This is a genomic window from Paracoccus chinensis (assembly GCF_900102885.1).
In the GTDB taxonomy this organism is placed as follows: Bacteria; Pseudomonadota; Alphaproteobacteria; order Rhodobacterales; family Rhodobacteraceae; genus Paracoccus; species Paracoccus chinensis.
Map to the genome: position 1 here is coordinate 1 of NZ_FNGE01000010.1, position 113462 is coordinate 113462.

The window sequence follows — 113462 nt, forward strand, 5'->3', positions numbered from 1 at the left end:
TCCGGCGGCGTGGTTTGCGGGTGGCTCTTGTGGATCGGTGGCAGGTCCTTCAGCCCCTCGAAGCCCTGCGTCTGGAACCGCCGCTTCCATTCGTAAAAGCTGGTCCGATCCAGGCCGCGCTGCCGACAGGCCTCGGCGACGTTCCCCAGTTCCTTTGCCAGTTCCAGCACGCTCAGACGCTGCTGCGCCAGCTTCGTGCCCGCGTCACGCTTCTGCGGCTCCGCCGTGGTGGATGTGCGTCCCATGCCCTGATCCTCCCTTCCCTGAATAACACGGAAAGAAGGTTAAGTGGACACATAAAGGGCGGCGAGAGGGCGCGCCGCCTGAACTCATCTGGTTGAGCCGGGCCCTCAGCTTTTGCCGCCGCGATTGCTGTCGCTGCCGTTGCGCCGGATCTCGTCGCTCTGGGCCTGATCAGGACGGCCTTGGTCGGGGGTTGCTGCCCGGTCCACCGCGTTGCCGCTGCTCGTCGTCCTTCTGATCTTTCTTCTGACCGGACGGCTGCTGATTTTCTGCCATTGGCTTCCTCCTACGAGACGCACGCCAGGATTGCTGCGCAGACAGGGGGAACGTGCTGCAGGGGCTTCGGTTGCCCTGCTTGGTTGGTTCGGGAGACTGATCGCACGAGCCCTGCCCTGACCCGCAGCGGCAACAGCGCTCAACTATACCGCTTCAGCCAATCCCGCTGGATGGCATCGACCCGGTTTGGCAGCGTCGCGTCATACTGCTTGAGCGCCCGGTTCATCCCCTCCTGCGCTGCCGCAATCACCTCGGCGTTGCCGGTGCCACTTACGTTGATGTTGAAGGTGGCGCCGCTCATGCCACCGCTCAGCTTGTAGTTCGGGATCACCGCCCTGCCGAGCCGGGAGACGATGATCTCTGGTCCCGTCTCGTCCACGACATAGGCGTGCCCAGGATCAACCGGCCTACTGGCCGCACGGAAGCCGTCAAGATGTTGGACAGCATGGCGCCGAACCCGCCAGCGTTCCCGTCTTGAGGGCTGAACACGGACTGCAGCGCGTCACGGATTCCGCTGTTCAGGATGTCGGCCGCGATGCCCTGGAAAACGTTGGCAAGCCCCTCGCGCAGGCTCTCGCCCTGCAGCAGCGCCCCAGACATAGCGCTGGCGATGCGGTTGATGGCGTCATCGAATCGCCGCTGGCTGAACTCGGCCCGCTCCAGCTCGCCGGTTAGGTGCCCGATCTGCGCCGCCTGCGCCTCGATCTGGGCGTTCAGCGTCTTGTTGACTGGAAGGCTGCGCTTCTTGGCCTCGTCCAGCAGTTCCCAGCGGGCAGTCGCGGCCTCCTCGCCGGACTTGCCCAGCAGTTCGATCTGGCGCTGCAGGGCGATGGCGTCGCGCTCGATACTCTCGAAGAAGGGCCGCAATCGCGGCTGTCAGGCGCGCTTCTTCCCGCAGGGTTTGCTCATACTGCGAGAGTTCACGCTGCAGTCCGGTGATGTTCCCGTCATTCGGGTTGAAGGTCGTTTGCAGTTCCGCCTGTCGCTCGGCCACCTTCCCCGCGATGGCCGCGTCCGCTGCAGAGTTGCCTGCCTTCAGCGCCGCCGACTGCGCCGCGGGCCCGACGTTGCCGACGGACAGCGCGTTGATGGCGCCTTGGAGCGCCGACACGCCCCCTGCAGCGTCTCGCAGGTAGTCCACCTCATCAGCCAGCGCGGCCCTGTCAAAAGCGCTGCTGGAGGCCGCGGCGCCGATCTCCTAGATGGCAAGCCCGGCGCGTGCTGCCTCCCCGGCTGGCTTGGCCAGTTCAGCATTCACGTCCTAGCCGCTGCGCACCGCGTCGTTGAGGATCGTGACCAGATCCACCATCAGCTGGTTGCGCTGCGACTGGTCGGTCGTGCTGTTGAGTTGGCTGATGATGTCCGCCAGCCGCACGGCCTCATCTATCGCCAGCCCGACCTGTCTTGAATGTCCTCAGTGCAGCTTGCTCAGGACGCCAGCGTTTGCCTTTGCAAAGGTGGCCCTTCCGTGGCGCCTTGGATACCGCAGCGACAAGGCCCCTGCCCTACGCGGACTTCATTCCAAATGCGCAACAGGTCGTGAGGAACGCTCGCTGGCCCTGGAACGCGCGGTGGCCGATGACGATCATCGACTGCCCAGAAAACACTGCTCACCTGCTGCCGAGGCACACATGCTCAACGATCCCCGCTCTCACGGCCTCTGGGAAAGAACCGCCCCTGCTGCGCCCGCCACCCGCATGCTCGACCAGGATGTTTCCGCCGACGTGGTCATTGTCGGCGCGGGCTACACCGGCCTTTCGACGGCGCTGCACTTGGCCGAGAAGGGCGTGGACGCCGTGGTGCTGGAGGCGGTCGAGATCGGCTTCGGCGGCGCCGGGCGCAACGTGGGGCTGGTCAACGCGGGCATGTGGGTGATGCCCGAGGAACTGGTCCGCACGCTGGGGCCGGAGCACGGCAACCGGCTGATCGACTTCCTGGGCGAGGGGCCGTCCCATGTCTGGGACATCGTGCACCGCTACGACATCGACTGCGAGGCGAACCATGTCGGCACCCTTCACGCGGGCGTCGGCAAGGCCGGGCTTGCGGAACTGGCCGAGCGCGAGCGCCAGTGGCGCAGCCGCGGCGCCCCGGTCGAGCTGCTCGACCGCGAGGCGACGGCGGCGATTATGGGAACCACCGCCTATGCGGGGGCGCTGCTGGACCGCAGGGCGGGCACCATTCAGCCGCTCGCCTATGCGCGGGGCCTTGCTCGGGCCGCCATCGGCAACGGCGCGCGCATCTTCACCTCTTCGCCCGTGACCAACCTTCAGCGTGACGGCGCGGGCTGGCGGCTGGTGACGCCGCAGGGCAGCGCGCGGGCGCCGCGCGTGGTCTTTGCCACCGATGCCTATACCCGCCACCTGATGCAGGACATCTGCCGGCAGCAGGTCTTCCTGCCCTACTTCAACTTTGCCACCCGCCCCTTGCCCGACGAGGTCGTCCGCAGCATCCTGCCCGCACGCCAAGGTGTCTGGGACACCAAGGAGGTCCTGTCCTCCTTCCGCTTCGACCGGCAGAACCGCCTCGTCTTCGGCTCGGTCGGGGCACTGCGGAACACCGGGACGGCCGTCCACCGGGCTTGGGCGCGGCGCGCGCTGCGGCGGATCTACCCGCAGATCGCCTCGGTCGAGTTCGAGGCGGAATGGTATGGCACCATTGGCATGACCCGCGACAACCTTCCGCGCTTTCACAGGCTGGACGAGGGCGTCTTCAGCTTCTGCGGCTACAACGGGCGCGGCATCGCGCCGGGCACGGCCTTCGGCCGCTTCATGGCCGCCTGGCTGCGGGGCGAGCAGACGGACGCCGATCTGCCGCTGCAACCGACCGCGCCCCGGCCAATCCGCTTCGCGGGGATGCGCTCGGCTTGGTACGAGGCCGGGGCGCAGGTGGTTCACCTGGCCGACGCGCGGATCTGAGACGCGGCCGGTCAGCCGTTCGCACTCGGTGCGCCCTGCCCGACCTGCCGGGTGATCCATGCGGTGAAGCCTTGCGGCAGGGGGTCCGAACTGCGTTCCTCGGCCACGACGATCCAATAGCCCTGGTCGGTATCCAGCGGCTCGCCCGCGACGACCTTCAGGTCGCCCTGGGCGACCTCGCGCTCGATCAGGTAGCTGGGCAGCAGGGCGGCGCCCATCCCGGCCGTTGCCGCCTCGATCAGCAGCGAGAACTGGTCGAAGCGGTGCCCCCGGAAGCCGTCGGTCATATCCCCGCCGTTGGCCGCAAGCCATTGCGGCCACAGCATCGGCCGGGAGTCGAGATGCAGCAGCGGGATCGTCCCGGGCAGGGTCGCGCCGTCCTCAAGCAACCCCGGCGCGACGACGGCCAGCACCGTCTCGGTGCACAGGAAGCTGCAGGTTGCCCCCGGCCAGACCGGCTTGCCGTAATGGATGGCGACATCCACCCCAGCCTCGGTCAGGTCGAAGCTGCCCGAACGCGAGATCACCGTCGCCTGCATTCCCGAATGGGCGGCAAGGAAGTCGGGCAGGCGCGGCATCAGCCAGCGGCTGCCGAAGGTGGGCAGCGTGGCGATGGTCAGGTGCCCGGTCACGTCGCGGGCGCTGGCCGCGCGCAGGGTCAGGTGCTCGACATCCGACAGCAGGCGTTCGATTTCGGGGCGCAGGCGCTCGCCCAGACTGGATAGCACGACGCGCTGGCGCACGCGTTGGAACAGCGCCACGCCCAGCTGCGCCTCGAGATCCTTGATCTGCCGGCTCACCGCGCTTTGCGTCAGGTTCAACTCGACGGCGGCGCGGGTGAAGCTGCCGTGCCGCGCCGCAGCCTCGAAGGCCTGCAGGGCGGTCAGGTCGGGCATCATGCTGCGGCTCAACTTCATTCCGGACTCGCATCAACCAAGTATCAAACAGCGCGTTTCACGCCCCGCTTGCCGCGCTATGCAGATGAAGCAACCTTCTGACAAGCACAGGGGCATGTCGTGACCCGCACCGGCAAAGTTTCCTCGGACAGCATCCGCGCCCGGTTCTCCGCCGCCATGTCGGCCATGTACCGCGAGGAAGTGCCCGCCTATGGCACGCTCATGGCGCTGGTCGCGCAGGTAAATGCCGAGGTGCTGGAGCGCGATCCGCAATTCGCCGCCGATCTCGCCGAGACGGACCAGCTCGATCGCATCTCGGAAGAACGGCACGGGGCCATCCGCGTCGGCACCGCACAGGAGCTTGCAACGATCCGGCGCCTTTTCGCGGTCATGGGGATGTATCCCGTTGGCTATTACGACCTCAGCGAGGCGGGCGTTCCCGTCCACTCCACCGCCATCCGCCCGGTGGGCGAGGCCGCGCTGCGGGCCAACCCCTTCCGCGTCTTCACCTCGCTGCTGCGGCTGGACCTGATCGCGGACGCGGGCCTGCGCGCCCGGGCCGAGCAGATCCTGACCAGGCGCGAGATATTCACCCCCGGATGCCTTGAACTGATCGGGAAGGCCGAGGCCGAGGGCGGGCTGGACGAAGCCAACGCGGCCCGCTTCGTGGCCGAGGCGCTGGAAACCTTTCGCTGGCATTCGGACGCGCTGGTGTCGGCCGATCTCTACAAGCGGTTGCATGACGCCCACCGCCTGATCGCGGACGTGGTGTCGTTCCGGGGTCCGCATATCAACCACCTGACGCCGCGCACGCTGGACATCGACGCCGTGCAGGACCGGATGCCCGCGCATGGCATCAAGCCCAAGGCCGTCATCGAGGGACCGCCCCCGCGCCGTTGCCCGATCCTGCTGCGCCAGACCTCGTTCAAGGCGCTTCAGGAAAGCGTCAGCTTCCCCGGCGAGACCGCCGTGGCCGGGTCGCACACCGCCCGCTTCGGCGAGATCGAGGCGCGCGGCATCGCGCTGACGCCCAAGGGACGCGCGCTTTACGACCGGCTGCTGGCCGAGGTCCGCACCCGCATCGTGCCCGCTGCCGAGGGCTCGAACGCGGGTGAATACATGCAGGTGCTGGCCGAAGTCTTCGCCGCCTTCCCCGACGACTGGACCGAGATCCGCCGGCAGGGTCTTGGCTACTTCGAATGGGCGGCGACCGGGCGCGGCGAGGTCGCGGGCGACGACCCCGAGGCGCTACTGGCCGCAGGCGTCCTGCGCTGCGATCCGATTATCTACGAGGATTTCCTGCCCGTCTCGGCGGCCGGCATCTTCCAGTCGAACCTAGGGGACGGCGCCGTGCAGGAGTTCCGGGCCAGCCCCAACCAGCGCAAGTTCGAGGCCGATCTCGGCGCCCAGGTGCTGGACGAGTTCGCCCATTATGCAGCCATCCAGCAGGCTTCGCTGGACGCCTGCCTGAAAGCCCGCCGCGCCGCCTGAACGCGGCCGCGCCACCAGATCGACGAGGACCGAAGATGAAAGACGAACTCCACGACATGACCTACAGCATCGCCAGGGACACGCAGGAGGTTCTCGACCGGCTCGGCGTCGATCCCGCGCTTTACACCGGCGGCACGCTGAAAAGCTTCTCTCCGGTCACGGGCGAGCAGACCGCCGCCCTGCCCGAGCATGACGCCGCGGCTGTCGCCGCAGCCGTGGGCCGCGCCGCCGAGGCGTTCCGCGCCTGGCGCGAGGTTCCCGCACCGCGCCGGGGCGAGCTGGTCCGCCTGCTGGGCGAGGAGCTGCGCGCCGCCAAGACCGACCTCGGCCGGCTGGTTTCGATCGAGGCAGGCAAGAGCCCGTCCGAGGGCTTGGGCGAAGTGCAGGAGATGATCGACATCTGCGACTTCGCCGTGGGCCTGTCGCGGCAGCTTTACGGCCTGACCATCGCGACCGAGCGCCCCGGCCACCGGATGATGGAAACCTGGCATCCGCTGGGGGTTGTGGGCGTCATCTCGGCCTTCAACTTCCCCGTGGCCGTCTGGTCGTGGAACACGGCGCTGGCGCTGGTCTGCGGCGATCCCGTGGTCTGGAAACCCTCCGAGAAGACCCCTCTGACCGCCCTTGCCTCGCAGGCGATCCTGAACCGTGCGCTGGCCCGCTTCGGTGATGCGCCCGAGGGGCTGTCGCAGGTCCTCATCGGCGGCCGCGAGGTCGGCGAGGCGCTGGTGGACGATCCGCGCGTCGCGCTGGTCTCGGCCACCGGCTCGACCCGCATGGGCCGGCAGGTGGGACCGAAGGTCGCGGCACGCTTCGGGCGCTCGATCCTGGAACTCGGCGGCAACAACGCGGGGATCGTCACCCCCTCGGCGGATCTCGACATGGCCCTGCGCGCCATCGCCTTCGGCGCCATGGGCACGGCCGGCCAGCGGTGCACCACCATGCGCCGCCTGTTCGTCCATGACAGCGTCTATGACCAGATCGTCCCGCGGCTGATCAAGGCCTATGCGTCGGTTTCCATCGGCAATCCCCTGACCACGCAGGCGCTGGTCGGACCGCTGGTGGACCGCGCGGCCTTCGACGCGATGCAGGCCGCGCTGGAAGCCGCGAAGGCCGCGGGCGGCACCGTGCATGGCGGCGAGCGCGTGACCGACGTGGCGCCCGACGCGGCCTTCTACGCCCGCCCCGCGCTGGTCGAGATGCCCGACCAGACCGGCCCGGTGCTGGAGGAAACCTTCGCCCCGATCCTCTATGTCATGCGGTACAGCGACTTTGCCCAGGTGATCGAGCAGCACAACGCGGTGGGCGCGGGGCTGTCGTCGTCGATCTTCACGCTGGACCTGCGCGAGGCCGAGGCCTTCCTGTCGGCTTCCGGGTCCGACTGCGGGATCGCCAACGTCAACATCGGTACTTCGGGCGCCGAGATCGGCGGCGCCTTCGGCGGCGAGAAGGAAACCGGCGGCGGACGCGAAAGCGGCTCGGACGCCTGGAAGGGCTACATGCGCCGCGCCACGAACACGATCAATTATTCCCGCGCGCTGCCCCTGGCGCAGGGCGTCGTGTTCGACATCTGAGGTCGGGCGATGGACATCTCCACCACCGCATTCCGCCCGGCGCGGCGGATCGAGGATCTCGGCGTGTCCGAGATCCTTCAGATCACGGCCCGGGCCTCGGCGCTCAAGTGCGCCGGGCGGCCGGTCATCATCCTTGGCGCGGGCGAGCCGGACTTCGACACGCCCGACCACATCAAGGAGGCCGCCATTGCGGCCATCCGCCGGGGCGAGACGAAGTACACCGCGCTTGACGGCACGCCCGAGCTGAAGCGGGCGATCCGGGACAAGTTCCGGCGCGAGAACGGACTGGACTTCGCCGCCGACGAGGTCACGGCCTCGGCCGGCGCCAAGCAGATCCTGTACAACGCGATGATGGCCAGCCTGAACGAGGGTGACGAGGTCATCATCCCCACGCCCTGCTGGACCAGCTATTTCGACATCGTCCGCATCTCGGGCGGCACGCCCGTCGCCGTTCCCTGCGGCGCCGACAGCGGATTCCGCCTGACGGCCGAGGCGCTGGAGGCGGCGATCACGCCCCGCACGCGCTGGCTGCTGCTCAACTCTCCCTCGAACCCCACCGGCAGCGCCTATGGCGAGGACGACTACCGTCCGCTGATCGAGGTGCTGGAACGCCATCCGCATGTCTGGCTGATGGTGGACGACATGTACGAGCACATCGTCTATGACGATTTCCGCTTCGTCACGCCGCTGGCGCTGGCGCCGTCGCTGAAGCCGCGCTGCCTGACCGTGAACGGCGTCAGCAAGGCCTATGCGATGACCGGCTGGCGGCTGGGCTATGCGGGCGGCCCCGCACCCCTGATCGCGGGCATGGCGGTGGTGCAGAGCCAGTCCACGTCCTGCCCGTCCTCGGTCACGCAGGCGGCAGCGATCGCTGCGCTGGACGGCCCGCAGGACTTCCTTCCCGCGCGGCGGGACAGCTTTGCCGCGCGCCGCAACCTCGTGGTGGATGCGCTGAACGCCATCCCCGGCGTCACCTGCCGCCGTCCCGAGGGCGCCTTCTACACCTTCGCCAGTTGCGAGGGCCTGCTCGGCCGCATCACGCCCGAGGGCCAGCGCATCGACAGCGACCGCGACTTCTGCGCCTGGCTGCTGGAGAGCGCGAATGTCGCGATGGTCCCGGGCGCGGCCTTCGGCCTGCCAGGATATTTCCGTATCTCCTACGCCACCTCGGAAGCTGAGCTGAAGGAAGCGCTGGCCCGCATTGCAACCGCCTGTGCGACATTGGACTGATAGGCAGACCGCAGCAAACCTAGCTCATCTTCAAACGTGGGGCATTGAGGCACCTCAGGTCAGCTAATGTCGAAAGGCCAGAGTTCTTGGCAAGAGCACGGTAAGCTCTTGGAGCGCGCGCCACGGTGAGCCCGTCTGTGCGATCCAGAAAATGCCATCACGCATGAGGCAAGGGTTCATGGTTTGCATCCGTTCGGGGCGCGGACAGCCAGGATGAAGCGCTCATGGAACGCCCCCTCCTCGTCTGACGAGCAACACGCGCCGTGAATTCCTTTGATCAACACAACCTAACGACCCAAAAACGGCCGTGAGTTACTTTTGATTTGCGCACAGCGCGCACCGCCGTACGCGGTCTATATTGCTTCTGGCCCTTGGTGCAGTACACGGCCGATCGGGCCAGAGAGAATTCAGGCCAGCAACAACTCGTCATTCCAGCCGCTGAAACCGAGAAGATGCACGGCACCGGCATTCCGCAAGTGAAGCACGGTGTCCAAGCTCCCGTCTCCGTCCAGATCGGTCGGAGACACGCGATCGACCTTGACACCACCGGTCAGCACCAGCCGATCTTCCTCCGTGAAGTCGATGATCGTGTCGACATCCTTTTTCTGCCCGCAACCGAAGACGAATGTGTCGGCTCCCTCGCCGCCGTTCAGTTGATCAGAGCCTCGGCCGCCAAGGAGGCAATCATCCCCCGGCCCGCCATACAGGTGGTCTTGGTCCTTGCCCCCGAAGAGGCCGTCGTCTCCCGCACTGCCTACAAGGACATCCTTGCCGCCGCGCCCGAAAAGGGTGTCGCTCCCGTCGCCCCCGAAGACATGATCACCCTTGCGGGATCCTTGGACGAGATCGTTGCCATCAAAGCCGAAGGCCGCGGTGCGGTCCGGGCCGCTGCAAAGCGAGATCACGTCGTCGCCGGCATCGCCGACGGACAAGGCCCAGCCCTCCTTGAAGAGCGCCCCGTAATCGACATCCGTTGCGCTCCGGGCGGCTGCCAGGAAGTTGTCGATCGCGTCCTGCGGCGAAAGAGCGGCAGGGCGGTCGCCGATTTCCGTCCAGAACCGGGAATAGGCGTCCGGGCCGAAATCCTCATGGATGCGGTAGAAGAGTGCGGCTGCAACGTCCGATGCGCCCAGTCCCAGCGGATTGTCCGGCGGCGCCGTGCTCAGGGCTTCCAGGGCGGTCTTGTCAGGATCGGAAAGGTAGAGCTGCGCCATGTCGTGCAGGATGGCATGGCGACCTGACTCGAAATCCGCGCCCGCCCCTTCGAGCCCCGCCGCGTTCATGGAGAGGTAACGGTTCACGACCGCAAAGCCGGTCACGAAGGCGTCCATGGCCCCCAGTTCGTCGCCATAGAACCAGAAGTTGCGCCCCAGTTCATAGAACAGGATCTGGTCGTGCCGGCCTTCCCCCCGCAGCTGGGCGTAGGCGTTCTCGAAGAACGGCCGCAAGATCTCGATGCCCGTAAAACCGAGATAGCCGCATCCGGCGCCACAGGTACTGTCCACCACCGCAATCGTCGAGCGCCCCTCATGGGTTGTCGGCTCCCACGGAACCGGCTCGCGCCCGGTGATCGAGCGGTAGAACTCCCAAGCCCGATCCAGTGCCGTCAGCATGTCCGAGACGACCGCCGGATCAAGGCTCATGTCCGGGGGAGTCAGCAAGGCGACATGTTCGCCCACCCAGGGAGTCAGATCGAGCGTGTCGCCTTGGAACGAGACATAGTTGACCATCGGTCCCCCAGCTCATTGCAGTTGCGCCGAAAAGGCCGCCTCTTGATTGTGCCAGAAATTCGGCCAGCACTCCAGTTTCATGGCGTGCCGCCAAGCTCTGGCTGGGTTGAAGGAGAGGTAGTCTGCCTAGGGTCAGGACGCATTGATTTGCCTGCTGCTGCGTGATTCAGCCTCCGCGAGGAGACTGATCGATGAGCAATCTTTTCTGGCTGACGAGCAGATGGCGCGGCTACGGCCCTTCTTTCCGAAGAGCCATGGCAAGCCGCGTGTTGATAATCGGCGTGTGGCTCGAGTGGCATAATCTTCGTCAATCGTAACGGTTTATGGTGGCAGGACGCTCCTCGAGCGTATGGTCCCACGAAGACGCTTTACAACCGTTGGAAGCGGTGGGGTGATATGGGCGGCTTTGCCCGTATCATAAAGGGGTTGGCCGCGGCGGACCCTGAACCGAAGAAGATCATGATTGATGCCACCTACCTCAAGGCGCACCGGACGGCGGCCAGCCTGCGGTTGAAAAAGGGGGCGCGGCCGACTGATCGGCCGGAGTTCGAGGGTCAAAAAACGATCGACGAGATTGTTTTCCCGAGAACGGGTGGCATGAACATCAAGCTGCATGCCGTCACCGATGCCCTGGGCGGCCGATCCGGCCGCCTGAAAGACTGGCGTCACATCGTCACGCGTTACGACAGATGTCTGAAGGGCTTCCTCTCCGCCACCGCGCTTGCCGCAACCATCATGTTCTGGCTATGAAACTTAACGAGTTTTGACCCTAAGCGCTATCCTCATCAACCTTATCAACCCCATCAATTGCCCGCATCGGATCGCCTCGAACAAAGGCTACATTGGCCCTTATCGGATGTTCGTCTAGGGAACCTTGCTGCAGCGCGGCTATCAAAGCCTTCTTTTATGTCTGTTGCAGCATCCCAAGCAGACAGCGTCTGCCTTGCGGGACGGATCTGCCGTTCGTTGCGGGTGCATTGTTTTGGCCATATGCTGATCGCTGCGGCCCGGATTACGGGCAAAGCGGACTGACGGCAGTGCGGCATAGGCTGCAATAGCGCACCAAAACGGTTGTTCAAACTTGGTCGCAGGAACTCTGCAGAACACCTCGACAGCTACTAGAGGATCACCCGGCGCCCATCCGGGCCGCCACCTTCCGCACCATTGCTAGAAAAGCCGCGAAGTCTGCAAACGAATGCGCCGTTATGGATGATACAGGTTGAAGCCGGGGCGAAGCGAGGTCCAGCCCTCCAGCAGGCGGATCAGGGGTAACAACGCATGTGCTCACTCTGCTTGAATATCATCAGCATATTGCTGCCAAGTTCCAAAATCGTGTCAGGGGCGCAACGGCTCTTGCCGAGTGATCCCAACACGACCGGGTGCTGAGGATGCACGCTCTGGCTCAACATCGGCCGCCCAATGGCGTGGCGGGCCTGCGCGGCGGATCAGCCAGGCTGCGCCGAGGAGGTCCGGCACCCCTACCAGCCCGCGCGAAAGCACCCCGTATTTTGACGTGCCGCCCTGCCTTTCGCGATGGGTGACGGGGACGGTTTCCACGCGCCAGCCCTCGCGCAGCATCATCGCCGGCATGAAGCGGTGGATGTGGTCGAACCAGGGCAATTCCAGGTAGGCCTCGCGCCGGAACGCCTTGAGTCCGCATCCCGAGTCCCGCACCCCGTCGCGCAGCAGCGCCCGCCGGATCGCATTGGCTGCACGCGAGGCCAGGCGCTTCAGCGCCGTGTCCTTGCGCCCGATCCGCTCGCCCTGCACCAGCCCCAGGGCGGCGCTGCCAGCCCTCGCAAAGGGCGCCAGAAGCGCCGGGATCTGGTCAGGCGGGTTCTGCCCGTCGCCATCCAGCGTCACGATCAGCGCGCCCCGCGCCGCGCGCACGCCCCGCCGGATCGAGGCCGATTGCCCGCAGGGCCGGTCGTTGCGCAGCGCCAGCAGCCAGGGATGACGCGCCTGCAGCGCCGCCAGCGCATGGGGCGTGCCGTCGGTCGAGCCGTCGTCGACGACGATCGCCTCGAAGGCATGGCCGGTCAAGGCCTGGGCGATCTCCTCGACCAGGGGGCCAAGGGCGACGATCTCGTCGCGGGCGGGGATGACGACGCTGATGTCGGGATGCGCGGTCATGGCGAACTCTCCGGTCGGGGGGCGTCGGCCGCGTGCCAGACGGCATAGGGGGCGTTGCGGAATGGGATGTTCTCATGCGGCGGCCAGTCGGGATGGTCGCGGTCCAGCCGCGCGACAATCACGCCTGCCGGGTGCTCTGCCTGCCAAGCGGCGAGGTCCCCGGCCGTGGCGGGCGTCTCCACAGGGGCGGTCAGGCGACCGGCAAAGTTGAACTCGGCATGGTAGCTCTGGCCGTAGAACGCGATGCCCACGGTCTGGAACGGCGCGATCACGCCCGCGATGCGATGAGTGTCGTAAAGCGGGCGGGTCGCGGTGAAGCCGACCAGCAGGTTCAGCGACAGGACCGTCCCCAGCGTCAGGACCGCGCCGCCCGCCAGCCCTCGGAACCGCAGGGCGGCAAGGCAGGCGACCAGCACCAGCAGACAGGCGGCCACTGTTACCGCGCGAGGGTGGAGCAGCGCGTCGGCCCGGCCCAAGGGCACCAGCCCGGCTGCCACGGCGATCCCGGCGAGCGCCCCTGCAGCGACGACCAGCGCAGGCAGCCGCAGCGGGAAGCACCCGGGCGACAGCCGCGCGACGACCAGCGCGGCGGCGGGCAGTTCGGGAAGCAGGTAATGCGCCTGCTTGCCGCTGATGAGGCTGAACAGCAGCAGCGCCGTTCCGCCCCAGACCAGGCAGAGCCGCAGTTCCGGCTCGCTCCAGTCTGCCTGTGCGCCTGCGCGCCACACGGCCGGGACCGCGATCCAAGGAAACAGCAGCGCTGGCAGCAGTGCGGCGAGGAACCACCAGGGCTGGGCATGGGCGAAGGCGTCGGTCACCCGGCCCGCGCTCTGCGTCCACAGGATTGCCTCGCGGTAATCCGCTCCGCCCGTGACGGCGGCGGGCACCACCCACAGGGCGACCAGCGCCAGCCCGGTGCCGATGGCGATGCCTGCGCCCCGCGCCATGGCACGCCAGGTGATCCGTCCCCCGGACCACAGCGGCGACAATGCCAGGGCCGGTCCCAGGTGGATCAGGATCACCGGCCCCTTGATCAGCCCGCCCAGAGCCAGCGCGAGGCCCAGCAGCGCCCAGTCTCGGGGCCGCCCCGTAAGGACCGCGCGCCACAAGGCCAGCATCCCGCCGACCGTCGCCGCCGACAGCGCCGCGTCGAACATCGTCATCCCGCCGAAAAGCGAGAAGGCCATCGTTCCCGCCAGCGCGAGGGTCGCGGCCGAGCCGATCCCAGGCCGCTCGGGCCACAGCCGGCGCGCGAGCCGGCCGGTCAGCAGCAGGCACAGAGCCGCGAAGCCCGGACCGACGAGGCGCGCGGCGATCTCGGACACCCCGATCAGCGACCAGGCCAGGTTCATCGTCCAGAACAGCAGGGGCGGCTTGTGGGCGTAAAGCTCGAAGTTCTTCGTCGGCACCAGCCAGTCGCCGCGCACCCACATCTCCCATGCGACGGCCAGATAGCGCGTCTCGTCGACGGGCAAGGCAGGGCGCAACAGAACTCCTGCAAGGGCGACGGCGGCGAAACCCAGCAGGCCGAGGGCGCCCGCATAAGCCAGACGGCTGCGCCGCGCCACGCGGGGCCGGGAAAGAGGCGCCGTGCGCCGATCCGATGCATCGGTCACGCCGACACCCCGCGGTTCCGGGCATGGATCAGGACGAGGTTGCGGGCATAGACCACCAGCCCCATTGCCTGCCCCAGGATGAAGACCGGGTCCCGTCGCCACAGGGCATAGCTGAGCAGCGTCACCCCTCCGGCAAGGCTGAACCACCAGAAAGCCACCGGAATCACGCTTTCGCGCCGGCGCTCCGAGGCGATCCACTGCACGAGGAAGCGCGAGGTGAAGAGAAGCTGGCCCGTGAGCCCGATCCCGATCCAGAGGGACGTCTCTGTCATGTCCGTCTCCATCGCTCGAATTGTCTGCGGCTGACCATGGGCGACGAACCTTACGGATCGCTGACGGGCGGCGTAGAAGACCCGAAAGGGGGGACCGGATGCGGATCCTGGTGGTCGAGGACGAGGCGGACTTGGCGCAGGCGGTGGTGGACCACCTGCGCGCGGCCGGCCATGCGGTCGATCACGCCTCCACGCTGGACGAGGCGCAGGCAGCCGTCCGCGCCATGCCCTATGCGCTGATCCTGCTGGACCTGCGCCTGCCCGATGGCGAAGGGCTGGCCTTGCTGCGCGGGTTGCGCGACCGCCGCGATGCGACCCCGGTGCTGATCGTGACCGCCCGCGACCGGATCACCGAACGTATCGCGGGGCTGGAAGCCGGGGCCGACGACTACCTGGTCAAGCCCTATGACCTGAACGAGATGCTGGCCCGGATCAACGCGATCCTGCGCCGCGCCGACGGCACCCGCGCGCCCGAGCGGCGCTTCGGTGGGCTCTGCATCTCGCCCTCGGCCCGGACAGTGACGCGGGACGGGGCGCCCGTGACGCTGACGCCGCGCGAATGGGCGATCCTCGACCGCCTGAGCCACCGCCCCGGCCAGGTCGTCGGCAAGGCCGAGCTGGAGGACGCCGTCTACGGCTTCGGCAAGGAGGTCGAAAGCAACGCCATCGAGGCCCATGTCAGCCGCCTGCGCGCCAAGCTGGGCCGCAGGGCGGTCGAGACCGTGCGCGGCTTCGGCTATCGCATGGGGCAGGGATGAACCGGCCCGGCAGCCTGTCCCGGCGGCTGGCGCTGATGACCAGCGCGGGCTTCGTGGTGATCTGGCTGCTGGCGGGGCTCGCGACGGCGCTGGTCCTGCGCCACGAGCAGGAGGAGCTGCTGGACCTGCAGCTGCGGGAAACGGCGCGGCTGTTCCTGCCGGTGCTGGCCGAACGCTGGGTCGCCGATGGTGCCGCCGCCGCCCTGCCCCCGGCCAGCCGCAACCCCGACGAGGCGCTGGTCTACCTGCTGGTCGATCCCGCCGGCCGGATTCTGCTGCAATCCCCCAGCGCGGCCGGCGCGGCGCTGCCCGAGGGCCCGCCCCGGCCCGGCCATGTCCGGACCGAAACCCATGCCTTCTATGTGACCGAGCCGAATGCGGCTGGTCTGGCCGCGATCTATGGCGACCCGCTGCACGAACGCCGCAACGCCTATCGCGCAAGCCTGCTGGCCTTTCTTCTGCCGATGCTGGCGCTGCTGCCGCTGGCCTATGTCCTTGTCGGCCGGATCGCGCGGGCGGCGCTGCGGCCCGTGGACCGGCTGCGCGGAGAGATCGAGGCGCGGGGCGACGGGCGGCTGGACCCCATCGACGCCGCCGGCCAGCCGCAGGAGTTGCGCGCGATCACCGCCACCACGAACGGCCTGATGATGCGCCTGGGCCAGGCCCTGGACGGCGAGCGCGCCTTCGCCACCAACGCCGCGCACGAACTGCGCACCCCCGTCGCCGTGGCACTGGCCCAGACCCAGCGGCTGCGGGCCGAGGCGACCGACCCCGCGCTCGACCGCATCGACCGTCTCGAGGCCGCGCTGAGCCGGATGAGCCACCTCGTCGCCCGCCTGCTGCAGTTGGCCCGCGTCGATGCGGGCCTTGGCGCGGCGCCGCGGCCGCATGACCTGCGCGCGCTGCTGGACCATGTCCTTGACGACAGCCGCCGCAACGCGGACCGGGCTGACCGGCTGCGGCTGTTGCTGCCGGATGGCCCGGTCCTGTCCCCCATCGACCCGGACGCCTTCGCGATCCTGGCGGGCAATCTCGTCGACAATGCCTTCCAGCACTCGCCCGAGGGATCGCCCGTGACCGTCGCGCTGTCGGCCGACGGCGTCCTGCGCGTCGGCAATGACGGGGACCGGCTCGACGAACGCACCCTGCTGGGCCTGACGCGCCGCTTCCAGAAGGCAGGCGGCGCGGCCCAGGGCTTCGGCTTGGGACTGCATATCGCCGACACCATTGCCAGGCAGTCGGGTGGATCGCTGACGCTGCATTCTCCCGCGGCAGGGCGCGAGTGCGGGTTCGAAGCGCGGTTCAACGCGCCGCAACCGCTTGTGTCGGGAACCGGGCAGATGGGGAGGAGTTAGCACCCCAACCTTCAGTATCGGCTTCGGAGAAGCTGTAACCTGGCATCCGTGCCGGCCCTGAACATTCGACAAGGACGGCATGCTCATGTTGCACCTGCATTCGCAGCTGTGCCGACTGGACTGTGGCCTTCCCCGATGAGGTGGTCCGTTTCCGATCTTGGTGCATGAGGGGCCTTGGCGCTATGCTCGGGGTGGCCGGCAACGCGGCTCCGGGCGGCTAAGCCGGCCACTGCGGGGCTGGCGGTCGATAGCCCAGGGATGGATGCGGGCGTCTGGTGTTGTAGTGCTGGCGCCAGCACTCGATGACGATCCTTGCCTCGGCGAGGCTGCAGAAGATCTCGCCGTCGAGCAGTTCGCCGCAAAGTTTCGCGTTGACGCTCTCGCAATATCCGTAGACCCGCGAATGCCTTCTCAATGCGACAGCAGAACCGGGACCCGCAACCGAATCATGATCCCCCGTGTCGCTCCGCCAAGAACGAAATCGCGGACGCGGGAATGACCGAACCCTCCCATTGCCAGAAGCTGCGCCCCAGCTGAAAGAGCCGTGTCCTGCAATGCCTCGGCGATGGTCCTCTTGCCGAGGGCGGTTTCCACGGCTTTTGCATTGAACCCCCGCCTTGCCAGCGAGGACGCCAGATCATCTGCAAGATCCGGCCCTCTCAGAGGCTTCTCGTCTCGCACCGTGAGAACCGAGATCAGCCCGCCTTCTGCCAGAAGCGGCAGGGCGTCGCCGAGTGCGCGCGCGGCGACCCGGCTCCCGTCCCAGGCGATCGCGATATGCTCAAGGCTGGAAAACCTGGTCGAAGGCGGCACCAGGATCGCAGGGCGACCTGATCCGAAGACGACAGCCTCCGCGACTTCCTGTGCCAAGGCGGTCTTGTCAGACCAGGGAAGCAGGCAGAGGTCGAAATACCGCGCCTCCGTGGCAGCGTCACTTGGCACACCACCCCATTCAACCTTCCGGGTCGTGAAGTGTATTCTGGACTCAGGCTGCGATGCCGCAGCCTCGTGGACAAACCTTTCCAGGCGGCGGCACTCCGCCCGGCTCTTCTCCTCGGCCGAGTGGACAAGGCCCGGTATGTCAATCAGCAGATCACCCAGCCCGGAGGACACTCGTGGCAGGTCAACGGCAAAGGCGGTGACGCTGAGTGTGCATCCAAGAGACCCGGCGAAGGCGACAGCAGCCCGGATGGCATCGTCTGCGATCGCTTCGGGATAGGTGATCAAGGGCATGTAGGCGACGCGGTCGTGAGTCATGTCGGCACCTCCGAACGGTTGTGGCATTTGCGGAGCGCAGAAGGGGCAGGCCCAGACATACAGCAATATGACATGAAATGGCGGGACCGAGGTTGATGCAGATCAACCCGGCGAAAGCGCACGTGATTGCGCTGTGCCACTCTGCTTCAAGATCGCGATCCGGGTGCATTTTCGGCTCGCAAAAGCCAATCTTCTGCCGATGATGAGAAAGATTCGAAAACGTCCGCCCGGCAGAACCATTCCCTTATTACTTGAAGAGCGCCTGCCCGAGGCGACCTCGATCAGAGAGGGCGAGATCATGACTGCAAGGATCAAAGCCGCCGTACTTGTGGAGCCGGGCCGGATCATGCTCGACGAGAAGCCTGTTCCAGATGTCGGCCCTCTCAACGCGCTTGTGCGCATCACGACAACCACAATCTGCGGGACCGATGTCTATATTCTCAAGGGCGAATATCCCGTCGCAAGGGGCTGACCATCGGCCATGAGCCGGTGGGCGTGATCGAAAAGCTCGGCTCGGCTGTCCAGGGCTACACGGAAGGCCAGCGTGTGGTCGCCGGGGCCATCTGCACCTCCGGCCACAGCCACGCCGCTATGCGCCTGCCACGCCCAAGAAGGCCCCGGCAGGAAGCGCGGCTGCAAGCCGATGGGAGGTTGGAAGATCGGCAACACCATCGACCGCACACAGGCCGAATACGTGCTGGTTCTCGATGCGATGGCCAACCTCGCGCCAGTGCCGGACAGCCTCACCGACGAGCAGGTCTCGATGTGCCCGGACATCATGTCGACCAGGTTTTCGGGGGCGGAGAGCGGAAAGATCCGTATCGGCGACACGGTGACCGTCTTTGCACCGGGAGCGATCGGCTTTGCGCCACTACTGGCGCGCGCGCGCCTCATGGGCGCCACGACGATCATCGGCGTGGACAGCGTTCCGGCCCGGATGGAGACGGCGCGCCGCATGGGGGCGGATCACGTGATCGACTTCAAGCAGGCCGATCCCGTGGCCGAGATCACGCGCCTCACCGACGGGCGCAGCGTCGATGTCGCCATCGAGGCGCTCGTGCGGCAGGAAACCTTCGAGGCCGCGCTTCGGGTGCTCAGGCCGGGCGGAAGGCTTTTCTCTCTTGGGGTCTCTTCGGGCGACCTGACGATTCCCTTGGGCCCTTTCTGGCGGGATTGGGTAACCATACGATTGTTACAACGCTCTGCCCCGGCGGGAAGGAGCGCATGCGGCGCCTGATGGAAACGATCGCTGCGGGGCGCGTGGATACGCGTCCGCTGGTGACGCACCGCTTCAAGCTCGACCCAGATCGAGGAAGCCCATGAGTTCTTTGCCATTCAGCGGGACAGGGCCCTCAAGGTCGGCTCCACGCCATGACAACCCGGCAGTGGCCAATCGACGGCAGCACGAAAGCAGCGCTGGCGGGTGCGGTTAGCAGACGCCCCCTGTCTCGAAGCTTAACCCCGGGCGAATGTGGCGATGCGACGACAGGAAGGCTGCGCCTCCTCTGTCATGACGAGCGATGAATCAGAGATTTACTCATCCTTGCAGAACGCCTCGTAGAGCGCGGCCATCAGCACCTGAACATCCGGGTCGCTGATGCGGTAGTGGATCGTCTGGCCCTCACGGCGCGTGTCGACCATGTCCGCCTCGCGCAGCCTCGCGAGATGCTGGCTCAGCGCCGACTGGCCAAGACCCACCGCCGCCTGAAGGGCGCTGACCGGGCGTTCGCCCCGCACCAGCTCGCACAGGATCAGCAGGCGCTTGGCATTCGCCACCAGCGCCAGCCGGCCCGCGACATGATCCGCCTTCGCCTGCAGGGCGGCGATGGGGAGGGCTGCCTTCATCTCCATAATATTAACATTGCCTTATGTAGAGATCGCTAATATATACAGGCCTGTCGGCGGGAAGGCAAGCGGACGCAGCGGAGCATAAGCGGATGGAGATGGCGGTTCAGTCGAAGTTCACGCCCTGGGCCTCGCTTGCGGGCGGGGTCCTGATCGGTCTCAGCGCGGTGATGGTGATGGGTCTCTTCGGGCGTATCGCAGGCATCTCGGGGATCACCGGCGGGTTCTTGGGGGCGCTGGTGCCCATGCGCGGGGCGCCGCGTGACCGGGACTGGCGCGTGGCCTTCCTGCTGGGGCTGGTCGCGGCGCCGCTGCTGATGATGCTGTCAGGCGGCACGGTGGCCCAGTCGGTGCCGGGGAACCTTGGCGGGATGCTGGCGGCCGGGCTGCTGGTCGGTCTTGGCACGGCGCTGGGTTCGGGCTGCACCTCGGGGCACGGCGTCTGCGGGCTGGCGCGGCTGTCGCGCCGCTCGCTGGCTGCGGTCGTGACCTTCATGGCGGCGGGCTTTGCGACGGTCTTCGTGCTGCGTCACGTTCTGGGAACTGTGTGATGCGGATCGCATGGGGCTTTCTCAGCGGCCTTGTCTTCGGGCTCGGCCTCGTCCTCTCGGGCATGGCCGACCCGGCCAAGGTGCTCAACTTTCTCGATCTCACCGGCAGATGGGACCCGAGCCTCGCCTTTGTCATGGGCGGCGCGACCCTTACCGCCTTCATCGGCTACCGTCTGGTCTGGCGCCGCAGCGCCCCCGTCCTCGAGGCGCGCTTCGACCTGCCCACGAACAGCCGGATCGACCGCCCCCTGGTCCTCGGCGCGGCGCTTTTCGGCATCGGCTGGGGCATCGGCGGCTTCTGCCCCGGCCCGGCCTGGACGGCGCTGCCGCTTCTCGCCCCCGGCACGCTGGTCTTCCTGCCCGCGATGCTCGCCGGCCTCTGGCTCGGCACCCGCATCAAGTCCCTCGACGCCCTTATGACGGAAGGAGCGACCTTGTGAGCACCTCCAAGCTGAAGCGACCTATCGTGAGCCACTCTCCCTCGACGGGGCCGGGCAGCCCGGATGTCTGGGGCATCTACGAGCCCGACACCGGCTCGATCCAGTATGTCTGCGCCGATCCCGCCACGAAGAAGGCCGCGCTGATCGACGTGGTCTGGAACTTCGATCCCAAGAACTATCGCTTTTCCACCGAAAGCATGGACCAGGTGCTGGACCTCGTGCGCGAGAACGGGCTGACGGTCGAATGGGTGCTCGACACCCATCCCCATGCCGACCACGTCATGGCCTCGGCGCATCTGAAGAAGCGGACGGGCGCCCCCGCTGCCATCGGCGAGAAGGTGCATGACATCGCCCGCCTCTGGGCGGGGCTCTACAACATGCCGGGCGTCTTCGATCCCGCGCGGGACTTCGATCGGCTGTTCGCCGAAGGCGAGACCTTCCGCATCGGCGAGCTTGAGACGCGGGTCATGCTGTCGCCCGGCCACACGCTGGGCTCGATCACCTTTGTCTGCGGCGATGCGGCCTTTGTCCACGACACGCTGATGCAGCCCGATGCCGGCACCTCGCGCGCCGATTTCCCGGGCGGGAACACCGGACAGCTCTGGGACTCGATCCAGGCGATCCTTGCCCTGCCGCCCGGGACGCGCATCTTTGTCGGCCACGACTACGGCACCGACACCCGCGAGGAGCCGATGTGGGAGGCGACGGTGGCCGAGCATCTGGCCGGGAACAAGCACGTCAGGGCGGGCACCCGGCGCGAGGACTGGACCCGGCGCCGCGACGCGCGGGATGCGACCCTGCCACTGCCCGACCGTATCCTGGCCGCGCTGCAGATCAACCTGCGCGGTGGCCGCCTGCCCCCGGCCGAGCACGACGGCCATGTCTACCTGAAGCTGCCGGTGAACCGGTTCTGAAAGCTGTTTCCGCCTTATCCGGGATGGCGCAAGTGCCTCGGCAATGGACATCGGCCAGATGCGCCGACTTGACACCGTCGGGGCTTGGCTACTGCTGGAACTGCAGCGCCGGCTGGGCTCGCTCGTCCACCCGGTCATCCTGTAGGGCGCCAGCGACGGACAGAGGCAGCTTGTCGAGACGGTGCGCCGCAATCTGGGACCGGGAGGCGAGGCAAGACCTCCGCCGCGGTACCTGTCCGATCATCTGGAGGCGCTCGGGCGTGCGACGATTGCAAGCGGCAAACTTGTCCTCGCCCTGACGGGATTCCTGAGCCAGGTAATCGCCGCGTTGGCAATGAAGCTGCTGCGCCCGCGGCGACTGCGTCTAACCTAGGTCGTCCATCACCGCCTTAGGGCCTAGGTCTATGGCCTTGTCCGCACCGTCGATGATGCCGCCTGCAGCAGAACCCCGCCGGCTTCCTGTCCGGCGACCTCGTCGCGGAGTATTGGAGATGAGACGATCAGCCTGCTCCCTCTGTCCCGCCCGGTGGCCCTGACGGGCGCACTGACGATGCTGAGTGGCTGCGCTGCATTGTCGGCGCTTGGCAGGGGCAAGGCGCCGGACACCTTCGCCCTGACGCCACCTTTAGCGCGCCAGGGCGGCAAGGCTCATCGTGGACGCTGGTCATGACCAGCCCCGAGGCCCCCGCGGCGATCGTCATGACCGCGTCGTCGTCAAGCCTGACCGGCGCTTGATCACTCATCTTCCCCGCGCTCGCCGGAGCACCGAGGCACCGCTGCTGGTCCAGTTGCTCCTGATCCGCTCGATCTCCGGCCCGGGCCGGATGGGCTTTGTCGGCTAGGTCGAGAACGGCCCGGTGGCCGACCACGTGCTGCTGGCCCGCAACGATGCCTTCCAAGCCGAGGCCTACCCGGCCGGCAACCTCGTCGCCCGGGTGGACCTGGCGCGGACCCTGCTGAACGATTCGGACCAGAGCCTGATTGCCTCGGACGGCTTCACCGGTTCGACGGCAGCGACGGACGACAGCGGCGCTGCCGTCGTTGCAGCCTTCCAAGCAGTCATGAATAATGTGCTGCCACAGGCGACGGCCTGGGTTGTGACTGTCTGAGCCGGGCTGCGTGTCGGCCAGATCCCGGCACCTCGCGCCCACCTGGATCCTGATCAGCCCTGCGCAGGCTTGCGCGACAAAAGTGCTGCAACACATCACTGTGGAACCCGAACCGAGTGACCCCCGGGACAAGGACAGTTCGAGAGGGGGGTCCCGTTCCCGGTACGGTTCATCAGAACGGCGGAATGCAACCCCTCGCATCCTTGTACTGCGCACTGATGGCCGTGGCGCCGGTGACAGGCTTGTCGAACGGATGCCCGAAGGCTCTTGAAGCACCCGAGCCTGGATGAGGGCACGCTGATCTTTCGCCTGCTCCATCGAACAGGCGGCCCGTCGTGGCAGCATGCATGCCGTCTGCCTCGCGCAGCAGGAACAGCGCATCGAGGCCCCGGCGCCGCGCCAGCGCGGCGCCCTCGGCCTTGCCCAGCACCATCAGTGCGGTGGCCAAGACATCGGCCTCGGCACAGGTTTGCGCCACCACGGTGACCGAGGCGGGGAACGCAAGCAGCGGCGTGCCGCTCCGGGGCTGCATGGTATGGGACAGGTTCCGCTCCCCTGCCCGGACCCGGTGCCGATAATCGCCCGAGGTCGCCACCGCCGCATCCTGCAGCGTCAGCACGCAATGGGCCGCCTCGACTGTCACAGCCCAGGGCTCGCCATCCGGACGGAGACCGACGGCACGCATTTCGCCGTCGATACCGACCAGCGCCACACCGATGCCGGCGTGCTGCAGAGTCTCAGCCAGCCGGTCCACGCCATAGCCCTTGGCGATGCCATTGAGGTCAAGGGTCAAGGAGACTGCCTTCCGGACAAGACAACCGACAGGGTCACGCTCAAGCACCTCATGTGCAGGCCGGCGGGGAACCAGCCAGCGCCTACCCGATCCGATCCGCGTCCACCGACTCGGGGCCGAACCCCCAAGCCGCCACCGCATCGCCCATGCCGATATCGAAGACGCCGCCCGAGGCGCGGCCGACCTCCAGCCCCAGCCGCAGCACGGCCAGCAGAGGCGCGGGCATCCTCACCCACGTTCCGACCGGCGCCGCGCTCAGCCGCATCAGGTCGCTGTCCGGCCGCCAAGTGGACATCTGGGCGTCTATCTCCTCTACCGCCGCCTGCAACGCCTGCTACAGCGGTGCCGACTCGAAGCGTTTGTCCGCGAAGAACAGCGCCGACCAGCGGGTGCCCATGGTGGGGCCGTTCAGCGCATGGCGTGTCAGGTCAGTAGACATCTTCGACATAGCGACCCTCTGCTTTCAGCACCGCCAACGTCAGCCCGGCCGGGGCAAGGATGTCCTCCAGCGCGGCGCGGACATCCGCCGCCATCCCACACGCGCCGCAGACCATCACCGCGCGCCCGCGCAGGTCAGGCGGGCGACCTCGGCGGCCTCGTTGCGCAGGGCATCCTGGACATGATGCGGGCGCTCGCCGCGCGAGGTGGTCGTGACAAGGCGGGACAGGCACCCTGCCCCGTTCCACTCGGTCAGTTCCTCGCGGTACAGGAATTCACTGCCCTCGTGCCGCATCCCGAAGAACAGGTGCATCGGGCGGTGGCGCCTATAGGCGCGGATGAAGCCCGCCAGCCGCCCGATTCCGGTGCCCGCGCCGATCAGGATCAGAGGCTCGCGGCCCCGACCCGCGCTAAAGCCTGGATTGCGGCGCAGAAAGGCCCTCACCGTTCCGCCCGGCTGGAGTTCCACAAGCTGCCCCGAGCAGAGGCCGCCCGGCTGTTTCCTCACCACGGTCTCGACGAAGCCGTCGCGCGACCCCGAGGCCAGAGAATAGAGGCGCAGAAACGCAGAACCGTCGGGCAGGACGCCAAGCAGATCGCCCGCCTGCCAGCGCGCGAACCCCTGCCCTGTCAGCCGCTGCCACAGGGTGAGGCGCGGAGGCGCAAAGCGCAGGATCGCTATCGGGGCCTGCACCTCGGCGCCATAATCTCGGCGCGAGACCAGCGTGAGCGCCTCGATGCGGGCACCACCGGCTGGTGAACCAGATCCAGCTTGATCGCCAGTGCCACACCAAGCGCGTGTCCTCAGCGGGCGAACTCCTGTGGCGACTGGCGGTCGATGGTGTGGACGGGCATGAAGTGGAGCCAGCCTTTTTCCTCTGCCGCTTTCACGACCTCCTCGGCATAGGCGCAGAAGGTTGGAAAGCTGCGGTCGCCGAAGCCCAGAACCGCAAGCGGCGCCTCGCGCGCGCTCCATACGCGCCAGCTGGTCGAGGAACCCGCGCACCGCGGCCGGGGCGCAGCCCTCGCTATAGGTCGCGGCAAGGATGATAAAGCGCGCGGCGCAGTGATAGCGGGCCGGTTCAAAGCCCGCCATTGGCGCGACGTGGACGCGCTGGCCTGCCTCGATCAGTGCCGCAGGAAGCGTCGAGGCAAAGCCCTAGGTGCTGCCGCCCTCGCTGCCGACCAGCAGGACCGTCTCGGCCTGCCGGCAGGCGCCTTGCCCCGGATGCGCGGGCGGCCGCGGCGCGCGGCCAGCCACAGGACGACGCCGGTCCGGGCCATCACCGGCACCCCCAGCGCCATCAGTCCCAACACGAGGTCCAGCACCGCAGCGCCCTGCCCCGTGTGCAGCATGAAGATGGTCTCGGACAGGCTCCAGCCCGAAAGGTCAGTCCAGGCCAGCAGCGGGCTGCTATCCTGGTCCAAATAGCCCGTACCTTGGGCGGTCTTGAGGGTTAGGCGTCCGTCGGGTCGTTCGGATCGACCAGCGACAGGCTGCGAAGGGCGGACACCGGCAGTTCTCGCAAGGCCGCCATTGCGCCAAGATCCATGCCGGATCGTCCACTGACCTCAACTGGAAAGGCGGGAGTTCCGGCGCCGTCCGGCAGCAGGTCGAAGGTCGAGGCTGTCCAAAGCGCCGTGGCCGAGGACAGCACCGGGCCCGCGACCGACACCCGCGCGACTTCCACATGCAGCCGTCCCGCCAAGGGGCAGCGCAGACGCGCAAACCAGCGCCGCCAGCCGCCTGCCCGGCGCGCGACCAGCGCCGCGCCCGACAGCGCCAGCACCAGCATCGCCCCTGCCGAGAGCCGTCGCGATCCGCCCCGCGTCGCCGAGAAACAGCGAACGGTGCAGGTTCGTCAGCCCGCGTTCCAGCGGATCGGGATCGGGATCGGCCGAGCCTGCGTCCTGCCCTGTCGCCGGGTCGATGACCGCCGATCGCGGAATGCCGCCGTCGAACCAGTAGGCTGTGACCTGTCCCGAGGGCGCCCGGCCGGATCGGCCATGGACAAGCTCGGCCGCCGCCTGGGGCGCCACCAGCCCCTCGGTGGCGGGGTAAAGCGACAGTGCCGCCCCGGACAAGGCTAGGATCATCACCAGAAGCGCGGCTAAGATGCCCGGCCACTGATGGAATGCGCGGATCATGGGTGGCCCCTTACTGATAGGAGACGGTAGCCATGTAGCAGATGCCCGAGGCGCTTGCCCCGGCCGCGATCAGCGCCAGGGGAACCCGACGAGGCCACCCGCACCCGCACCCGCGAGATCGAGACCGCCCTGCGGCGACTGGCGCGGCTGTCGGAAAAGCTGATGCAGCTGGCCCGCGCCGAGGGCGGGCGGTTACAGGCCGAAGCGCCGGTCGATCTTGTCCCAATTGTGAGGATGCTGGCGGCCGACATGACCCGCGACGAGGCAGACCGGATCGATCTGGTACTGCCCGCTGCGGGCATTCCGGCCTCCATCGACCCCGATGCCTTCGCGATCCTCGCCCGCAACCTGATAGAGAACGCCTTGCGGCACGGAAACCAGAGCGCTCCCGTCGAGGTCTCGCTGTCCCCCACGGGCCTGCTGCGCGTGGTCAACGCGGGGCCGGCGGTCCCGGCCGACCGGCTCCGGCGCATCACCCGCCCGTTCTAGCACGGCACGACCGGGGCGCAGGGCAGCAGGCTGGGCTTGGCTATCGCCCAGGCGATCGCGGAGGGCACCGGCGGGCGGCTGGACCTGCTCTCTCCGGCCGAGGGGCGGGCCGACGGCTTCAAGGCAAGGTTTTCGACAAGCCGCGCCCGGTTGCGCTAGGATCGGCCGAAGGAGTCCGCCATGAAACGCATCCCCTCCCTCGATCTCTCGCTGACCCTGTCGCTTGCGGCGGTGTTGGGGCTGGCCTTGGCCGCGCCGGGGCAATGGCTGGGCAACGGCCGCTTCGGCGTCCTCGTCGCCCCCGGCCTCGCGCTGGTCTACCTGGCCGGCGGGGTCCCGGCTGCCGTCCGGGCTCTGCGCGAGCTGTGGCGCGAGCATGTGCTCGACATCGACCTGCTGATGGTCGTGGCGGCGCTGGCGGCGGCGGCCGTGGGCGCGCCCTTCGAGGGCGCGGTTCTGCTGACGCTGTTCAGCCTGTCGGGCACACTGGAGAAGCGCGCGCTCGGCCGCGCCCGCCGGGCGATCGAGGCGCTGATGGCGCTGCGCCCCGAAACTGCTCTCCGCCGGGGACCGGATGGCACGGTCGCCGAGATGCCTGCCGCCGATCTCGTCGCGGGCGACGCGGTGGTCCTGCGCCCCGGCGCCCGCGTGCCTGCGGACGGCGTGATCACCACCGGCCGGGGCGGCGTCGACGAGGCGCATGTCACCGGCGAATCCATGCCTGTGTCCAAGGCGCCGGGCGACCCGGTCTTCGAGGGTACGGTCAACCTCGACAGCGTGCTGGACGTCACCGTGACGCGCGGAGTGGGCGACAGCACCATCGCCCGCATGATCCGGCTGGTGACCGAGGCGCAGGCCGCCAAGGCGCCCTCCGAGCGGTTCAGCGCCTGGTTCGGGCAGCGCTACACGGTCGCGGTCCTGGTCGGCGCGGTGCTGTCCTTCGCCGCCTTCCTCTGGCTGGGGCACGACTGGAACGGGGCGCTTTACAAGGCCGCAACGCTGCTGGTTGCGGCAAGCCCCTGCGCCATCGTCATCTCGGTCCCGGCGGCGATCCTGTCGGCGCTGTCGGCGGCGGCCCGCGGTGGCGTGCTCTTCAAGGGCGGCGCGGCGCTGGAGACGCTGGCGGCGGTCGAGACATTCGCCTTCGACAAGACGGGCACCCTGACCACGGGTCGGGCCTCGGTCACGCAGGTCCTGGCGCTTGACGGAGACGAGGACGGGTTCCTGTCACTGCTGGCGGGGCTCGAGGCCCAGTCCGAGCATCACATTGCCGCCGCCATCCGGCGCGCGGTGGCGGTGCGGGGGCTGTCCCCCCCTTCCTGTCACGGACACGGCCAACCGCCCCGGCAAGGGCATCGTCGGAACCGACGCCCTGGGAACGGTCTGGGCGGGCAACCCCTATCTGGCGGCCGAAATGGATGCGGACCTCGGCCATCCGGCGCTCGCCGCGCTGGATACGGGATCGCAGACGCTCATCTACCTGGGACGCGGGCCGCAGCTGCTGGGAGCGATCACCGTAGCCGACGAGGCGCGCGCCAGCGCCGCCCCTGCATTGGCCGCGCTGCGGAAAGGCGGCGTGCGGCAAATCGTGATGATGACCGGGGACCGGCGCCCCGTCGCCCTGCGGATCGGCGCGGAACTGGGCCTGCGCCCCGAGGAGATCCAGGCCGCGATGCTGCCCGACGACAAGGTGCGGGCCGTGGCAGCGCTGGCAGAGCGGGGCCGGGTGGCCTTCGTCGGCGACGGGGTGAACGACGCCGCCGCGCTGGCCCGCGCCGACGTGGGCATCGCCATGGGCGCGGCGGGATCCGAGGTGGCGCTGCAAGCTGCTGACGTGGCGCTGCTGTCCGAGGACCTGAGACGGCTCGCCGAGGCCCACCGCCTGTCGCGCCGCACCGCCCGGATCATCCGCCAGAACCTCGCCTTCGCCATGGGGGCGATGGTCCTTCTGGTCACCGGAGGGCTGTTCTTCGACCTGCCGCTGCCGCTTGCCGTCATCGGCCACGAGGGCGGCACGGTGCTGGTGGTGCTGAACGGCCTGCGCCTGCTCTCCGATCCCATTCGGCGGCCGGCCGGCTCCTTGCCCTTGGTGGGCATCTTGTCTGGGGGAGCCATGCCGGACAGCGCGCAGCCTGCCGGTTCTCCGACGGCTTCCATCCCCAGGCTCGGTGGCTAGTCGACCATCATTGCATCCCACATGGGTTCCGGGCCACTGGAACCGAGCCCTCTGTCCGGCGGGCGCTTGTGTTGGTCCTTGCCACTGTCCGTCATGATCTACCTCCTCCAAGCCGGTGCCTGGAAACCGGGGCCATGGTCCTGCGGACTCCTGCCGCCGGAAGGTTCAAGAAACAGGAAATCCGCCGCCATGCCACAAGGTGTGGCAAGCGTTCCGCATTGCGGGCCCGCCCTGCCAGACCTGTCGCCACGGCCGAGTTGTTCCCCAGTCGGCCTATCTGCATGGTCGCAAGGGACCGCCGCGGCCGTGGACCGCGGCGGCAAGGATGCTTACTGCTGACCCGCGTTCTTCTCGACCCAGGCGGTCATCTCCTCGATTTCAGGGCCTTGGGCATCAATGATCTTCTGAGCCATCGCTTTCGACTCCTCGTCGTCGCCATACTTCAACTCGACTTCGGCCATGGCGATGGCGCCGGCATGATGCGCGATCATTCCGCAATGGAAGGCCAGATCCGGGTCCTTGATGGCATGAGAGGCCATCATCGGGCCGTTCATCTTCATCATGGCCTCCATCGAGGCGGTCTGGGCTTCGTCCATGCCCTGCATGCCGCCCATCATGCCCTGCATGTTCATGCCGGACATCATGCCGGGCATGCCGGACTGCTGGATCGCATCCCGGCAGCCCTGCGGCAGGATCGACAGGTCGGCCATCTGCCCGGGTTGGGACGCCGTGGGGGTCGCCTGCCCCGCCGTCCCGCTCTCCTGGGCGAGAGCCGCCGGGGCGGCGAGAAGGACGGCAAGGGCGGCGGCGAGTTCAAGCTTGTGCATGAGAGTTCTCCTCAAGATGCAATGGGTTTTTCATGGGTCATGGTGCCGTTATCCGGCCGCTTGCACCGCCTGGACGCATTCCCCGCCGGAAGCCGGAGTGGCGCCAGCCTCGGACCCGGCCACGACGGTGACTTCCGCTGGAAACGCTCAGGCGGGGTGTGAAAGGCGCGGAGGGCGGCGCAGTTGTTCAGGATCATGCCCGGTCAAGGACAGCGCAGTCACCGAGCATCGCGACGGCATGCCCCAAGGATCGCCCAAGGGAGGATCTTCGTCAGGAACCAGGGCCGCCAGGCAGGCGTCGCCACAGCAGGGAGGTGATCCCTTGTCGGCGGATCCATGCATATGGCCGGCAACCTGTGGGTGCTCATGGCGATGCCCCGGCTCATGCGCCCCGTCGCCCGTGACGAGCAAGGCGCCAGCGTGAGGAAGGTGATGATCGTGAAGGTATGAACCCGTGCCCTTGGCCGCGGCGGCGTGCATCACGAACATCACGGCTGCCAGAAGCGCGATCGCAGTCGCAAGCTTCTGCCGGGTCGACGCAACTTTCGTGCCGAGGACCAGCCGTTTCATGCCGCAGGAACGCCGGTGAGCAAGAGTTGTTCCATGCAGCCGCCCGATCCCTCTGCCCTGTGCCTTGCCCCGCCCCTGCGGCCTCGCGCCTGACCATGTTTCCCCCAGCCCGCTCGACACGCCGGGCATCAAGGACCGGTGCAGTCCGCTGGAGAGAGACCCACAACGCCAGCCTGCCGGATGTCCTTGCGTAGCCTTCGCGTGCCGCACCTCAGCGGTGGCATGGGCCAGTTCGTGGATTGGCCGCAGACGTGCGCGCAGGCTTTCCATGTCATCTTGGGCTGCCTGCGCCGCCGGGTTATCCGGATGCACTCACCTCCGGTCGCCGGTAGAGAAGGCGACCAGAACCCGACGCAGTCAGACCCAACCGGAGGCCCCTCTTGCCCGATGCCAGGACATCCGACTTCACCATCGAGCTTGACGCCGTCAGCTACGAGGCGGGCGGCCGGACGGTGCTGTCGGACCTCACGCTGCGCTGCTCGTCCCGCCGGATCGGCGTGGTGGGGCGGAACGGATCTGGGAAGAGCACGCTGGCGCGGCTGCTTGCGGGACTGGTGAAACCCGGTGCCGGGCAGGTCCGCCTCGGCGGGATCGACCCCTTCCAAGACCGCCGGGCCGCGTTGGCGACGGTCGGCATCCTGTTCCAGAATCCCGAGCACCAGATCATCTTCCCCCGCGTCGCCGAAGAGATCGCCTTTGGCCTGCGCCAGCAGGGCATGGGCCGCGCGCAGGCCGAGGCACGTACCGAGGCCGTGCTGGCCTCGTTCGACAAGCTGCACTGGAAGGACGCGGCGGTGGCAATCCTGTCGCAAGGGCAGAAGCACCTTGTCTGCATGATGGCGGTGCTGGCGATGAGCCCGCGGCTGCTGATCCTCGACGAGCCCTATGCCGGTCTCGACATTCCCACCCGGCGGCAGCTTGGCCGCTATCTGACCCGGGCCGGAACGCGGCTGCTCCACATCTCGCACGAGCCCTCGGACCTTGCAGATTGCGACGAGCTGTTCTGGCTGGACCGGGGCCGGATCGTCGCCCGGGGAACGCCTGCGGAACTGCTGCCCGACTTCACCGCCGAGATGATCCGGCTGGGGGATCTCGATGATATCGCTGACCTCGCCGGTTGAAACCCGCGCCCATGGCTGGCCGGCATGGCTCAAGCTGGGGGGGCTCTGCCTTGCCTCGACGGGGCTGCTGCTGACCGACAGCCCTGCGCTGCATCTGGCGGCGGCGGGGACGACGCTTGCGCTTTATGCGGCCCCGGGCGCAGTGTTCCTGCGGGCGGGACTGCGGGCGCTGCGGGTGGCGCTGCCCTTCGTCGCCGTCCTGCTGGCCTGGCACCTGCTGACCGGGGACGCGGCGCGAGGGGTAATCATCACCCTTCGCATGGTGACGCTGATCGCGCTGGCCAACCTCGTCACGATGACGACGGGGCTTTCCGAGATGGTCGATCTGGTCCGCCGCCTGACCGCGCCGCTGCGCCGGATGGGACTGCCGACGCATCTGCTGGAAACGGCCATTCCGCTGGTGATCCGCTTCACCCCGGTCCTGATCGCCCGCGCCGAGCGGCTGGCCGAGGCCTGGCGCGCGCGCAGCGTCCGGCGTCCGGGCTGGCGGCTGATGCTGCCGCTGATGCTGGGTGCTCTGGACGACGCCGATCATGTCGGCGAAGCTCTGCGCGCGCGGGGTGGACCGCTTGGAACAACAGCAAGGGACTGACCCGAATGGAACGCAACATCGCCCAGATCGCCCTTTTTGCCGCCATGGTCGCGGCGCTGGGGGTGGTGCCGCCGATCACGCTGGGCTTCGGCGTGCCGATCTCGGCGCAGTCGATGGGTGCCATGCTGGCAGGGGCCGTGCTGGGTGCGCGGGCGGGCGCGGCGGCGATGGGACTGTTCCTGCTGCTGGTGGCGCTGGGCCTGCCGCTCCTGTCGGGCGGCCGGGGCGGCCTGGGCGTCTTCGTCTCGCCCACGGCAGGCTTTGCGCTGGGATTTCTGCCGGCGGCCTTCGTGACCGGGCTGGTGGTCGAGCATATCCGGCTGCGCTCGGCCGGGCTGCGGGCCGCGCTCGGGGCCGTTATTGGTGGCATCGCCGTCCTTTACGTCTTCGGCGCGACGGGGCTGTCGATGGTGGCGGACAAGCCGTTGTCCGAAGCCTTCATGCTGGCCGCGGTCTTCATCCCCGGAGACCTTCTGAAGGCGGCGGTCACCGGGATGCTGGTGCAGGCGGTCGCAAGGATCCGCCCGCAGACGCTGGGCTGGTATCGCGTGAACGCAGGCAGCCTGCGGCCCTGATCACGACGGAAAGGATGCCGCTTCCTTCTGCCTAGTGAAGCGCGAGGCGGGGCGGCTGTCTTGAACGAAGCCGCAGGATTATGACCATCGCGGCGCAGGCTGGCCGGTGAACGGGAGGCGTTCCGTCAGGACCCGGCCAGACCGGCCAACCGGCCATGCAGGTCGTCGCGGGCCAGATTGCTGCGCTTGCCCCCAAGGACAACCTGCCCCCGCTCCATCAGGGCGAAGCGGTCGCCGAGGTCCCAGGCAAAGTCGAAATACTGCTCGACCAGCACGATCGCCATCTGGCCCGCGTCCCGCAGGGCGGCGATGACGCGGCCGATCTGGGCGATGATGTTGGGCTGGATGCCCTCGGTCGGCTCGTCCATCAGCAGGACGCGCGGGCGGATCACCAGCGCCCGGGCAACGGCGAGTTGCTGCTGCTGGCCGCCCGACAGGTCGCCGCCGCGCCGCTGCGCCATCTGGGCCAGCACGGGGAAGCTGTCGTAGATCTCGTCGGGAATGCGGCGCTGGCCGCTCGGCAGGCAGCCGAGGCCGGTTTCAAGGTTCTCGCGCACCGTCAGCATGGGAAAGATCGCGCGGCCCTGCGGGACGTAACCCACACCCCGCCGCGCCATCTCCTGCGCCGTCACCCGCCCCAGCCGCTCGCCCATCAGCCGCAGCTCGCCGCCCGAGCGGGGGTGGCGCCCTGCCAGCACGCTCATCAGAGAGGTCTTGCCCGCCCCGTTGTTGCCCATGACGCAGGCGACCTCGCCCGGCGCGGCGCCGATCGACACGCCGTGCAGGATCTGCGAGCCGCCGTAATGCAGGGTGATGTTCTCGGCCTCGATCATCTCAGCGCCCCAAGTAAACGTCGATCACGTCGGGATTGGCGGACACGTGGTCCAACGAGCCCTCGGCCAGCACGGACCCCTGGTGCAGCACCGTCACCTTGCAGTTCAGCCGCCGCACGAAGTCCATGTCATGTTCCACCACCACCACGGCCCGCGTCTCGGCCAGCCGCCGCAACAGGGTCGTGGTCTGCTCGCGCTCGGCCAGCGTCATGCCGGCAGCGGGCTCGTCCACCAGCAGCAGGCGCGGCTCCTGCGCCAGCAGCATTCCGATCTCAAGCCACTGTTTCTGGCCGTGGCTCAGCTCGCCTGCCTTGCGGGTCAGGCGGTCTGCCAAGCCGACCTCTCCGGCCAGTTCCGCCACCCGTGCCACGCTGGCGCGCGAAGGCTTCCAGCGCAGCACGGCGAAGGGGCCGCGCGGGGCCTTTAGCGCCATGGTCAGGTTATCGGCGACGCTCTGGTCCTCGAAGACGGTGGGGCGCTGGAACTTGCGGCCGATGCCCGCGCGGGCGATCTGCGCCTCGGACAGCTTCAGCAGCGACTGGGACCGCTCGCCCCACAGGACCTGCCCCCTGTCCGGGCGGGTCTTGCCGGTCACGATATCCATGAAGGTCGTCTTGCCCGCCCCGTTCGGCCCGATCACAGCGCGCAGTTCGGCCGTGCCGATGTTGAAGGACAGGTCGTTGATTGCCCTGAACCCGTCGAAGGACTTGGTGACGCCCGAGACTTCCAGAAGCGCGGTCATGCCTCGGCCTCCTTTTCGCGCAGGGCGCTGACATCGGGGCCGAGGTCGGCCCCCAACCGGCGCGGCGGGCGCAGCCCGGCCAGCGCATCCATCAGCGAGGACAGCCCGCGCGGCGCGAACAACGTCACGGCGACGAAGCCCAGACCAAGCAGCACCTGCCACCAGTTCACCCACTCGACGCGATAGAAGCCCAGATCCAGCGCAGGCGCCCGCCCGCCGGTGAACCAGCTCGACAGCAGCGAGACGACCATGGCGCCGATCACAGCGCCATAGAGCCGGCCGCGACCGCCGATGGCGACCCAGACCGCGAGGTAGACCGAGGCGATGGGCGCCAGTTCCGCCGGGTTGATGATCCCGGCCTGCGGGTAATACAGCGCCCCCGCCGCCGCGCAGATCATGGCGCTGATGGTGAAGACGGTCAGCTTGTAGCCCTCGACCGGATAGCCGAGGAAACGCACCCGCGTCTCGTCGTCGCGGATCGCGCGGATGACGCTGCCGAACTTGCCGGCGGTCAGCCATGTCGCCAGCAGATAGCCCCCCGCCAGCAGCAGGGCCGAGGCCCAGAGGAACCAGATCGAAATCACCGACTGCGGCACCTCGGTCAGGCCGGGGATATTCTGCAGCCCTGACAGCCCGTTGTTGCCGCGAAAACCGTTGTCGTTCTGGAACAGCCATAGCGACAGGGCCAGCGTCATCGCCTGCGTCAGGATGGACAGGTAGACGCCGTTGACGCGGCTGCGGAACGCGAGCCAGCCGAAAAGGAAAGCCAGCAACCCCGGCACCGCCAGCACCAGCAGAAGCTGCATCGGCAGGCTGCCCGCGAAGCTCCATGTCAGGGGCAGGTCGGCGGAACCCACGACGCCGAAGATCTGGCTGGTGATGCCCTGCCGCAGTTCCTCGGCCGTCGGCGGGATGGGCGCGTTCGCCAAGGTGGCCGCGACGATCTCGCCTGTGCGGGCATACATCAGCCACATCCCGATCATGTAGCCGCCGAGGGCGAAGAAGGCCATGTGGCCCAGCGAGAGGATGCCCGCGTAGCCCCAGACGAGGTCCATCGCCACCGCCGCCAGCGCGAGGCACAGCGTCTTGCCAAGCGTCTTGACGGTGGATGTCGGAACCACGCCCGAGCCATAGGCCTCGGACATCAGCGTGACGGCGATGGTGAAGACCGCCAGCAGCGCGAGGAAGATCATCACCGAGGGGTGCTTGCGGATCAGCATGGATCAGGCCTCCGCCGCGCGGCCGCGGGTCGGCATGATGCCGCGGGGCCGGAACTGGATGAAGATGATGATGAGCAGGATCATCCAGGTCTGCGCGGCCAAGGTGTTGGCCGGGTTCATGACCTCGATGCCCTTCTGCAGGAAGCCGATCAGCGCGGCGCCCGCGAGCGTGCCCCAGATATTGCCGACGCCGCCCACGACGACCGTCATGAAGCTTTGCACGATATAGTCGCTGCCGAGTTCCGAGGTGACTTTGGCGAACAGCCCGATGGCGACGCCCGCGATGCCTGCGATGCCCGAGCCGAGGCCGAAGGTCAGCATGGCGATGCGGTCGGGATTGATCCCCATCGACGCGGCCATGCCGGGGTACTGGGTGACGGCGCGGACCTCGAGCCCCAGCCGCGTGCGCTTCATGATCCAGAGGAACAGGCCCAGGAACAGCAGCGCGAGGACGAAGATCGCCACGCGGATGGTCGAGATCGAGACGATCTCTCCGAAGCCGACCGAGCCTTCCAGCCAGGCGGGCGCGGTGAGTGGCCGGGCCTGCGTGCCGAAGATGTTCTTGGCAATCTGCTGCAGCGCGATGGACACGCCGAAGGTCGCCAGCAGCGTTTCCAGCGGGCGCTTGACAAGGTGGCGGATGACCAGCCGGTAGAGGACCACCCCGGCAAGGAAGGTCACGATGAAGGCGGCGGGCAGCGCCACGACCAGCGACAGCGTACGGCCGGCGATCAGCGTCTGGACGACATAGCCGGTATAGGCGCCCATCATGATGAACTCGCCATGCGCCATGTTGATGACGCCCATGACGCCAAAGGTGATGGCAAGGCCGATGGCCGCGAGGAAATAGATCGAGGCGAGCGACAGCGCATCCAGCGCAAGGTCGGCGGCTTGCTGCGTGCCCTGCCGCAGGGCCATCGCCCTCAGGGCGCGGCGGGCAGCGTCGGTGATTTCGGGGTTCGGCTCGGTGTAAACGTCGGCGAAGCGGTGGGCGGCCAGCGCGGCCTCTGCCTCGGCGGCGGTGGCGGCGGGCGGGACCAGCCCGGCCTCGGCCAGCGCGTCATAGGCGGCGTCGCGGCGGGCGGGGTCGGAAAGCTCGGCTACCGGGACGCCGCCCACTGCGCCATCGACGACATGCGCGGCCAGCGCCTGCTTCTGCGCGTCACTGGCAAGCCGCGCCGGGGCGAGGTCCGAGGCCACCAGCAGGTGATAGGCCTCGTCCTCGGGGATGTCGTCGCCAAGGGTGAGTTCGGCGGCGATGTTCGCGCTCTCGGGGATCGCCGGCGCGGCGATGCGGCTCGTGGCCAGCAGCGGGTTCAGCACCGCCTGCAGGTCGGCGCCGGTGTCGCCGGAAAAGCCCTCGATCGCGGCGATGCGGGCCTGCGGGTCAGGGTCGAAGCGGATGGTCAGCAGGCGCTCCAGCCGCGCCTTGCGGGCAGCGAGCGCGGGATCAGGGTCGGCCGCTGCGGCGCGCAGGGCGGCAAGGTGCGTCTCGTCGGGGCGGCGGGCGATGGCGTCAAGTGCGGCAGCGCGGCGGGTCGTTTCGGGGTCGTTCAGCTGGAACTGCACCAGCACCGCGCCGATCACGCCGCGCACGCCCGAGTTGGGCCGCAGCACCTGCACGTCGCCCGGAACCGGTGTGCCCGTGACGGCATCCACGGCACCGTCGCCCTGAACGATCACGAAGCGGTCGCCTGCAAGGCCGAGGCGGCGGTCGGCCCATGCCTCCAGCACCGGCCCGGCCTGCGGGCCGGCGGCAGCCAGCGCCTCGATCACCGGGGCAATGGTCTGGCGCGAGGGCCGCTCGATCTGCGCGCGGTTCGCGTCGAGAACCGAGGCAAGGTCCTGCGCGAAGGCCGGCGCGGCCAGCAGCAGCAGCGAAAGAAGAAGATGGCGCATGAGCCCCCCAGCGCGGAAGGAAGGGCGGCGCGGGGCCGCCCCTCGAGGTCAGTAGTTCGACTGCTTCTGCACGCAGCTGTTCGTCTGGGTGTTCCACATGCCGCAGTCCTTGCCGGGCCAGTCGGCGTCCAGCACCGCGGATTCGGGCAGGTGGTCGGTCCAGGCGTCGCCCGCGACCGGCTCGGTCTGGCTGACGATGTCGAACTGGCCGTCCTCGCGGATCTCGCCGATCAGCACGGGCTTGGTCAGGTGGTGGTTCGGCAGGACCTTGGCCGTGCCGCCGGTCAGGTTCGGCACCTCGAGTCCATCGATGGCCGCCAGCACCGCGTCGGTGTCGGTGGAACCCGCCTTCTCGACCGCCTGGACCCACAGGTTGAAGCCCAGCATCGTGGCCTCCATCGGGTCGTTGGTCACGCGGTCCTCGCCCATCTTCGCCTTCCAGGCGGCGACGAATTCGTCGTTCGCGGGCGCCTCGGCGGTCTGGAAATAGTTCCAGGCGGCCAGGTGTCCGACGAGGTTCGCGGTATCGAGGCCCGACAGTTCTTCCTCGCCGACCGAGAAGGCCATCACGGGAATGTCGTCGGCCGAGACGCCCGCCGCCGCGAGTTCCTTGTAGAAGCCCACGTTGGCGTCGCCGTTGATGGTGGAAACCACGCCAACCTTCTTGCCGTCATTGCCCAGCGCCACCACGTCGGCCACGATCTTCGACCAGTCCGAATGGCCGAAGGGCGTGTAGTTGACGAAGATGTCCGCCTGCCCGACGCCCTTGTCCTTCAGGTAGGCCTCGAGGATCGTGTTCGTGGTGCGCGGATAGACATAGTCGGTCCCGAGTAGCGCCCATTTCTCGACGCCCAGTTCCTCGGTCATGTAGTCCACCGCGGGAATCGCCTGCTGGTTCGGCGCGGCGCCCGTGTAGATGACGTTCTTCGAGGATTCCTCGCCCTCGTACTGCACCGGGTAGAACAGCAGCCCGTTCAGTTCCTCGACCACCGGCAGCACCGACTTTCGGCTGACCGAGGTCCAGCAGCCGAAGATCGCGTCAACCCCCTGGACCGAGATCAGCTCGCGCGCCTTTTCCGCGAACAGCGGCCAGTCGGATGCGGGGTCCACGACCACCGCCTCGATCTGCCGGCCCAGCACGCCGCCCTTGGCGTTCTGCTGGTCCACCAGCATCAGCACGGTGTCCTTCAGCGTGGTTTCCGAGATCGCCATCGTGCCGGACAGCGAATGCAGCACGCCGATCTTGATCGGGTCCTCCTGCGCCCAGCCTGCGCCGGCCAGCGCGAGCGTCAGCCCCGCGCTGCAAAGGATCGTCCTTGCCCTCATCTTCCGTTTCCCCCGTCAGGGCCGCGGCCACCCAGCCGCTTCCCCGTAGCCGGGTGCGGTGATAGGCTCTCGCGGCAACATCGTTGCACCCGTGCGGCGGCCCTTGTTGTCCAGACGTCGGCCGCCGCACACTTCCGGCCCTTTCGGCCGTTCGCACTTGCAGCAAACCAACGGGCCGGAAATGCGGCAACGACTGGGTGGTGGCTTCTGCTGCTGCTGACCGCTTCTGGCGAAACCCGCGCCATCTGCACGCACGACTGCCCGCGAATTAGGCGCGCAGGGTCAGGCCGCCCTCGCGGATGATGAAATCGGCGACCTCCTCCACCCCGCGCCCGGCGCGCAACGAGGCCATGACGACCGGCCGCGTGCCCCGCGCGGCGCGGGCATCGGATTCCAGCAGCACCGGGTCCACGCCCACATGGGGCGCGAGGTCGGTCTTGTTCACCACCAGCAGGTCCGACCGCGCGAGCCCCGGCCCCTTCTTGCGCGGGATGTCTTGCCCGGCGGCCGTGTCGATCACATAGATCGTCAGGTCCGCGAGTTCCGGCGAGAAGGTCGCGGCGAGGTTGTCGCCCCCCGACTCGATCAGCACGAGGTCGAGGTCGGGAAAGGCCGCGTTCAGATCGGCGATGGCGGCGAGGTTGATGCTGGCGTCCTCGCGGATGGCGGTATGGGGGCAACCGCCGGTTTCAACGCCCCGGATACGCTCGGACGGCAGGACCTGCGCGCGCATCAGCGCCTCGGCATCCTCGCGCGTGTAGATGTCGTTGGTGACGACGGCCATCGACAGGCGAGGGGCGAGCGCCGCCGCCAGCTTCTCGGTAAGGGTGGTCTTGCCCGCGCCAACGGGACCGCCGATGCCGACGCGAAGGGGGCCGTTGCTCATGTCCTGAAGATCCTTGTCTGCATGGTTTCGTGTCGTGCCTGCGCGTTCTCGGCACCGATGGCGCAGCCGCCCAGATCGGCCTCGGTGGCGTTGGCTGCCTGCGCAGCCAGCCGCAGGATCACCGGGGAGAGGTCCGCCAGCACCCGTTGGCCCTCCGTCTGCCCCAGCGGCAGGAAGCGCACCGCCGCCTGCACCAGGTTCAGCGCCTGCCCGTGCAGGTAAAACCCGATGACACGCGCAGCAGGCTGTCCCAAGGAAGCGCAGGCCCGCCCCACCGCGACGGGCAGCACCGCCGGGCTGGCCTCCATCCCGGTCAGCGCCGCGGCGGTCCGCGCGAAGGCGGCGCCCTGTTCCAGCGTCTCGGTCAGCCGCTCGGCCGTCAGGCACAGCGCACGGGCGAACTCGTCCAGCGCTACGTGATCCGCCCCCGGCCGCAGCGCCAGCGACAGCAGCACCGCATCCGACCAGCCGCTGCCATGTTCCAGCACGTCGCGCAGCCATTCGGCCAGCGAACCCGCGTCATGCACCGCGCCGCTGTCCATCGCCCATTCCAGACCCTGCGCATAGGCGAAGGCCCCGGTCGGAAAGGCCGGGGACAGAAGCTGCACCAGCAGCAGGCCGCCCGCGTCAGTGGTTGTGTCCAAAGGTCCGGCCATGCCCATAGGCCCCGCCCAGTGGCCGGAAGGGCGCAAGGCTGCGCGTCACCTTGGCGCCGAGTTGCAGCAGCATCGCCTCCAGCACGGGATCGACTCGGATCACGAGGTGGTCGGCCGCAATCTCGCAGGGGCAGTGGCGGTTGCCGATGTGCCAGGCGAGCGTGGGCAGGTCGCCCTCGATCCGCAGGACGGGCTCGCGCGCCTCGACGACCTCGACGGCGCGGCCGTCCGCCAGCACGAAGGCCGCGCCGGGCGCAAGGCTGATCGTTTGAGGCAGGTCCACCATGAAGCTGGCGCCTTCGGCCGTGACCAGCCGCTTGCGGCGCAGGCAGCGGGCCTCGTAGTCCAGCACGACGCGGCCCGCGACGGGCCGCCCGTGGCCGGATTCCAGGACCGCATCGGCGGTGCCGAGGTCGGGTGTCGCGGAAATGTTCATGGGAACCTCAGAACAGGAAATAGCGCTGGGCGAGCGGCAGTTCGGTTGCCGGCTCGCAGGTCAGAAGCTGGCCGTCCGCGCGGACCTCGTAGGTCTCGGGATCGACCTCGATCACCGGCGTCGCGTCGTTCAGCCGCATGTCGGCCTTGCCGATGCCGCGCGTGCCCGCGACGGCCACCGCCTGCTTGCCCAAGCCGTCGCAGCAGCCCGCCTCCAGCCCCGCATGGCTCACGAAGCTGACCGAGGCCGCATGCCGCGCCCTTCCCAGCGCGCCGAACATCGGCCGCGAATACATGGGCTGCGGCGTGGGAATGGAGGCGTTCGGATCGCCCATCTGCGCCATGGCGATCTGGCCGCCGACCAGCACCATCTCGGGCTTTGCGCCGAAGAAGGCGGGATGCCACAGCACCAGGTCGGCGCGCTTGCCGGGCTCGACGCTGCCGACATGGGCCGAGATGCCATGCGCCACCGCCGGATTGATCGTGTATTTCGCCACATAGCGGCGGGCGCGCAGGTTGTCGTTCTCGCCCGTCTCGCCCTCCATCCGGCCGCGCTGGACGCGCATCTTGTGAGCGGTCTGCCATGTGCGGGTGATGACCTCGCCCACGCGGCCCATCGCCTGGCTGTCGGACGAGATGATGCTGAAGGCGCCGAGGTCGTGCAGGATGTCCTCGGCCGCGATCGTCTCGCGCCGGATGCGGCTTTCGGCGAAGGCCACGTCCTCGGGGATGGACCGGTCGAGGTGGTGGCACACCATCAGCATGTCGAGGTGCTCCTCGATGGTGTTGCACGTATAGGGCCGCGTCGGGTTGGTGGAGGACGGGATGACGTTCTGCGACCCCACCACGCGGATGATGTCGGGCGCATGGCCGCCGCCCGCACCCTCGGTGTGATAGGCGTGGATCGTGCGCCCCGCGATGGCAGCCAGCGTGTTTTCCACGAAGCCGGATTCGTTCAGCGTGTCGGTGTGGATCATCACCTGCACGTCCTCGGCCTCGGCCACGGTCAGGCAGCAGTCGATGGCGGCGGGCGTCGTGCCCCAGTCCTCGTGCAGCTTCAGGCAGCAGGCCCCGGCGCGGATCTGTTCCACCAGCGCCTCGGGGCGGCTGGCGTTGCCCTTGCCCGCAAGCCCGATGTTCACGGGCAGGCTGTCGGCGGCCTCCAGCATCCGGCGGATGTGCCAAGGCCCGGGCGTGCAGGTGGTGGCAAGCGTGCCATGCGCGGGGCCGGTGCCGCCGCCGATCATGGTGGTGATGCCGGAATGCAGCGCGTCGTCCACCTGCTGGGGGCAGATGAAGTGGATGTGGCAGTCGATCCCGCCCGCGGTCAGGATGCGGCCCTCGCCCGCGATGATCTCGGTCCCCGGCCCGATGACGATGGTGACGCCGGGCTGGGTGTCCGGGTTGCCCGCCTTGCCGATGGCGGCGATCCGGCCGTCGCGCAGCCCGACGTCGGCCTTGGTGATGCCCGTCCAGTCGAGGATCAGCGCGTTGGTGATGACCGTGTCCATGGCCCCCGCCGCGCGGGTCAGCTGCGACTGGCCCATGCCGTCACGGATGACCTTGCCGCCGCCAAACTTCACCTCTTCGCCGTAGGTGGTGAGGTCGCGCTCGACCTCGATCACCAGCGCGGTGTCCCCCAGGCGCACGCGGTCGCCGGTCGTGGGGCCGAACATGTCGGCATAAGCGGCGCGAGAAATCTCAACCGGCATCGAGCGCCCCCATGACATGGCCGTTGAAGCCCCAGACCGCGCGGCTGCCGCCAAGGGGCACCAGCCGCACCTCGCGCCGCTGTCCCGGCTCGAAGCGGACGGCGGTTCCGGCGGGGATGTCGAGGCGCATTCCCCTTGCGGCATCGCGGTCGAGGGCGAGGCCCGCGTTCACCTCGGCGAAGTGATAATGGCTGCCGACCTGCACCGGGCGGTCGCCGGTGTTGGCCACCATCAGGGTGATCGCGGGTCGGCCCTCGTTCAGCGTGATCAAGCCTTGGGCGGGAATGATCTCTCCGGGGGTCATCTCAGCCCCCCACGACCAGCGCGAGGCCTGCCACAGCCGTCAACCCGCCTGCCGCCCTCAACAGCGGTTGCGCGGCGGCACGCCCGGCCAGGATGCCGGCGCCATGCAGCAGCGCCGTCGCCAGCGCAAAGCCGAGAGCATAAGACGGCAACCCTTGCGCCGGTCCTTCCGCTCCATGCGCCCAGCCATGGGTATGGCCGAAGGCCGCCGCCATTGCCGCCATCACGCCCAGCGGCAGGCGCGCCGCAATCGCTACCGTAGCCCCGAGGATGATCACCGAAGCGAGGATCACCGGCTCGACCGCACCGAAGGGCAGGCCTGCCCACCCCGCCGCGCCGCCCGCCAGCATCGCGGCGACGAAGCTGGTCGGCAGCAGCCACAGCGCCCGCCCGCCCGCCTGCGCGGCCAGCAGGCCCAAGGCGACCATCGCCAGCACGTGGTCTGCCCCGCCCAAGGGATGCGCGAAGCCCGCGCCGAGGCTGCCGGCGTCATGGCCCGGATGGGCCAGCGCGGCACCGGGAAGGGCCACCAGCGCAAGGGAAAGCAGGCGCTTCATCGAAATCTCCTATCGGATGGGATGGTGGACGGTGACGAGCTTGGTCCCGTCGGGAAATGTCGCCTCGACCTGCACGGTCTCGATCATCGTGGGGATGCCCTCCATGCAGTCCTCGGCGCGGATGACCCGGCCGCCCGCCTCCATCAGGTCGGCCACGCTGCGGCCGTCGCGGGCGCCCTCGACCACAAAGTCAGTGATCAGCGCGATAGCCTCGGGATGGTTCAGCTTGACGCCGCGGGCCAGCCGCCCGCGCGCGACCATCGCGGCAAGCGAGACCAGCAGCTTGTCCTTTTCTCGGGGGGTCAGGTTCATGGGCGTCCTTCAGTTCTGCCAGCATCTGGGGGTGGCGCCGGGCTGAAGCCGCTCGACCAGGCGCAGCATCTGGCGGCGCAGCGGCCAGGCGTCGGCGGCAAGGCAGCGCAGCACCAGCCGGCCCTCCAGCGCCGAGGCGGCACCCTGCACGCCCGGCTCGTCCAGTTCCGCGCGAAGCGCCGGAAGCATGGCCTGCGCCTCGGGCGCGACGAAGATCAGCGTGGCAAAGGCGCGCGCGCCGCCCAGCAGCGCCATCCCGCCCGCGCGCGCAAGGGCGGCATCGGTCAGCCTCAGCGGGTCCAGCAGCAGCAACCGGCCATCGCGCCGGATGGTCCGGCTGTCCTCCAGCATCAGCCGCGCCACCGTTTCGCCCATCGCGGCGCGGCCCAGCACGACCGTCTCGATCCCCAGGTAGCGGGCGTCCCCGGCCATCTCGACGCGGGTCTGCCGCTGCAGGCCGGCGCCGTTGAACAGGATGGTTTCCTGCGGCAGCCAGCCGAGCGAGGCCCCTGCCCCCAGTTCCAGCGTCACGATGGCCCGCGCGGGTCCGTCCTCGGCGCGATAAGCGCGCTCGGCCGTCTGCGTGGTGGCCCGCGCCCTGGTTCCGGCGCCAAGCGTGACGGAATACTCCAGCCGGTCCCCGCTGGTCAGCCCGCCCGAGGTGTTGAGGAACACGATCTCCGGCACGCTCGAATGGGTGCGCGGCAGCATGACCTTGGCCGAGCCGGACTGCCTCAAGGCGGCAATCCGGCCATCCCTCAGGGCGATGCGGGCCTCGCCGTCGCTGCGTTGAAGTGGAGCGTGATCAAACATGCCCCAACTCTACCCACCTGCCCGGAGGAGGTAGGTGGAGGCAGGTCCGAGGCTGCGTGAAATCTCGCGCCCTGCCTCATGTTGCCTAAGCCTTGGGCATTCTGGCGATCGCGCGGGCAGGCGTGAAACGTGGGCAACGATCCGCCAAGCGTCTGCCTTGGCTGCATTTCGGGTCCGATCCTGCGGCAGCCCGGCTTTGCCGGATCACTCCAATGCCCTGATCAGGCCAGCGACTGCGCGTCGCCGTCGATCGAGATCGCCTGCCCCGAGATCGTCCGCCCGCGCGGCGAGCACAGGAAGACGATCTGGTCGGCGATCTGCTGCTGCGTCACCATCGTCCGCATCGAGATGTTGCCCAGCAGTTCCGCCTCCATCTCGCGGAAGCTGATGCCGCGCGCCTGGGCCTTGCTCTCGATCACGCGCCGCACCCGGTCGCCCTCGACCACGCCGGGAAGGACGGCGTTGACGCGGATGCCATGTTCGCCAAGCTCCATCGCAAGGGTCTTGGTGAAGCCGACGACCGCCCATTTCGAGGCGGAATAGGGCGAGCGCAGCGGGAAGCCGAAGCGCCCCGCAATCGACGACAGGTTGACGATCGAGGGGTTGGAGCTTTCCCTCAGCGGCGCCACGGCCAGGCGCACGCAGTTGAACATGCCGGTGATGTTGATGGCGAGCGTGCGGTCCCAGTCATGCGGGTCCACGTCCTCGACCCGTGCGGTGGGGCCAGCGACGCCCGCGTTGTTGACAAGGACATCCAGCCCGCCCAGCGCCGCCAGCGCCTCGTCGAGCAGCCGGGCAACCTGCTCGCGGTCGGACACGTCGCAGCGGGTCGAGGTGATCGCGGGATCGCTGTCCTTCAGCCCCGAAAGCGCTTCCTGATCCACGTCGCAGACGTGGACCCGCGCGCCCTCGGCGGCGAAGGCACGCGCGATGGCAAGCCCGATGCCGTTCGCGCCCGCGGTGACGAGAACGCGCAGTCCCCTGATGTCCAGGTCCATGATCGTCAGCTTCCTCATGCAAAAGGGCAGAGGTTTCCCCTGCCTTGTTCCGGCCAGTCGTTCGCGCGCGGGCACCCCAGCCCAAGATCGCAGTTCGGCATAACCCCGGATGCCCGGTCCCGCACATGTAAAAGGCAGCCGGCCCATTGTCCCGGCTGCCTCGATTTCACTTTCGCCATGCAGGGAGTCCGGTCTTCGGCCCCCTTTCCCTCAGCGGTGAACGGAACGCTCGGAGGCCTTCCATTCCTCCCATCCCGGCTGGCCCTGCATGAAGGCCTCGATCTCGGCGCGGGACGCTTCCAGCCTGGGATCGTGGCGCAGGTAGTGCCGGGTTTCGCGGGCGATCAGGCCGGACAGGATCAGCAGCCCGATCAGGTTCGGGATCGCCATAAGCCCGTTCATCACGTCCGAGAAGTTCCAGACGACCCCAAGCTGCACCGTGCAGCCGAAAAACACCACGCCCGAGAACAGGACCCGGAAGGGCATCACGCCGCGGCGCCCGACCAGCCGCTCGATGTTGCGCTCGCCGTAATAGGCCCAGCCGAGGATGGTGGAATAAGCGAAGAGCACCAGCCCGAGCGTGACGATCCAGTGGCCCCACTGGCCGGGCAGGCCGTGGGTGAAGGCCTCGCCCGTCATGATCGCGGCCGAGATCTGCTGGCCCGTGGCGGGGTCGGTCTGCTGCCAGACCCCGGTGGTCACGATGACGAGCCCGGTGCAGCTGACGACGATGATCGTGTCGATGAAGGTCTGCGTCATCGACACCAGCCCCTGCCGCACCGGATGCGTGGTCTGCGCCGAGGCCGCCGCGATGGCGGCCGAGCCCATGCCGGATTCGTTCGAGAAGATGCCCCGCGCGACCCCGTATTGCACCGCGATCATGATGGTGGACCCCAGGAAGCCGCCGACGGCGGAGGTGCCGGTGAAGGCTTCGCTGAACACCTCGGCGAAGGCGGCCGGGACGGCGGTGATGTTCGCGGCGAGGATGTAAAGCGCCCCCAGCACGTAGAACAGGATCATCGCCGGGACGAAGCCCGCCGTGACCTTGCCGATGGACTTGATGCCGCCCACCAGCACCAGCAGCGTCATGCCGGCCAGCACCGCCCCCGTGACCCAGGTCGGCACGGCGAAGCTGCGTTCGAGGTTCGAGGCGATCGAATTGCCCTGCGTCATGTTGCCGATCCCGAAGGACGCGCAGACGGCGAAGATCGCGAAGGCCAGCGCCAGGAACCTGCCGAAGCTGCCGGGAATGCCACGCTCGAGATAGTACTGCGGCCCGCCCGACTTCTCGCCCGCCGTGTCGGTGGTACGGAAGCGGACACCAAGGAAGGCCTCGGAGTACTTGGACGCCATCCCCAGAAGCGCCGTCACCCACATCCAGAACAGCGCGCCCGGCCCGCCGATGCCGATGGCCGTGGCGACGCCGACGATGTTGCCGGTGCCGACGGTCGCAGCCATGGCCGTGGTCAGCGCCTGGAACTGCGAGATGTCGCCCTCGGCATCGTCATCCTTGCGCTTGATCAGGCCCAGGCGCAGCGCGGCGCCCAAGCGCAGGAATTGGATGCCGCCCAGCCGGAAGGTCAGGTAGATGCCGGTTCCCAGCAGCAGCGGGATCAGCATGAAGGGACCCCAGACGATCCCCCCGACCGTCCCGAGGAAAGTTTCCAGATTGTTCATGTGGTCCTGATTGCCTCTTTTGCGGGCGCCATGCAGGCGCAGCCTGAAATTGCCTTCACGAATGAGCGGGGTTCAAAGCGTCAGCGCGGCGATCCAGGCGAACAGCACCATGCCGAAGTTCGCGTGGATGAAGGTCGGGATCAAGCTGTCCCTGATATGGTCGTGCTGCCCGTCGGCGTTCAGCCCGGCCGTCGCGCCCAGCGTGATGGTGGATGCGGGCGACCCCGCGTCGCCCAAGGCGGCCGCGGCCCCAAGAAGGGCGACCGTCGCAAGCGGCGAGAAGTCGAGTGCCAGCGCCAGCGGCACATAGATCGGTGCCAAGATCGGCACCGAGGCGAAGGAATCCCCGAAGCCGATTGTAACGAAGAGACCCACGAGCAGCATGATCGCGGCGCCCAGCGCCTTGTTGTCCCCGATGAACGAGGCAGAGGCCGAGACGAGCGGCTGGACCTCTCCGGTCGCGGACAACACGCCCGCGAAGCCCGAGGCAAGGGTGATGATCACGGCCACCTGGGCCATCATCCGCAGGCCCTCGGTGAAGACATCGTCCTGTTCCTGCCAGCGGAAGATGCCCGCGAAGCTCAGGATGATGAAGCCGGCCATGGCGCCCACCAGCAGCGATTCAAACTTGATCTGGCAGACCAGCGCCACTGCCAGCGCGGCAAGGGTCGCCAGCAGCTGCGCGGGCTTCAGGGTCACGGGCGGCTTGCCGGCGGCGGGCGCCTCGCTTTCGACGGTCAGATAGTCGCGCGGCTTGCGGTAGGTGATGAAGACGGCGACGAACATCCCCGCCACGATCCCCATCACCGGCAGGAACATCGCCCGGGGCGCCATGTCGGCCGTCACGCTGAGGCCGAGGTCCGCGCCCACGTCGTTGAGGTTGGTCAGCAGGATGTCGTTGAGGAAGATCGCGCCGAAGCCCGTCGGCAGCAGCAGGTAGCTTGAACTGATCGCGCAGGCCAAGACGCAGGCGATCGCGCGGCGGTCCAGGCGCAGGCGGTTCATGACGCCCAGCAGCGGGGGGATCAGCACCGGGATGAAGGCGATATGCACCGGGATCAGGTTCTGCGACATGACCGAGGCCGCGCAGAGGATCAGCAGCAGGCTCCACCTGACGCCCCGGCTGGCGGCCGCCTCGCCGGTCCCCAGGTGGCCCGAGATCTTCGCGGCCAGCAGCTCCAGCAACCCGCTGCGGGCCAGCGCGACGGCGAAGGCGCCGATCATCACATAGGTCATGCCGACCTGCGAGCCGATCAGCAGGTTCTCGTTGAAGGCGGCAATCGTCTCGGTCATCGACAGACCCGCCTGCAGACCGCCCAGGACCGCCGCCGAGACCAGCGCCACCGCGACGGGCAGGCGCAGCAGGCAGAGCGTCATCATCGCCACGATCGACAGGACGACGGCGTTGACATGCAGGCCGGCCGCAAACAGGCCGGCATAGGTGGCCGCGGCGAGGGCAAGCACCGAAAGCACGCGCATGCGGCGAAGCTCTCCGGTGCCGCCCGAGGAGCCGAGGGACAGATCGGTCATTCTTGTTCTCGTACTGGGACCGAGTCCGGGCCTCGGCGGCTAGGCGATACGTCGTGAAGGAACCGATGTTCAACCTGCCCCGGCCCTGTTTCGGCGGATCGGAACGGTCGAATGGCGAAGATTCCGGCAGCCATGACGGCACGGCCAGGGAAAGGCGCGGAACTTTCTCCCTCACCCGGCGCCGAGCTTGACAGCCTCGGGCGCCGCCCCGTTCCCTGAGGCAAACCGCAACCGAGGAACGCCCCATGTGCACGGCCTGCCTGATCGAGAACGTAAAAAGCCACATGCTCTCGCGCCGCAGACTGTTTTCAGGCGCTGCAGCCACTGCGGCGATGGGCGTGGCCGCGGGCGCGCTGTCCGCGCGGCCGGCGCTGGCGCAGGCGAAAGGGAGGGTGGTCGACCTGACCCATGCCCATGACAGCGACTTCCCCACCTTCGACGGCAAGCCCGGCATCCTCTACGAGGTGGACAAGAACTTCGATCCCGACGGCTATCACCTTTTCAAGCTGACGATCTTCGAGCACACGGGCACCCATATCGACGCGCCGCTGCATTTTGCCGAAGGCGGAACCTCGGTCGATGCGCTGCCGGTCGAGAACCTGATCGCGCCGCTGTGCATTCTGGATATTTCCGCCAGGGCGGCCGAGGACCCGAACGCCGTGGTCGAGCCCGCGGACATCGAGGCCTGGGTTTCCGCGCATGGAGATATCCCGGCGGGGGCCTGCGTGGCCATGAACTCGGGCTGGACGGCCAGGATCGGGGACCCGTCGTGGCGCAACCTGCCGGACGGCACGCTGGCCTTCCCCGGCTTCTCGAAAGCGGCGACCGACCTGCTGGCCCAGACGGGGGCGGCCTCGATCGGGGTGGACACCCTGTCGCTGGACCCCGGCAACTCTCCCGACTTCGCGGTGCATTATTCCTGGCTGCCCTCGGGCCGCTTCGGGATCGAGGGGCTGGCCAATCTGGACCAACTTCCGGCCAGCGGCGCCACGATCTTCATCGGCGCGCCGAAGCATCGCGGCGGCACCGGCGGCCCGGCAAGGATTCTTGCGATGCACTAGGGCGACCTACGGCGTCGATGGGCGATGGACTCTCATGGCCTGGTCCCGGCTGGCGTGGATTGAGGGACAAGGCGACAGACCCGCGCGTCTCCATGGCGACCAAGGCTGTCGCCAGGCGGCCGAGGGCCGTCATGGCAGCATCTGCGCCATGCGCGTTGAAAGAACAGAGACCAGCGCCATCAGCAGAAGCCCGGCTGCCGCGGCCCGGCAGATGACACGGCGATACTGCAGGGCTGCCCAGCGCATGGAGGAAAGCGAGAACAGCAGCGCAACCAGCGTGTACCAGGCGATGCTCATCGACGTGGTCACGGCCACCAGGGCGGCGATCCTGTCGTGGTCCCGGAACACCCCCAGAAAGGCGATCGTGAACAAGGACGCGCTCTGCGGGGCGAGAAAGGCGACGGCAGCGCCCTGGGCGAACAACTCGAGCCACAGCCGGGGCGGAGGCATATCGGCGCCGGCAGCTTCGGCATGGGCGGAACGCAGCAGCCGCCAGGCCAGCCAGATCAGCACCAGCGGAACGACCGCCTGAACCGCCGAAAGCGACAGACCCGAGGCCAGGTGGATGGCGCCCCAGGCGATGGCGCCCATCAGCGTGGCGGTCCCCATCGCGATTCCGGCAAGCAGCGGGATGGTCCGCCTGAACCCGTGAAGGGCGGCATAGCCGCCCGTCGTCAGGGCGACGGGACCGGGCACGACCACGATCAGGATGTAGGCCGCCATGAACTGAAGCATGGCAGCCGACATGGATTGCGAGCCCCACATGGCACCCTCACCCCGCCCCGATGCCTACTGACCGGCGGCAAGCGTTGTCAGCGTCTCGGGCGGAACGGAGAATGCCGCCGGCAGATGAGGAACGCCGACGACTTCGGGCCGATCGGCATCCGAAACCAGCAGCGAGGCTCCGGCGCCGCCCACCATCCCCGTGGGAACGACGGTGTCCATGCCCTCGGGATCAGAGGCATGGACGACATGGACGAAACCCAGGCAGGCGTCCGGCCCCGGCCCGCTTTCATAAGCGACGATGCGCTGGATGTCGGGCTGCGCTACGGCGACGATCGAACGCGGCCCTTCTTCCATCAGCGCAAGGCCCCCGATATCGCGGGAGGCGTCAAGGCAGCCGCTGCGCCCTGCGGCCTCGAGCACCGGCTCGGGGTTCTCGGCGGACAGGTCCAAGGACCACAGGCCGGTGGTCGCAAGGATGTAGGCGCGCGAGCCGCGGGCGGTCATCGCCTTGACGGCCCCTTCGACGGACCAGTGGCCGGCACTCTCCAGCCCAAGGCTTTCACCCTGCGGCCGCACGGAAAGGGCGGACAGTTGGCCGCCGATCGTCCCAACCAGGATCAAGGCGTCGCCCGCGCGGTCCCTTGCCGCGGCAAGCCGCGTCGCCCCCATCTCGCCGATTTCGCCAGACCCTGATGCCGGGAGAAGCGCCGCCTCGGCTTTCCCCGCATCCAGGCGCACGACGCCGAGACCGCGGGGTCCGACCCACATGGCATAGGACTGCGGCCTTGCGTCGTCGCCAAGCTGCAGCAGGGCGGCATCGGCGACGCGCCCCGCATCGGTGGCCAGCGCATGGCCTTCCGTGCCCATGACGGTCATCCGGCCGCCGGTATCAACGGCGACAAGGGATTGTCCTTCGCCGGTTTCCAGCCGGCGCAAGTTTCGCAGGGACTGGATCGGCAGTTCCGCGATGCGGACGGAATGCCCCTTCAACGTCACGCCCTGCGGCGGCGCCGCAACGGCAGCCATCGCGGGAAGGACCGCCGCCACGCAGAAACAGGCGAGGCGGTATCCGTCGGCAATGCCAGTCATGATTGATGCTCCCGGTTCATGTTGCGCCGTGGGACGGGGGTCGATCTGCCCCCGACAGACGCGAGTTGCGGTCAACGTCAGATTGGGTCCCGCCCCGTGGGCTTGCCTGGCGCGCGGATGGCCGGAACAGCCGCCTTTCCTGGACATCCGTTCGCGTGGCATCCGAGACCCCACCGTCTGCAAGGCAGAGGAGGCACGCGGGCGATCCTCGACCCTTCAGAAAAGGATACGGAGCGCGACCGGGGCGCACATCGGTGCGGCTACCCGTTTTTGATCGGCGATCCCCCAGATTTCCCGGCATCTGCCAGGGAAACAGTGCCCGTACCGTCGGCGTCGGACGAATGCAGGTGGCGGGCGTCCGGCAGCAGCCAGGGGTCCTGCCGCAGCCGCATCATCAACTCCATGCGGTTGGTGGCGTTGAACTTGCCCAGCACGGCCGAGACATGATGCTCGATCGTCCGGGGCGAGCGCGACATGCGGCGCGCGATCTCCTTGTTGCCGATGCCTTGGGCGATCAGGACCAGCACCTGCTGCTCGTGCAGGGTCAGTCCCATCGGATGCTGGCGCGACGCCGCATAAGGGCCGCGCCGCAGCCGGGGCAGCCTGTCCGCAAGCCCAAGGCGCTGCGCCCGCTTCCGCGCCAGTGCCGCGGCGGGGCGGGCTTCCAAGGTTTCCAGAGTGGTGAGGGCGGCGACAAGCGCCTCGGCGGCTTCGGGGTTGGTCGCCTGCAGGCCCGCCAGCGCGGCCTCATAGGGCAGGCCGAGCCGGGTCCATTCGGCGGCGGCCGACAGCGGGTCGCCGCGTAGCTCGGCGGCACGGGCAAGCGGCAACTGCATGTCCGAAAGCAGAGAGGGGAAGGGCTCGGCCATGCCGCAGCGCTGCCACCACACCGCTATCTCCGGAAGATAAGGCTGGAAATCGTCGAGGCCCATCCCCGCAAGCAGGGCAAGCTGCCGTTGCGCGGCGGCCATGTCTTCCGCCAGCCAGGCCGCCTCGGCTAGTGCCAGGCGCACCGGGATGATGCGCTGCGCCTCGCCCGTGACGAGCGCCTCGCCCAGGGCGCGATCCAGCAGCGCCGGGGCGTCGTCTTCGCCACGGCGCATGCGGACGGTGGCCAGCACGGTCAGGGCCGGCAGGTGCATGACCATGGGCAGTTGATCCCGCGCCATGACCCCCTGGGCGATCGCCTCGGCCTCGCGGAACCGGCCCTGGTCCAGACGAAGCTGGGCCTGCCTGCCGACGAGGTATTGCGTGACCGAGTCGAGGTCGTGCCGCAGGCAGAAGGCAATCCCTTCGGCCAGCAGGTCGTCGGCCAGTGCGAAATCCCGCTCCAGCGTCGCGGCTTCGGCGAAGTTGGTATAGGCGCGGGCGGCATCGTCGTGGAGTTCATGCGCGAGCGATAGCGCCAGGCTTTCCTGCAACCGCTCGCGCCCGCCGGGGCGGCCCGCGAACATCAGGGCCGTGCCCACGTTGTTCAGCGCATGGACGCGGGTGCCGATCTCGCCCAGGCTGTCCGACAGGGCGATGGCCCGCTCGCCCCATTCCACGGCCTCGTTGAAGCGGTAGTGCAGCATGTGAAGCTGCGAGCGCGTGCTGTAGGCCAAGGCAAGCTCCCGGCCCGGCGGCAGGGGTTCCACCACGCGCACGGCTTCCTCGGCACAGTCCTCGGCCAGCCGCCCTTCCCCCTGGCGCCAGTAGAGGCGCGACAGCCGCCGCAGGTTGGCGCTGACCCGGTCGGCCCGGCCGAGCTGCCGCCAGAGGCCGATGGCGCGCTGCCGCGCCTCGATCACCTCGGAGGTGAGCAGAAGGCTCAGGTCCGCCTCATAGGCCCAATCCTGGTAAAGCTCGGCGGCAAGTTCCGGCGCAGCAAGCCCGACATAGCGCAGCGCCGTCGCCAGATGGGCAGCGGCTTCCAGATGCGCGCCCATCCGGGCCGCCTGCCGCGCGGCCAGCGGGGCGAGTTCCAGCACGCGCTCGCCGTTGCCCGCGCCGTCGGCGTGGTGGACCCTTGCCGCCAGCATCGCCTCGGCACGCGCGGGTGGCAGGGCCGAAAGCGCCGCCTCGATCCGGGCGTGCAGGGACCGGCGCGTCGAGGGGGCAAGGCGTTCCAGCGCAGCCTCGCGGGCAAGTTCGTGGCGGAAGGTGATGACCCCCTGCCCGTCCCGCCGCAGCAGGCCTCGCGCCTCGCTTCGATCGATCAGGGCATCGGCCTCGTCCCCGGCGACGACCCGCAGCAGCCAGGGCTGGATGCCGCCGGGCGTGATGCTGACCGCCTCGAGAAGCCGGCGTTCATCCGCATCCAACCGCGACAGGCGGGCCCAGACGGCATCGCGGATGGACCCCGGCAGGCGGCGGCGGGGATCGGCCTCGCCGTCCGACAGCAGTTCGGTCACAAAGAAGGGATTGCCCTGCGTGACGCGGTAGATGTCATGGACAGGCCGCCCGGCCTCTTGCGCCAGCCTTGACACGCTTGCCTCGGACAGCGGCCGCAGCGTGATGCGGGCCACGTCGCCTCCGGGAAGGTCGCCCAGCACCTGGGACAGCGGGTGGTCGCCGTGCATCTCGTCGCTGCGGACGCTGAGCAGCAGCAGGACGGGCAGCAGGGACACCCGGCGCCCGAGGTACTTGACCAGATCCAGCGTCGCCTTGTCGGCCCAGTGCATGTCCTCGAACACCAGCACGGTCAGGCCGCCCGCCTGCTGAAGCGCCTGAAGCAGCGCCGGGAAAAGCCGCCCCTGTTCTGCGCCCTCGTCGAGCAGCGCCGCGACCTGGGAACCCAGCGACGCCGCCATGTCATGGACAGGCCCCAGCGGCCGGGGAACGAACAATGCCTCGCACCATCCCCAAAGGATACGGCCGCGCGTGCCCTGCTGCGCGGCAAAGGCCCGAAGCAGGGATGTCTTGCCGATGCCCGCCTCGCCCTCGACGACCACGACCTTGCCGTTCCCGGCCGCGGCGCGGGCCGCCGCCGCGCGGATCACCTCGAGGGGGCTTTCTCTTTCGAGCAGCATCTCACGACCCCTTGTCGGTCAAGGAATAGCAAGGATTCCGCTTCCCTCATAGATTGTCTGGGTGAAGTCGGCCCATACGGCCCCGTCACCGGCTGAATGGCCGTGAGGCCGATGATCCACGCCACGATGAACCAGCAGCGTTTCGGCTCACCGGCCCTGTCTCGGGGCAACGTCTCCTGACCACCTGCCCTGCTCCGCGTGCGGAGATATTCAGGCGGTCGCGCGGTGCCGTCCGGACTGGCGGGCTGCGCGGCGCCGCGCCGCCCTGTCTCCGGTTCGCAATTGCACCAGACCCTTCTGCAGGGCGACGAAGCCGAACAGCAGCATGCCGATCACGATCTTGGTCCACCAGCTGGACAGCGTGCCGTCAAAGACGATGTAGGTCTGGATCAGCCCCATGATCAGCACGCCGATCAGGGTTCCCGGTACGAAGCCGCTGCCGCCGGTCAGCAGCGTGCCGCCGATCACGACGGCGGCGATGGCGTCCAGCTCGGTGCCGACCGTCGCCAGCGAATAGCCGGCCGAGGTGTAAACGGCGAAGACCACCCCGGCGAGGCCCGCGCAGAAGCCCGACAGGCCGTAAACCGCCACCGTGGTGCGGCCGACATCGACACCCAGCAGGCGCGCCGTGCGGGCGTCCCCGCCCACCGCCATCACGCGGGTGCCGAAGGGGCTGCGGTGGATCAGCAGCGTGACCGCCGCCACCGTCAGCAGCATCAGCCCAGCGATCAGCGTCAGCCGTCCCTTGCCTGGCATCAGCCAGTAGGCGGACTGGATCGCCTCGATGGCCGGGTGCCGGATCGGGATCGAGTCGATCGACAGGACATAGGCCGCGCCGCGGGCCATGAACATGCCGGCAAGCGTGACGATGAAGGGCGGCATCTCCAGCAGGTGAATGACCGCACCCATCGCAAGGCCGAAAAGCGTGGTGATCGCCAGCAGCAGCAGGAACACGGCATAGGGATGCAGGCCCGTGTCGCGCAGCATCACGCCGATGAACACGCCGGAAAAGGCGATCACCGCGCCGACTGACAGGTCGATGCCGCCCGACAGGATCACCACCGTCATGCCCACCGCGACGATGCCGAGATAGGCGTTGTCGGTCAGAAGATTGCCGATCACCCGCGTGGACAGGATGGCCGGGAACTGCAGCCATGCCAGGCCATAGGCCAGAACAAAGATGGCGCAGGTGACGGCAAAGGGCAGAAGGCGCGCGCTCATGTCGGTGTCCCCTGCCGCGAGGCCCTGCGGCGGGCCAGCAGCGGCCGCAAGCGCGGCGATTGCACCAGCAGGATCACCAGCACGATCCAGGCTTTGATCAGCAGGTTGTATTCGGGCGGGAAACCCGCCAGCAGGATGCCCGTGTTGACGGTCTGGGTGATCATGGCCCCGATCAGTGAGGCGACGATCGAGAAGCGTCCGCCCAGAAGCGAGTTGCCGCCGATCACCACTGCGAGGATCGCATCAAGCTCGAGCCACAGCCCCGCGTTGTTGGCGTCGGCGCCGCGGATATCCGCCGTCACCACAAGCCCGGCCAGCGCCGCGCAGAGGCCAGAGACGACATAAACGGCGATGATCGTGGCGCGGGTGTTCACGCCCGCGCGATAGGCTGCGCGGGCGTTGACGCCGACCGCCTCGATCAGGAAGCCCAGCGCGGTGCGGCGCAGGACAAGGATCGTGCCAACGGCGGCGGCGGTCCACAAGAGGACGGGGAATGGCACGCTCAGGATAGCGCCTGACCCGAGAAAGGCGAAACCCGGGTCCGAGAAGGTCAGGATCGCTCCCTCGGTCACCAGTTGCGCGATGCCCCGGCCCGCCACCATCAGGATCAGCGTGGCGATGATCGGCTGGATGCGCAGCACCGACACCAGCAGCCCGTTCCACAACCCGCAGGCCGCTCCGGTCGCCAGCGCCGCCAGCAGCGTCAGGGGCAGCGGATAGCCCAGCGTCACCATCTTCGCCGCCACCGCGCCGCAGATGGCCATGACGGCGCCGACCGATAGGTCGATGCCGCCGGTCGCGATCACCAGCGTCATGCCGATCGCCAGCAGCGCCACCGGTGCGCCGCGGTTCAGCACGTCGATGGGGCTGCCGTACAGACGCCCGTTCGCCACCGAGATGTCGAGAAAGCCCGGCGACACCAGGCTGATCGCGGCGACCAGCAGCGCCAGGGTCGCCAGCATCGGCAGGATCCGGGCAAGACCGGCAGGCAGGGTCATGGCGCGGTCCTCTGTTGCGGAGCCGCGGCGATGGCAGAGACGATCGCCCCCGTGCTGACCTCGGCGCCCGCAAGCTCGGCCACTTGGCGGCGGTCGCGCATGACGATCACCCGATCCGAATAGGTGGCCAGCTCGTCCAGTTCGGACGAGATCACCAGCAGCGACATGCCGCGGTCGCAAAGCTCCTCGATGACGCGGATGATCTCGGCATGGGCGCCCACGTCGATGCCGCGCGTTGGCTCGTCCAGGATCAGGAAGCCGGGGTTCATCAGCAGCCAGCGGGCGAGGATCACCTTCTGCTGGTTGCCCCCCGACAGCTCGCCCACCGGTTTCTCGACATGGGGCGTGCGGACGTCGAGGCGGCGGATGTAGTCGGCAACCATCCGGTCCTGTTCGCGCCGCGCGACGGGGCGGGTCCATCCGCGCCGGGCCTGCAGCGCCAGCATCATGTTCTCGCGAACGCCCAGGTCGGCCACGATGCCGTCGGTCTTGCGGTCCTCGGGGCAGAAGCCCATCCCGGCGCGGATGGCGGCGCGCGGGCTGTCCAGCCGCCGCGCCGTGCCGCTGACCTCGGCCGTGCCGCTGTCATGGCCGTCGATGCCGAAGATCACCTCGGCCATCTCGGTGCGGCCCGAGCCGAGAAGCCCCGCGAGGCCCACGATCTCGCCCTTGCGGACTGTCAGGTCGAAGGGCTCGACCCGGCCACGGCGGCCGAAGTCGTGGAACTGTGCGGCCGGGGGACCATTGCCGGGCGCTCGGGTGCGGTGCCCGCTCTCGGCTTGCGCAAGATCATGGCCCAGCATCATGTTGATCAGCGCCAGCCGGTCCACTTCGGTCACGGGACCGCCCCCGACGTTGCGGCCGTTGCGCAGCACGGTCAGGCGGTCCGAGATGGCATAAACCTGGTCAAGGAAATGCGAGATGAAGACGATTGCCAGCCCCCGGTCGCGCAGCCGGCGGACGATGCCGAACAGCCGCTCGACCTCGGCCGCATCAAGGCTGGCGGTCGGCTCGTCCAGGATCAGCACCTTGTCGGACAGCGAAACCGCGCGGGCGATGGCGACGATCTGCTGGACCGCGACCGAATAGGCGTCCAGTGGCCGGGTCACATCGATGTCGAGATCATAGTCGGCCAGCATCCGCGCAGCCTCGCGGCAGGCACTGCGACGGTTGGTCAGGCCCAGCCGCCGCGGCTCACGTCCCAGCATCAGGTTCTCGGCCACCGTCAGGTTGGCTAGCAGGTTCACCTCCTGATAGACGGTGCCGATGCCCAGCGCCTGGGCGTCGGCGGTGCTGCGCGGGGCGACCGGCCGGCCATCCAGCAGCACCGTTCCGCCGTCGCGCGCATAGGCGCCGGTCAGGCACTTGATCAGCGTGGACTTGCCCGCGCCGTTCTCTCCCAGCAGCGCGTGGACCTCGCCGCGGGCGAGGACAAGGTCCACCGCATCCAGCGCCACCGTGCCGGGGAAAAGCTTCGTGATCCCGCGCGCCTCAAGAACCGCGTCCATGCCAGCGCCCTCCCCTGCGCGTCGTCCCGGCGGATCGAGGGCGGCGATAGGCCGCCCCCAGTGGTTCGCGGCTCAGTAGCCGAGGTTCTTCTTGGACTCGTAGATCGCCTGCGGGTCGTCGGCCTGGGTGTAGAGCTTTGACTCGGTCTGGATGAACTTCGGCGGCACCGTCCCGTTCTTCCAATAGGCTTCCAGCGCGTCGAATGCGGGTCCCGCCATGTTCGGGGTCAGCTCGACTGTTGCATTCGCCTCGCCCGCGGCCATGGCCTGGAAGATGTCGGGCACGGCGTCGATAGACACGACGAGGATGTCGGTGCCCGGCTTCTTGCCAGCCTCCTTGATGGCCTGGATCGCACCCACGGCCATGTCGTCGTTGTGGGCGTAAAGCGCGCAGATCTCGTCCCCGCCCTCGGCCTTGAGGAAGCTTTCCATCACCTCCTTGCCCTTGGTGCGGGTGAAGTCGGCGGTCTGGCTGCGGGTGATGGTGATGTTGTCATGCCCGGCGATCCCCGCCTCGAAACCGGCCTTGCGCTTGATGGCCGGGGACGATCCGGTGGTGCCCTGCAATTCGACCACGTTGCAGGTCCTGTCGCCGACCTGCTGCACCAGCCACTCCCCGGCCACCCTGCCTTCGTGTTCGAGGTCCGAGCCCACGGCGGTCAGGTACAGGTCCTCGCTGGAATCCACCTGGCGGTCCAGCAGCACGACCGGGATCTCGGCTTCCTTCGCCTCTTCCAGCACTTGGTCCCAGCCGGTGGCGACGACCGGCGCCAGAAGGATGGCGTCCACGCCCTGGGCAATGAAGGTCTTCACCGCCTTGATCTGGTTTTCCTGCTTCTGCTGGGCATCGGCGAACTTGAGGTCATGGCCGCGCTTCTCGGCCTCCTGCCGGGTCACGGTGGTCTCGGCGGCGCGCCAGCCGGATTCCGAGCCGATCTGGGCGAAGCCCACGGTCTCGGCCCCCGCGGGCAGGGCAGCGAGGGCGGTGGTGGCGAACAACGCCGCTGCGGTCAGGTTCTTCATCTTGTCCTCCTCAAGGGGCTCTCCCCGCCCCGTTCATGGCCCTTGGGCCCTTCCGGCGAGGCCTCTGCGGGCGTCAGCCGAATCCGCGTGATCTGCCGGTAGGTCTCGCCGGGGCGCAGGAGCGCCGAGGGGAAGCCCGGATGATTGGGCGCGTCGGGCCACAGCTGCGGCTCGAGCGCGAGGCCCGCGAAGCGCCGGTAGGGCTGGCCTTCCAGCCCGGGCGCGCCGGGGTGGATGTGATCGCCGGCATAGACCTGCAACCCCGGCTCGGTCGACTCGAGCTGCAGGGCCGGGCCGCCCGGCGCCGACAACCATGCCACCGGACGCGGCGAGGCAAGACGCCTGTCGCCAAGGCAGAGGTTGTCGTCGATCAGCCCGGCGTCCAGCCGGTCGCCCAGCCGCATCGGCTGGCGCCAGTCGTGGCGCGTGCCTTTAACGGCGGGCGTCTCGCCGGTCGGGATCAGATCGGGATCGGTCGCGGTATACCGCTCGGCCGGGCAGCGCAGACGATGGTCGGCAATGGTGGGCTGACCTGACAGGTTGAAGAAGGAATGCTGCGCGAAGTTGCAGAGCGTCTCGGCGTCCGTGGCCGCGGTGATCTCGATCTCCAGCACCGGCCCGGCCGTGATCGCATAGCGCACCGTCACGTCCATGGCGCCGGGAAAGCCCATGTGCCCGTCGGGCAGGTGGTCGTGCAGCGTCACCCTGTCTGCCGTGACCTCGCCCAGCCGCCAGTTGCGCACTCCCGTCCCGTCCGCACCGCCATGCAGCAGGTGCCGGTCGAGGAAGTTGCGGTTGAGCTGCCGTTCCTCGCCCCCGACCCATGCGCGGCCATGGCCGATACGGTTGGCGAAGCGGCCAACGACGGCGCCGAAATACATCCCCTCGGTCAGGTAAGGCTCAAGCCGGGGGAAGCCCAGCACCAGCGGCTGCGGAAAACCCGCCAGACGCAGGTCCTGCAGGGTCGCGCCATGCGTCAGCACCCAGGCCGACAACCCGTGCCCGCAGATGGCGACGCGGCTCACGCGTTGCCCGTCGGGGCGCAGGTCGAAGTCCTCGATGGCGGAAGCCTGTCCCCCCATTCTGGTTTCTCGGGGGGCTTGCATCGCCTCAGTCCTCGAAGGCATCTGTCTGGGTCCGCCGGCCAAGCATGAAGGCATCCGCCACATGCAGCTGCGGCCGCAGATCAACGGCACTTTCCCGCGCTGCGACAAGACGCGCGAACTCGGCATAGATGCCGTCATATTCCGAGGCGAGCGCCTCGGCCTGCGCCAGCACCGCGCCGCCCGCTTGCGCCTGCGCGCCGCCACCTGTCAGCAGCAGCGGGCCCGCGTCGGTTTCAAGCTCGATCTCCCATGTCTGGGGGCCGGTCTGGCGCCAGTCGAAATCGGCCTCGATCGCCTGCCCCTCCGTCGTGCGCAGGGTCAGGCGAGCGGCGATGGGGGTGTCGCGGTTCGCCGGAAACTCCAGTTCGGCCGCGCCGACGAAGACCTCGACCGGCAGGATGGCGGTGAGCACCGAAAGGGCATTGATGCCGGGATCGAAGACGCCAAGGCCGCCCGCCTGCCAGATCCAGTCCTGCCCCGGATGCCAGCGTCGCACATCCTCGCGCCAGGTGATACGCCCGCCCAGGATGCGCCGCCCCGCAAGCCAGTCCCGCGCCGGGGCGACGCCCGCGGCATGGCGCGAGTGCCAGGTGGCGTAAAGGACCCGGCCCGCGTCGCGCGCCAGCCGGTCCAGGGCCATGACCTCGGCGACCGAGGCGCCGGGCGGCTTTTCAAGCAGCACGTCGCGCCCGGCCTCCAGCGCCGCGCGCGCCATGCCGAAGCGCACCTGCGGCGGCACGCACAGGGCCACCGCCCCCACATCGGGCATGGCGGCAAGCGCTTCCTCCAGCCCTGCGAAGGAGGGCACGTCCGGCAGGCTGGCGTTGCGGCTGACGGTCGCCGCCAGCCGGAAGGACGCGTTGGCCGCGATGGAAGGCAGGTGCTGGTCCCGGGCGATCTTGCCCAGGCCCACGACGGCGATCCCGATCGGCTCAGTGACTGTCACGGCCCACCTCCGATCCGCGGCAGCCGAGGAGGAAGTCGAAGTCGGCGCCCGTATCCGCGCCCTGCACATGGTCGTGGAAAAGCTGCGCATAGCCGCCCGAGGGGCGCGGCAGCGGCGGGATCCAGTCGCGCAGCCGGGCTGCGATCTCGTCGTCGCTGACGTCCAGGTGGACGTGGCGGGCGGGCACGTCGATCTCGATGATGTCGCCGGTCCGCACGATGGCCAGCGGCCCGCCGCGCGCCGCCTCGGGACTGGTGTGCAGCAGGACGGTGCCATAGGCGGTGCCCGACATGCGCGCGTCCGAGATGCGGACCATGTCGGTGATCCCCTTGCGCAGCACCTTGGGCGGCAGGCCCATGTTGCCGACCTCGGGCATTCCCGGATAGCCGCGCGGCCCGCAGTTCTTCAGCACCATGACGCAGGTCTCGTCGATGTCGAGCGCCTCGTCACTGATCCGCGCCTTGTAGTCGTCGATGTCCTCGAACACGACCGCGCGGCCGCGATGGCGCAGCAGGTGCGGACTGGCGGCCGAGGGCTTCAGCACCGCCCCCTGCGGCGCGAGGTTGCCGCGCAGTACGGCGATGCCGCCGTTCCGAGTGAGCGCCCGAGAGGCGGGCAGGATCACGTCCTCGTTCCAGTTCACGGCGTCCTGCACCTGCTCTCATGCGGTCTGGCCGCTGACAGTCAGAGCGTCGCGGTTCAGAAGCCCGGCCTCGCCCAGCCGCTTGAGCACGACGGGCAGGCCGCCGGCGTAGAAGAACTCCTCCATCAGGTACTTGCCGGACGGCATCAGGTTGACGATCGTCGGCACGTCGCGGCCCAACCGGTCCCAGTCGTCCAGTGTCAGGTCCAGGCCGACGCGGCCCGCCAGCGCCAGCAGGTGGATCACGGCATTGGTGGACCCGCCGATGGCGCCGTTGCAGCGGATCGCGTTCTCGAAGGCCGCGCGGGTCAGCACGTCGCTGGGCTTCAGGTCGTCCTTGACCATCTGCACGATGCGCCGCCCGGTCAGTTGCGCCATCATCCGCCGCCGCGAATCCACCGCCGGAATCGCCGCGTTGCCCGACAGTGCCATGCCCAGCGCCTCGGCCATGCTGGCCATGGTCGAGGCTGTGCCCATGGTGTTGCAGCTGCCGGGGCTGCGGCTCATGGCGGTCTCGGCTTCCAGGAAGTCGGCGCGGCTCATCCGGCCCGCCTTGATGTCCTCGGACATCTGCCACAGCGCGGTGCCCGAGCCCACGCGCTCACCCCGGAACCAGCCGTTCAGCATCGGTCCGCCGGTGACGACGATGGCCGGCAGATCGACGCTGGCCGCGCCCATCAGCAGGCTGGGCGTGGTCTTGTCGCAGCCCACCATCAGCACGCAGCCGTCCATCGGCTGACCCCGGATCGCCTCCTCGACTGCCATGGCGGCAAGGTTGCGGAACATCATCGCGCTGGGGCGGAAGCTCGACTCAGCGGCCGAGAAGACGGGCACCTCGACCGGGAAGCCGCCGGCCTCGAAGATGCCGTGCTTCACGCGTTGCGCGAGGTCGTGCAGATGCGCGTTGCAGGGGGTCAGCTCGGACCAAGTGTTCAGGATGCCGATCACCGGGCGGCCGTCGAACAGGTCCGCCGGGAAGCCCTGGTTCTTCATCCAGCTGCGGTGGTAGATGTTGTCGCGGCTGTCGCCCCCGAACCATTCCTGCGAGCGGAGGCGGCGCGGCCAGGGGGCGGGGGCGAAGCTCATCGCGTTCTTCCCCTTCCTACAGCGCGCGGACGGCAACGGCCGCCGTCGCGGCGGGGGCACGACCCAGCCTATTCGTCAGGGGCAGGCCGAAGGCGGGGGCCTCGATCTCGAACACATCGCCCGGCTCGGTCACCACGCCGGCCGCGAAGCTCAGCGTGGCCGTTCCGAACATGTGGACGTGAACGTCGCCCGGACGGCGGAACTGGTCATACTTGAAATGGTGGTGTTCCAGGTTGGCGATGCTGTGGGACATGTTTGCCTCGCCTGACAGGAAGGGCTGCTCGAACAGCACCTCGCCGCCGCGGCGGACGCGCGAGGTCCCGCGGATGTCCTCGGGCAGCCGGCCCACCAGGATCTCGGGGCCATAGCTCGCCTGGCGCAGCTTGGAATGGGCGAGATAAAGGTAGTTCACCTTCTCCATGACGTGGTCCGAGAACTCGTTGCCCAGCGCAAAGCCCAGGCGGAACGGCACGCCGTCGGGACCGATGACGTAAAGGCCTGCGATCTCGGGCTCCTCGCCCCCGTCCTGGGCGAAGCCGGGCATCCGCAGTTCGGCCCCCGGTGCGACGACGCAATGGCCATCGCCCTTGTAGAACCATTCGGGCTGCACGCCCTCGCGCCCTTCCTCGGGGCGCCCGCCCTCCAGCCCCATGCGGAACATGCGCATCGAGTCCGTCACTGGCGTGTCAGCAACGTTGTCGTCGCGGTGCATGGCGTCACGGGTCAAGGCCGAGCCGAGATGGGTCAGCCCGGTCCCGGTCACCAGCAGATGCGCCGGATCGGGATGGGTCAGCGGCGGCAGCACGCGCCTCTCGTCCAGCGCGGCGCGCAGATCCACCGCCGGGCCGGGACGGCGCGAGGACAGCACCTCGGCCAATGTCCGTCCTTCGGCGATGCAATGCTGCGCCAGTTCGAGCGTCGAGGGGAAGCCCTGGACCTCATGCGCCTCGGTGCCGTCGCGCATGACCACCGCGGTGCGGCCGTCGAGGGTCTTGATCTGGGACAGCAGCATCGGTCCACCCTTTCCTGCGCCGCCGGGCGATCTGGCCGCGTCACCTCTTGCGTAGCGAGGCGTGCGTCATGCGGTCAAATGCGATTATTGACGCCCGACATGACGTTCCTGCAATGTCGTGCGGGGGGATCGAGGAGACGCCATGACCAAGGGACCGCCGCCGCTCGCCGCGCGCGGGCTGAAGCTGCGCCAGTTGCAGCTGATCGTCGATGTCGCGGACACGGGCCAGGTCGTGGCGGCGGCGCAGCGGCTGAACATGACCCAACCCGCCGCCTCGCGGATGCTGTCGGAGCTTGAGCATCTGCTGGGTGTCAAGCTGACGGCACGGCATCCGCGCGGGGTGAACCTGACGGCGGCGGGCACGCGGCTGGCCGAGCTTGCCCGCGGCATCCTGCACGAGATCGACAGCGCCGCGACCGAGGTGCGGGACATCAACAATGGAAAGGCGGGCTTTGTCAGCCTCGGCTCGGTCTCGGGGCCGTCCTTGGACCTGGTGCTGCCGGTGCTGCAGAACCTGCGCATCATGCGGCCGCAGATCCGCTTCGACGTGATGGTCGATTCAAGCGACCGGCTGATCGGAGAGCTGATCGCGGGCGAGGTCAATTTCTATCTGGGCCGCATTCCCGACCACGTCGATGCGACCCAGTTCGCCATGCAGACCATCGGCCCCGAGCCGATGTCCCTGATCGTGCGCGAGGGGCACGAACTGGACGTGCGGCCCCCTTCGGATCTGACCGAAACGCTGCGCTTCGACTGGGTCATGCAGCCGCGCGCCGGGCTGCTGCGCCGCACGGTCGAGGCCTACCTGATGGAGCGTGGACTGCCCCTGCCCCAGCGGGTCGTCGGGACCGCCTCGCTGATGTTCACGCTGGCGCTTGTCAGCCGCAGCAACGCAATCGGGGTCATGTCCACCCAGGCGGAGGAGTTCTTCCGCTCTCAGGCGTCGCTGGGCGCCCGGATCGTGCGTCTGCCGGTCGCCCCCGACCTGATGGTCGCGCCCTACGGACTGGTCACGATGCGGGACCGCAAGCTGACACCCGCGGCGGCGGCCGCCTATCGCGCGATTGCCGAGGCCGCGGGCCTGACTGCAGCCTAGGGCAGAAGCACGCGCGGCTCGGGCAGCCCGCGTGCCGCGACAGCCGTGACAAAGGTGCAGCCGGCCTGGGGGTCGGCGCGGCGGGCCTCGGGATCCAGGCCCTCCCAAGCGGTGGTGACCATCAGGTCGGACAGGTCTGCGCCGCCGAAGGCCGGGCAGCTTGCCTGCCGCGCGGGAACCGGAATGCTGGCGATCAGGCGTCCGCCCGGATCGTGGCAGGCGACCCGGCCCGCGCCCCATTGCGCGTTCCACAGGTTGCCCTCGGCGTCGGTCACGGCACCGTCAGGGGAAAGGCCTTCAGGCGTCAGGTCGAGAAAGACCTCCGCCTCACCGGCAGGCCAGCCCGTCGCGGGATCAAGCGGCAGGCGCCAGATCGTTCCGGCGGCAGTGTCTGCGAAATAGGCGCAGGCGCGAGGGCGGTCGAAGCAGATGGCGTTGGGGATGGTCAGCCCGTCGCGGATCACGCGCAACTCGCCCCTGAACCAGCGGCGGATGGTCCCTGCCCCGGCCTGCGCCGCCTTGCCCATGGTCGAGGCCCAGAAGCCGCCCCAGGGATCGGCCCGGCCATCGTTCGAGCGCAGGTCCGGCGCGTCATCGGCAATGGCGGCGATCCGCTCGCCCACCCTCCCGGTTCCCATGTCATAAAGCCAGAGGCCGGTTTCCGTGGACAGCAGCAGCCGGTCGCGGTCCACCCAAGCCATGGCCGAGGTCAGTTCGGGCAGGTCGCGGCTGGGGGCACCGGCGGTGTGCAGCCGTCGGCCGAGGATGTCGAGCCACAGGAACTGCTGCCGCTCGGGGTGCCAGAAGGCACCCTCGCCCAGTTCGCAGGGCGTCGGATCGAGCAGCCTCACGATCCGCTTCCCGCGGCGGCGTCATAGGCGGCGACCACCCGCGCCGCCGCGTCCGTGGTTGCCGCGACCGGCTGTCCGGGCCGGTAGATGGCGGTGCCGATGCCGAAGCCCGAGGCGCCCGCAGCGATCCAGGCGCCGAAGTTTTCCGGCCCCGCGCCGCCCACGGCATAGACCCGCATGTCCGGCGGCAGCACGGCGCGGATTGCGGCAAGCCCCGCAGGCCCGACAAGCGAGGCCGGGAACAGCTTGAGCCCCGTCGCGCCCGCGCGGATCGCCGCAAATGCCTCGGTCGGGGTCATCACGCCGGGCCAGCTTTCCATGCCCGCCGCACGGGTCGCGGCGATCACCTCGGGATTGGCGTCGGGCGAGACGACCAGCCGGGCGCCCATCCCGGTCAGCCGAACGACCTGCACGGGGTCCAGCACGGTGCCCGCGCCGATCAGGGCGCGGTCTCCGAAGGCGGCAATCAGCCGGGCGATGCTGTCGAACGGCTCGGGCGAGTTCAGCGGGACCTCGACGGTTGTCACCCCCGCGGCGATCAGCGCCTCTGCATGGGCCACGGCCTCATCGGGACGGATGCCGCGCAGGATGGCGATCAGCGGTCGAGTCATGCGGTAGCCCCTTGCTTCGATGGCCCTGCGGGTTGCGGCAGGGTCACGCGCGCTTGGCCTTGTTGTAGACGTCGAAGATCACGGCGGTCAGCAGCACCAGGCCCTTGATGACCTGCTGATAGTCGATGCCGATGCCCATGATCGACATGCCGTTGTTCATCACGCCCATGATCAGCGCGCCCACGACGACGCCGAGGATCTTGCCCGATCCGCCCGACATCGAGGCGCCGCCGATGAACACCGCGGCAATCACGTCCAGCTCGAAGCCGACGCCGGCCTTCGGCGTGGCCGAGTTCAGCCGCGCCGTGACGATCATCCCCGCCAGCGCCGCCAGCACGCCCATGTTCACGAAGGTCAGGAACACCAGCCGGTCGGTCTTGATCCCCGACAGCCGCGCGGCCTTCTCGTTGCCGCCCAGCGCATAGATGCGCCGTCCCAGCGTCGTCTGCTCGGTCACGAAGGCGTAAAGGACGATCAGCACCGACATCACGATCAGCACGTTCGGCAGCCCGCGGAACATGGCGAGCTTCCAGCCGACGAACATCAGGGCCGCGACCACCACGGCATTGCGGGTCCAGAACAGGCCCGCGGGTTCAGGCTCGGTGCCGAAGGCCGCGTCCTGCGCCCGCGCGCGCAGCCCGCTGGTGACGATCGCGACGGCGGCCAGCGCGACCAGGATCAGGGCGGTGAAGTTCGGCTTGTCCGGGCCGAACACGTCACCGACGAAGCCCGTGGACAGCGCCTGAAAGGCCTTGGGGAAGGGGCCGATGTTCTGGCCCTGCAGCAGCCACAGGGTCAGGCCGCGAAAGACCAGCATCCCCGCAAGGGTGACGATGAAGGACGGGATGCGCCAATAGGCGATCCAGTAGCCCTGCGCCGCGCCGATCAGCGCACCGATCATCAGCACGGCGGGCATGACGGCCCAGACCGGCCAGCCCAGCTTGACCGTCAGGAAGGCCGAGGCCGCCCCGGTGAAGGCCGCGACCGAGCCGACCGACAGGTCGATATGGCCCGAGACGATGACCAGCAGCATCCCCAGCGCCATGACGATGACATAGCTGTTCTGCAGGAACAGGTTGGTGATGTTCTGGGCCGACAGGAAGTCGATGCCCTGGGTGCCGCGCACCACCACCACAAAGAACAGCACGATGGCCAGCAGCGCCAGCACCATGCCGTTCTGGCGCAGGCCGCCGCCCAACCGGGCGCGGATGGCGCCGCCCGCGACGCCCAGTTCGTCATGCTGCGGAACCGTCACGCCGCCCTCCCCTCGCTGCGCAGGATCATGCCCATGATGCGCTCCTGGCTGGCCTCGGCGCGGGTCAGCTCGCCCACGATCCGGCCCTCGTTCATGACATAGATGCGGTCGCACATGCCCAGCAGTTCGGGCATTTCCGACGAGATCATCACCACCCCCCTGCCCTCGGCCACCAGCCTGTTCATGATCGCGTAGATCTCGAACTTGGCACCGACGTCGATGCCGCGCGTCGGCTCGTCGAGGATCAGTACCTGCGGCTGGGTGAACAGCCACTTGGACAGCACGACCTTCTGCTGGTTGCCGCCCGACAGGTTCACCACCTGCTGCAGCACCGAGGGCGTGCGGATGCCGAGGTCGCGGCGATAGCCTTCCGCCACCGCCTTCTCGCGCCCGCGCGACAACACGCCCCGCGCCGAGATGCCGGCAAGGTTCGCCAGCGAGACATTGCGCTGGATCGGTTCGTCCAGGATCAGGCCCAGCGTCTTGCGGTCCTCGGTGACGTAGCTGAGCCCGGCGCCGATGGCGCGGCCCACCGTCGAGACATCGGCCGGCCTGCCGCCGATCTCGACCGTGCCCGAGATGTCACGGCCGAAGCTGCGGCCGAAGATCGACATGGCCAGCTCGGTCCGGCCCGAGCCCATCAGGCCGGCGATGCCCACGATCTCGCCGCGCCGCACGGTGAAGGCCGCATCGTCGATGACCTTGCGCGGCTGGTCGGGGTGCCAGACGGTCCAGTTCCGCACCGCCATCAGCTCGTCGCCGATCTGCGGGACGCGCTCGGGGTAGCGGTGGGCGAGATCGCGCCCGACCATGTCGCGGATGATCCGTTCCTCGGTGATCTCGTCGCGCGCCAGCGTCGAGACGGTCGAGCCGTCGCGGATCACCGTCACCCGGTCGGCCACGCGCCGGATCTCGTTCAGCTTGTGGCTGATGAGGATCGAGGTCACGCCCTGTTCCTTCAGTTCCAGCAGAAGCTTCAGCAGCGTGGCGCTGTCGTTTTCCTGAAGCGCGGCGGTCGGCTCGTCTAGGATCAGCAGGCGCACGTCCTTGGCCAGCGCCTTGGCGATCTCGATCAGCTGCTGCTTGCCGACGCCCAGCTTTTCGACCGGCGTGGTGGGATTCTCGTTCAGGCCGACCTTGGCCAGCAGCTCGCGCGTGCGCGCCCAGGTCCGCGGCCAGTCGATCACGCCGCTGCGCGTGATCTCGTTGCCCAGGAACATGTTCTCGCCGATGGAAAGCTGCGGCACCAGCGCGAGCTCCTGGTGGATGATGATGATCCCCTCCGCCTCGCTGTCGCGGATGTCGCGGAACCGCATGGGGCGGCCCTCGTAAAGGATCTCGCCGTCATAGCTGCCGTGCGGATAGACGCCCGACAGGACCTTCATCAGCGTGGACTTGCCGGCGCCGTTCTCTCCGCAGATGGCATGGATGCCGCGGGCCTCGACCTCCAGGTTCACGCGATCCAGCGCGCGCACGCCGGGAAAGCTCTTGCCGATCCCGCGCATCTCAAGAATTGCCGCCATGCCCGCCTCCCCGCGCGCAGAAGGGCGGCCCCGGCGTCACGGCCGGACCCGCCCGCGTTCCGGTCTTATTGCAGCTGGTCCTCGGAGTAGTAGCGCGAGTCGACCAGCACCTGCTTGTAGTTCCCGGCATTCACCTCGACCGGTTCGAGCAGGTAGGAGGGCACGACCTTGACGCCGTTGTCATAGGTTTCGGTGTCGTTGATCTGGGGCTCCTTGCCTTCCAGCACGGCGTCCACCATCCCGACCGTGACCTTGGCCAGCTCGCGCGTGTCCTTGAAAACCGATGAATACTGCTCGCCCGCGATCATCGACTTGACGCTGGGGATCTCGGCGTCCTGGCCCGTGACAACCGGCATCTTCATGTCGCCCGAGCCGTAGCCCACGCCCTTGAGCGAGGACAGGATGCCGATCGACAGCCCGTCATAGGGCGACAGGACGCCGTGGATCTGCTTGTCGCCGTAGTTGGCCGACAGGATGTTGTCCATGCGCGCCTGCGCGGTGGCCGGGTCCCAGCGCAGGGTGCCGACCTGGTCCATGCCCATCTGCCCCGAAACGATGGCGATCTCGCCCGCGTCGATCATCGGCTGCAGGACGGACATGGCCCCGTCGTAGAAGAAGAAGGCGTTGTTGTCGTCGGGCGAGCCGCCAAACAGCTCGACGTTCCACGGCTTCTGGTCGGGGAAGCGTTCCTTCAGCCCCTTGACCAGCGAATCCGCCTGCAGGACGCCCACCTTGAAGTTGTCGAAGGTGGCGTAATAGCTGACGGCGTCGCTGTCGCGGATGAGCCGGTCATAGGCGATGACCTTGATGTCTGCCGCCTGGGCGTTGGCCAGCGCGTTCGACAGGGTGGTGCCGTCGATGGAGGCGACCACCAGCACCTTGGCGCCCTTGGTGATCATGTTCTCGACCTGGCTCAGCTGGGTCGGGATATCGTCCTCGGCATATTGCAGGTCGGTCTGGTAGCCTGCGGCCTGCAGTTCCTTGACCATGTTGTTGCCGTCGTCGATCCAGCGCGCCGAGGACTTGGTCGGCATCGCGATGCCGACCAGACCCTTGTCCTGCGCCAGGGCCGGCCCGGCGAGCAGCGAAAGCCCCATCCCGAGCGCGGCCGCGAGCTTCATCACCTTCATCCTGCGTCTCTCCCTCCCCCGACAGCGCCGTGCGTGTGCGGCGCCGGTTGCTTCAGTCCAATCTGGTAAAGGAGGCCGCCCGGACCGGACAAATCCTAAGATGCGTGGCCGATATACCGATAGTGCTATGGCAAGCCGCATGATCCGCGCCATCTGGGCGTCGGCCACCCGGAAAAGGCTGCTCGTCCGTCAGTTCCTGCGCGAAGGCTGAGTACATCAGAAGCAGGCAGATCAACAGGGCACGAGCCTATTGGGACTTCAACTTGAAGCAGTGGATCCGTGGCGAGAATTGATTTCAGAAAAATTGAGCCTTGTTCCGAATCGGCAGGTCACCCAAGTTGATCCCGAGATCCTGTTCCCAGAGCAATATCAGGATGAATTACCGACCGGAAGTTGACGGCCTGCGGGCCGTTGCCGTTGTGCCAGTTATTCTTTTTCACGCGAAAGTTGCCGGATTCAGCGGTGGTTTCGTCGGGGTCGATGTCTTCTTCGTCATCAGCGGATACCTGATCTCGGGCATCATTCTTGCCGATCTGGAGGCCGGCCGGTTCAGCATCCTGCGCTTCTACGAACGACGCGCCCGCCGCATTCTTCCCGCCCTTTTCCTGACCCTGTTTGCCTGCACGATCGCGGCATGGTTCTGGTTTCTTCCACGCGACCTTGCCGATTTCTCGCAAAGCGTCGCTGCCACCACTCTTTTCCTGTCGAACATTCTGTTCCTTCAGGAGGCCGGTTACTTCGACGTCGAATCCGAACTGAAGCCGCTTCTGCACACCTGGAGCCTGGCAATCGAGGAACAGTATTACATCCTGTTCCCGCCGGTCGTGGCGCTGATCTGGCATCGTGCGCGAAGTCTTCTTCCCTCTGCGATCGTTCTGATGCTGCTGGCCAGCTTCTTCGCCTCCGTCTGGCTGACGCGGACCGCCCCGCAAAGCGCCTATTTCCTTCTGACGACCCGAGGATGGGAACTGCTGATGGGTGTGGTGGCGATGCTGATCCTGCGCCGGCAAGCACCCCATGCTTCGGTCGGCCGCCTCCATGACGCTCTGGCCTTCGTGGGTCTCGGCCTGGTGCTGTGGTCCGTTGCCGCCTTCGATCACCGGACGCAGTTTCCCGGCCCCTTCGCGCTGGTGCCGACGCTGGGAACGGTGCTGGTCCTTCTCTGCGCACGGCCCGGCACATGGATGCAGCGGGTCCTGTCCTGGCCCCTTCTGGTCCTGATCGGGCTGGTCAGCTACAGCGCCTATCTGTTCCACCAGCCGATGCTGGCCTTCCTGCGCTACATGATCCCGGCCGAGCCTGCGCTGGCCGTCAGGCTCGCCCTTGTCCTTGCGGTGTTCCCGCTTGCCTGGCTAAGCTGGAAATATGTCGAGATGCCCTTTCGCGCCGGACAGGGCGTCTCGCGCAGGGCGGTCTTCACGGGGGCGACTGCCGGCATCCTGGGCTTTGTCGCCTTGGGCGCAGTCGGCCACCATCGCGACGGCTATGTGCGCTTCGACCTGTCCCCTGAGGCGATTGCGACATTGCGCTCGCTCGAGCGCAGCGGGCTTGAGGAATGCCGCGACCTGACGGACTGCCTGAGCCCGCCCCTGCGGCCCGAGGACGTGCTGCTGATCGGCGATTCCAATGCCTTCCACTTTTCCGCCCCGCTGGCCGAAGCGCTTGCCGATCAGGGACGGCGGCTTGTCAGCCTGACCCGCGGCGGCTGCTTTCCGTCCGACCGTACAATCCGCGTGAACCGCTCGGCCGAGTTCAATGCGGAATGCCGGGCCTATTACGCCCAGCTTTTCGACTATCTGCGCGGCGACCTGCAGAAGCCCCGGACCGTTCTGCTTTCGGCCGCCTGGGCGGCCTATTACTATGGCAGCGACTATTTCGCCCAGAACACGGCCCAGCAGACGCCCTTCGCGAATGCGCGCGTGACCCTGCTCGATTCCCCTCCAAGGCCGGAAAGCGAGCGCCGCGCCGAGATCACCCGTGAAATCCTTTCCCTGCTGGGTCTGTTGTCGGAACGCTTCGAGCACGTCTGTGTCGTCGGTCCGCTGCCGTTCCTTACCAACAACTTCCGCGGAGGCATCCCTGCCGTGCTGGCTGGAATTCAGGGTGTGTCCCGCGACGATTTCCTGAATGAAACCGACGAGCTGCTCGCCAGCTTTGCGGCGGACACCCTGCCCTCTCGGGTCCGGGTGCTCTATCCACATGAACAGATTTGCAGTTCCGGCGTCTGCGATGTCCAGCTGGAAGGTCGCTATCTCTACTCCGACATCGTTCACGTCAGCGATTTCGGCGCAAGAACAGTGTTCGCAGATATTTTCGACGGGAACCCTGATTGTCTCGGCTCGGGCGGAGAATAGGGCGAGAACTCACTGACCTTGCGCTTGGTGGCTGGTTCAGGTTCCGCAAGGCGACTGGCCTGTGAGCAACCTCTCCTGGGTGACAGAGGCGCAGATGGCGCGGCTTGATCCTCTTGTCCCGTGACCATTGCAAGCCGCAGGCTGATGACCAGCCTGTGCTGAACAGCATCCTCTCGGGCCCGTACCGTCGGGGCGGCGCGCGGCTGTCATCCCCTCGGCTTTCCCTCCAATCGCTTGAAGCTGTTGCAACGGATGGCGAATAGTCGGCAGCACCGGACGTCCGCTAAGCAAGGTGCTCGCGAGCCTGCGCGGGGAGGAAAAATAATCATGATCGAACGCATCTTCAATGTGCGGGAGCGGGGAAGCAGCGTCAGGGTCGAGCTCGTCGCCGGACTGACCACGTTCCTGACAATGGCCTACATCATCTTCGTCAACCCCGACATCCTCTCCTCGACGGGGATGGACCGCGACGCGGTCTTCGTGGCGACCTGCCTTGCGGCGGCGATCGGCTCGGCCGTCATGGGTCTGTGGGCGAACTGGCCGATCGGCATGGCCCCCGGCATGGGGCTCAACGCCTTCTTCGCCTTCACGGTCGTGGGCACGCTTGGCTACAGTTGGCAGCAGGCGCTGGGCGCGGTCTTCATCTCGGGGATCATCTTCCTGCTGCTGTCGGTAACGGGCATCCGGCGCTGGCTCATCGCAGGCATTCCGCAGTCGATGCGCAGCGCCATCGCGGCCGGGATCGGCATGTTCCTTGCGCTGATCGCGCTGAAGAACTCGGGCATCGTGGTGGCCAATCCGGCGACCTTCATCGCCCTGGGCGACCTGACGGCCAGCGGGCCGCTGCTGACCATCGCCGGCTTCTTCATCATCGCGGCATTGGACGCGCTGCGGGTGCCGGGGGCGATCCTGATCGGTATCCTGGCCGTTACCGCCGCCTCGATCCTGCTGGGCGTGAGCAGCTTCGCGGGCATCGTCTCGGCGCCGCCCTCGGTCGCGCCGACCTTCATGCAGCTTGACGTATGGGGGGCGCTCGGAACGGGCATCGTCCATGTCGTGCTGGTCATGGTCCTCGTCGAGGTCTTCGACGCCACCGGCACGCTGATCGGGGTGGCCAAGCGGGCCGGCCTGCTGGTCCAGGGCCCGACCCACACCAACACGGGACTGAGCCGCGCGCTGATGGCGGATTCGACTGCCATCGTGGCGGGCTCGATGCTGGGCACCTCGTCCACCACCGCCTATGTCGAAAGCGCGGCGGGCGTGCAGGCGGGCGGGCGCACCGGCCTGACGGCGCTGACCGTGGCCGTGCTGTTCCTGCTGGCGACCTTCCTGGCGCCCCTGGCCGGATCGGTCCCCGCCACCGCGACCGCGCCCGCGCTGATCTATGTCGCCACGCTGATGCTGCGCGAATTCGCCGAGATCACCTGGGAGGACGTGACCGAGGCCGCGCCCGCGGTACTGACCGCCCTTGCCATGCCCTTTACCTATTCGATCGCGAACGGGCTCGCCTTCGGCTTTGTCACCTATGCAGGGTTGAAGCTGCTGACCGGACGCGCGCGCGAGGTCCATGCCGCAACATGGATCGTCGCCGCGCTGTTCGTCATGCGCTTCGTCTTCTTCCCCGAAGGCTGAGGCGTCCGACCGCCCCGCAGCCGGCAGGCGCCAACCTACGCTTGCCGTTGCGGACGACAGGGACTTCGTGCGCAGAGAGCAGGTCGCAAGGGTTTGCCGCCCTGTCAGCGCCGGGGGTCTTCATCCATTCGGGGGTCGGCGGCGGTGCGCGACAGCGCCTCGACATTGTCGCCCCGGACGCCGACCCCGCCGGCTAGGAAGATCAGGTCGAACAGGCCCCGTTCGGCCACACGCTCGAGATGCTGGTAATGGCCGAGGTTGATGCCCGCGTTGGCGGCGGCCTGCGGGTGGCGCCAAGCGGCGACATGGTGGCCGGTGGGATAAAGGAAGGCGCTTAGGTGCATCTGGCAGGGACGGGTGGGCATGGTGACGGCTCCATTCATTTCTGCATTCCCCAGCGGCGGACGGTGTGTTTCTCGATGCTGCGGAACAGGACGATTTCGGCGACCAAGCCGATCAGGATGACGACGGCCAGTCCGGCGAAGACCTTGTCGGTGTAAAGGTCGTTGCGGCTGCGGTAGATGAACCAGCCCAAGTCACCCGAGCCCGAGGTGACGCCGAAGACCAGCTCGGACGCGATCAGGGTGCGCCAGGCGAAGGCCCAGCCGATCTTAAGCCCCGAGATCAGCGAGGGCAGCGCTGCCGGGATCAGGATCTGCAGCGCGAACCCCGGCCCGCGCAGGCCGTAGTTGCGCCCAACCAGGCGCTGCGTCTCGGGTACGGCTTCGAAGCCCGACAGTGCGGCGAGCGCCAGCGGCCAGACAACGGCGTGGCAGAGCACGAAGATCAGGCTCGCCTCGTTCAGGCCGAACCACAGCATCGCAAGGGGCAGAAGCGCGATGGCCGGCAGCGGGTTCAGCATCGCGGTTAGGGTCTGCAGCGCTTCGCGGGCGAAGCTGTTGGTGGCGGCCAGGACAACCAGCAGCAGCGCCAGCGCCACGGCAATCAGGTAGCCCTTTAGCAGGACCTCGGTCGACACCCAGGCCGAGCTCAGCAGCTCGTCGTGCAGGATCGACTACCATAGCGTGACCACCACGGCGCTGAAGCGCGGCAACATGATCGGGTTGTTCTGGATGATCGCGGCGAGTTCCCAGATCGCGGCCAGCAGGACCAGCACAGCCGCGCGGCGCAGCCAGGGCGTGCCCAGCGCCGACAGCCACAGGGGGCGGCGCGCGTGAAGATGGCTCAAGTCAGACATGGTCTTCCTCTTCGCCCTGAAACAGCAGTTCGTGGGCCTCCTGCGACAGCTGCGCGAAGGAGGGTTGGCCCAGGACCGTGCCCTCGGTGGTCATGGTGCGGATCGTGCGACCCGGATGCGAGGACAGCGGGTGCAGGCGGGTGCCGATCAGCACCGCTTCCTCGATCGAATGGGTGACGAAGATCAGCATCACCTGCGTTTCCTCAGCCACGCGCAGAAGGTCGGCCTGCAGCCGCTCGCGCGTCAGGGCGTCCAGCGCCGCGAAGGGCTCGTCCATCAGCAGGACCTCAGGCCTCATCGCCAAGGCTATTTATGTTCCAAACTGCGGGGGTTGCAGAGCATAGGGTTCCCCTGCTCTCGCCTCGCAGATAACAGCGCTCCCCGTGGTCATATCGATGCTCTTCGCAGCTGCTCATCGCACAGCCCTGCGAATCAAGCCCGCAGCGGCCAGATCACACAGGATCGGCCGGAAGGTGCTGCTGCCCTGACGCGCTGGTGGTCAAGGACTTCGGCATGTTCAACAGCCTCATGCTGGCCCGAGCGAGACCATATGCAGGAAGTTCGGCATTGTGATGCTGCTCACGACGGTGCGAGCCTTTGGCCTCTCGGGAGGCGACGAAGCTGCTTCAGGCATATGCGCACGGCCGCCGAGACGCCGCGGAACATGGTGTGGGAGGCGAGCCGAGCGGAGCGCGTTCGACAGACCGGCGGCTTTGCCAGCCTGAACCACGTCAAGTTTGCCAGAGCGACCACCCAATCCTTGAGTAGGATGGAGCATCATGAGCAGGACCACGAACACTGCATGACAAGTTCGTCTTGTCAGTTGCTCTCTTCCCAAGGTCAGGACTCGTTAGGTTTCATACCCAGAACATGATGGTTGCGGCGAGTGCGATGGCGGACAGGAAGACCTTCGGGCATCTGTCGTGATCCGAGTGGCGATACGCTGCCAGTCTTTCAGGCGGCCGAACATGATCTCGATCCGGTTGCAGCGTTTGTAGCGGCGCTTGTCATATTTTACAGGCCGTCCACGAGGCTTTCGCCCCGGGATGCAGGGGGCGATCCTCTGTCTTTCAGGGCATTTCTGAACCAGTTGGCATCGCAGCCCCGGTCTGCCAGCAACCATTCCGCCGAGGGCAAACCTTCCAGCAAGGCGGCGGCGCCAGTGTAGTCGCTGACCTGGCCTGCGCTCATGAGTTCGAGGATCAGGGATTGGTCCAGGGAACCAATCCCCCGAGAACGCGGATCGGCCGCCCGCCGGCATCCGTGACGGCATGCAGTTTGGTGTTCATGCCGCCCGTTCTCGGGAAAACGATCTCGTGGATCGTTTTCTGACCGTCGAACTCCGCCCGATCCGTCGGCCGCGCCCCCTTTTTCGACCGCAGGCTGGTCGCCGTGCGGTGCGCCTCGAGGTAGGTGGCATCAATCATGATCGTCTTCGGTTCAGGGCTCACCGCGGCCAGCCCCGCCATCATCCGCGCGAAGACGCCCATGTCGCTCCACCACTTCCAACGGTTGTAAAGCGTCTTCGCAGCACCGTATTCCTTGGGAGCGTCCCGCCATCGTAACCCGTCGCGGTTGACGAACCTTATGCCACTAGAGCCCTACGCCGATTATCGACACGCGGCCTGCCATGGCTCTTCGGGAGCGAGGCGGATCAGAAAACAGTCCAGTGAACTGTTTTCCCGCCGAGCGGCCGCAGCCGCGCCATCTTCTCGTCAGTCAGCCAGAAAAGGTTGCTCATCGATCAGTCTCCTCGCGGAGGCTGAATGACGCAGCAACAGGCAGATCAATGACTCCTGATCCTAGCCAGTAGCCGCGATGACCTGAAGGATCGCGCTTGCTACTTGGTTGCCGCCCACATCGCCGTGGTTGCTGACGTAGCTGTCGCCACGCAGGTTGTAGACCCGCCCCTGTTCAAGCCTATAAGCGTGGCCAACTTCCTTGAGGGCGCCCTGCGTCTCGTCTGTCTCGGGTGTGTGCTGCGCGCCGTTCCGGCCCATGCCGCCATAGGGATCGTTCTTGTCTCCAAGCGCTGCAGCGGCCTGCCGGGCGATCCGCGAGGCCAGCGGATAGGCAATTCCGACTGCGGTATCATTCTTGGTGTGGGTGATGATGATTGGTCCCGAGGCACGACGCTCGGCCACCAGCGCCCTGAATGCTCCGTCACTTCCGTGCCCGTCAAAGTTTTGCCCAAGTCCGTTATGAGAGAACGCGGCCTGCAACAGGCTGAGGGTCACGTCCGGCGTCCCCGGAGGCAACTCATGGGCCGCAGCGGTGACAAGCCGGCCGCCAAAGCTGTGGCCCACCAGATGCAGGCGCAGTCCGGGGTGCCGGTCCCGCAACCGTTTCAACACTGGTGCGAGGCCCAGCCGTCCCACGATACCTGCGCGGCTCTTCATCCGGTAGTATGTCGTATAATTAGCTAGCCGCCGCGCGGCGGCGCCGATACCGCCCAAGAAATCGCCAAGTCCTGTGGCGCCCCCGGCCCCTACCGCCTGTGCTCCCCCCCTTCCCGGAGGGCCGGGCGCGACCACTTGTTCGTCAAGTTCGGCGAACAGTTCTGCGGCCGGGCGCGTGAAGAAATCGTCCGAGCCGTCATCAGGATGCGCTTCGGCCGGGTCCAGCATCGATCGCAGCAGTTCCACGAACCGATCACGCGCCGCCGGCTCGTCTTTCAGCCTCGGCGCAAGCGCCTTTGCTTCGGTAACGAACGGCTCCAGTTTGTCATTCTCTTCGGTGCCGCCCAGCACCTCGGGGTCGTGGCGCATTTCGTCCAAGAGGCGGAGCAGCGCCTCGTCGTTCTCGCGCGTGGCCGTGGCGGCGCCGCCGCCAGGAATCAACTCGGCATCCGCGAACTTCTTCGACGGCCAGAAAACCCGCAGCGCTCGAAGCCGTCGGTCGCCCAATTCCGGCACATGCCCCGCCTCGATCACGCGCTCCAGACTGCGGGTCAGCCGGTCATAGAGGACGGTTGCCTCGGCCTTGTCGTTGTTCCATCCGTGGCTCAGTACCAGAAGGTCGGTGGCGTTACCCGCTGCCTCGATCGCGGCCGCAAGCTGCGCCTCGCTGAACAGACGGCCTTCGCGGGTGAACTCTATCTCGTCATGCGCGATGGTCATGGTTCCTCCTCAAACCGACTGGATGGCCCGCATCAGGTCCACGAGTCCGTGCCCTTCGAAATACCGCTCGCGGCCCAAGGGCGTCGCGCTTTCTAGGAAGATGCGCTTCACGTCCAGCGGCCGCCCGATGAATTCGCGCCGGATCGACAGGAAGGCCGCAATTGCTCCCGAGACATGGGGCGCAGCCATGCTGGTGCCGGTGTCGTCCAGGTAATGCGCGGCACCGTCCCTCGCTCCGCCCGCTGCCTCCAGCTTCTTCCCTGCGGCGCAAGAGGTGATCCGCTCTCCCGGTGCGACCAGATCGGGCTTCAGCCGTCCGTCCGTCGTTGGCCCCTTAGACGAGAAATAGGACACGCCGTAAGTGTGGGGCGCGTCGCGGTGCGTGGCGCCGACCGTAATCGCCAGATCCGCATTGCCTGGATCGTTGATGCTGTTTGATATCCCCACCTGCGCGGAGCCGGTGCTTGCCGCAGCCGAGCCGTAACCCGTGTTCCCCGCCGCCGTGACCACCACGACTCCTTCCTGCACCAGTCGGTTGACGGTCGTGCATAACGGACTCTGACCGCAGGCGAACACCTCGGGATCGAATGAATAACCCACGCTCAGGTTCACGCCGTGGACGCGCATGACCTTCGGATTATCATTGATCCTTTCTCGCAGATATTCGAGCGCTTGGATCACCTGACTGGATCGGCCCTCCCCCCTGTCGTCCAGCACGCGAAGGCTGATGAGCCGGCACAGCGGCGCCATCCCGCGCGGTTCGTGCCTGCCGGGGGCGACGGCGCCGCGGCGCGATACGGCCTGGGGGCGGAACTGCCGTTCTGTGAAAGTCGAGGTCACGGCCTTGCCGCTCTCATTTACGGTGAACTGTCGCTCGAGCAGCCGAATGGCGGCTCGCTCGGGCGCGGGCGCCTGGCCCGCGATGATGCCGGCGACATGGGTGCCGTGGCCAAAATCATCGCTCAGCGCCGCCTGCCGATGTTCCTCGATCCGGACTTCACGGATCTCAGGCGCAAGGTCTGCGTCCTCGTCGGGACTGGCCAGGGGACGGATAGGCATCCGGTCGTCTCCCGTCCCGGTGAACAGGTCGGCGAAGTTGCGGTGCAGGTCCCGCACCGCGTCGTTAAGAAGAAGATGCGACGCACGGCCCCCAGGAGTCGAGGCGTCACCGAAATGAGGATGGTTCACGTCGATACCGGAGTCGACTACGGCCCATGTGATATCTTCGCCCGCAGCGCCAAAGGAATTCAGGGCGGCATCCGCCTTGATGGTGGCGACAGAACGATCCGTATAGGCCCGCACCACGAAATCGGGCCACAGCCGGAAGATGGCACGTTCCGGAGCGAGTTTGCGCTCGTCCTCGGCCACGAGGCGACGCCATTCATCATCGAGCAGTTCGCAGCGGTAGTAGGACTTCCCGATCCGGACTGGCCAACGCTTGAAGTCGCGGGACGGAGTATCCCGTTCAGCTGGTTCCTGGACGCAGGTACGAAACAGCGCGAAAAAATCGTTCTCGGCTCCGGGCAGGCCGCCGCGGTGCTGAGCGTTCAATTCGACCACGTAGGGCCCGGGCTCGTCCGAGTCCGGTGCTGGCATCCCCCATTCCTTTCGCTTGATGGGGTCGCGCATTTCAATGGGAGCGACCGTCCGACCGAAGGCGCGGAACGGCGCTTTCGTCGCTTCGGCCGGACTACCCTGCATGGCTCGGGACTGATCCTCGTGAGATGTTGTGGCCAACCCAATCCCGGAAACTGGCGCGTCGCCGTCCCTGTCTATGAAAATATCGTCGCGGCGTGCCCTTTCGGGTTCCGGCTCTTGGCTGTCGCTGCCTTCAGACGGCTCGTCACGAGGCGTTCTGGCCATTTATGCCTCTTGGCACTGAGGATTTTTTTTGAAACATAACAGAATGCCTAGATTTTATCCAGTCCGTCATGTTGGAATCGCGACAAACTCGGCATCGGAGTTTGCAGATGCAGCATCTGATTTTCTTGACAAGACGTCGAACTTTGGCACTATCAGGTAAGTCACGCCAGCACTGCTCCACCCTTCGAGTGAGGCGACTATGGACTTCGTGGATTACGAGGCCATTCAGCGGCGACTTCATAAACTCGGCTACAATCCGGGGCCAATTGACGGGGTGCGCGGGCGCCTGACGATCAATGCGGTAAAGCTGTTCCAAGCGCAGAACGGCCTGGTGGTAGACGGTCTCGTGGGCCCCGCCACCTACGCAACGCTCTTTGGCAGTACGCCCGCTGGAAGGGTTAGTACCATCGACCAGATGCCGTGGATGCAGGAGGCGCTCCGGCTGGTCGGCCTCAAGGAGGATACCGGCCTTGGCTCGAACCCGGTGCTCATCGACATCGCGAAGGCCTTGGAGATAGATTACGCAGATGACGAGATCCCATGGTGCGGACTGTTCGTCGGCCATTGCATTGGATCCAGCCTTCCCAGCGAGGCGCTCCCCACACTTCCGCTGCTGGCGCGGGCTTGGGCACGGTTCGGCGTCTCATGCGCCCCGCAGATCGGGGCCGTACTTGTCTTCTGGCGCGGGTCGCGTAACGGTTCCAAAGGCCATGTCGGCTTCTACCACGGCGAGGACGCAACCCATTTCCATGTGCTGGGGGGGAACCAGTCCGACACCGTTAATGTGAGTCGCATCAAGCGCGACCGCTTCCTAGCGGCGCGCTGGCCGCTGACAGCGCTTGCTCCCAGTGGGCAGACCGTCCTTGCCGCCAACAATGGTCAGGTGCAGGAAACGGACAACGAAGCCTGAGGAGGCGCCCGGCCCTCTTCGGACGCCCGAGTTTCTGGTATTCGGTGCTGCTGCGGTCGCACCCGCGGCAGGTATCACGGAGAAAAACAATGGCTACAGCTTCCGACGATTCCACGCCTGCCTCAGGTCCAAGCGTTGCACCCGCTTCCGAGAGGCCTGTGCACGAAATTTCAGTCGAATCGCCGTTAGACCACGAAACTGGCGGTCAGATGGTTCCGGTTCCGGTTCCGGTAGCATGCATCGGCAAGGACCGCCAGATCAAGCTCGGAGGCACCGATGAGATGGGAAACAAGGTTGAGGACATCTTCGTTTCCACGGATCAGTTCATCATCTATAGCGCCACTCGCAACAAGAACAAATGCACCTGCTTGCGATATATTCTGCCTGATAATTACGAAACGGCGAGGGATTATCGCCGCAAGCTGACTCCTGTCGTCAATGAACTTGCGTCCGTGGGGGATGTGTTGTCCGGCATTTGCGGCACTCACTTCGGCCGGTCGCATACCTTGCTGAAAACCCGTACTCTCGATCTCATGGCGCAGGCAATGCAGATGGCGTTCGAGGATCGGCCAGAATCCGCAGCCATTCTGCTGGACCAGGCAAGGATCGAGGTGACCGGCCGCCGCGATAGTCGGAACCGGATGCGATACATCTTCGCGAACGGAGTAGCGCTGACGGTTCTTCTTCTTGCGATCTGGTTCGTGCCTTGGGGCGCCCTCGCGCTCACGGCGCTCGACAACGTGCTTACTGCCCCACAGAATTTGCCGGGCGCCTCGAATCAGTACCGGCTTGCGGATGTGCTGGCGCTCGGGGCAATTGGGGCATTCTTCTCGGTATCCGGCTCCATTCGCTCGATCAGGGTCGATCATTCGATCTCCATGGCCGAGATGATCTATGCGGGTTTTGTCCGCGTTCCGATCGGGGTGATCGGGGCAGGCATCATGGTACTGCTTATCTCGGGCGGGTGGATTCTTGGCGCAGTTGAACAGACCAGCGTCATCTGGAGCCTTTACCTGTTTGCCTTCTTAGCGGGCTTCAGTGAGATGCTGGTGCCGAACGCCCTGAAGCAAGCCGAGGCCCTCGCCCCCATCGAACGCCCAATGCTCATTGAGACAAAGGCGACCGAAAGGACCTCGGAAGCAGAGCGTACAACCCGCACTGTCCGCAGCGTGCCGCAACAGGTGCAGGGTCAATTGCCATAGAAAATCGAAGCACACTCCGGTTTTTTTTATAATGTGTCACAAGTAGGCCCTAGGTGTTCAGTCCCGGCATCTGGTGGATCGGGTTGAGGATGAATCTGTCTGGCTCTGAGGTCCAGATCTTGCAGATGTATTCGTAGGGCGTGAGGCCGCTCAGCGTCTTGAGCCTGCGGGCGAAGTTGTAGGCGGCCATAAAGTCGGCAAGGTGCGCGCGCAGCTGGTCGTGATCGTCGTAGTGGAAGCGCTTGACGGTCACTTCCTTGATCGTGCGGTTCATCCGCTCAACCTGGCCATTGGTCCACGGATGGTTCGGCTTCGTCAGCCTGTGCTCGATCCCATTGGCCTCATAGATCATGTCGAAGCGCATCTGCCTCGACCAGGCGGTGTTCCGGTTGCGCGGCTGATCAGCGAATTGGATGCCATTATCGGTCAGGATTGTGTGGATGCGATAGGGAACCGCCTCGAGAAGGTGTTCGAGAAACTCCCATGCCGTTTTCCGGTCTGCCTTGTCGACGAGCTGGGTGACCGCGAACTTGGCAGGTCGCGGTCGATAGCCACAAACAGGTAGAGCTTGCCCTCGGCCGTTTGAACCTCGGCAATGTCGATGTGAAAGAACCCGATCGGGTAGCGCTTGAAGCGCTGCCGCCTCGGCTTGTCACCTTTGATGTCAGGCAGACGCGAGATGCCATGGCGCTGCAGACACCGATGCAGCGCTGATCGTGTCAGCTGCGGGATCGAGGGCTGCAGAGCGTAAAGGCAGTCGTCCAGCGGCAGGAGCGTGTGACGCCGGAACGCGACAATCACCGCTTCTTCCGCCTCAGACAGGACTGTTGAGCGCGACTCCTTCGGCCCCGTTTTCAGGTCCTCGACCGTCGCCCGCTTGCGCCACTTCGCCACCGTCTTGGGGTTGATCCCCAGTTCCCGGCTCAGCGTTGCGAGCGAAGCTTGCGATCGTTGTATTGCAGCTCGGACGGCGTGCGTGGTCGTGGCGCACCCGTGACGAACCTGTCCCATAGTGCCTCCTTCCATTCATGCGAAAGGATCACACCATCAAACCGTGGGACCAAACACCTAAGACGAACGACTGCTTCAGTGTCCTCCGGCATCTTCTTCGCCGCACCCCCGCAAGGCTGCTCCCCGCCCTTTGCTGTCAGTCTTGCACGGCATATAGCGGGCCTCTAGATGACCCTGATGGGATGAGCATCGGCGTTCAGCTCTCTGTAAGAGATCTGGAAGAGTTGGACGCTAGCCGCTGCGCCTAACCCGGATCATCGACGACAGTTCGACTTCTGTTCCACTTGCATATAATCAGCACCAAAGATGATCAGCGCCGAACGGGTGATCGGTGTCGGCTCCGGGATCAAGCAGCCGCCGAGGCATTGTTGCGCGATCTTGAAGCGGAGGCTCTCGTGCAAGGATTCTCGCCTTACTGCGCGGTCCAGCCTCCATCTACGGGGATTGCCGCGCCTGTCAGGTTGTGGGCGATAGGGTGGCACAGCCAGAGCGCCAGGGCGCCGAGTTCCGCCGGGTCCGAGGTGCGGCGCGAAGGCTGCTTTTCCGACAGCAGGTCCGCGATGCCTGCGGCCCGGTCGCCCTTGTGGGCTGCGGCACGGGCGGCGATCTGGGGCTCGATGTTCGCGGTTTCGGTCCAGCCGGGACAGATGCAGTTGACGGTTACGCCACCCGTCTCGCGGCTGCCGGCGGCGGCGTATTCAAGGGCGGCGACGCGCGACATGCCGACAAGGCCGAACTTCGATGCGACATAGGGAGCCTTCTGGACCGAGGCGACCAGCCCGTGAACCGAGGCGATGTTGATCACCCGCCCGTAGCCGCGTTCCGCCATCGCCGGCAAGGCCGCCTGCATCGTCACGAAGGCTGCGGTCAGGTTGATGTTCAGGATGCGCTGGAACGTGGCCAGCGGCATGTCCGCCAAGGATGCCGTGTGCTGGATGCCCGCGTTATTCACGAGGATGTCGATGTCGCGCCAGGCCGCAGCTTCCCGAACCAGCGCACCCGCCCCTTCAGGGTCCGACAGGTCGTGGTCGAAGAACCTCGCTTCGGGGGCGCCTGCCGCGCGCAGCGCTTCGCAGGGCGCCTCAGCTTGCGAGGCGTCGGCCAGCCCGTGCACGGCGATGGCGGCGCCCGCACCGGCCAACGCGCGGGCAATCTCGAGCCCAATCCCCTGAACCGATCCGGTGACCAGCGCGGCTTTCCCTGTCAGGTCGGTCATCCCTCGTCCTCCAGCATCCGGCGCAGCTCGGTCTTGAGAATCTTGCCGTAGTTGTTCTTGGGCAGGTCCGCGACGAAGCGGTATTCCTTGGGCCGCTTGAAGCGGGCAATTTCCGCAAGGCACAGCGCGTCCAGCGCCGCCTTGTCCACCGTTGCGTCGGGGTAGAGGCTGACGAAGGCAATCACGTCCTCGCCCCATTCCGGCGACGGGCGGCCGACGACCGCGCATTCGCGCACCTCGGGATGGGTCAGCAGCACGTCCTCGATCTCGCGCGGGTAGATGTTGGTGCCGCCCGAGATGATCACGTCCTTCGACCTGTCGTGCAGCGTCAAATATCCGTCCGCGTCCAGGCTGCCCATGTCGCCCGTCATCAGCCAGCCGCTCCTCAACGTCTTTTCCGTCGCTTCGGGGTTTCGCCAGTAGCCCGGCATGACGAGGGCACCACGGACCATGATCTCGCCGGTCTCTCCCGCAGGCAGCGGGTTGCCGTCAGCGTCACCGATGGCGATCTCGACTGCCGACTGCGCGCGCCCCACCGATCCGAGCCGCTTGCGCCAGCGCGCATGGCTGCGGTCCGCGACCTCGTTCCGCGGCAGGGCCGAGATCGCCATCGGGCATTCGCCTTGGCCGTAGATCTGTACGAAACGGGAACCTAGCAGGGCCACCGCGTCCTCGATATCGGCGCGGTACATCGGCCCGCCGCCGTAGACGATGGTCCTGATGCCGTCGCCATCCGATCCCTGCCGCCGGGCCTCGTCGGTCAGCCGGCGCACCATCGTCGGCGCCATGAACATCGACAGCGGACCTTGCGTCCGCGCGGTTTCCAGCACTTCGGCGGCATCGAAGCCTGCCGAGTCCGGGCAGATGTGGCGCGCGCCCATGCGGACGTGGATGAGTGCGTAGAACCCGGCGCCGTGGCTCATCGGCGCCGCATAGAAGGCTGCGTCCTCGGGTGTCACGGCGTCCACGTCCAGCGGGTAGCAGAGAGACATGGTCGCCAGCATCCCATGGGTGATCTGGACCCCCTTGGGCCGCCCGGTGGTGCCCGAGGTATAGAACAGCCATGCCAGATCGTCGGGCCCCCGCGAGACAGGGGCCGCGCCGCTGCCCTGTGTCATTGCGACGAAATCCCCTGATCCCACGTCGATCGTCTTGACCGCGGAAGCTGCAGCCAGCCCTGCGCCGGGATCCTCGGTGACAAAGGCCAGCCGCGCCTCGCTGTTCTCGATGATCCAGGCTGCTTCCTTGCCGTGCAGCTTGGCATTGATCGGCACCGCGACGGCGCCCGCGTACCAGATGCCGTAAAGCACGATCAGGTATTCCGGGCGATTCTTCATGAAGATCGCTACCCGGTCGCCCGGCCCGACGCCCCGCTGCGCCAGCGCGCTGGCCAGTGCCGCCGCCCTGTCGCGGAAGCCGGCGTAATCGGCCATCTGCCGCGCGCCCTGAAACAGCGCCGGGGAGTGGCCTCGCTCCAAGGCAGTCCGCTCCAGCCATTGCGCGATGTTCATGCCGCGCCCTCCAGCACCGAGGCGTAGTTCGCCACCGCCGCGCCGCCCATGTTGAAGATCAGACCGCGGCGGGCGCCCGTCAGCTGCATCTCTCCGGCGCGGCCCATAAGCTGCCGCGCGGCGAGGACGTGCATGGACACTCCGGTCGCGCCGACCGGGTGGCCCTTGGCCTTCAGCCCGCCCGACAGGTTCACGGGCAATGCGCCGCCGCGCATCACGGTGCCATCCTCAAGGCAGCGCGCGCCCTGTCCCGGCTCGGCCAGCCCCATCGCCTCGTAGATCATCAGCTCGGCGATGGTGAAGCAGTCGTGGACCTCGGCGAAGTCGATGCCGTCCAGCCCGGTGCCGCAGGCGGCCAACGCCGCAGCGATTGCCCGGCGCGGGCCTTCCATCACCGATAGGTCGCGGCGCGACATGGGCAGGATGTCGCTGACCTGCTCCATGGCAGCGATCCGCACTGCCTCCCTGCCCTTCGCCAGGTCGTCGGCCACCAGCACCAGCGCCGCCGCGCCATCCGATACCAGCGAGCAGTCGCTGACCTTCAGCGGGGCGGCGATCATCGGGTTCTTGTCCGAGACTTCACGGCAGAACTCGACCGGAAGCGGCTTGTGCATCTGCGCCAGCGGATTCGCCATCGCGTTGGCGTGGTTCTTTGCCGCAATCTGCGCCATCGCCTCGGTCGGGTCGCCAAAGCGGTCGGCATAGGCGCTGGCGAAACGGGCGAAGATCGCGGGAAAGCTCTGGCCTGCCTCTTCGGGCTGGTAGGCCGCGCGGCCCAGGCAGGCGGCGGCCCCAGAGGTCGGCAGATGCGTCATCTTCTCGGCCCCGATCACCAGCGCTGCCCGCACCCGCCCCGCGTTGATCGCGTCCATCGCCCCGCGGATCGCGGCTGCCCCCGAGGCACAGGCGTTCTCGACCCGCGTCGCCGGGGTCCAGCGCAGGTCCGGATGCGCGGCCATCGCCAGCGACGAGGCAAACCCGTCATCGACCATCCCGGCGTTGAAATGCCCCAGCCAAATGCCGCCGATTTCCGCAGGAGCAATGCCGCTTTCGTCCAGCGCCTCGCGTGCGACCGTGACGATCAGGTCCTCGAAGCTTTCGGGCAGCCGCCCGAAGCGGCTGTGGCCGGTGCCGATGATGCTGACCATGAATGTCCTCCCTTTCGGGCATCATGCCGGGGAGAAACGCACCAAGCCATTCCGTAAAACTACGCATCCCTTGCGGCCCATGTCGGCGCGCGCATGATGAGGCATGGACTTCGCGACGCTTGCCATCGAATACGCGCCCCTCGGGATTACGTGACCGAGCACCGCGTTATCCGCGCCTGCAATCCCGCCTTCGCCGCCATGTTCGGGGGTGAGGCCGAGCGGTTCAGGAACATGGAACTGTCGCATCTTTATCCCAGCATCGAGGAATACGAGGCCATTGGCCAAGCGGGCCTGCAAAGGATGCGCGCCACGCCCGTCTACCATGACGAGCGCATCATGCGGCGGCTGGACGGCCGGCTGTTCTGGTGCCGCGTGCAGGGCCGGTCGCTGAAACCGGATGAGCCCTTTGCCCTTGCCGTCTGGACCTTCGCCGATCTCTCGGCCGAGCGCCCGGTTCTGGACCTCACCAGGCGCGAGCGCGATGTCGCGATCCGCACCTGTCAGGGCCGCACTGCCAAGGAAATCGCCCGCGATCTCGACCTTTCTCCGCGCACCGTGGAGCAGTATCGCGCACGGCTGTTCCAGAAAACGGGCGCCCGCAACAAGGCCGAACTGGTGGCGGTCCTTACCGGTGTTCCCTTCTGAACATCATGCTTTCCACTTGGAAACAATAATTCAGCTTCAGGAGTTCTGCTGCAACTTTGTTTCATTGTTGATCGCAAGGTGGAAACGACATGGGACTTCTCGGCATTGTCCTTTCGCTCGGGCTGCTGATGTATCTTGCCTATCGCGGGATCAACGTGCTGATCCTTGCACCGCTGCTGGCGCTGCTGGCGGTGCTGATGTCAGGGGACCTTCCGGTCCTCGCGACCTACACGCAGGTCTTCATGAAGTCGCTCGGCGGCTACGTCATCATCTATTTCCCGCTGTTCCTGCTGGGCGCGATCTTCGGCAAGGTCATGGCCGACAGCGGCGCCGCGCGAACCATCGCCGAGAAGATCGTCGAGCGGGTGGGCGCCCACCGCGCCATCCTGGCCGTTGTGCTGGCCTGCGGCGTGCTGACCTATGGGGGCGTGTCGCTGTTCGTGGTGGCCTTCGCCATCTATCCCATCGCCAACGCGCTGTTCCGCCGCGCCGACGTGCCCAAGCGGCTGCTGCCGGCGGCGATCGCGTTGGGGTCATTCACCTTCACCATGACCGCCTTCCCTGGCACCCCGGCGATCCAGAACGCGATTCCGATGCCTTTCTTTGGCACCAACGTCTTTGCCGCGCCGATCCTCGGCACCCTGGCCGGCCTGATCATGCTGGGCGGGGGCGTGCTGTGGCTCAACCGCCGCTCGGCCGCCGCCCACGCCCGGTCCGAGGGCTATGGCCAGCACGAGCGCACTGCCGCCGACAGTTCGCTGCCCGAGGACATGGACCTGCCCGGCTTCGGGACCGCGATCCTGCCTGTCATCTCGGTGATCGCGTTGAACGCGCTGTTCACCTATGTCGTCATCCCGCGCATGGACGCGGCCTACCTGGCCGACCCCCGCTATGGCGAGACCACGCTGCAATCCGTGGCGGGCATCTGGGCCATCATCGTGGCGCTGGTCGCCTCCATCGTGCTGGCCATCGCGCTGAACTGGCACCGCTTCACCAACCTGACCGAGAGCGTCAACAGCGGCACGATGGGCTCGCTGCTGCCGATCTTCAACACGGCCTCGGAGGTGGGCTATGGCGCGGTGATCGCGTCCCTGCCCGCCTTCGCCATCATCCGCGACGCGGTGCTGGGGCTGTTCCCGACGAACCCGGTGGCCTCGCTGGCCGTGGCGGTCAACGTGCTCGCGGGAATTACCGGCTCGGCCTCGGGCGGCATGTCCATCGCGCTGCAGGCACTGGGCGAGCAGTTCGCGGCCATGGCGCGCGAGCAGGGCATCAGCATGGAGCTGATGCACCGTGTCACCGCGCTGTCCTCGGGGGGTTTCGACGCGCTGCCCCACAACGGCGCGGTGATCACCCTGCTGGCGATCACCGGGCTGACCCACAAGAAAAGCTACGGCGACATCTTCGTGGTCTCGGTGGCGATCCCTGTCCTGGCCACGATCGTCGTCATCATTCTCGGCTCGCTGGGACTCTAGGCCATGCCCGACAAGATCGTCCCGGCCCGCGATGCCGCCGCCTTGGTGCATTCGGGCGACACCGTCACCACCTCGGGCTTCGTCGGCGCGGGTGTGCCCGACGGGCTGCTCAAGGCCTTGGGCGACCGCTTCGCCGAGGAAGGTCATCCGCGCGACCTGACGCTGCTTTTCGCGGCCGGCCAAGGCGACGGCAAGGGCCGCGGGCTGGACAGGCTTGCCGCGCCCGGCCTCGTCAAGCGCATCATCGGCGGTCACTGGGGGCTGATCCCGAAGCTGGGCGCGCGAGCGCTGGCCGGTGAGATCGAGGGCTGGAACTTCCCCCAAGGGGTGATCTCGCATCTTTACCGCGACATCGCGGCGGGCAAGCCCGGCACCCTCAGCCACGTGGGGCTGGAAACCTTTGTCGATCCACGCCACGGCGGCGGCCGCATCAGCGATGCCGCCAAGGAGGACCTGGTCGAGCTCGTCACGGTCGGCGGCGTCGAGCGGCTGTTCTTCAAGGCCATGCCGATCCACGTGGCGCTGCTGCGCGGCTCGACCGCGGACCAGCGCGGCAACATCACGATGGAGCGCGAGGCGCTGATCCTCGACAACCTCGCGCAGGCGATGGCCGCGCGGAACTCGGGCGGGGTGGTGATCGTGCAGGTGGACGAGGTGGTGGCCGCGGGCACCCTGCCCGCGCGCGAGGTGGTGATCCCCGGCGCGCTGGTAGACGCGGTGGTGCTCGCACCGCCGGAACTGCACCCGCAGACCTATGCCACGCAGTACAACCGCTATTACACCGGCCGCTACCGCGCACCCCTGGACGGGGCCGCGCCGCTGCCGCTGACCGACCGCAAGATCATCGCCCGCCGCGCGGCCTTCGAGTTGCCGGTGGGCGGGGTCGTCAACCTCGGCATCGGGATGCCCGAAGGCGTGGCCGCGGTGGCAGCCGAAGAAGGCCTGCTGGACCACGTGACGCTGACCGCCGAGCCGGGGGTGATCGGCGGTCAGCCCGCCTCGGGCCTCGACTTCGGGGCGGCCGTCAACACGGATGCGATCATCGCCCAGAACCAGCAGTTCGACTTCTATGACGGCGGCGGGCTGGACCTCGCCTGCCTCGGCATGGCCGAGGTGGACGGCACCGGCAACGTCAACGTCAGCCGCTTCGGGCCGAAGCTGGCCGGGTCTGGGGGCTTCATCAACATCAGCCAGAACGCGCGCCATCTGGTCTTCACCGGCACCTTCACAGCGGGCGGGCTGTCCGTGCGCGCCGGTGACGGCCAACTCGAGATCGCAGTCGAGGGCCGCGCCCGCAAGTTCGGCGCCACGGTCGAGCAGATCACCTTCTCAGGCACTCGCGCCGCGCGGCTGGGGCAGCCGGTCCTTTACGTCACCGAACGCTGTGTCTTCCGGCTGGAACCGCAGGGCCTGCGCCTGGTCGAGATCGCGCCGGGCGTGGACCTGCAGCGCGACATCCTGGACCAGATGGGCTTCACGCCCCTGCTGGGCGAGGTCGCGATCATGGACCCGCGCATCTTCACCGACGCGCCGATGGGCCTCAAGGACGACCTGCTGACAATCCCGCTGGAGCGGCGGATCACCTGGGACGCAGCCAGGGAGATCCTGTTCATCAACCTGTCGCGCCTGGCGGTCCGCACCCCGGCGGACATCGAGGCGATCCGCCAGCGCGTCGACGCGGTCGCCGGTCCCTTGGGGCGGCGGGTGGACGTGGTGGTGAACTACGACCAGTTCCACATCGCAGAACCCGTGGAACGCGCTTGGGGCGAGATGGTGGACGACCTTGAGGCGCGGCTTTACGGCACCGTGTCGCGCTATTCCTCCTCGGCCTTCCTGCGCCGCCGGCTGGGCCGCACCCTGGAACGCCGCCGCCGCGCGACCATCCATGACAGCGAGCACGCTGCCGAGGAGGCGCTGCGTCATGGCGCAGACAACGCCGCCGGTCATGGTGAGGTTGTCTGAAACCGTGGTCCATTCCCACTGCATCTGCCGTGACAACAAGGTCCATGGAGATGCCGACTGGCACTGAAAAGTGTTGCACAGGTCAAGCGAAGCTCTCCTTCTTAGTCACGCGAACTGAAGAAGACCTGCTCCCCTGCCAAGGAGAACGCTCAGCTGTTCCAGGTCAGGTGCCGCCAGCAATGTCCGGCCTCGTTCCATTCCCCCACCGGAACGTTTATCAGACCAGATGTCCCGTCGGTCGAGATCGATCCACCGTTCCGCCGTAGCCAGCCCGCCGCCTCCGTCGTCTGTTTTGAAGGCTCCGTGAGATCGACCTCGACACGATAGTTGCCCCCGGACTGGAACCTGGTCCTGAGCGCCGCCTGGCGCAGGCGTGGGTCGTCTGAAAGTAGCGCCACCTCCATGGCTTTGGCGATATAGGAGGGCTCGCCTGAGGCAACGATGGCGTCCAGAGTGGCAATGCGCGTATCCGGGTCGGCAGACAAAAGGCTGTCTTCGATCTTGCGAAGGTAGTTCGCGCCAGAGGCGCCACTTTGCAGGATGCCGTCCAGAGGGGGCTTCACCGCCTGGGCCCCGACAGGTTCGCCGAACATGAGCATCGAAAGCCCGACTATTACCGATATCCCATGGACCGCAGTTTGCTTTCTCATGCGACCATCCCCACCTAACACTTGCAGAGTATTCTCAAACCGGTTTTCCGGCAAGCTTGGCGGTTATGTGCCCGGTTTTGTTTCCGCCGCGACGCAGGAACTGCAGCAGGATGTCGAGTCCGGTGCGGCCGTCGCGGGAAGTCCAGGTCTTCTCGGCCCGGATCACCTGGCAGAGCGCGGCGCGGCCTCCTGCAGAGAGACGTCTTGAACGGTCGTGGACAGGCGAGCGTAGCCGTAGAGGGTCATGGCAGATCGTTTCTGTCCTGCCGGGATCCAGACGCGATCACTTTGTGCCCGAGTTCTTGCGAAACGACTCCAATTGGACGCACGCCTGTCTCCAGCGCGACTGTCCTTTCAAGGTATGCCTGAAATGGCGCATCTTCAGGTACGATACCCTATCTCCCGCAGCCATTCTGGCCGCCGACCCATGCAGGAGGAGCGGTCAGTCTGGCCACGCTCGGACCTTCTTGGGCGGGGCTCAGGCCGAGCTACTGTTCCACTCGATCCGCAAGGCATCTTCTACTGACAGGACAGGACCCGATGAGTGACCAGAACGAGACCCCAACTCCGAAGCGCTTCAACGTGCTGATGAAGTTTGGCGCCGAGATGAACGATGCGCCCCCGCCCCCAGCTGCACCTCTGCCTCCGCCTGAGGAGCCGGCCAACACCGACCGAAAGCCCGCGAAAAAGCCATGATCAGCCAAGCAATCGGCCCCATCGGCTGCTCTATCGCAGAGATGGGCGGCGAAGCCTTAAGATCAGGACGTATTACTCTTCCTAGCCAGAACATGATGGTTGCGGCGAGTGCCATGGCGGAGAGGAAGACCTTTGGGCATCTGCCATAACGTGTGGCGATGTGGCGCCAGACTTTCAGGCGGCCGAACAAGGATCTCGATCCGATAGCCGCGCTTGTCGTATCTGATGGTCCGACCACGAGACTTTCGCCCCGGGATGCAGGGTGTGATCCCCATGTCTTTCAAGACCTCTCTGAACCAGTTGGCATCGTAGCTCCGGTCTACAGGCAACCATTCCGCTGAGAGCAGCCTCCCAGCAAGGCCGCGGTTCAGCTTCCGGGCGACGCACGTCATGAAGGTGCTCAAACTGCTCGGCCGTAAGATCGGCGTGCCGAAGACCATCCGCGTCGACCAAGGGAGCGCGTTCATCTCCTCCGATCTCGACCTCTGGGCCTATGAGCAGGACGTCACCCTCAACTTCTCACGATCTGGCAAGCCCACCGAGCGAGCCAAGGTCCGGTATCGGTCCGAGGACCGTAACGAGCGCCTTTCTCGAGAGCCTGAACGGAAAGTTCCGAGCCGAGTGCCTGAACACGCGCTAGCTCATGAGCCGCGACGATGCGGTCCGAAAATGCGAGGCTCGGGCCGCAGAGACTACAATGAGGTTCGACTCCATAGCGCCATCGGGAACAAGGTCCCGATCGAGCTGAAAAATGGGTCAGGGCAATATGACCCCCCTGGCCGGGAGACCTCCGAAGAAGACCAGCCGGGTGGTCCAAACACGGGTAGCAGCCTGCAAAGCCGGAAGATTGTGCCTTCAGGCGATAGAAGGCAGGGTTAGAGATCACCCCCAAAGGGCTGCCCTGCTCCACGAGGCAGCGGCGACCAAACCTCATGGTCGACGCTATGGCACTAACGAGCAGTCAGCTGGCACTCAGCCAAGCATTGAACCGTTCGGTCAGCTCGGCCTCATGATCGACCCAGAAGTCATAGGACGAGCCGAGCGCATTCTTCATGTTCTCAGGGCTGGTGGGCATGTTCGGGGCCATTTCCGTCTTGCCGTCGTGATACAGGCCCACCAGTCCTGCCGAGGACTTTCGCGCCGGACCATAGCTGATCCATTTCGCCTGGTCGGCAAGGCGCTGCGTGTCGGTGGCGAACTTGATGAACTCCAGCGCCGCTTCCCTGTTCGGCGCTCCCTTGGGAATGGCGAACAGGTTGTATTCATAAACCTGCCCGTCCCAGACGACCTCGAAGGGCTTGCCCTCGGTCACGGCGGCGTTGAAGATGCGCCCGTTATAGGCTGCAGTCATCGCGACCTCACCATCGGCAAGCAACTGCGGCGGCTGGGCGCCCGTGTCCCACCAGACCACGTCGTTCTTGATCGTGTCCAGCTTGGCGAAGGCGCGGTTCACTCCGTCGTCTGTCGAAAGCACGTCATAAACCTCGGCTGCCGGCACGCCATCGGCCATAAGCGCCATCTCGAGCAGCGCCTTTGGCGCCCGCTTCAGGCCACGCTTGCCGGGAAACTTCCCGGTATCGAAGAAATCCACGATCGTCTGCGGGGCGTTGTCGGGATATCTGGTCCGGTCATAGGCGAAGACCGTCGAGAACACGATCGAGCCCACCGCACAGTCGCTCAGACCCTGAGGCAGAAAATCCTCGGTGGCCGGAGTGCCGTCGGGCGCGGGCGGCAGGACGGCAGGGTCGATCTCTTCCAGCAGCCCCTCGTCGCAAAGGCGGACGGCGTCGGCATATTCGATGTCGACGACGTCGGTAGTGACGTTGTTCGCCTCCACCTGCGCCTTGATGGGAATGGCGGGGTTGTCGCTGTCCACCGAAACGACGACGATGCCGGTCTTCTCGGTGAAGGGCTTGTGATAGGCCTCGACCTGGCTGCGGGCGTAGGTCCCGCCCCAGGTCAGCACCGTGATCTGTTCGGCGTGACCGGCCCCCGCCAGCAGTGCCAGCGTTGTCGCAAGACCGAGAGTGGTTTTCATGAGTTCGATCCCTGTTGGTTGTCGTGCTTCCCTGATTTCGTCGCCAGGTTCCGGCGTCAGGATGCCCCTTCTTTCGGAGGCGTTATGGGGTCGCTGCAGCGCTGCGGACCCGAGTGTGCAGTGCCGCAGGAGTATCAGACGGCTGACACGGCGCCGGCCAGTACCGGCTGTGCGGCAGGAAAGAGCTTGCCCTTGGCACCCACGATCAGGTGCTCGGGCCCATAGGGGAAGCCGGTGATGTTACGGTTGCCGGTCTCGGTGATGACCAGGATGTCGTGCTCCCGGTAACCGCCCGCGCCCGGCAGATGATGAGGGATGGTGATCATCGGTTCCATGCTGACCACCATGCCGGGCTCCAGCACCGTGTCGCAGTCCTCACGGAGTTCCAGCCCCGCCTCGCGGCCGTAGTAGTGGCAAAGGACGCCGAAGCTGTGGCCATAACCGAAGCTTCGGTACTGCAGCAGATTCTCGGAGGAATAGAGCTCGTTCAGTTCTCTGGCGATATCGGCGCAGCTGTTGCCCGGAACCAGAAGCTCCTTGCCGCGATCATGGACGCGGCAGTTGAACTCCCACAGGCGCAGATGTTCGTCCGACGCGGTTTCGGCGAAAAGCGTCCGTTCCAGCGCGACGTAATAGCCCGCGACCATCGGGAAGCAGTTGAGCGAAAGAATATCGCCGCGCTCGATCCGTCGGGACGTGACGGGATTATGGGCTCCATCGGTGTTGATCCCCGACTGGAACCAAGTCCAGGTATCCATCAGTTCGGCGTGCGGCCAGACACGGGCGATCTCCCGAACCATCGTGGCGGTCGAATGCAGCGCGACCTCGTGTTCGGGAACTCCGACCCCGATCGCCTCGAACACGGCCTCACCGCCGATGTCAGCAATCCGGGTCATCTTCTCGATATGGTCGATCTCCTCGGCCGACTTGATCATCCGCAACTGCATGGCAGGCTGCGCGATGTCGACGAACTCGATACCGGGGAATTCCGACTTGAGCAGATTCAGCAGGTCGATGTTCACGTGATCGAATTCGATCCCCAGCCGGCGGACCCCGGCGGTCAACTGGCGGATCGCGTGGAAATAATTGTCCTTCTGCCAGTCCGTGTAGGTGACGTTCCGGCCCCCGAAGGTGCGCCGCCAAGGCTGCCCGCCATCGATCCCCGCGCTGATCGAGGTCACGATGTCGTGGTCGACCAGCAGGCCGTAGCGGCGGCCGAACTGGCAATAAAGGAAATCCGAGTAATAGTTGATGTTGTGATAGCTGGTGAACAGCGCCGCATCGACATTCTGCGCCGCCATCACCTTGCGGATCGCATCAAGGCGCCGCTGCATTTCCGATGGGGAAAAGGTGGGCTGCACCGGGGTGCCGTTGCCGATGTAGTTCTGAAGCCGTTCGCGTTGCATTGATCGAGATCCCTTGAAGGTTGCCTCGACAGTCCGACGGAAGCTCCGCGCTTGTCAAAAGAGGGTTTCTCATCCCAGGGTGAGAAAAACTCACGTGACTTGAAGGTGCCCATATTCCCGCCACTCAACGCCTTGCGTGCCTTCGAAGCAGTCGTCCGCTGCGGATCGTTCCGCGCCGCGGCAGATGAACTGTTCGTCACGCAGAGCGCGATCAGCCACCAGATCAGAGCGCTTGAGGGCTGGTTCGGAGGTCCGCTCTTCGCCCGCTATGGCAATCGTCTGCGGCCGCTTCCCCATGCCGACGATCTCGCGCGCAGCCTTTCGCTGTCTTTCGACGCGATCCACGCCGCCTGCCGCCGCGCCAAGGACTTCAGGATTTCTCACCCCTTGGTCGTCGCCGCAATTCCTTCCGTGGCCATGTGCTGGCTGATTCCACGGCTGGGCAAATTCCGAGAGGCGCACCCCGCAGTCGACATGCGCATCGTCTACGCGCTGCATGGACAGGAGATCGACTTCGGTGATGTGCATTTCGCCTTTGTCTTCGCGCCCACTCCCCCAGCCTCAAGGAACTACGAGACTTGCTTCTTCCTGCCAGGAGCTTCTGTTCCGGTCTGCTGCCCGCGACTGGCAGCCCGGGTGACCGGCAAGAACACCGCCCGGGCCATCTCGGAAATGGATCTGCTGCACGACACCGATCACTCCGGGTGGCGGACGTGGTTTGCCCGTGCGGGACTGCATGACCCGCCGCCCGAGTGCGGGCCGGTCTTCGAGGATTTCAACCTGCTGCGGGCTGCGGCGTTGTCTGGACAAGGTGTGGCCCTGTGTCCCGAAGCCATGATCCGCCAGGATCTGGACGCCGGCCATCTGGTGCGCTTGTCACAAACAACAGTCTTCGATGACTACGGTCATTACCTGCTTCAGGGCCCCCGCGCCCCCGCCCACGCGCATACCGCCACGTTCCGCACATGGGTGCTGGGCGAGCGGGACCGGGATGCGGGACGGGTGGCATCTGCAGGGGGTAACCACCGCAACGGCCACTTGGACGCTGGCTATTGATGGTGAAGCCAGAAGCCCGACGTCGCCCTACGCAGCGCAGGACACCCTCGGGCCCCGACGTGCTCGGGCCCTGCCGCAAACACCCGGCCTGCGGCAGGCTTTCCCAATGGGATCAGGCAAAGATCCAGCCAGATCAGCTTCGACCGCAGTTCCTCATCCTAACGATATTGCGACCGGATCTCTTCTGCGCTTGATGTCCGTCGGCCCAGAGAGGTCAGGGCCTCGACCAACGTTCCGACGAGGGCTTCGTTCGAGGGGGCAAGCTGGCCGTCCGGCATGTGCAGATTGTTCTCGAACCCCACACGCGCATGCCCACCGAGAAGCGCAGCCGTCAGGACGCAATCGCGCTCGAACCGGCCGAAGGCGCAGACGCTGAAGGGCACCTCGACCGGCTCTGCGAGGAACGGCAGGAGATCGGCGGGCGTGGACGTCTGGTTCTCGGTATAGCGGCCCAGAACGAAGAGAAGCGTTTGCGGGCGGCTTCCGAACGCGCCCCGCTGACGCAATGCGCGCCAGGCGGCAAGATCCGCCGCGGAATAGAGAATGACCTGGATCATCGTGCTGGCGCGATCCAGATCCTCGATGAACTGCGTGGCGGCCGCCACCTCATCCTCCTTCCGGACCAGTTCGCGCAGGGCCAGCGAGACCGCCTCTGGCCGGGTCGCGCGGATCGCAGCCATCTGCTCGAAAGGCGCATAGCGGCCCGCGGCTTCGGAGGTCGCCTGGATGATCATCCTGTCGCCCACGGCGCGCCGGATGGCGGTCGTAGCTTCGCCATAAGCTTCGGCGTCCAGCAGGTGACGGCCGTCACGGTCGCGGACGTGAAGATGGAACATCCCCGCACCCCGCTCCACACAGGCGCTTGCGCATCGCGCCAGCTCGGCCGGGGTGATCGGCAGTGCCGGATGATCGGACCTCATCTTGTAGGAGCCGTTGGGGGCGACCGTGACCGCAACGGAGGGAAGAGTCGCGTTCATCGGTGATCCTCCAGCGGCCGGATCTGCGGCAGATCATCGGCAATGATGTCCAGTGCCGCAGCGAGCGCCGACTGATAGCGTTCGCGTTCGGCCGCGATCGTCTCGGGCGTCCAGTCGTAGAACCCTGCCCCGGTCTTCATCCCCAGCCGCCCGGCTTCGACACGGTCGCGCAGCTCGCTGCTGGGCTGCGTCGCTACTGAGAGTGACGGATACATCGTCGCGGCCGCCGCGCAATGGACATCCAGTCCCGCGTGGTCGCGCTGCAGCGCCGGTCCAGCCGCAAGAAAGCGGAAGCCGAAGCCGAAGCGCACCGCCGCGTCCACATCCTCGGCCGAGGCGATCCCAGCCTCGATCAAGGCGAAAGCCTCGCGTGCCAGCGCGTGCTGCATCCGGTTGGCCAGGAAGCCGGGCAGATCGCGACGGACATGAACCGGCACCCGGCCAAGATCGCGCATGATCGTCATCAGCCGCTCCGCCGTTTCCTGGTTCGTCTCGGCCGACGAGACGACCTCGACGAGCGGAACCAAATGCGCGGGCATGAAGAAATGCAGCCCCGCGCAGCGTTCCGGATGCGGCAGGCCCTGAACGATCTGCGAGATCGGAAAGCCCGAGGAGTTGGAGGCGAGGATGGCATCGGCCCGCGCCAGCCGTGCCGCGGTCTCGAAAACGACGCGCTTGACGTCCAGCCGCTCGGGCGCGCAATCGACGACGATGGCGACATTGTCCCAGGCAAGATCGTCCATCTTCGCCTCGGCCGACATGGCACCGGCGGCCGCGCCGTGGCCGGTCTTGTCCAGCTCGACTGTCCAGTAGGAGCCCAGCGCCTGCCGCCTTTCGGCAGCAGGCTCGACGACCACGACGCGCCAGCCGCCGCGGGCGAAGACGATGGCGACATCGGCGCCCATCGTTCCACCCCCGACGATAACGGCAACTGAAGTGCTGGTCATCTCAGGCTCTCCTATTCCAGCGACCCGGCCGTCTCGATGACGGCCTGCCATTTCGCAATCTCGCTTTCGATCAGCGCGGCTTCCGCCTCGCGAGGTCCGGGACTTGCAACCACACCCTGCTGTTCCAGGGCGGCAATGATCTCAGGCTTCTGCAGGGTCGCGTTCAGCACTTCGTTCAGCCGCTGCGTCACAGTCTCGGGGGTGCCGGCGGGGGCGAGAACGCCGAACCATGACTGCACCTCGAAGCCCTCCACCCCGGCCGAGGCGACGGTCGGCAGGCCTTCAAGAAAGGGCGAAGGCTCAGGGGTGGTGACGGCCAGCGCCTTGACCGCGCCGCTGTTCACATGAGGCAGAACCGACGGGATCGTGTCGAACATCACGTCCACATGGCCGCCGATCAGGTCGGTAATGGCCGGGGCCGATCCCTGATAGGGCACGTGAACAAGGTTCACGTCGGCCGCGTTCTTCAGCATCTCCATCCCCAGATGCTGCGGGGATCCGGCACCGGCCGAGGCATAAGCCAACTGCCCCGGGTTCGCCCCGGCCTCCGCCAGGAGAGACTTGAGATCATCTACCGCAAGATCAGTCCGGGTCACGAGAGCCAGTCCGACGCTGCCCGCAAGGCCAACGGTCTCGAAATCCGTCCGCAGATCGAAGCCTGGGGCAGTAGGCAGGTGCATGTTGATCGAATGGCTGGTCAAGGCGCCCATCAGCAGCGTGTAGCCGTCGGGGTCGGCCCGCATGACCTGCATCGCGCCGATCGACCCGCCCGCGCCGGGAGCGTTCTGGACGACGATCGTCTGGTTCAGTTCGTCGCCAAGCCCCTGTGCCACGATGCGGCCGATGATGTCGGTCGCGCCGCCTGCCGCATAGGGCACAACCAGTGTCACCTGTCGGGACGGATAATCGGCTTGCGCCCATGCCACGGTTGCAGTCGTGGCCAGCAGCGCGACGGTGCAACCCGTCTGCTTCATCCAGTGATACATCTCTTCTCCTCCCAAAAAAGATCAGTCTTCCTGCTGCCGCGACCGCTGCAGATCCGGGTGCTGCAGGAAATCGAAGTCGCAGCCCTCGGGCGCTTGCGTCACATGGCGGTCGTAAAGCGCCGCGTAGCCGCGCGGGGCCTCGTCGGGGGCAGCCGGCAGCTCGGCACGGCGCCGGGCCAGTTCGTCATCGTCGACAAGCAGCTCGATCCGATTGCGCGAAGCACTGAGCGCAATGCGATCACCCGTCCGCGCCAGGGCCAGCGGTCCGCCCGATGCGGAATCGGGTGCGAAGTGCAGCACGATAGCACCGTAGGCGGTGCCGCTCATCCGCGCGTCCGAGATGCGGATCATGTCCTTCACACCCTGCGCCGCCAGCTTCTTGGGGATCGGCAGATACCCCGCCTCGGGCATGGCCGACGCACTTTTCGGCCCCGCCATCTGCATGACCAGCGCATCGTCGGGTCCGACGTCCAGGTCCGGGTCGTCGATGCGACGGGCAAGATCCTCGGGCGAGGTGAAGACGACGATCCGCGCCTCGCGTTCAAGCAGCTCGGGGGTCGCAGCGGCGCGCTTGAGGATCGCGCCCTCCGGCGCAAGGTTGCCGAACAACGCGATCAGCCCGCCCTCCGGCTCGATCGGATCATCGAACGGGCGGATCACGCTGCGGTCGATCGAGGCGGGATCGAAACCTTTGAGACGCGCGCCAAGCGGTTCGCCCGTCACCGTGGGGCAATCGAGATCGAGAAGTTCGCGCAACTCCCACATCAGCGCGGTGACGCCACCCGCGGCGTGCAGATCCTCCATGTAGTTCGCGCCTACCGGCTTGAGGTTGACAAGCACCGGAGTGGTCGCGGCCAGTTCATTCAGCCGTTCAAGCGACAAGCGGAGCCCCGCCCTGCCGGCGATTGCCGCCAGATGGACAAGGGCATTCGTCGAACCCGAGATCGCCAGCAGCAGCCGCATGGCATTGTCCAGTGACGCGGGGGTGACCAGCTGGGTGGGTCGCACCGCCTGCGGATCGACAGCCATGCGGGCCCCGAGCCTGCCCGACTCCTCGGCAATCCGCAGCCGGTCGGCATGAACTGCCGGGGCCGTGGCCGAGCCCTGCAATCCGAAGCCGAGGATCTCGGTCAGGCAGGCCATTGTGCTGGCCGTGCCCATGACGGCGCAGGTGCCCGAGGTGGTGGCCAGGTTGGATTCGACAAGCGACAACTCGTCGGCGCTGACTTCGCCCGCACGGAAGCGGGCCCAATAGCGGCGGCAGTCGGTGCAGGCGCCCAGTCTCTCACCCTTGTAGCGGCCTGTCATCATGGGACCCGTGACAAGGATCACCGTGGGCCGGTCGGCCGAGATTGCCCCCATGATCTGTGCAGGCACGGTCTTGTCGCAGCCGCCAATCGCGACCATCGCATCCATCGGCTGTGCCCGCGCCATTTCCTCGACATCCATCGACATGAGGTTGCGGAACTTGAGGCTGGTCGGCGTCAGGTACGCTTCACCCAAGGAAATCGTCGGAAATTCGAGCGGCAGCGCTCCTTCAAGCATGGCGCCGCGCTTCACCGCCTCGACCAGTTCGGGCATCGAGCGATGGCAGTTGTTGAAGCCGCTAGGCGTCGAGTTGATCCCGACGACCGGACGGGCCAGTGCGTCGCGTGTAAATCCCATCGAGCTGGCGAAGGAGCGCCGCAGATACAGCGCGAAGTCCCGGTCACCATAATTGGTCAGCCCGCGCTGCAGGCCTTTGGGCTCGTCCGGTTCATTCGACATCTGCGGCTCCCTGCCAAATCGGGGCAAGACTGGCAGTGCACGGATGATATGATAAGTTCATCATTCTGATGAATTGATGCAGCAACAGAATGAATCTTTCCCCACGTCAGCTTCGTATCGTGATCTCCCTGGCCGAGACCCGCAGCTTCAGCCGCACGGCCGAGGATTTCAGCGTAACCAACCGGCCTTGAGCCGCATCGTGAAAGGCATCGAGGAGGAGATCGGCGCACCGCTGTTCCTGCGCACGACACGGTCGGTGGTCCTGACGCGGGAGGGTGGATCACTTGTGCAAGTCGCCCGGCGAGTGGTTGAAAACTATGACGATGGGCTCCGTGCGATGCAGGGGATCGTGCAGCGGCAGGCGAGCCGCCTTTCCGTTGCCGCCCTGCCCTCGCTTGCCGCAATGCTGCTGCCGGCGGTCGCCCAGGCAGTGCGCGAGGCGGATCCTGAGGCACAGATCCATATCCGCGATGTTCTCTCGGATACGACCCTGGACCTCATGCTTGCGGGCGATGTCGACTTTGCCCTGACCTCTGCGGACCCGTCCCGCACCGATATCGTCTATGATGAATTCGTCCGCGACCGCTACGTGCTTCTGGCGCGAAACGATGACAAGCGCCTGGAAAACGGGGCACCTGCGGATCTGATGGATTGTCATGCGCTGGGGCTGCTGTCGATGCCCCAAGGAACCGCCGCCCGGCTTTATGCTGATGCTGCCTTCCTGCAGCGCGGCGCGCAGTTCCGACCACTCATGGAGTTCGAGCATCTCGCCACCATCGGCAAGTTCGTGACCGCAGGCTTCGGGGTCGGGTTTCTGCCGTGCCTTGCCGCGATGATGATCACCGAACCGGACCTGCGCATCGTCGATCTGGAGAACGCACCGGTGCGCTCACTCGGCGTGGTGCGGCACAAGGCACACAGACCATCGGCAATCGCAGGGCTCGCGATCAGCCGGGTGAAGCTGGAAGCGGGTCGGCTGGCAGCACATTCGCCATCCCGCATTCAGACATGAGGCAGGGATTTTCAGGAACCCAATTCGCTGCAGGAATCGAGAGTGGCGACTCTGGAGGCACACTGCAGGCTGCTCTTGCAGTGCTGGAGCCGATACCACCCCCTCGCCTGAATCGAGACAAGAATGAGATGCCTTACGCAGCTGTCGGGGATCGCATCACAGAAGTATCCGTCCGGATGCCTGAATGATATTCATGGGCGTTCTTGCCAGATGTTTCAACGTCCTCTGCCTGCCGGGAGGCGGCCTCGCGCTGGGCTGTTCGCACGAGGTGGCGGGCGGCGACAATGGCGCGGTGGATGGGGGCAGCGGCGGCCTGCTTTGCGGCCGGGATTGCGGCGCGGCTCTCCAGCCCGGTGCTCTGGTGCGTGACCCTCGCGGATCTCTTCGCGCGGGGGTTGGCTCAGGCGGGGCTCTCTCTGGACCGGGTAATCCATGTCGAGGCAGGGAACGAGCAGTCCGTGCTTGCCTGCATGGAGGAAGGGCTGCGGCATGGCGGCTTGGCAGCGGCTGTAGCGGAAGCGCATAGGCTCTCCATAACTGCCTCGCGGCGGCTGCACCTAGCCGCCTGGGAGAGCGGGACCATGGGGATTGCCCTGCGGCTCTGGCGGCGGCAGTCTGACACCTCGGACTTCGGCCAGCCCACGGCGGCGATGATGCGCTGGCAGATCTCGGTACTCCCCTCCGCGCCCCTGTCGGTGCCGGGCGTGAGGCGGCAACGCTGGCGCGTGGAACTGATCCGGGCCGCGCCGGCGAGAGCTTCGATCTCGAACTGGAGGGCTGCGATGAGGCGGGTGGTCTCGGTGTGGTTGCCGATGTGGCCGACAGATCGGCTGCGGCGCGCGCCTGGGAACGCAACGCCAGATGACGCGCCCTTGGTCGTTGCCGGCCGGGTGGGCAACCGGGGGGGGGGGGGGGCGAAGGGGGGGGGGGGGCGGGGGGGCCGGGGGGGGGGGGGGGGGATCACGGCAGCGGACGACGTGGCAAGTCGCCGTTTCTGGCCGCCTGCTGATAGATCAGGAAGCTCTCCCGCTACCGAAAATAACATCTTCCGACCGGCGGATGGGTCTGCCAGGGCCGCAGCGATTGCCCACATACATAGGCAAGGCAGCTTTCCTGGCGTCGCCGCGCCGGGCACGAAGGCGTGCCAGCATTGCTAGGGTTGCGGCCCGTCCGTGTCGGCCACGTAGTCGGCCATTAGTTGCGGAAAGTCGGCGGGATCCGGGAACCGCGGGTAGCTGCGGCGGGCGCCGGTGCGCGCCCATGGCAACGCCGCATCCGTCCAGCACTCCACGAACGGGGCTTCGGAGAACGGCGCGTCCAGCAGCATGGACCGGACGTTGACCAGGTCGCCTAGGAAGTCGGCCCGGGTAAACATCCAGCTGAGGCAGTAGCCACAGAAATGATGCTGCACCTCGCCCCGCAGCCCGCCCGGCACGGTTTCGCCCTGTGTGATGGCGAAGGCGGACTGGTGAAACAGCGCGCTGACTGAAAAGACGCTGGCCGTCATCTTCTGGCAGCCGTGGCAATGGCAGGCCATCGTCACCAGCGGTCGCCCCGCCACGCTGAACCGGACGCGTCCGCAGCGGCAGCCCCCTTCCTGCCGGTCGGCTTGGGTCACCTGTGCGTTCCTCCTTTAGTCGCGCGTGGGCCGCGCCTCATCACGGCGACAATGGTTTCCATCTTCGGCTGTTCGTCAGCCATCCCGAACGTAGCGCTGAGACCCTGATGCACCAAGATCGCGATGATCGCAGTGTGACATCGTGAACGCCTGCGGCGCCGGTGACGCGTACCGCTGCCACGGCGCCATTGCCGGCTGGCAGACCGTAGCATGCGAGCCCTTCTTTCGTGCAGATGGCAGTCAGGCCTTCACTCCCGATCCGCAATGACGGCCGCCCATGGAAGGAAGAGTGCCCAGCCGCAAAGGCCCGCAACGAGACAATCCGTGCCACGCGCCACCGTGGTCGGGCGTGTCTCGGAAGCGATGGACCAGATACCACACCTGAAGTTGGATCGAAACGAAGATACGCTGCCTCATGGCATTTGACGAACGATCGCCGCAAGAAACTCGACAGACCATCAAGATCCACATCCACGAACCCGGTAGGCGCCTTCCAGAGCCCTGACATGTGGCGCCACCGTCGGGATGGCCGGCGAAGCGGCTCCGGATAGCGAAGAGGGCCACGGCAGGACCTTGGGAAGCTGGCGGTCGGTCGCCAGTACGGTCCGTTATCTCGGTTTTGAGATCGAGGGCGCACCGAGCCTCTCCGAGAGCATCGACCTTTGATCATCTTGCGGTCGGCCCCCAACCGACGTTGGACTGCTCTCCTGTCCGCTATGTAGGGGGCAGGGTTTGCCACCGTTCGTATTCGTAGCGGCAAGTGTGCTCCATCGAGCCTTTCCTTGCCAGGCCGCCTGCGCCAACCTTCAACCGACAGGAGCTAGGCACTGTCTTCACGAACACCGGAGAGGCCGTCATGCACTTCTGGATCACGATCGGCTTGATTGTCGTTCTGTCGTCGGTGGGACTCACCTACGAGATCGCCGCGGGTCGAGTGCTCGCCCCATTTTTCGGCACCTCGCTGCTGACCTGGACGGCCGTCATCGCAACGGTCCTCGCCGGCTTCTCTCTGGGCAACGCGCTGGGGGGCTTCGTGGCCGAGCGCCGACGCGGCGCAGCGATCGGCCACGTCCGTGCTGCGCTGATCGCGACAGCCGTGCTGATGGCATTGTCGCCCACGATCCTCGGCCTGATTCACGCGGCAGGCGCGCGGGGAACAGGAGGAATGTTGCTCAGCGTGGTTTTGGCCTTCTTCCCAGGTTCTGTGTTCGTCAGCGTTCCATCGCCATTCCTGGCGAAGGTCGCCGTCGAGGCGCGGCCGGGCCGGGAGGGCTCCTCGCTCGGGCTTGTTCTTGCCGCCGGGTCGCTGGGCGCGATCCTGGGCGCGATCCTTGCAGGTTTCGTGGCTCTCCCGCTCGCAGGCTCCAGGGCGACTTTCGCCGCCTGCGGCGCCGCCACCCTTCTTTGCATACCGTTCATTCGGCGCAGCCCGCCAGGCACTGGCGGAGAGCCGGAACAGAAGCGTACGCCCGAGAAGGAGGCGGAGTCCGGGGTCACGATCGCGGCTGCGGCGCTGGCCGTCTTTGCGGGGATCGCCGGCAGTCCGACCTGCGAGTACGAGTCCGGCCTTTCCTGCATCCATGTCCTGCGCGAGGGTGGCGAGGTTCGCCTTTATGCCGACGGCACACTCCAGGCTGCCGAGCGGATTGTCCCGAACCGCGAAGACGGCGGAAGCTCTGCCTGGCTCGCACTCTCCTACTCGCATTGGCTGTGGGCACGGATGGACCATGATCTCGGCCCGTCGCCCTCTGTCCTGTTCATCGGTGGAGGCGGCTACACTTTGCCAACCACGTTGCTTGCCTCACGCCCGGAAGCGCAGGCCGTGGCGGTCGAGATTGATCCGCTCGTGACTTGGGTGGTTCGGCAGCACATGCCCCAAGCCGGTGCGATGATCGAACAGACTGGCTACGACGCGGGCGAAGATGACAGAGGCATCAAGGGACGGCTCGGCATCGTCCACACTGACGGACGAACCTATCTGACCGAGACCGATCGCCGCTTCGACGCCGCCGTCATGGACGCGTTCTCCTCGGGGTCGGTTCCGGCCCACCTGGCGACACGCGAGACCTACGAGCGCCTGCAGGCAATTGTAGATGGTCCTGTCTACGTAAACCTCATTGACGTGCCCGATGGGCCGCTTGCCCGCGGCGTTCACGCAATCCTCAGCAGCCTCTATCCGCATGTGCAGGCGGCCCAGGGGCCTCTGTCGTCTTGGGGGCGTGCCAACATCGTTCTCGCGGCCTCGGACACGCCGCTCGTTCCTCTGGACCCACTACCGAACGAGTACACCCCCACCCAGCTCTCACCGGCACGCCCCTTCACTGACGATCGAGGATGGGCTGGCCATCGGTAGAGCGGCCAAGAGCACCTGACAAAACCTTCTGATCTGGTTGAGGCAGATGAGGGCGCAGCCGAGGATCACGAAAGCCTCGTGGATGTCGGCACGCCGCTCGTAACGGATGGCGAGGCGGCGAAAGCGTTTGAGCCATGCCAGTGTTGGCTCGACGACCCAGCGGTGTCGGCCCCGCCTTTCGCTGCTGTCCATGCCTCGCCGGACAATGCGGGGCTTGATGGCACCCTCGCACCACCATGCCTCGACTTCTCATCATTCGTTGAGATGTTGGTTCGATGAACGAGCCTGAGGCTCTGGCCGCCTTTGCCGCCCTGTCCCAAGACACGCGGCTCCGGATCGTGCGGCTGCTGGTGCAGGCCGGGCCCGAAGGCATGTCGGCCGGAGCCATCGGGGAAGTTCTCGGGGGTGCCAGAACCTCAAGGCTGTCGTTTCACCTGACCCATCTCGAACATGCCAAGTTGATCCAGTCCCGGCGCGAGGGGCGGTTCATCATCTACAGTGCCGTTGATCCCGCCTTGGCCGGGCTCGTCGGCTTCCTGATGAAGGATTGCTGCCAAGGCCATCCCGAGATCTGCGCACCTGTCGTTGCGGCGCTGGAGTGTGACTGCGGTCCCACCATGACGGAAAGCGCCTGACCAGGGATGTCGTCATCTACCACAAACCGGACTGCGGCACCTCGCGCAATGCGCTGGCGATGATCCGCAATGCCAGCATCGAGCCGCATGTCATCGAGTATCTGAAGACGCCGCCCACCCGGGCGCTGCTGGTGCAGCTGATCGCCCGCATGGGGATCACGCCGCGCCACCTGCTGCGCGAGAAGGGCACGCCCTACGCCGAGCTTGGCCTGAACGATCTGTCTCTCTCAGATGAGGCGCTGCTCGATGCCATGATGGCGCATCCGGTCCTGATCAACCGTCCCATCGTGGTCAGCCCAAGGGTGTGCGGCTCTGCCGCCCTTCGGAGGCGGTGCTGGATCTGCTGCCGCTGCAACAGACGGTTTTCAGCAAGGAAGGCGGCGAACCGGTCGTGAATGCCCAAGGCAACCGCACCCGCTCCGCCTGACCAAAGGATATTGCGATGACCTCTCCACGTCCGGCGAGCCAACTTTCCTTTCTCGACCGCTACCTGACGCTCTGGATCTTCGCGGCCATGGCAGGGGGCATTCTCCTCGGGACGATCTTCACCGGCCTGCCGAATGCCTTGAACGAGTTGTCGGTCGGATCGACCAACCTCCCGATCGCCATCGGCCTGATCCTGATGATGTATCCGCCGCTCGCGAAGGTGCGCTACGAGGAGCTGCACCAGGTCTTTGCCGACAAGCGCGTGCTGCTGCTCTCGCTGGTGCAGAACTGGATCATCGGGCCGGTGCTGATGTTCGCCCTCGCCGTGATCTTCCTGCGCGACCAGCCTGAATACATGACCGGCCTGATCCTGATCGGCATTGCGCGCTGCATTGCCATGGTGCTGGTATGGAACCAGCTTGCGCGGGGCGACAACCAGTATGTCGCAGGACTGGTAGCCTTCAACTCGATCTTCCAGATCCTGTTCTTCTCCACCTACGCCTGGCTGTTCCTCACGGTCCTGCCGCCGCTCTTCGGGCTGGAGGGCAGCGTCATCAACGTGGGCTTCTGGACCGTCACCCAGGCCGTGCTGATCTACCTGGGCCTGCCATTCCTGGCCGGGTTCCTGACCCGCCGCATCCTGATTGCCCGCAAGGGGGCGCAGTGGTATCAGGGCGTCTTCCTGCCGAGGATCAGCCCAATCACGCTGGTGGCGCTGCTCTTCACCATCGTCGCGATGTTCAGCCTCAAGGCGGCGACGTGCTGCGCCTGCCGCTCGATGCGCTTCGGCTCGCCATCCCGCTGGTCCTGTATTTCCCCATCCAGTTTCTGGTCAGCTTCGCCATGGGCCGGCTGATCGCCAAGGACTATCCGCGCACCACGGCCATCGCCTTCACCGCCGCCGGCAACAACTTTCAAAAGGCCGCAACCTGATGACTGCTGCCCGTCGTTGGCCAGTCATATCCGCCCTCGGCATTGTCCAGATCCTGGCTTGGGGCAGCAGCTATTATCTAATGGCGGTTCTGGCGCAGCCGATCGTTACCGATACGGGCTGGCCTTTTGCTTGGGTGGTGGCGGCCATCTCAGTCGCGCTTGTCTGTGCGGGGCTGGCGTCGCCCCTTGTCGGGCGCTGGATCGCCCGGCTTGGCGGGCGCCCGGTGCTGGCGGTCGGATGCACCCTGCTGACGGCAGGGCTCCTGATCTGTGCCGGAGCGCCGGGCCTACCGGCCTTCTATTTCGGGTGGTGCGTCATCGGGCTTGGCATGAGCGCCGGGCTTTATGACCCAGCGTTCGCGACACTTGGCCGGCTCTATAAGGATCAGGCCAGGAGCGCGATCACAGCCCTAACGCTCTGGGGTGGGTTTGCGAGCACTGTCAGCTGGCCCCTTTCGACTTGGTTACTTGAGCAGTTCGACTGGCGCGGCACAGTGGCCATCTGGGCAGCCCTGCATGCGCTGGTCAGCCTGCCGCTGATCCTGTGCATGGTGCCCAGGGAACCGCGCGTGCCGATGAAGGTAAACCAGAAGGGGCAGGATGAACTGCGCCTTGGCGGAGCCGAAAGATGGGCCTTCCTGGTCATGGCGGCGATCCTCGTGCTGTCTGGCTTGGCCGTCACCATGATCTCGGTGCATCTGCTCACATTCCTGCAAGCCCAAGGAATTTCGCTTGCCGATGCCGTGGCGATCGGGGCGCTGCTCGGCCCCACACAGGTTGCCGCGCGCGTGGTCGAGATGGCGGGGCGAGGCCGCCATCATCCGATCTGGTCCCTGCTCTTTGCCTGCGGCAGCGTTGCGGCCGGCCTCATCCTCTTGGCGCTTGATCTTCAGTTCCCGGCACTGGCCATGATCCTCTACGGCGCGGGCAATGGCGTTTTCTCGATTGCACGTGGCGCATTGCCCCTAGCCCTATTCCACCCGGAGCGCTACCCAGCCTTGATGGGCCGGCTGGCGCGTCCCGCACTGTTGGCCCAGGCTGCGGCACCAGTGCTTGGGGGTGCCATGGTGGGCATGCTCGGCCCCGGCGCGGCGCTCGCCATCGTTGCGGCCCTCGCGCTGATCACCTTCGCCTTGGCTGCACTCCTGTCACAAGTATGCTCCGCCGGTTTCAGAGGCGCACACAGCTCAGAGCGCCTCTTCCGCGCCTGCAGATACGGCATACGCTGCGAGGTGGACGAACGGCGGCCAAGGGCTCAGAGCGGCCTTGCGGCACCGTAGTGGCCCTGGGGCGACGCCGAGCGAGGCTCCCGACGCTTTGCGGACCGCCCCCTAACCTCCGTGCTTCACTGTGACTTCTTCGATACGGTCATCTGTGCCTGCTGCAGCACCTGATTGCGGCAACCTGAGCAGCACGGAACACGCTGCCACTGGATTATCCCTCGGCGGAGGAACACGTTGTCCTGATGACATCGAGGCGATGCGTGCCTTTCGACATGTCTCGCTTGACCGAACGACCAGCTCCCGCCGAGTTGAGACTCAGGGATCGCAGGTGAATTTGCTTGCCGCGATGCAGCTTGACGCACATGCTTGAACGGAAGCCAGTCTGGGGGGCGATATGTCTGACGCATATCCGGCCGGGGCCACCTCGCCACATCAGCCTGAACTGCACCGCGTCATGGGCCCGAAGCTGTTGTTGCTGTTCATTGTCGGCGACATCCTGGGGACAGGCGTCTACGCCCTGACCGGCACGGTCGCGGCCGAAGTCGGGGGGGCTGCCTGGGCGCCGTTCCTCGTGGCCTTCCTGGTCGCAACCATCACGGCCATTTCCTATCTGGAACTGGTCACGCGCTATCCGCAGGCGGCCGGGGCTGCGCTTTATGCGCATCGCGCCTTCGGCATCCATTTCCTGACATTCCTCGTGGCCTTTACTGTGATGTGCTCCGGCATCACCTCGGCCTCGACCGCATCGAATGCCTTTGCGGGCTTTCTGAACGACGGGTTCAGCTTGGGCTTTCAGAAGGGCAGCGCCGGCATCCTGCTGATCGCCCTTGGCTTCATGGCGCTTGTCGCGGTGATCAACCTTCGCGGCGTGGGCGAAAGCGTCAAGGCGAACGTCGTCCTGACCTGCGTAGAGCTGACCGGCCTGCTGATGATCATCTTCGTGGGATTCTATGCGATGGCGCAGGGCCGGGCGGACTTTTCCGAAGTGATGGTCTTCCAGTCCTCCGAGGAAAAGAGCGCCTTCCTGTCCCTGACTGCCGCCACTGCACTGGCCTTCTTCGCGATGGTGGGCTTCGAGGATTCGGTCAACATGGCCGAGGAGGTCAAGGACCCGGTCCGCATCTTCCCACGCATCATGCTGACCGGGCTGGCGATCACGGGCGTCATCTACATCCTCGTGTCGATCTGCGCCGTGGCTCTGGTGCCCGTGGGTGATCTTTCCAACCCCGACAAGGGTTCCGCCCTGACGCAGGTGGTGCGTGCGGGAGCGCCGAACCTGCCTTTCGACACGATCTTTCCCTTCATTGGAATGTTCGCGGTGGCAAACTCCGCGCTCATCAACATGCTGATGGCCAGCAGGCTGATCTATGGCCTTGCGCGTCAGGGGGTGCTGCCGCATGGCCTCGGGCTGGTCCATCACACCCGGCGCACACCTTGGGTTGCAATCCTCTTCACGACCGCATTGGCCTTCGGGCTGATCTACTTCGTTGTCACCCGCTCTGACCTGCCAGCCGTCAGCCTGCTGGGGGGAACTACCTCGCTGTTGCTGCTCTGCGTGTTCACTATCGTCAACATCTCGCTGATCGTGCTGCGCAGACGCCCTGTTGGCCATGCCCATTTCCGTGCCCCCTCTCTCCTGCCATGGTTCGGTGCGGCGTCCTGCGCCTTCCTGGCCGGTCCTTGGGCGAGAAGCGCGGCGCAGATGGATCAGTATCGCATCGCAGGATGGCTGCTTGTCATAGGCATAGTCCTGTGGGCGGCAACATGGCTGTGGAACCGGGTGCTGCGCCAGAGGCCCCATCCCGGCAGCCTAGGTAATGTGGACCAGATGCGAGAGCATCACGGTGATGCCCCGAGGAACTAGAGGGGAAGACAGCGGCCCTTAGCGGACGGTCAGCAAGCGACAATGCTGCATTGCCGCCTCGCCGAAGCGGACATTGGCCGATCAAGGAAAACCCGTTTGCGTCCAAAGTCCGCTATGCGGGACAACCGAAGGACGGACCGAGAGCACGAAGCATGCGGGCCTGCCGCCCGCGCGCTGAACGTGCCAGGCGAGTTGGCCTCCAGAACCGTGGCAGCGCTCATCTTCAAGGGATTGACTGTCGAATACCTCATCCATTGCTGCCGCAAGGTTGAGCCGGGCGACACTGTTCTCTGGCACGCCGCCGCGGGCGGCATCGGTTCCGTTGCCTGCCAATGACTGTCGAGCAAGGGGGTCACCGTCATCGGCACAGTCGGTTCGGCTGAAAAGGTCGCGATCGCAAAGGCGAACGGCTGCAGCCATGTCATCAACTACCGCGAGGAAGACTTCGAGGCGCGCGTCAGGAAGATCACTGTCCCGGATCAGCGCCCATGAGACAGACCGGGGCATTTCATGAGAGGAGGATGACTGGTTCATCGTAGCCGCCAAGGAGCGAAGCTGAAGCAGGCATCCCGGCCAACCAGGAAGGCCCCCGCCGAGGCCGTACTGAAGGACATCCGGCGCGCCACGCGTCGTCAGTTTTCGGCGGAGGAGAAGATCCGCGTCGTGCTGGAGGGCCTGCGCGGCGAGGACAGCATCGCCGAGTTGTGCCGGCGCGAGGGCATCAGCAGCTCGATGTACCACAGCTGGTCCAAGGAGTTCCTGGAGGCTGGCAAGCGCCGCCTGGCGGGAGACACTGCCCGGGCGGCCACGTCGGACGAGGTGAAGGAACTGCGCCGCGAGGCCAGCGCGCTCAAGGAGGTCGTGGCGGATCTCACCCTGGAGAACCGCCTGCTCAAAAAAAAAAAAGCATGAGCGGGGCTGGGGACGACGACGCATGAGGTACCCCGCAGCCGAGAAGGGCGAGATCATCCGCCTGGTGGAGCAATCCCATCTCCCCCGTTCGGCGCACCTTGGAGAAGCTCGGGATCCCAAGAGCGACCTTCCATAGGTGGTACGACCTCTCTGCCAGACGGGCGGACCCGAGGCGCTGGATGACCGCCCCTCCGGCCACGCCAGATCTGGAACCGCATCCCGGACGAGGTCCGGGCCAAGGTCATCGCGCTGGCTCTGGAGCAGCCGGAGCTATCCCCTCGCGAGTTGGCCCTACGCTTCACCGACGAGCAGCGGTACTTCGTTTCCGAGGCGTCGGTGTACCGCCTCCTGAAGGCCCGGGACCTGATCACCAGCCCGGCCTGCATTGTCGTGAAGGCCGCCGACGAGTTCGCCGACAAGACCGCGACCCCGAACCAGCTCTGGCAGGCGGACTTCGCCTGTCTCAAGGTCACCGGCTGGGGCTGGTACGACCTGTCCACCGTGCTCGACGGCTTCTCCTGCTTCGTGGTGGCCTGGAAGCTCTGCGCCACCATGCAGGCCAGCGACGTCATGGAGACGCTGGACCTC

At 66.8% G+C, this 113462-nt stretch carries 96 protein-coding genes and 14 pseudogenes (1 of these 110 running past the window's edge); 40 read left to right on the forward strand and 70 right to left on the reverse strand.

From position 1 onward, the window contains the following. The 3 genes from BLQ03_RS11315 to BLQ03_RS11325 form a co-directional block, all read right to left on the reverse strand. Window positions 1-245 (reverse strand): helix-turn-helix domain-containing protein (locus BLQ03_RS11315; protein WP_139166722.1); only part of this gene is annotated, 245 nt, incomplete at its 3' end. A gap of 413 nt (window positions 246-658) precedes the next feature. Further along, the gene (locus BLQ03_RS11320) at window positions 659-820 is read right to left on the reverse strand and encodes a hypothetical protein (protein WP_217629709.1); all 162 of its coding nucleotides are present in this window, start codon (window positions 818-820) and stop codon (window positions 659-661) included. 26 nt (window positions 821-846) lie between these two features. Then, on the reverse strand, window positions 847-1386 hold the full coding sequence (locus tag BLQ03_RS11325; RefSeq protein WP_090756138.1) for a hypothetical protein: 540 nt from the start codon (window positions 1384-1386) through the stop codon (window positions 847-849). 764 nt (window positions 1387-2150) lie between these two features. Here BLQ03_RS11325 and BLQ03_RS11330 point away from each other — a divergent pair. Next, the gene (locus BLQ03_RS11330) at window positions 2151-3434 is read left to right on the forward strand and encodes an NAD(P)/FAD-dependent oxidoreductase (RefSeq protein ID WP_090756141.1); all 1284 of its coding nucleotides are present in this window, start codon (window positions 2151-2153) and stop codon (window positions 3432-3434) included. Between the two features lie 11 nt (window positions 3435-3445). On the opposite strand, the gene BLQ03_RS11335 is transcribed toward BLQ03_RS11330, so the two are convergent. Beyond that, window positions 3446-4345, reverse strand: coding sequence for a LysR substrate-binding domain-containing protein (locus tag BLQ03_RS11335; protein WP_217629710.1), 900 nt, complete (start codon window positions 4343-4345; stop codon window positions 3446-3448). Window positions 4346-4450: 105 nt separating this feature from the next. Here BLQ03_RS11335 and hglS point away from each other — a divergent pair, with 105 nt between their 5' ends. Genes hglS through BLQ03_RS11350 form a run of 3 tightly spaced genes read left to right on the forward strand, consistent with a single transcriptional unit; the run spans window position 4451 to window position 8625 of the window. Then, window positions 4451-5821, forward strand: a complete 1371-nt coding sequence (gene hglS, locus BLQ03_RS11340; RefSeq protein ID WP_245688852.1) for a 2-oxoadipate dioxygenase/decarboxylase HglS — start codon at window positions 4451-4453, stop codon at window positions 5819-5821. Between the two features lie 35 nt (window positions 5822-5856). Then, window positions 5857-7395, forward strand: coding sequence for an L-piperidine-6-carboxylate dehydrogenase (amaB, locus tag BLQ03_RS11345; RefSeq protein WP_425415733.1), 1539 nt, complete (start codon window positions 5857-5859; stop codon window positions 7393-7395). Window positions 7396-7404: 9 nt separating this feature from the next. After that, entirely contained in the window at window positions 7405-8625 is a 1221-nt protein-coding gene (locus BLQ03_RS11350) for a pyridoxal phosphate-dependent aminotransferase (protein WP_090756150.1), read from the forward strand. A gap of 407 nt (window positions 8626-9032) precedes the next feature. Here BLQ03_RS11350 and BLQ03_RS11355 read toward each other — a convergent pair whose 3' ends face one another. Further along, window positions 9033-10355, reverse strand: a complete 1323-nt coding sequence (locus tag BLQ03_RS11355; protein WP_090756152.1) for a calcium-binding protein — start codon at window positions 10353-10355, stop codon at window positions 9033-9035. Window positions 10356-10542: 187 nt separating this feature from the next. Here BLQ03_RS11355 and BLQ03_RS11360 point away from each other — a divergent pair. Further along, window positions 10543-11105 (forward strand): annotated as a pseudogene (locus tag BLQ03_RS11360) (transposase). Between the two features lie 585 nt (window positions 11106-11690). Here the strand turns inward: BLQ03_RS11360 and BLQ03_RS11365 are convergent. The 3 genes from BLQ03_RS11365 to BLQ03_RS11375 are packed head-to-tail and all read right to left on the reverse strand — an operon-like array spanning window position 11691 to window position 14376. Beyond that, window positions 11691-12488, reverse strand: coding sequence for a glycosyltransferase family 2 protein (locus tag BLQ03_RS11365; RefSeq protein ID WP_090756154.1), 798 nt, complete (start codon window positions 12486-12488; stop codon window positions 11691-11693). Further along, complete coding sequence (locus BLQ03_RS11370) at window positions 12485-14104, reverse strand: ArnT family glycosyltransferase (protein ID WP_090756156.1); 1620 nt, start codon at window positions 14102-14104, stop codon at window positions 12485-12487. Before BLQ03_RS11370 ends, BLQ03_RS11365 begins: the two co-directional genes overlap by 4 nt. After that, window positions 14101-14376, reverse strand: coding sequence for a lipid-A-disaccharide synthase N-terminal domain-containing protein (locus BLQ03_RS11375; RefSeq protein ID WP_090756340.1), 276 nt, complete (start codon window positions 14374-14376; stop codon window positions 14101-14103). Before BLQ03_RS11375 ends, BLQ03_RS11370 begins: the two co-directional genes overlap by 4 nt. 98 nt (window positions 14377-14474) lie before the next feature. Between BLQ03_RS11375 and BLQ03_RS11380 the strand changes: the two genes are divergently transcribed. Together BLQ03_RS11380 and BLQ03_RS11385 are read left to right on the forward strand one after the other, a co-directional pair. Beyond that, window positions 14475-15134: a response regulator transcription factor gene (locus tag BLQ03_RS11380; RefSeq protein ID WP_090756159.1), complete on the forward strand. Its 660-nt coding sequence runs from the start codon at window positions 14475-14477 to the stop codon at window positions 15132-15134. Continuing rightward, a complete protein-coding gene (locus BLQ03_RS11385; protein ID WP_090756161.1) occupies window positions 15131-16489 on the forward strand; it encodes a sensor histidine kinase in 1359 nt (452 codons plus the stop codon). The genes BLQ03_RS11380 and BLQ03_RS11385 overlap by 4 nt, the downstream gene beginning before the upstream one ends. 217 nt (window positions 16490-16706) lie before the next feature. Here BLQ03_RS11385 and BLQ03_RS11390 read toward each other — a convergent pair. Both BLQ03_RS11390 and BLQ03_RS11395 read right to left on the reverse strand, forming a co-directional pair. Beyond that, window positions 16707-16880: pseudogene (locus BLQ03_RS11390) on the reverse strand (integrase core domain-containing protein); the annotation flags it as partial. A 20-nt stretch (window positions 16881-16900) separates the two neighbouring features. Beyond that, window positions 16901-17746 (reverse strand): universal stress protein, encoded by an 846-nt coding sequence (locus BLQ03_RS11395; RefSeq protein ID WP_090756163.1) that lies wholly within the window; start codon window positions 17744-17746, stop codon window positions 16901-16903. 133 nt (window positions 17747-17879) lie between these two features. On the opposite strand from BLQ03_RS11395, the gene BLQ03_RS18600 reads away from it, so the two are divergent. Both BLQ03_RS18600 and BLQ03_RS18610 read left to right on the forward strand, forming a co-directional pair. Then, window positions 17880-18218, forward strand: coding sequence for a hypothetical protein (locus tag BLQ03_RS18600; protein ID WP_217629712.1), 339 nt, complete (start codon window positions 17880-17882; stop codon window positions 18216-18218). 171 nt (window positions 18219-18389) lie between these two features. Next, complete coding sequence (locus BLQ03_RS18610) at window positions 18390-18983, forward strand: zinc-binding dehydrogenase (protein WP_217629713.1); 594 nt, start codon at window positions 18390-18392, stop codon at window positions 18981-18983. 296 nt (window positions 18984-19279) lie between these two features. Here the strand turns inward: BLQ03_RS18610 and BLQ03_RS11405 are convergent, their stop codons facing one another. Then, complete coding sequence (locus BLQ03_RS11405) at window positions 19280-19591, reverse strand: ArsR/SmtB family transcription factor (RefSeq protein ID WP_090756341.1); 312 nt, start codon at window positions 19589-19591, stop codon at window positions 19280-19282. A 50-nt stretch (window positions 19592-19641) separates the two neighbouring features. Between BLQ03_RS11405 and BLQ03_RS11410 the strand changes: the two genes are divergently transcribed. The 4 genes from BLQ03_RS11410 to BLQ03_RS11425 all read left to right on the forward strand — a co-directional run bounded on the left by BLQ03_RS11410 (window position 19642) and on the right by BLQ03_RS11425 (window position 22605). Beyond that, window positions 19642-20142 (forward strand): YeeE/YedE family protein, encoded by a 501-nt coding sequence (locus BLQ03_RS11410; RefSeq protein WP_281201003.1) that lies wholly within the window; start codon window positions 19642-19644, stop codon window positions 20140-20142. Beyond that, window positions 20142-20582 carry a DUF6691 family protein gene (locus tag BLQ03_RS11415; RefSeq protein WP_090756168.1) on the forward strand — a complete coding sequence of 147 codons (441 nt, stop codon included), beginning with the start codon at window positions 20142-20144 and terminating at the stop codon, window positions 20580-20582. Before BLQ03_RS11410 ends, BLQ03_RS11415 begins: the two co-directional genes overlap by 1 nt. Next, window positions 20579-21496, forward strand: coding sequence for an MBL fold metallo-hydrolase (locus tag BLQ03_RS11420; protein ID WP_175558853.1), 918 nt, complete (start codon window positions 20579-20581; stop codon window positions 21494-21496). Before BLQ03_RS11415 ends, BLQ03_RS11420 begins: the two co-directional genes overlap by 4 nt. 857 nt (window positions 21497-22353) lie before the next feature. Then, complete coding sequence (locus BLQ03_RS11425) at window positions 22354-22605, forward strand: hypothetical protein (RefSeq protein WP_090756170.1); 252 nt, start codon at window positions 22354-22356, stop codon at window positions 22603-22605. Between the two features lie 172 nt (window positions 22606-22777). Here BLQ03_RS11425 and BLQ03_RS19180 read toward each other — a convergent pair whose 3' ends face one another. From BLQ03_RS19180 to BLQ03_RS19190, 3 genes and pseudogenes are all read right to left on the reverse strand, one after another. Beyond that, a complete protein-coding gene (locus tag BLQ03_RS19180) occupies window positions 22778-23398 on the reverse strand; it encodes an FAD:protein FMN transferase (protein WP_425415734.1) in 621 nt (206 codons plus the stop codon). Window positions 23399-23480: 82 nt separating this feature from the next. Continuing rightward, the gene (locus BLQ03_RS19185) at window positions 23481-23693 is read right to left on the reverse strand and encodes an FAD:protein FMN transferase (protein ID WP_425415735.1); all 213 of its coding nucleotides are present in this window, start codon (window positions 23691-23693) and stop codon (window positions 23481-23483) included. A 133-nt stretch (window positions 23694-23826) separates the two neighbouring features. Continuing rightward, a pseudogene (locus tag BLQ03_RS19190) lies at window positions 23827-25984 on the reverse strand (PepSY domain-containing protein). Window positions 25985-26038: 54 nt separating this feature from the next. Here BLQ03_RS19190 and BLQ03_RS11440 point away from each other — a divergent pair. From BLQ03_RS11440 to BLQ03_RS11445, 3 genes and pseudogenes are all read left to right on the forward strand, one after another. After that, window positions 26039-26473: a sensor histidine kinase gene (locus BLQ03_RS11440; RefSeq protein WP_090756173.1), complete on the forward strand. Its 435-nt coding sequence runs from the start codon at window positions 26039-26041 to the stop codon at window positions 26471-26473. A gap of 36 nt (window positions 26474-26509) precedes the next feature. Next, window positions 26510-26632: a hypothetical protein gene (locus BLQ03_RS19010; protein ID WP_281201002.1), complete on the forward strand. Its 123-nt coding sequence runs from the start codon at window positions 26510-26512 to the stop codon at window positions 26630-26632. A 21-nt stretch (window positions 26633-26653) separates the two neighbouring features. After that, window positions 26654-28649: pseudogene (locus BLQ03_RS11445) on the forward strand (heavy metal translocating P-type ATPase). Between the two features lie 329 nt (window positions 28650-28978). On the opposite strand, the gene copM reads toward BLQ03_RS11445, so the two are convergent. After that, complete coding sequence (copM, locus tag BLQ03_RS11450; protein ID WP_090756176.1) at window positions 28979-29476, reverse strand: CopM family metallochaperone; 498 nt, start codon at window positions 29474-29476, stop codon at window positions 28979-28981. A 147-nt stretch (window positions 29477-29623) separates the two neighbouring features. Next, window positions 29624-30046 (reverse strand): hypothetical protein, encoded by a 423-nt coding sequence (locus BLQ03_RS17965; RefSeq protein WP_139166726.1) that lies wholly within the window; start codon window positions 30044-30046, stop codon window positions 29624-29626. A 380-nt stretch (window positions 30047-30426) separates the two neighbouring features. Between BLQ03_RS17965 and BLQ03_RS11455 the strand changes: the two genes are divergently transcribed. Genes BLQ03_RS11455 through BLQ03_RS11465 form a run of 3 tightly spaced genes read left to right on the forward strand, consistent with a single transcriptional unit; the run spans window position 30427 to window position 32334 of the window. After that, window positions 30427-31167: an energy-coupling factor ABC transporter ATP-binding protein gene (locus BLQ03_RS11455; protein WP_090756178.1), complete on the forward strand. Its 741-nt coding sequence runs from the start codon at window positions 30427-30429 to the stop codon at window positions 31165-31167. Beyond that, window positions 31142-31759, forward strand: coding sequence for an energy-coupling factor transporter transmembrane component T family protein (locus BLQ03_RS11460; RefSeq protein ID WP_090756181.1), 618 nt, complete (start codon window positions 31142-31144; stop codon window positions 31757-31759). Before BLQ03_RS11455 ends, BLQ03_RS11460 begins: the two co-directional genes overlap by 26 nt. Before the next feature lie 5 nt (window positions 31760-31764). Next, window positions 31765-32334 carry a biotin transporter BioY gene (locus tag BLQ03_RS11465; protein WP_090756183.1) on the forward strand — a complete coding sequence of 190 codons (570 nt, stop codon included), beginning with the start codon at window positions 31765-31767 and terminating at the stop codon, window positions 32332-32334. Window positions 32335-32459: 125 nt separating this feature from the next. On the opposite strand, the gene urtE is transcribed toward BLQ03_RS11465, so the two are convergent. The 16 genes from urtE to BLQ03_RS11545 form a co-directional block, all read right to left on the reverse strand. Next, window positions 32460-33167: an urea ABC transporter ATP-binding subunit UrtE gene (gene urtE, locus BLQ03_RS11470; protein WP_090756186.1), complete on the reverse strand. Its 708-nt coding sequence runs from the start codon at window positions 33165-33167 to the stop codon at window positions 32460-32462. 1 nt (window position 33168) lies between these two features. After that, on the reverse strand, window positions 33169-33909 hold the full coding sequence (gene urtD / locus BLQ03_RS11475; protein ID WP_090756188.1) for an urea ABC transporter ATP-binding protein UrtD: 741 nt from the start codon (window positions 33907-33909) through the stop codon (window positions 33169-33171). Continuing rightward, window positions 33906-35129 (reverse strand): urea ABC transporter permease subunit UrtC, encoded by a 1224-nt coding sequence (urtC, locus tag BLQ03_RS11480; protein WP_090756191.1) that lies wholly within the window; start codon window positions 35127-35129, stop codon window positions 33906-33908. The genes urtD and urtC overlap by 4 nt, the downstream gene beginning before the upstream one ends. A gap of 3 nt (window positions 35130-35132) precedes the next feature. Further along, entirely contained in the window at window positions 35133-37028 is a 1896-nt protein-coding gene (urtB, locus tag BLQ03_RS11485; protein ID WP_090756194.1) for an urea ABC transporter permease subunit UrtB, read from the reverse strand. A gap of 48 nt (window positions 37029-37076) precedes the next feature. Continuing rightward, window positions 37077-38354 carry an urea ABC transporter substrate-binding protein gene (urtA, locus tag BLQ03_RS11490; protein WP_090756195.1) on the reverse strand — a complete coding sequence of 426 codons (1278 nt, stop codon included), beginning with the start codon at window positions 38352-38354 and terminating at the stop codon, window positions 37077-37079. Window positions 38355-38622: 268 nt separating this feature from the next. Beyond that, window positions 38623-39240: an urease accessory protein UreG gene (gene ureG / locus BLQ03_RS11495; RefSeq protein WP_090756198.1), complete on the reverse strand. Its 618-nt coding sequence runs from the start codon at window positions 39238-39240 to the stop codon at window positions 38623-38625. Continuing rightward, a complete protein-coding gene (locus BLQ03_RS11500) occupies window positions 39237-39896 on the reverse strand; it encodes an urease accessory protein UreF (protein WP_245688853.1) in 660 nt (219 codons plus the stop codon). The genes ureG and BLQ03_RS11500 overlap by 4 nt, the downstream gene beginning before the upstream one ends. Next, the gene (locus BLQ03_RS11505) at window positions 39868-40332 is read right to left on the reverse strand and encodes an urease accessory protein UreE (protein ID WP_090756202.1); all 465 of its coding nucleotides are present in this window, start codon (window positions 40330-40332) and stop codon (window positions 39868-39870) included. The genes BLQ03_RS11500 and BLQ03_RS11505 overlap by 29 nt, the downstream gene beginning before the upstream one ends. Before the next feature lie 7 nt (window positions 40333-40339). Continuing rightward, window positions 40340-42043, reverse strand: a complete 1704-nt coding sequence (ureC, locus tag BLQ03_RS11510; RefSeq protein WP_090756205.1) for an urease subunit alpha — start codon at window positions 42041-42043, stop codon at window positions 40340-40342. Next, entirely contained in the window at window positions 42033-42347 is a 315-nt protein-coding gene (locus tag BLQ03_RS11515; RefSeq protein ID WP_090756207.1) for an urease subunit beta, read from the reverse strand. The genes ureC and BLQ03_RS11515 overlap by 11 nt, the downstream gene beginning before the upstream one ends. Window position 42348: 1 nt before the next feature. Beyond that, a complete protein-coding gene (locus BLQ03_RS11520; protein WP_090756210.1) occupies window positions 42349-42903 on the reverse strand; it encodes a HupE/UreJ family protein in 555 nt (184 codons plus the stop codon). Window positions 42904-42912: 9 nt separating this feature from the next. Beyond that, window positions 42913-43215, reverse strand: coding sequence for an urease subunit gamma (locus BLQ03_RS11525; protein ID WP_090756213.1), 303 nt, complete (start codon window positions 43213-43215; stop codon window positions 42913-42915). A gap of 9 nt (window positions 43216-43224) precedes the next feature. Next, complete coding sequence (locus BLQ03_RS11530; RefSeq protein ID WP_139166727.1) at window positions 43225-44028, reverse strand: urease accessory protein UreD; 804 nt, start codon at window positions 44026-44028, stop codon at window positions 43225-43227. A gap of 221 nt (window positions 44029-44249) precedes the next feature. Beyond that, window positions 44250-45026 carry an SDR family oxidoreductase gene (locus tag BLQ03_RS11535; protein WP_090756347.1) on the reverse strand — a complete coding sequence of 259 codons (777 nt, stop codon included), beginning with the start codon at window positions 45024-45026 and terminating at the stop codon, window positions 44250-44252. Between the two features lie 210 nt (window positions 45027-45236). After that, entirely contained in the window at window positions 45237-46703 is a 1467-nt protein-coding gene (locus tag BLQ03_RS11540; protein WP_090756216.1) for an alanine/glycine:cation symporter family protein, read from the reverse strand. 72 nt (window positions 46704-46775) lie between these two features. Further along, window positions 46776-48233 (reverse strand): Na+/H+ antiporter family protein, encoded by a 1458-nt coding sequence (locus BLQ03_RS11545; protein WP_090756218.1) that lies wholly within the window; start codon window positions 48231-48233, stop codon window positions 46776-46778. A 245-nt stretch (window positions 48234-48478) separates the two neighbouring features. On the opposite strand from BLQ03_RS11545, the gene BLQ03_RS11550 reads away from it, so the two are divergent. After that, the gene (locus tag BLQ03_RS11550; RefSeq protein WP_090756220.1) at window positions 48479-49294 is read left to right on the forward strand and encodes a cyclase family protein; all 816 of its coding nucleotides are present in this window, start codon (window positions 48479-48481) and stop codon (window positions 49292-49294) included. Between the two features lie 129 nt (window positions 49295-49423). On the opposite strand, the gene BLQ03_RS11555 is transcribed toward BLQ03_RS11550, so the two are convergent. From BLQ03_RS11555 to araD1, 11 genes and pseudogenes are all read right to left on the reverse strand, one after another. Then, window positions 49424-50029: a LysE family translocator gene (locus BLQ03_RS11555; protein WP_217629714.1), complete on the reverse strand. Its 606-nt coding sequence runs from the start codon at window positions 50027-50029 to the stop codon at window positions 49424-49426. 54 nt (window positions 50030-50083) lie between these two features. Further along, window positions 50084-51109 carry a hypothetical protein gene (locus tag BLQ03_RS11560; RefSeq protein ID WP_090756225.1) on the reverse strand — a complete coding sequence of 342 codons (1026 nt, stop codon included), beginning with the start codon at window positions 51107-51109 and terminating at the stop codon, window positions 50084-50086. Window positions 51110-51369: 260 nt separating this feature from the next. Continuing rightward, complete coding sequence (locus tag BLQ03_RS11565) at window positions 51370-54120, reverse strand: helix-turn-helix transcriptional regulator (RefSeq protein WP_090756227.1); 2751 nt, start codon at window positions 54118-54120, stop codon at window positions 51370-51372. A 210-nt stretch (window positions 54121-54330) separates the two neighbouring features. Then, complete coding sequence (gene yjfF / locus BLQ03_RS11570; RefSeq protein WP_090756229.1) at window positions 54331-55341, reverse strand: galactofuranose ABC transporter, permease protein YjfF; 1011 nt, start codon at window positions 55339-55341, stop codon at window positions 54331-54333. Then, window positions 55338-56339: an ABC transporter permease gene (locus BLQ03_RS11575; protein ID WP_090756231.1), complete on the reverse strand. Its 1002-nt coding sequence runs from the start codon at window positions 56337-56339 to the stop codon at window positions 55338-55340. The genes yjfF and BLQ03_RS11575 overlap by 4 nt, the downstream gene beginning before the upstream one ends. Beyond that, a complete protein-coding gene (locus tag BLQ03_RS11580) occupies window positions 56336-57847 on the reverse strand; it encodes a sugar ABC transporter ATP-binding protein (protein WP_090756233.1) in 1512 nt (503 codons plus the stop codon). Before BLQ03_RS11580 ends, BLQ03_RS11575 begins: the two co-directional genes overlap by 4 nt. Window positions 57848-57919: 72 nt before the next feature. Continuing rightward, window positions 57920-58870, reverse strand: a complete 951-nt coding sequence (gene ytfQ / locus BLQ03_RS11585; protein ID WP_090756235.1) for a galactofuranose ABC transporter, galactofuranose-binding protein YtfQ — start codon at window positions 58868-58870, stop codon at window positions 57920-57922. Further along, window positions 58867-59952: an aldose epimerase family protein gene (locus tag BLQ03_RS11590; protein WP_090756236.1), complete on the reverse strand. Its 1086-nt coding sequence runs from the start codon at window positions 59950-59952 to the stop codon at window positions 58867-58869. Before BLQ03_RS11590 ends, ytfQ begins: the two co-directional genes overlap by 4 nt. A 28-nt stretch (window positions 59953-59980) precedes the next feature. Then, window positions 59981-60922 carry a Gfo/Idh/MocA family protein gene (locus BLQ03_RS11595; RefSeq protein WP_245688854.1) on the reverse strand — a complete coding sequence of 314 codons (942 nt, stop codon included), beginning with the start codon at window positions 60920-60922 and terminating at the stop codon, window positions 59981-59983. After that, window positions 60909-62651, reverse strand: a pseudogene (gene araD / locus BLQ03_RS11600) (L-arabinonate dehydratase). Before araD ends, BLQ03_RS11595 begins: the two are co-directional and overlap by 14 nt. Before the next feature lie 16 nt (window positions 62652-62667). Further along, window positions 62668-63663 carry an AraD1 family protein gene (gene araD1, locus BLQ03_RS11605; protein ID WP_090756241.1) on the reverse strand — a complete coding sequence of 332 codons (996 nt, stop codon included), beginning with the start codon at window positions 63661-63663 and terminating at the stop codon, window positions 62668-62670. A gap of 142 nt (window positions 63664-63805) precedes the next feature. On the opposite strand from araD1, the gene BLQ03_RS11610 reads away from it, so the two are divergent. Beyond that, window positions 63806-64759 (forward strand): LysR family transcriptional regulator, encoded by a 954-nt coding sequence (locus BLQ03_RS11610; RefSeq protein WP_090756243.1) that lies wholly within the window; start codon window positions 63806-63808, stop codon window positions 64757-64759. Here BLQ03_RS11610 and BLQ03_RS11615 read toward each other — a convergent pair. The 5 genes from BLQ03_RS11615 to chvE all read right to left on the reverse strand — a co-directional run bounded on the left by BLQ03_RS11615 (window position 64756) and on the right by chvE (window position 70129). Next, complete coding sequence (locus BLQ03_RS11615; protein ID WP_245688856.1) at window positions 64756-65610, reverse strand: SMP-30/gluconolactonase/LRE family protein; 855 nt, start codon at window positions 65608-65610, stop codon at window positions 64756-64758. The two genes, BLQ03_RS11610 and BLQ03_RS11615, sit on opposite strands and share 4 nt — an antisense overlap. Continuing rightward, on the reverse strand, window positions 65607-66221 hold the full coding sequence (locus tag BLQ03_RS11620) for a 2-dehydro-3-deoxy-6-phosphogalactonate aldolase (protein WP_090756247.1): 615 nt from the start codon (window positions 66219-66221) through the stop codon (window positions 65607-65609). Before BLQ03_RS11620 ends, BLQ03_RS11615 begins: the two co-directional genes overlap by 4 nt. Before the next feature lie 43 nt (window positions 66222-66264). Further along, on the reverse strand, window positions 66265-67392 hold the full coding sequence (gene mmsB, locus BLQ03_RS11625) for a multiple monosaccharide ABC transporter permease (RefSeq protein ID WP_090756348.1): 1128 nt from the start codon (window positions 67390-67392) through the stop codon (window positions 66265-66267). An 80-nt stretch (window positions 67393-67472) separates the two neighbouring features. Further along, complete coding sequence (mmsA, locus tag BLQ03_RS11630) at window positions 67473-68999, reverse strand: multiple monosaccharide ABC transporter ATP-binding protein (RefSeq protein ID WP_090756250.1); 1527 nt, start codon at window positions 68997-68999, stop codon at window positions 67473-67475. 65 nt (window positions 69000-69064) lie between these two features. After that, the gene (gene chvE, locus BLQ03_RS11635; protein ID WP_090756252.1) at window positions 69065-70129 is read right to left on the reverse strand and encodes a multiple monosaccharide ABC transporter substrate-binding protein; all 1065 of its coding nucleotides are present in this window, start codon (window positions 70127-70129) and stop codon (window positions 69065-69067) included. A 374-nt stretch (window positions 70130-70503) separates the two neighbouring features. Between chvE and BLQ03_RS11640 the strand changes: the two genes are divergently transcribed. Together BLQ03_RS11640 and BLQ03_RS11645 are read left to right on the forward strand one after the other, a co-directional pair. Continuing rightward, window positions 70504-72483 (forward strand): acyltransferase family protein, encoded by a 1980-nt coding sequence (locus BLQ03_RS11640; protein WP_090756254.1) that lies wholly within the window; start codon window positions 70504-70506, stop codon window positions 72481-72483. 327 nt (window positions 72484-72810) lie between these two features. After that, window positions 72811-74115: an NCS2 family permease gene (locus BLQ03_RS11645; RefSeq protein ID WP_090756257.1), complete on the forward strand. Its 1305-nt coding sequence runs from the start codon at window positions 72811-72813 to the stop codon at window positions 74113-74115. A gap of 104 nt (window positions 74116-74219) precedes the next feature. Here BLQ03_RS11645 and BLQ03_RS11650 read toward each other — a convergent pair whose 3' ends face one another. From BLQ03_RS11650 to BLQ03_RS11675, 7 genes and pseudogenes are all read right to left on the reverse strand, one after another. Continuing rightward, a complete protein-coding gene (locus BLQ03_RS11650) occupies window positions 74220-74480 on the reverse strand; it encodes a hypothetical protein (RefSeq protein WP_090756260.1) in 261 nt (86 codons plus the stop codon). A gap of 14 nt (window positions 74481-74494) precedes the next feature. Continuing rightward, window positions 74495-75094, reverse strand: coding sequence for an ABC transporter permease (locus BLQ03_RS11655; RefSeq protein ID WP_217629715.1), 600 nt, complete (start codon window positions 75092-75094; stop codon window positions 74495-74497). A gap of 36 nt (window positions 75095-75130) precedes the next feature. Beyond that, on the reverse strand, window positions 75131-75313 hold the full coding sequence (locus BLQ03_RS18615) for a hypothetical protein (protein ID WP_217629716.1): 183 nt from the start codon (window positions 75311-75313) through the stop codon (window positions 75131-75133). Next, on the reverse strand, window positions 75306-75611 hold the full coding sequence (locus BLQ03_RS18620; RefSeq protein WP_217629717.1) for a P-loop NTPase family protein: 306 nt from the start codon (window positions 75609-75611) through the stop codon (window positions 75306-75308). The genes BLQ03_RS18615 and BLQ03_RS18620 overlap by 8 nt, the downstream gene beginning before the upstream one ends. Window positions 75612-76170: 559 nt before the next feature. Next, window positions 76171-77054 (reverse strand): annotated as a pseudogene (locus tag BLQ03_RS11665) (IS5 family transposase). Window positions 77055-77115: 61 nt separating this feature from the next. After that, complete coding sequence (locus tag BLQ03_RS11670) at window positions 77116-78432, reverse strand: hypothetical protein (RefSeq protein WP_090756263.1); 1317 nt, start codon at window positions 78430-78432, stop codon at window positions 77116-77118. A gap of 9 nt (window positions 78433-78441) precedes the next feature. Beyond that, entirely contained in the window at window positions 78442-80295 is a 1854-nt protein-coding gene (locus BLQ03_RS11675; protein WP_217629718.1) for a S8 family peptidase, read from the reverse strand. A gap of 199 nt (window positions 80296-80494) precedes the next feature. On the opposite strand from BLQ03_RS11675, the gene BLQ03_RS11680 reads away from it, so the two are divergent. Together BLQ03_RS11680 and BLQ03_RS11685 are read left to right on the forward strand one after the other, a co-directional pair. Then, window positions 80495-81205 carry an NlpC/P60 family protein gene (locus BLQ03_RS11680; RefSeq protein WP_090756265.1) on the forward strand — a complete coding sequence of 237 codons (711 nt, stop codon included), beginning with the start codon at window positions 80495-80497 and terminating at the stop codon, window positions 81203-81205. 209 nt (window positions 81206-81414) lie between these two features. Continuing rightward, complete coding sequence (locus BLQ03_RS11685) at window positions 81415-82407, forward strand: hypothetical protein (RefSeq protein WP_090756274.1); 993 nt, start codon at window positions 81415-81417, stop codon at window positions 82405-82407. A 49-nt stretch (window positions 82408-82456) separates the two neighbouring features. On the opposite strand, the pseudogene BLQ03_RS11690 reads toward BLQ03_RS11685, so the two are convergent. The 4 genes and pseudogenes from BLQ03_RS11690 to BLQ03_RS11705 all read right to left on the reverse strand — a co-directional run bounded on the left by BLQ03_RS11690 (window position 82457) and on the right by BLQ03_RS11705 (window position 87293). Next, window positions 82457-83418, reverse strand: a pseudogene (locus BLQ03_RS11690) (IS481 family transposase). A gap of 412 nt (window positions 83419-83830) precedes the next feature. Then, window positions 83831-84634: an SDR family NAD(P)-dependent oxidoreductase gene (locus tag BLQ03_RS11695; protein ID WP_090756276.1), complete on the reverse strand. Its 804-nt coding sequence runs from the start codon at window positions 84632-84634 to the stop codon at window positions 83831-83833. After that, window positions 84631-86145, reverse strand: a complete 1515-nt coding sequence (locus BLQ03_RS11700) for a class I adenylate-forming enzyme family protein (protein WP_090756278.1) — start codon at window positions 86143-86145, stop codon at window positions 84631-84633. Before BLQ03_RS11700 ends, BLQ03_RS11695 begins: the two co-directional genes overlap by 4 nt. Continuing rightward, window positions 86142-87293 carry a thiolase domain-containing protein gene (locus BLQ03_RS11705; RefSeq protein ID WP_090756280.1) on the reverse strand — a complete coding sequence of 384 codons (1152 nt, stop codon included), beginning with the start codon at window positions 87291-87293 and terminating at the stop codon, window positions 86142-86144. Before BLQ03_RS11705 ends, BLQ03_RS11700 begins: the two co-directional genes overlap by 4 nt. Window positions 87294-87443: 150 nt before the next feature. Between BLQ03_RS11705 and BLQ03_RS11710 the strand changes: the two genes are divergently transcribed. From BLQ03_RS11710 to BLQ03_RS11720, 3 genes are all read left to right on the forward strand, one after another. Continuing rightward, complete coding sequence (locus BLQ03_RS11710; protein WP_342672018.1) at window positions 87444-87938, forward strand: PAS and helix-turn-helix domain-containing protein; 495 nt, start codon at window positions 87444-87446, stop codon at window positions 87936-87938. Window positions 87939-88027: 89 nt separating this feature from the next. Continuing rightward, complete coding sequence (locus BLQ03_RS11715) at window positions 88028-89413, forward strand: GntP family permease (RefSeq protein ID WP_090756282.1); 1386 nt, start codon at window positions 88028-88030, stop codon at window positions 89411-89413. 3 nt (window positions 89414-89416) lie between these two features. Beyond that, a complete protein-coding gene (locus tag BLQ03_RS11720; RefSeq protein ID WP_090756287.1) occupies window positions 89417-91375 on the forward strand; it encodes an acyl CoA:acetate/3-ketoacid CoA transferase in 1959 nt (652 codons plus the stop codon). A gap of 149 nt (window positions 91376-91524) precedes the next feature. On the opposite strand, the gene BLQ03_RS11725 is transcribed toward BLQ03_RS11720, so the two are convergent. Further along, window positions 91525-92025, reverse strand: coding sequence for a hypothetical protein (locus BLQ03_RS11725; protein WP_217629719.1), 501 nt, complete (start codon window positions 92023-92025; stop codon window positions 91525-91527). Between the two features lie 540 nt (window positions 92026-92565). Between BLQ03_RS11725 and BLQ03_RS18355 the strand changes: the two genes are divergently transcribed. Then, a complete protein-coding gene (locus BLQ03_RS18355) occupies window positions 92566-92721 on the forward strand; it encodes a hypothetical protein (RefSeq protein WP_175558852.1) in 156 nt (51 codons plus the stop codon). An 82-nt stretch (window positions 92722-92803) separates the two neighbouring features. Here BLQ03_RS18355 and BLQ03_RS11730 read toward each other — a convergent pair. Continuing rightward, window positions 92804-93080, reverse strand: a pseudogene (locus tag BLQ03_RS11730) (transposase); the annotation flags it as partial. 4 nt (window positions 93081-93084) lie between these two features. Between BLQ03_RS11730 and BLQ03_RS18855 the strand changes: the two are divergent. Beyond that, window positions 93085-93468 (forward strand): annotated as a pseudogene (locus BLQ03_RS18855) (integrase core domain-containing protein); the annotation flags it as partial. 214 nt (window positions 93469-93682) lie between these two features. On the opposite strand, the gene BLQ03_RS11735 reads toward BLQ03_RS18855, so the two are convergent. Continuing rightward, the gene (locus BLQ03_RS11735; protein ID WP_090756291.1) at window positions 93683-94759 is read right to left on the reverse strand and encodes an ABC transporter substrate-binding protein; all 1077 of its coding nucleotides are present in this window, start codon (window positions 94757-94759) and stop codon (window positions 93683-93685) included. Between the two features lie 134 nt (window positions 94760-94893). Beyond that, entirely contained in the window at window positions 94894-96165 is a 1272-nt protein-coding gene (locus tag BLQ03_RS11740) for an aminopeptidase P family protein (RefSeq protein WP_090756298.1), read from the reverse strand. Between the two features lie 105 nt (window positions 96166-96270). Between BLQ03_RS11740 and BLQ03_RS11745 the strand changes: the two genes are divergently transcribed. Continuing rightward, window positions 96271-97221, forward strand: a complete 951-nt coding sequence (locus BLQ03_RS11745; RefSeq protein ID WP_090756354.1) for a LysR family transcriptional regulator — start codon at window positions 96271-96273, stop codon at window positions 97219-97221. A 158-nt stretch (window positions 97222-97379) separates the two neighbouring features. Here BLQ03_RS11745 and BLQ03_RS11750 read toward each other — a convergent pair whose 3' ends face one another. From BLQ03_RS11750 to BLQ03_RS11765, 4 genes are read right to left on the reverse strand one after another with little or no spacing between them, the layout of a single operon-like run. Beyond that, entirely contained in the window at window positions 97380-98198 is an 819-nt protein-coding gene (locus tag BLQ03_RS11750; RefSeq protein WP_090756300.1) for a beta-keto acid cleavage family enzyme, read from the reverse strand. Beyond that, on the reverse strand, window positions 98195-99145 hold the full coding sequence (locus BLQ03_RS11755; protein ID WP_090756306.1) for a 3-hydroxyacyl-CoA dehydrogenase family protein: 951 nt from the start codon (window positions 99143-99145) through the stop codon (window positions 98195-98197). Before BLQ03_RS11755 ends, BLQ03_RS11750 begins: the two co-directional genes overlap by 4 nt. An 11-nt stretch (window positions 99146-99156) precedes the next feature. Further along, window positions 99157-100131, reverse strand: coding sequence for a Bug family tripartite tricarboxylate transporter substrate binding protein (locus BLQ03_RS11760; RefSeq protein WP_090756307.1), 975 nt, complete (start codon window positions 100129-100131; stop codon window positions 99157-99159). Between the two features lie 21 nt (window positions 100132-100152). Next, a complete protein-coding gene (locus BLQ03_RS11765; protein ID WP_090756308.1) occupies window positions 100153-101898 on the reverse strand; it encodes a dihydroxy-acid dehydratase in 1746 nt (581 codons plus the stop codon). 187 nt (window positions 101899-102085) lie between these two features. On the opposite strand from BLQ03_RS11765, the gene BLQ03_RS18625 reads away from it, so the two are divergent. Then, window positions 102086-102910: a LysR substrate-binding domain-containing protein gene (locus BLQ03_RS18625; RefSeq protein ID WP_217629720.1), complete on the forward strand. Its 825-nt coding sequence runs from the start codon at window positions 102086-102088 to the stop codon at window positions 102908-102910. Window positions 102911-104063: 1153 nt separating this feature from the next. On the opposite strand, the gene BLQ03_RS11785 is transcribed toward BLQ03_RS18625, so the two are convergent. Next, window positions 104064-104528, reverse strand: a complete 465-nt coding sequence (locus BLQ03_RS11785; RefSeq protein ID WP_245688858.1) for a GFA family protein — start codon at window positions 104526-104528, stop codon at window positions 104064-104066. A 142-nt stretch (window positions 104529-104670) separates the two neighbouring features. Between BLQ03_RS11785 and BLQ03_RS18860 the strand changes: the two are divergent. Both BLQ03_RS18860 and BLQ03_RS11790 read left to right on the forward strand, forming a co-directional pair. Beyond that, window positions 104671-105033 (forward strand): annotated as a pseudogene (locus BLQ03_RS18860) (hypothetical protein); the annotation flags it as partial. A gap of 351 nt (window positions 105034-105384) precedes the next feature. Further along, window positions 105385-106881, forward strand: a complete 1497-nt coding sequence (locus BLQ03_RS11790) for a fused MFS/spermidine synthase (protein ID WP_090756310.1) — start codon at window positions 105385-105387, stop codon at window positions 106879-106881. 18 nt (window positions 106882-106899) lie between these two features. Here the strand turns inward: BLQ03_RS11790 and BLQ03_RS11795 are convergent. Beyond that, window positions 106900-107100: pseudogene (locus BLQ03_RS11795) on the reverse strand (transposase); the annotation flags it as partial. A gap of 56 nt (window positions 107101-107156) precedes the next feature. Here BLQ03_RS11795 and BLQ03_RS11800 point away from each other — a divergent pair. The 5 genes and pseudogenes from BLQ03_RS11800 (at window position 107157) to BLQ03_RS11820 (ending at window position 111962) form a co-directional block, all read left to right on the forward strand. Beyond that, window positions 107157-107516, forward strand: a complete 360-nt coding sequence (locus tag BLQ03_RS11800) for an ArsR/SmtB family transcription factor (protein WP_090756311.1) — start codon at window positions 107157-107159, stop codon at window positions 107514-107516. Window positions 107517-107575: 59 nt separating this feature from the next. Then, a pseudogene (locus BLQ03_RS11805) lies at window positions 107576-107943 on the forward strand (ArsC/Spx/MgsR family protein). A gap of 15 nt (window positions 107944-107958) precedes the next feature. Beyond that, a pseudogene (gene arsB, locus BLQ03_RS11810) lies at window positions 107959-108866 on the forward strand (ACR3 family arsenite efflux transporter); the annotation flags it as partial. 8 nt (window positions 108867-108874) lie between these two features. Further along, window positions 108875-110155, forward strand: a complete 1281-nt coding sequence (locus tag BLQ03_RS11815) for an MFS transporter (RefSeq protein WP_090756319.1) — start codon at window positions 108875-108877, stop codon at window positions 110153-110155. A 337-nt stretch (window positions 110156-110492) separates the two neighbouring features. Further along, complete coding sequence (locus BLQ03_RS11820; protein WP_245688860.1) at window positions 110493-111962, forward strand: APC family permease; 1470 nt, start codon at window positions 110493-110495, stop codon at window positions 111960-111962. Window positions 111963-112043: 81 nt separating this feature from the next. Here BLQ03_RS11820 and BLQ03_RS18865 read toward each other — a convergent pair whose 3' ends face one another. Further along, a complete protein-coding gene (locus BLQ03_RS18865) occupies window positions 112044-112496 on the reverse strand; it encodes a hypothetical protein (RefSeq protein ID WP_245688862.1) in 453 nt (150 codons plus the stop codon). Window positions 112497-112517: 21 nt separating this feature from the next. Here BLQ03_RS18865 and BLQ03_RS11830 point away from each other — a divergent pair. Next, window positions 112518-113462 (forward strand): annotated as a pseudogene (locus BLQ03_RS11830) (IS3 family transposase) (it continues 417 nt past the right edge of the window).

Excerpts from the sequence above, each read along its gene's own strand:
- BLQ03_RS18615 (WP_217629716.1), bottom strand. The coding sequence starts at position 75,313 with ATGTCTGACTTGAGCCATCTTCACGCGCGCCGCCCCCTGTGGCTGTCG.
- BLQ03_RS19185 (WP_425415735.1), bottom strand. The coding sequence starts at position 23,693 with ATGTCCACTTGGCGGCCGGACAGCGACCTGATGCGGCTGAGCGCGGCG.
- BLQ03_RS11365 (WP_090756154.1), bottom strand. The coding sequence starts at position 12,488 with ATGACCGCGCATCCCGACATCAGCGTCGTCATCCCCGCCCGCGACGAG.
- BLQ03_RS11675 (WP_217629718.1), bottom strand. The coding sequence starts at position 80,295 with ATGGCCAGAACGCCTCGTGACGAGCCGTCTGAAGGCAGCGACAGCCAA.
- BLQ03_RS11695 (WP_090756276.1), bottom strand. The coding sequence starts at position 84,634 with ATGACCGACCTGACAGGGAAAGCCGCGCTGGTCACCGGATCGGTTCAG.
- yjfF (WP_090756229.1), bottom strand. The coding sequence starts at position 55,341 with ATGAGCGCGCGCCTTCTGCCCTTTGCCGTCACCTGCGCCATCTTTGTT.
- BLQ03_RS11735 (WP_090756291.1), bottom strand. The coding sequence starts at position 94,759 with ATGAAAACCACTCTCGGTCTTGCGACAACGCTGGCACTGCTGGCGGGG.
- mmsA (WP_090756250.1), bottom strand. The coding sequence starts at position 68,999 with ATGGCGGCAATTCTTGAGATGCGCGGGATCGGCAAGAGCTTTCCCGGC.
- urtD (WP_090756188.1), bottom strand. The coding sequence starts at position 33,909 with ATGACCGCGCTTCTGGAAGTCTCGGGCGTCACCAAGTCCTTCGACGGG.
- BLQ03_RS11620 (WP_090756247.1), bottom strand. The coding sequence starts at position 66,221 with ATGACTCGACCGCTGATCGCCATCCTGCGCGGCATCCGTCCCGATGAG.
- BLQ03_RS11525 (WP_090756213.1), bottom strand. The coding sequence starts at position 43,215 with ATGAACCTGACCCCCCGAGAAAAGGACAAGCTGCTGGTCTCGCTTGCC.
- BLQ03_RS17965 (WP_139166726.1), bottom strand. The coding sequence starts at position 30,046 with ATGAAACGGCTGGTCCTCGGCACGAAAGTTGCGTCGACCCGGCAGAAG.
- BLQ03_RS11550 (WP_090756220.1), top strand. The coding sequence starts at position 48,479 with ATGTGCACGGCCTGCCTGATCGAGAACGTAAAAAGCCACATGCTCTCG.
- BLQ03_RS11540 (WP_090756216.1), bottom strand. The coding sequence starts at position 46,703 with ATGAACAATCTGGAAACTTTCCTCGGGACGGTCGGGGGGATCGTCTGG.
- BLQ03_RS11765 (WP_090756308.1), bottom strand. The coding sequence starts at position 101,898 with ATGTCGAATGAACCGGACGAGCCCAAAGGCCTGCAGCGCGGGCTGACC.
- BLQ03_RS11560 (WP_090756225.1), bottom strand. The coding sequence starts at position 51,109 with ATGACTGGCATTGCCGACGGATACCGCCTCGCCTGTTTCTGCGTGGCG.
- BLQ03_RS11685 (WP_090756274.1), top strand. The coding sequence starts at position 81,415 with ATGGTTCCGGTTCCGGTTCCGGTAGCATGCATCGGCAAGGACCGCCAG.
- BLQ03_RS11740 (WP_090756298.1), bottom strand. The coding sequence starts at position 96,165 with ATGCAACGCGAACGGCTTCAGAACTACATCGGCAACGGCACCCCGGTG.
- BLQ03_RS11375 (WP_090756340.1), bottom strand. The coding sequence starts at position 14,376 with ATGACAGAGACGTCCCTCTGGATCGGGATCGGGCTCACGGGCCAGCTT.
- BLQ03_RS11820 (WP_245688860.1), top strand. The coding sequence starts at position 110,493 with ATGTCTGACGCATATCCGGCCGGGGCCACCTCGCCACATCAGCCTGAA.
- amaB (WP_425415733.1), top strand. The coding sequence starts at position 5,857 with ATGAAAGACGAACTCCACGACATGACCTACAGCATCGCCAGGGACACG.
- BLQ03_RS11460 (WP_090756181.1), top strand. The coding sequence starts at position 31,142 with ATGATATCGCTGACCTCGCCGGTTGAAACCCGCGCCCATGGCTGGCCG.
- BLQ03_RS11380 (WP_090756159.1), top strand. The coding sequence starts at position 14,475 with ATGCGGATCCTGGTGGTCGAGGACGAGGCGGACTTGGCGCAGGCGGTG.
- BLQ03_RS11580 (WP_090756233.1), bottom strand. The coding sequence starts at position 57,847 with ATGGACGCGGTTCTTGAGGCGCGCGGGATCACGAAGCTTTTCCCCGGC.
- BLQ03_RS11330 (WP_090756141.1), top strand. The coding sequence starts at position 2,151 with ATGCTCAACGATCCCCGCTCTCACGGCCTCTGGGAAAGAACCGCCCCT.
- BLQ03_RS11800 (WP_090756311.1), top strand. The coding sequence starts at position 107,157 with ATGAACGAGCCTGAGGCTCTGGCCGCCTTTGCCGCCCTGTCCCAAGAC.
- BLQ03_RS11565 (WP_090756227.1), bottom strand. The coding sequence starts at position 54,120 with ATGCTGCTCGAAAGAGAAAGCCCCCTCGAGGTGATCCGCGCGGCGGCG.
- BLQ03_RS11815 (WP_090756319.1), top strand. The coding sequence starts at position 108,875 with ATGACTGCTGCCCGTCGTTGGCCAGTCATATCCGCCCTCGGCATTGTC.
- urtB (WP_090756194.1), bottom strand. The coding sequence starts at position 37,028 with ATGCGCCATCTTCTTCTTTCGCTGCTGCTGCTGGCCGCGCCGGCCTTC.
- ureG (WP_090756198.1), bottom strand. The coding sequence starts at position 39,240 with ATGAGCAACGGCCCCCTTCGCGTCGGCATCGGCGGTCCCGTTGGCGCG.
- BLQ03_RS11720 (WP_090756287.1), top strand. The coding sequence starts at position 89,417 with ATGCCCGACAAGATCGTCCCGGCCCGCGATGCCGCCGCCTTGGTGCAT.
- urtA (WP_090756195.1), bottom strand. The coding sequence starts at position 38,354 with ATGAGGGCAAGGACGATCCTTTGCAGCGCGGGGCTGACGCTCGCGCTG.
- BLQ03_RS11355 (WP_090756152.1), bottom strand. The coding sequence starts at position 10,355 with ATGGTCAACTATGTCTCGTTCCAAGGCGACACGCTCGATCTGACTCCC.
- BLQ03_RS11465 (WP_090756183.1), top strand. The coding sequence starts at position 31,765 with ATGGAACGCAACATCGCCCAGATCGCCCTTTTTGCCGCCATGGTCGCG.
- BLQ03_RS18620 (WP_217629717.1), bottom strand. The coding sequence starts at position 75,611 with ATGAGGCCTGAGGTCCTGCTGATGGACGAGCCCTTCGCGGCGCTGGAC.
- BLQ03_RS18865 (WP_245688862.1), bottom strand. The coding sequence starts at position 112,496 with ATGAACCAGTCATCCTCCTCTCATGAAATGCCCCGGTCTGTCTCATGG.
- BLQ03_RS11750 (WP_090756300.1), bottom strand. The coding sequence starts at position 98,198 with ATGAACGCGACTCTTCCCTCCGTTGCGGTCACGGTCGCCCCCAACGGC.
- mmsB (WP_090756348.1), bottom strand. The coding sequence starts at position 67,392 with ATGGTGCTGGCGCTGCTGGCCATCGTGCTGTTCTTTGTGGTGGTGGTG.
- BLQ03_RS11500 (WP_245688853.1), bottom strand. The coding sequence starts at position 39,896 with ATGGCCGGACCTTTGGACACAACCACTGACGCGGGCGGCCTGCTGCTG.
- urtC (WP_090756191.1), bottom strand. The coding sequence starts at position 35,129 with ATGCTGATCCGCAAGCACCCCTCGGTGATGATCTTCCTCGCGCTGCTG.
- BLQ03_RS11705 (WP_090756280.1), bottom strand. The coding sequence starts at position 87,293 with ATGGTCAGCATCATCGGCACCGGCCACAGCCGCTTCGGGCGGCTGCCC.
- BLQ03_RS11670 (WP_090756263.1), bottom strand. The coding sequence starts at position 78,432 with ATGACCATCGCGCATGACGAGATAGAGTTCACCCGCGAAGGCCGTCTG.
- ureC (WP_090756205.1), bottom strand. The coding sequence starts at position 42,043 with ATGCCGGTTGAGATTTCTCGCGCCGCTTATGCCGACATGTTCGGCCCC.
- BLQ03_RS11680 (WP_090756265.1), top strand. The coding sequence starts at position 80,495 with ATGGACTTCGTGGATTACGAGGCCATTCAGCGGCGACTTCATAAACTC.
- copM (WP_090756176.1), bottom strand. The coding sequence starts at position 29,476 with ATGCACAAGCTTGAACTCGCCGCCGCCCTTGCCGTCCTTCTCGCCGCC.
- BLQ03_RS11320 (WP_217629709.1), bottom strand. The coding sequence starts at position 820 with ATGAGCGGCGCCACCTTCAACATCAACGTAAGTGGCACCGGCAACGCC.
- urtE (WP_090756186.1), bottom strand. The coding sequence starts at position 33,167 with ATGATCGAGGCCGAGAACATCACCCTGCATTACGGCGGCTCGCAGATC.
- BLQ03_RS11650 (WP_090756260.1), bottom strand. The coding sequence starts at position 74,480 with ATGCCCACCCGTCCCTGCCAGATGCACCTAAGCGCCTTCCTTTATCCC.
- ytfQ (WP_090756235.1), bottom strand. The coding sequence starts at position 58,870 with ATGAAGAACCTGACCGCAGCGGCGTTGTTCGCCACCACCGCCCTCGCT.
- BLQ03_RS11505 (WP_090756202.1), bottom strand. The coding sequence starts at position 40,332 with ATGAACATTTCCGCGACACCCGACCTCGGCACCGCCGATGCGGTCCTG.
- BLQ03_RS11645 (WP_090756257.1), top strand. The coding sequence starts at position 72,811 with ATGATCGAACGCATCTTCAATGTGCGGGAGCGGGGAAGCAGCGTCAGG.
- BLQ03_RS11405 (WP_090756341.1), bottom strand. The coding sequence starts at position 19,591 with ATGAAGGCAGCCCTCCCCATCGCCGCCCTGCAGGCGAAGGCGGATCAT.
- BLQ03_RS11350 (WP_090756150.1), top strand. The coding sequence starts at position 7,405 with ATGGACATCTCCACCACCGCATTCCGCCCGGCGCGGCGGATCGAGGAT.
- BLQ03_RS11415 (WP_090756168.1), top strand. The coding sequence starts at position 20,142 with ATGCGGATCGCATGGGGCTTTCTCAGCGGCCTTGTCTTCGGGCTCGGC.
- BLQ03_RS11545 (WP_090756218.1), bottom strand. The coding sequence starts at position 48,233 with ATGACCGATCTGTCCCTCGGCTCCTCGGGCGGCACCGGAGAGCTTCGC.
- BLQ03_RS11790 (WP_090756310.1), top strand. The coding sequence starts at position 105,385 with ATGCACTTCTGGATCACGATCGGCTTGATTGTCGTTCTGTCGTCGGTG.
- BLQ03_RS11515 (WP_090756207.1), bottom strand. The coding sequence starts at position 42,347 with ATGACCCCCGGAGAGATCATTCCCGCCCAAGGCTTGATCACGCTGAAC.
- BLQ03_RS11530 (WP_139166727.1), bottom strand. The coding sequence starts at position 44,028 with ATGTTTGATCACGCTCCACTTCAACGCAGCGACGGCGAGGCCCGCATC.
- BLQ03_RS11385 (WP_090756161.1), top strand. The coding sequence starts at position 15,131 with ATGAACCGGCCCGGCAGCCTGTCCCGGCGGCTGGCGCTGATGACCAGC.
- BLQ03_RS18355 (WP_175558852.1), top strand. The coding sequence starts at position 92,566 with ATGAGTGACCAGAACGAGACCCCAACTCCGAAGCGCTTCAACGTGCTG.
- BLQ03_RS11575 (WP_090756231.1), bottom strand. The coding sequence starts at position 56,339 with ATGACCCTGCCTGCCGGTCTTGCCCGGATCCTGCCGATGCTGGCGACC.
- chvE (WP_090756252.1), bottom strand. The coding sequence starts at position 70,129 with ATGAAGGTGATGAAGCTCGCGGCCGCGCTCGGGATGGGGCTTTCGCTG.
- BLQ03_RS11760 (WP_090756307.1), bottom strand. The coding sequence starts at position 100,131 with ATGTATCACTGGATGAAGCAGACGGGTTGCACCGTCGCGCTGCTGGCC.
- BLQ03_RS11535 (WP_090756347.1), bottom strand. The coding sequence starts at position 45,026 with ATGGACCTGGACATCAGGGGACTGCGCGTTCTCGTCACCGCGGGCGCG.
- BLQ03_RS11725 (WP_217629719.1), bottom strand. The coding sequence starts at position 92,025 with ATGAGAAAGCAAACTGCGGTCCATGGGATATCGGTAATAGTCGGGCTT.
- araD1 (WP_090756241.1), bottom strand. The coding sequence starts at position 63,663 with ATGCTGCTGTCCCAGATCAAGACCCTCGACGGCCGCACCGCGGTGGTC.
- BLQ03_RS11640 (WP_090756254.1), top strand. The coding sequence starts at position 70,504 with ATGAATTACCGACCGGAAGTTGACGGCCTGCGGGCCGTTGCCGTTGTG.
- BLQ03_RS11700 (WP_090756278.1), bottom strand. The coding sequence starts at position 86,145 with ATGAACATCGCGCAATGGCTGGAGCGGACTGCCTTGGAGCGAGGCCAC.
- BLQ03_RS11520 (WP_090756210.1), bottom strand. The coding sequence starts at position 42,903 with ATGAAGCGCCTGCTTTCCCTTGCGCTGGTGGCCCTTCCCGGTGCCGCG.
- BLQ03_RS11715 (WP_090756282.1), top strand. The coding sequence starts at position 88,028 with ATGGGACTTCTCGGCATTGTCCTTTCGCTCGGGCTGCTGATGTATCTT.
- BLQ03_RS18610 (WP_217629713.1), top strand. The coding sequence starts at position 18,390 with ATGGGAGGTTGGAAGATCGGCAACACCATCGACCGCACACAGGCCGAA.
- BLQ03_RS11755 (WP_090756306.1), bottom strand. The coding sequence starts at position 99,145 with ATGACCAGCACTTCAGTTGCCGTTATCGTCGGGGGTGGAACGATGGGC.
- BLQ03_RS11395 (WP_090756163.1), bottom strand. The coding sequence starts at position 17,746 with ATGACTCACGACCGCGTCGCCTACATGCCCTTGATCACCTATCCCGAA.
- BLQ03_RS11610 (WP_090756243.1), top strand. The coding sequence starts at position 63,806 with ATGACCAAGGGACCGCCGCCGCTCGCCGCGCGCGGGCTGAAGCTGCGC.
- BLQ03_RS11590 (WP_090756236.1), bottom strand. The coding sequence starts at position 59,952 with ATGGGGGGACAGGCTTCCGCCATCGAGGACTTCGACCTGCGCCCCGAC.
- BLQ03_RS11555 (WP_217629714.1), bottom strand. The coding sequence starts at position 50,029 with ATGCTTCAGTTCATGGCGGCCTACATCCTGATCGTGGTCGTGCCCGGT.